74 protein-coding genes (1 of these 74 running past the window's edge) are annotated in these 115,343 nt (G+C 52.2%); 36 read left to right on the top strand and 38 right to left on the bottom strand.

Annotated features, from left to right (window positions below; genetic code table 11):
- The 7 genes from ACAW87_RS11950 to ACAW87_RS11920 form a co-directional block, all read left to right on the top strand.
- On the top strand, positions 1-8,954 hold the 3' portion of the coding sequence (locus ACAW87_RS11950) for a hypothetical protein (RefSeq protein ID WP_370723627.1). The gene continues 892 nt to the left of window position 1, outside the view; 8,954 of the gene's 9,846 nt are visible here — the last part of the coding sequence; its start codon lies beyond the left edge, outside the window; the stop codon is at positions 8,952-8,954.
- 33 nt (positions 8,955-8,987) lie between these two features.
- Complete coding sequence (locus tag ACAW87_RS11945) at positions 8,988-10,721, top strand: hypothetical protein (protein WP_370723626.1); 1,734 nt, start codon at positions 8,988-8,990, stop codon at positions 10,719-10,721.
- A gap of 11 nt (positions 10,722-10,732) precedes the next feature.
- Positions 10,733-17,638: a fibronectin type III domain-containing protein gene (locus ACAW87_RS11940; protein ID WP_370723625.1), complete on the top strand. Its 6,906-nt coding sequence runs from the start codon at positions 10,733-10,735 to the stop codon at positions 17,636-17,638.
- Positions 17,639-17,646: 8 nt separating this feature from the next.
- Positions 17,647-19,791: a fibronectin type III domain-containing protein gene (locus ACAW87_RS11935; RefSeq protein ID WP_370723624.1), complete on the top strand. Its 2,145-nt coding sequence runs from the start codon at positions 17,647-17,649 to the stop codon at positions 19,789-19,791.
- A 168-nt stretch (positions 19,792-19,959) separates the two neighbouring features.
- A complete protein-coding gene (locus tag ACAW87_RS11930; RefSeq protein ID WP_370723623.1) occupies positions 19,960-20,283 on the top strand; it encodes a hypothetical protein in 324 nt (107 codons plus the stop codon).
- 17 nt (positions 20,284-20,300) lie between these two features.
- Entirely contained in the window at positions 20,301-20,765 is a 465-nt protein-coding gene (locus ACAW87_RS11925; RefSeq protein ID WP_370723622.1) for a hypothetical protein, read from the top strand.
- Between the two features lie 11 nt (positions 20,766-20,776).
- Entirely contained in the window at positions 20,777-21,772 is a 996-nt protein-coding gene (locus ACAW87_RS11920; RefSeq protein ID WP_370723621.1) for a sensor histidine kinase, read from the top strand.
- Positions 21,773-21,812: 40 nt separating this feature from the next.
- Here the strand turns inward: ACAW87_RS11920 and ACAW87_RS11915 are convergent, their stop codons facing one another.
- Positions 21,813-22,613: a response regulator gene (locus ACAW87_RS11915; protein ID WP_370723620.1), complete on the bottom strand. Its 801-nt coding sequence runs from the start codon at positions 22,611-22,613 to the stop codon at positions 21,813-21,815.
- Between the two features lie 269 nt (positions 22,614-22,882).
- On the opposite strand from ACAW87_RS11915, the gene ACAW87_RS11910 reads away from it, so the two are divergent.
- Both ACAW87_RS11910 and ACAW87_RS11905 read left to right on the top strand, forming a co-directional pair.
- On the top strand, positions 22,883-23,500 hold the full coding sequence (locus tag ACAW87_RS11910; protein WP_370723619.1) for a response regulator: 618 nt from the start codon (positions 22,883-22,885) through the stop codon (positions 23,498-23,500).
- Positions 23,501-23,567: 67 nt separating this feature from the next.
- The gene (locus ACAW87_RS11905; protein ID WP_370723618.1) at positions 23,568-24,143 is read left to right on the top strand and encodes a hypothetical protein; all 576 of its coding nucleotides are present in this window, start codon (positions 23,568-23,570) and stop codon (positions 24,141-24,143) included.
- Between the two features lie 28 nt (positions 24,144-24,171).
- Here ACAW87_RS11905 and ACAW87_RS11900 read toward each other — a convergent pair whose 3' ends face one another.
- The 3 genes from ACAW87_RS11900 to ACAW87_RS11890 all read right to left on the bottom strand — a co-directional run bounded on the left by ACAW87_RS11900 (position 24,172) and on the right by ACAW87_RS11890 (position 28,266).
- Positions 24,172-26,100, bottom strand: coding sequence for an ATP-binding protein (locus tag ACAW87_RS11900; RefSeq protein ID WP_370723617.1), 1,929 nt, complete (start codon positions 26,098-26,100; stop codon positions 24,172-24,174).
- Between the two features lie 122 nt (positions 26,101-26,222).
- The gene (locus tag ACAW87_RS11895) at positions 26,223-27,227 is read right to left on the bottom strand and encodes a 4-hydroxyproline epimerase (protein WP_370723616.1); all 1,005 of its coding nucleotides are present in this window, start codon (positions 27,225-27,227) and stop codon (positions 26,223-26,225) included.
- Positions 27,228-27,363: 136 nt separating this feature from the next.
- Positions 27,364-28,266 carry a dihydrodipicolinate synthase family protein gene (locus tag ACAW87_RS11890; protein WP_370723615.1) on the bottom strand — a complete coding sequence of 301 codons (903 nt, stop codon included), beginning with the start codon at positions 28,264-28,266 and terminating at the stop codon, positions 27,364-27,366.
- A gap of 146 nt (positions 28,267-28,412) precedes the next feature.
- Between ACAW87_RS11890 and ACAW87_RS11885 the strand changes: the two genes are divergently transcribed.
- Entirely contained in the window at positions 28,413-29,291 is an 879-nt protein-coding gene (locus ACAW87_RS11885; RefSeq protein WP_370723614.1) for an AraC family transcriptional regulator, read from the top strand.
- A 13-nt stretch (positions 29,292-29,304) separates the two neighbouring features.
- Here ACAW87_RS11885 and ACAW87_RS11880 read toward each other — a convergent pair whose 3' ends face one another.
- Positions 29,305-30,327, bottom strand: a complete 1,023-nt coding sequence (locus ACAW87_RS11880) for a LacI family DNA-binding transcriptional regulator (RefSeq protein ID WP_370723613.1) — start codon at positions 30,325-30,327, stop codon at positions 29,305-29,307.
- A 308-nt stretch (positions 30,328-30,635) separates the two neighbouring features.
- Here ACAW87_RS11880 and ACAW87_RS11875 point away from each other — a divergent pair, with 308 nt between their 5' ends.
- The 3 genes from ACAW87_RS11875 (at position 30,636) to ACAW87_RS11865 (ending at position 32,030) form a co-directional block, all read left to right on the top strand.
- Positions 30,636-30,986, top strand: coding sequence for a hypothetical protein (locus tag ACAW87_RS11875; RefSeq protein WP_370723612.1), 351 nt, complete (start codon positions 30,636-30,638; stop codon positions 30,984-30,986).
- 54 nt (positions 30,987-31,040) lie between these two features.
- Positions 31,041-31,352, top strand: a complete 312-nt coding sequence (locus ACAW87_RS11870; RefSeq protein WP_370723611.1) for a hypothetical protein — start codon at positions 31,041-31,043, stop codon at positions 31,350-31,352.
- Positions 31,353-31,463: 111 nt separating this feature from the next.
- Entirely contained in the window at positions 31,464-32,030 is a 567-nt protein-coding gene (locus ACAW87_RS11865) for a TetR/AcrR family transcriptional regulator (protein ID WP_370723610.1), read from the top strand.
- A 169-nt stretch (positions 32,031-32,199) separates the two neighbouring features.
- Here the strand turns inward: ACAW87_RS11865 and ACAW87_RS11860 are convergent, their stop codons facing one another.
- The 5 genes from ACAW87_RS11860 to ACAW87_RS11840 all read right to left on the bottom strand — a co-directional run bounded on the left by ACAW87_RS11860 (position 32,200) and on the right by ACAW87_RS11840 (position 40,803).
- Entirely contained in the window at positions 32,200-35,331 is a 3,132-nt protein-coding gene (locus ACAW87_RS11860) for an efflux RND transporter permease subunit (protein ID WP_370723609.1), read from the bottom strand.
- A 110-nt stretch (positions 35,332-35,441) separates the two neighbouring features.
- Entirely contained in the window at positions 35,442-36,497 is a 1,056-nt protein-coding gene (locus ACAW87_RS11855) for an efflux RND transporter periplasmic adaptor subunit (RefSeq protein ID WP_370723608.1), read from the bottom strand.
- Positions 36,498-36,633: 136 nt separating this feature from the next.
- Positions 36,634-37,995, bottom strand: coding sequence for a TolC family protein (locus ACAW87_RS11850; protein WP_370723607.1), 1,362 nt, complete (start codon positions 37,993-37,995; stop codon positions 36,634-36,636).
- A gap of 57 nt (positions 37,996-38,052) precedes the next feature.
- Complete coding sequence (locus ACAW87_RS11845; RefSeq protein ID WP_370723606.1) at positions 38,053-38,523, bottom strand: MarR family winged helix-turn-helix transcriptional regulator; 471 nt, start codon at positions 38,521-38,523, stop codon at positions 38,053-38,055.
- 273 nt (positions 38,524-38,796) lie between these two features.
- Entirely contained in the window at positions 38,797-40,803 is a 2,007-nt protein-coding gene (locus ACAW87_RS11840) for a glycoside hydrolase family 3 protein (RefSeq protein WP_370723912.1), read from the bottom strand.
- A 293-nt stretch (positions 40,804-41,096) separates the two neighbouring features.
- On the opposite strand from ACAW87_RS11840, the gene ACAW87_RS11835 reads away from it, so the two are divergent.
- Together ACAW87_RS11835 and ACAW87_RS11830 are read left to right on the top strand one after the other, a co-directional pair.
- A complete protein-coding gene (locus tag ACAW87_RS11835) occupies positions 41,097-42,002 on the top strand; it encodes a helix-turn-helix domain-containing protein (protein WP_370723911.1) in 906 nt (301 codons plus the stop codon).
- A gap of 103 nt (positions 42,003-42,105) precedes the next feature.
- On the top strand, positions 42,106-42,870 hold the full coding sequence (locus ACAW87_RS11830) for an SDR family NAD(P)-dependent oxidoreductase (protein ID WP_370723605.1): 765 nt from the start codon (positions 42,106-42,108) through the stop codon (positions 42,868-42,870).
- Between the two features lie 100 nt (positions 42,871-42,970).
- Here the strand turns inward: ACAW87_RS11830 and ACAW87_RS11825 are convergent, their stop codons facing one another.
- Both ACAW87_RS11825 and ACAW87_RS11820 read right to left on the bottom strand, forming a co-directional pair.
- Entirely contained in the window at positions 42,971-43,522 is a 552-nt protein-coding gene (locus ACAW87_RS11825) for a dihydrofolate reductase family protein (protein WP_370723604.1), read from the bottom strand.
- Positions 43,523-43,584: 62 nt separating this feature from the next.
- A complete protein-coding gene (locus tag ACAW87_RS11820) occupies positions 43,585-43,719 on the bottom strand; it encodes a hypothetical protein (protein WP_370723603.1) in 135 nt (44 codons plus the stop codon).
- 454 nt (positions 43,720-44,173) lie between these two features.
- Here ACAW87_RS11820 and ACAW87_RS11815 point away from each other — a divergent pair, with 454 nt between their 5' ends.
- The 4 genes from ACAW87_RS11815 (at position 44,174) to ACAW87_RS11800 (ending at position 53,649) form a co-directional block, all read left to right on the top strand.
- Entirely contained in the window at positions 44,174-47,278 is a 3,105-nt protein-coding gene (locus tag ACAW87_RS11815; RefSeq protein WP_370723602.1) for a SusC/RagA family TonB-linked outer membrane protein, read from the top strand.
- Between the two features lie 8 nt (positions 47,279-47,286).
- Positions 47,287-48,882, top strand: coding sequence for a SusD/RagB family nutrient-binding outer membrane lipoprotein (locus tag ACAW87_RS11810; RefSeq protein ID WP_370723601.1), 1,596 nt, complete (start codon positions 47,287-47,289; stop codon positions 48,880-48,882).
- Between the two features lie 103 nt (positions 48,883-48,985).
- A complete protein-coding gene (locus ACAW87_RS11805) occupies positions 48,986-52,336 on the top strand; it encodes a VCBS repeat-containing protein (RefSeq protein WP_370723600.1) in 3,351 nt (1,116 codons plus the stop codon).
- Positions 52,333-53,649, top strand: coding sequence for a vanadium-dependent haloperoxidase (locus ACAW87_RS11800; RefSeq protein ID WP_370723599.1), 1,317 nt, complete (start codon positions 52,333-52,335; stop codon positions 53,647-53,649). Before ACAW87_RS11805 ends, ACAW87_RS11800 begins: the two co-directional genes overlap by 4 nt.
- Before the next feature lie 75 nt (positions 53,650-53,724).
- Here ACAW87_RS11800 and ACAW87_RS11795 read toward each other — a convergent pair whose 3' ends face one another.
- The gene (locus tag ACAW87_RS11795; protein ID WP_370723598.1) at positions 53,725-54,144 is read right to left on the bottom strand and encodes a hypothetical protein; all 420 of its coding nucleotides are present in this window, start codon (positions 54,142-54,144) and stop codon (positions 53,725-53,727) included.
- A gap of 75 nt (positions 54,145-54,219) precedes the next feature.
- Positions 54,220-57,672: a ThuA domain-containing protein gene (locus ACAW87_RS11790; RefSeq protein WP_370723597.1), complete on the bottom strand. Its 3,453-nt coding sequence runs from the start codon at positions 57,670-57,672 to the stop codon at positions 54,220-54,222.
- 205 nt (positions 57,673-57,877) lie between these two features.
- Between ACAW87_RS11790 and ACAW87_RS11785 the strand changes: the two genes are divergently transcribed.
- The 5 genes from ACAW87_RS11785 to ACAW87_RS11765 all read left to right on the top strand — a co-directional run bounded on the left by ACAW87_RS11785 (position 57,878) and on the right by ACAW87_RS11765 (position 63,089).
- Positions 57,878-58,606, top strand: coding sequence for an NUDIX hydrolase (locus ACAW87_RS11785; RefSeq protein WP_370723596.1), 729 nt, complete (start codon positions 57,878-57,880; stop codon positions 58,604-58,606).
- A gap of 96 nt (positions 58,607-58,702) precedes the next feature.
- On the top strand, positions 58,703-59,488 hold the full coding sequence (locus ACAW87_RS11780) for a 2Fe-2S iron-sulfur cluster-binding protein (RefSeq protein WP_370723595.1): 786 nt from the start codon (positions 58,703-58,705) through the stop codon (positions 59,486-59,488).
- A 17-nt stretch (positions 59,489-59,505) separates the two neighbouring features.
- Positions 59,506-60,513, top strand: coding sequence for an FAD binding domain-containing protein (locus ACAW87_RS11775; RefSeq protein WP_370723594.1), 1,008 nt, complete (start codon positions 59,506-59,508; stop codon positions 60,511-60,513).
- Between the two features lie 18 nt (positions 60,514-60,531).
- The gene (locus ACAW87_RS11770) at positions 60,532-62,658 is read left to right on the top strand and encodes a xanthine dehydrogenase family protein molybdopterin-binding subunit (protein ID WP_370723593.1); all 2,127 of its coding nucleotides are present in this window, start codon (positions 60,532-60,534) and stop codon (positions 62,656-62,658) included.
- 251 nt (positions 62,659-62,909) lie between these two features.
- The gene (locus ACAW87_RS11765) at positions 62,910-63,089 is read left to right on the top strand and encodes an excisionase family DNA-binding protein (protein WP_370723592.1); all 180 of its coding nucleotides are present in this window, start codon (positions 62,910-62,912) and stop codon (positions 63,087-63,089) included.
- An 87-nt stretch (positions 63,090-63,176) separates the two neighbouring features.
- Here ACAW87_RS11765 and ACAW87_RS11760 read toward each other — a convergent pair whose 3' ends face one another.
- A complete protein-coding gene (locus ACAW87_RS11760) occupies positions 63,177-63,725 on the bottom strand; it encodes a GrpB family protein (protein WP_370723591.1) in 549 nt (182 codons plus the stop codon).
- Between the two features lie 117 nt (positions 63,726-63,842).
- Here ACAW87_RS11760 and ACAW87_RS11755 point away from each other — a divergent pair, with 117 nt between their 5' ends.
- From ACAW87_RS11755 to ACAW87_RS11740, 4 genes are all read left to right on the top strand, one after another.
- A complete protein-coding gene (locus ACAW87_RS11755; RefSeq protein WP_370723590.1) occupies positions 63,843-65,054 on the top strand; it encodes a hypothetical protein in 1,212 nt (403 codons plus the stop codon).
- A gap of 19 nt (positions 65,055-65,073) precedes the next feature.
- A complete protein-coding gene (locus tag ACAW87_RS11750; protein ID WP_370723589.1) occupies positions 65,074-66,534 on the top strand; it encodes a C1 family peptidase in 1,461 nt (486 codons plus the stop codon).
- 118 nt (positions 66,535-66,652) lie between these two features.
- A complete protein-coding gene (locus tag ACAW87_RS11745; RefSeq protein ID WP_370723588.1) occupies positions 66,653-67,609 on the top strand; it encodes a UTP--glucose-1-phosphate uridylyltransferase in 957 nt (318 codons plus the stop codon).
- Between the two features lie 142 nt (positions 67,610-67,751).
- Positions 67,752-71,093 (top strand): UTP--glucose-1-phosphate uridylyltransferase, encoded by a 3,342-nt coding sequence (locus ACAW87_RS11740; RefSeq protein ID WP_370723587.1) that lies wholly within the window; start codon positions 67,752-67,754, stop codon positions 71,091-71,093.
- Positions 71,094-71,165: 72 nt separating this feature from the next.
- Here ACAW87_RS11740 and ACAW87_RS11735 read toward each other — a convergent pair whose 3' ends face one another.
- The 5 genes from ACAW87_RS11735 to ACAW87_RS11715 form a co-directional block, all read right to left on the bottom strand.
- The gene (locus ACAW87_RS11735) at positions 71,166-73,613 is read right to left on the bottom strand and encodes a TonB-dependent receptor (RefSeq protein WP_370723586.1); all 2,448 of its coding nucleotides are present in this window, start codon (positions 73,611-73,613) and stop codon (positions 71,166-71,168) included.
- Positions 73,614-73,913: 300 nt separating this feature from the next.
- Positions 73,914-74,618: a DUF4097 family beta strand repeat-containing protein gene (locus tag ACAW87_RS11730; protein WP_370723585.1), complete on the bottom strand. Its 705-nt coding sequence runs from the start codon at positions 74,616-74,618 to the stop codon at positions 73,914-73,916.
- Between the two features lie 201 nt (positions 74,619-74,819).
- Positions 74,820-75,668 (bottom strand): DUF4097 family beta strand repeat-containing protein, encoded by an 849-nt coding sequence (locus tag ACAW87_RS11725; protein WP_370723584.1) that lies wholly within the window; start codon positions 75,666-75,668, stop codon positions 74,820-74,822.
- Positions 75,669-75,700: 32 nt separating this feature from the next.
- Complete coding sequence (locus tag ACAW87_RS11720; protein ID WP_370723583.1) at positions 75,701-76,471, bottom strand: HEAT repeat domain-containing protein; 771 nt, start codon at positions 76,469-76,471, stop codon at positions 75,701-75,703.
- Positions 76,455-76,973 carry a GFO_1088 family ECF-type sigma factor gene (locus ACAW87_RS11715; RefSeq protein WP_370723582.1) on the bottom strand — a complete coding sequence of 173 codons (519 nt, stop codon included), beginning with the start codon at positions 76,971-76,973 and terminating at the stop codon, positions 76,455-76,457. Before ACAW87_RS11715 ends, ACAW87_RS11720 begins: the two co-directional genes overlap by 17 nt.
- Positions 76,974-77,171: 198 nt before the next feature.
- On the opposite strand from ACAW87_RS11715, the gene ACAW87_RS11710 reads away from it, so the two are divergent.
- Entirely contained in the window at positions 77,172-78,248 is a 1,077-nt protein-coding gene (locus ACAW87_RS11710) for an SMP-30/gluconolactonase/LRE family protein (protein WP_370723581.1), read from the top strand.
- 87 nt (positions 78,249-78,335) lie between these two features.
- Here the strand turns inward: ACAW87_RS11710 and ACAW87_RS11705 are convergent, their stop codons facing one another.
- The 10 genes from ACAW87_RS11705 to ytxJ form a co-directional block, all read right to left on the bottom strand.
- Entirely contained in the window at positions 78,336-80,561 is a 2,226-nt protein-coding gene (locus tag ACAW87_RS11705) for a xanthine dehydrogenase family protein molybdopterin-binding subunit (protein ID WP_370723580.1), read from the bottom strand.
- Positions 80,562-80,657: 96 nt separating this feature from the next.
- A complete protein-coding gene (locus ACAW87_RS11700) occupies positions 80,658-81,632 on the bottom strand; it encodes an FAD binding domain-containing protein (protein WP_370723579.1) in 975 nt (324 codons plus the stop codon).
- On the bottom strand, positions 81,629-82,255 hold the full coding sequence (locus ACAW87_RS11695) for a (2Fe-2S)-binding protein (RefSeq protein ID WP_370723578.1): 627 nt from the start codon (positions 82,253-82,255) through the stop codon (positions 81,629-81,631). The genes ACAW87_RS11700 and ACAW87_RS11695 overlap by 4 nt, the downstream gene beginning before the upstream one ends.
- A gap of 211 nt (positions 82,256-82,466) precedes the next feature.
- Complete coding sequence (locus ACAW87_RS11690; RefSeq protein ID WP_370723577.1) at positions 82,467-83,999, bottom strand: SusD/RagB family nutrient-binding outer membrane lipoprotein; 1,533 nt, start codon at positions 83,997-83,999, stop codon at positions 82,467-82,469.
- Between the two features lie 14 nt (positions 84,000-84,013).
- Positions 84,014-87,202, bottom strand: a complete 3,189-nt coding sequence (locus ACAW87_RS11685; protein ID WP_370723910.1) for a SusC/RagA family TonB-linked outer membrane protein — start codon at positions 87,200-87,202, stop codon at positions 84,014-84,016.
- Between the two features lie 360 nt (positions 87,203-87,562).
- A complete protein-coding gene (locus ACAW87_RS11680; protein WP_370723576.1) occupies positions 87,563-88,882 on the bottom strand; it encodes a sensor histidine kinase in 1,320 nt (439 codons plus the stop codon).
- Entirely contained in the window at positions 88,879-89,220 is a 342-nt protein-coding gene (locus tag ACAW87_RS11675; RefSeq protein ID WP_370723575.1) for a circadian clock KaiB family protein, read from the bottom strand. The genes ACAW87_RS11680 and ACAW87_RS11675 overlap by 4 nt, the downstream gene beginning before the upstream one ends.
- Before the next feature lies 1 nt (position 89,221).
- Positions 89,222-89,524 (bottom strand): circadian clock KaiB family protein, encoded by a 303-nt coding sequence (locus ACAW87_RS11670; RefSeq protein WP_370723574.1) that lies wholly within the window; start codon positions 89,522-89,524, stop codon positions 89,222-89,224.
- Between the two features lie 26 nt (positions 89,525-89,550).
- Positions 89,551-91,263 carry a circadian clock protein KaiC gene (gene kaiC, locus ACAW87_RS11665; protein WP_370723573.1) on the bottom strand — a complete coding sequence of 571 codons (1,713 nt, stop codon included), beginning with the start codon at positions 91,261-91,263 and terminating at the stop codon, positions 89,551-89,553.
- A 166-nt stretch (positions 91,264-91,429) separates the two neighbouring features.
- Positions 91,430-91,759, bottom strand: a complete 330-nt coding sequence (gene ytxJ, locus ACAW87_RS11660) for a bacillithiol system redox-active protein YtxJ (RefSeq protein ID WP_370723572.1) — start codon at positions 91,757-91,759, stop codon at positions 91,430-91,432.
- 121 nt (positions 91,760-91,880) lie between these two features.
- Here ytxJ and ACAW87_RS11655 point away from each other — a divergent pair, with 121 nt between their 5' ends.
- From ACAW87_RS11655 to ACAW87_RS11645, 3 genes are all read left to right on the top strand, one after another.
- Positions 91,881-92,429 (top strand): YfiT family bacillithiol transferase, encoded by a 549-nt coding sequence (locus tag ACAW87_RS11655; RefSeq protein WP_370723571.1) that lies wholly within the window; start codon positions 91,881-91,883, stop codon positions 92,427-92,429.
- A 108-nt stretch (positions 92,430-92,537) separates the two neighbouring features.
- A complete protein-coding gene (locus ACAW87_RS11650) occupies positions 92,538-92,690 on the top strand; it encodes a FeoB-associated Cys-rich membrane protein (RefSeq protein ID WP_370723570.1) in 153 nt (50 codons plus the stop codon).
- Between the two features lie 59 nt (positions 92,691-92,749).
- A complete protein-coding gene (locus tag ACAW87_RS11645) occupies positions 92,750-94,141 on the top strand; it encodes a DUF4403 family protein (protein ID WP_370723569.1) in 1,392 nt (463 codons plus the stop codon).
- 10 nt (positions 94,142-94,151) lie between these two features.
- Here the strand turns inward: ACAW87_RS11645 and ACAW87_RS11640 are convergent, their stop codons facing one another.
- Positions 94,152-94,793, bottom strand: a complete 642-nt coding sequence (locus ACAW87_RS11640; protein WP_370723568.1) for a DNA-3-methyladenine glycosylase family protein — start codon at positions 94,791-94,793, stop codon at positions 94,152-94,154.
- 116 nt (positions 94,794-94,909) lie between these two features.
- Here ACAW87_RS11640 and ACAW87_RS11635 point away from each other — a divergent pair, with 116 nt between their 5' ends.
- Positions 94,910-95,926 carry a zinc-binding alcohol dehydrogenase family protein gene (locus ACAW87_RS11635; RefSeq protein ID WP_370723567.1) on the top strand — a complete coding sequence of 339 codons (1,017 nt, stop codon included), beginning with the start codon at positions 94,910-94,912 and terminating at the stop codon, positions 95,924-95,926.
- 34 nt (positions 95,927-95,960) lie between these two features.
- On the opposite strand, the gene ACAW87_RS11630 is transcribed toward ACAW87_RS11635, so the two are convergent.
- The 4 genes from ACAW87_RS11630 to fbp all read right to left on the bottom strand — a co-directional run bounded on the left by ACAW87_RS11630 (position 95,961) and on the right by fbp (position 105,560).
- A complete protein-coding gene (locus ACAW87_RS11630) occupies positions 95,961-99,314 on the bottom strand; it encodes a CRTAC1 family protein (RefSeq protein WP_370723566.1) in 3,354 nt (1,117 codons plus the stop codon).
- Positions 99,315-99,465: 151 nt separating this feature from the next.
- Complete coding sequence (locus ACAW87_RS11625; protein WP_370723565.1) at positions 99,466-101,004, bottom strand: RagB/SusD family nutrient uptake outer membrane protein; 1,539 nt, start codon at positions 101,002-101,004, stop codon at positions 99,466-99,468.
- A gap of 33 nt (positions 101,005-101,037) precedes the next feature.
- The gene (locus ACAW87_RS11620) at positions 101,038-104,079 is read right to left on the bottom strand and encodes a SusC/RagA family TonB-linked outer membrane protein (protein WP_370723564.1); all 3,042 of its coding nucleotides are present in this window, start codon (positions 104,077-104,079) and stop codon (positions 101,038-101,040) included.
- A gap of 479 nt (positions 104,080-104,558) precedes the next feature.
- Positions 104,559-105,560, bottom strand: a complete 1,002-nt coding sequence (gene fbp, locus ACAW87_RS11615) for a class 1 fructose-bisphosphatase (protein ID WP_370723909.1) — start codon at positions 105,558-105,560, stop codon at positions 104,559-104,561.
- Between the two features lie 283 nt (positions 105,561-105,843).
- Between fbp and corA the strand changes: the two genes are divergently transcribed.
- Together corA and ACAW87_RS11605 are read left to right on the top strand one after the other, a co-directional pair.
- Positions 105,844-106,938, top strand: coding sequence for a magnesium/cobalt transporter CorA (gene corA / locus ACAW87_RS11610; RefSeq protein ID WP_370723563.1), 1,095 nt, complete (start codon positions 105,844-105,846; stop codon positions 106,936-106,938).
- A 41-nt stretch (positions 106,939-106,979) separates the two neighbouring features.
- Positions 106,980-109,472 (top strand): bifunctional UDP-N-acetylmuramoyl-tripeptide:D-alanyl-D-alanine ligase/alanine racemase, encoded by a 2,493-nt coding sequence (locus ACAW87_RS11605; protein ID WP_370723562.1) that lies wholly within the window; start codon positions 106,980-106,982, stop codon positions 109,470-109,472.
- 4 nt (positions 109,473-109,476) lie between these two features.
- Here the strand turns inward: ACAW87_RS11605 and ACAW87_RS11600 are convergent, their stop codons facing one another.
- Positions 109,477-110,907, bottom strand: a complete 1,431-nt coding sequence (locus ACAW87_RS11600; RefSeq protein WP_370723561.1) for an aldehyde dehydrogenase family protein — start codon at positions 110,905-110,907, stop codon at positions 109,477-109,479.
- 237 nt (positions 110,908-111,144) lie between these two features.
- Between ACAW87_RS11600 and ACAW87_RS11595 the strand changes: the two genes are divergently transcribed.
- Positions 111,145-114,579 carry a pyruvate carboxylase gene (locus ACAW87_RS11595; protein ID WP_370723560.1) on the top strand — a complete coding sequence of 1,145 codons (3,435 nt, stop codon included), beginning with the start codon at positions 111,145-111,147 and terminating at the stop codon, positions 114,577-114,579.
- A 78-nt stretch (positions 114,580-114,657) separates the two neighbouring features.
- Here the strand turns inward: ACAW87_RS11595 and ACAW87_RS11590 are convergent, their stop codons facing one another.
- Together ACAW87_RS11590 and ACAW87_RS11585 are read right to left on the bottom strand one after the other, a co-directional pair.
- Positions 114,658-115,056 (bottom strand): type II toxin-antitoxin system VapC family toxin, encoded by a 399-nt coding sequence (locus tag ACAW87_RS11590; protein ID WP_370723559.1) that lies wholly within the window; start codon positions 115,054-115,056, stop codon positions 114,658-114,660.
- Positions 115,053-115,289: a type II toxin-antitoxin system Phd/YefM family antitoxin gene (locus ACAW87_RS11585; protein ID WP_370723558.1), complete on the bottom strand. Its 237-nt coding sequence runs from the start codon at positions 115,287-115,289 to the stop codon at positions 115,053-115,055. Before ACAW87_RS11585 ends, ACAW87_RS11590 begins: the two co-directional genes overlap by 4 nt.
- Between the last annotated feature and the right edge of the window lie 54 nt (positions 115,290-115,343).

The following is a 115,343-nucleotide window of genomic DNA, read 5'->3' as shown; positions in this document are numbered from 1 at the left end:
CACCTCAGCAAGTCTGCGAGGGGAGTACCGCAACATTCGTGGTGGAGGTAGATGGTGAAGCTACTGGTTATCAGTGGTACCGCAACGGAACGGCTATCGCAGGAGCAACGTCTGCCATTTATGAGTTTACCACGAGCAATTCTAATGACAACGACAAATTTAAGGTTGACGTTCTAAGCAGTTGCGGCCCTGTCACCAGTGATGAAGTAATGCTGAAAGTAACGGCCAAACCAACCGTAACGCTTCAGCCGGTAGGGGCGACCAAGTGTGTAGGTGACAATTATACATTTACCGTCACGGCTACAAATGCCGGAGGCTACCAGTGGTTGAAAGATGGGGTTGACTTGATCGACGAGGCAGGTAATATTAGCGGGTCGACAACGAACCAGTTGACCCTCACGAACTTGTGCGCTACCTGCGATCCGGGCAGTTACGTGCTTGAAGTTGACGGTGTAGATGCTTGTGATGCAACAGTAATTTCGACAAGTGTAGCGGTATTAGTGGTTAACACGCCGGTAACGATCACTTCTCAGCCAGCCCCTCAGCAAGTCTGCGAAGGCAGCACGGCAACCTTCGCCGTACAGGCAAACGGGATGGTTACAGGCTATAAGTGGTACCGTAATGGCACGGCCGTTAGCGGTGCCACAAGCGCCAGCTATGAGTTAACGGCCAATACCGCCAACAACGGCGACAAATTTAAAGTCGATGTGATTGGTAGTTGTGGCACGGTCACCAGCGCTGAAGTGGCTTTGACAGTTAACGCCAAGCCTGTTGTCACGCTTCAGCCGGTGGGGGCCACCAGATGCGTGAGCGAGAACTACAGTTTCACGGCCATTGTCACCGGCGACGCTACCTACCAATGGCAGAAAGATGGAACTGTTCTGGCCGATGAAGCAGGTAACATCAGCGGGTCAACCACAGCCCGGCTAACGCTGACCGATCTGTGCGCCACCTGCGATCCGGGCAGTTACGTGCTGGTTGTGACCGGAGCGGGAAGTTGCAATGCCACGGAGTTACGTACCAATGCGGCGGTGCTGGTGGTTAACACGCCCGTCATGATTAATACGCAGCCGATTGCTACCACTGTTTGTGAAGGGAGTAACGCTTTGTTTGCAGTTCAAGCGGCTGGGACTATCACTGGTTACCAGTGGTACCGTAATGGTGTGGCTATTTCGGGGGCAACCAACAGCAGTTACCAGTTAACGACCAGCATTGGCAACAACGGCGACAAATTTAAAGTCGATGTGATTGGTAGTTGTGGCACGGTCACCAGCGCCGAAGTAGCTTTGACAGTCAACGCCAAGCCGGTAATCACCCTCCAGCCTGTTGGAGCAACCAAATGCGTGGGTGATGATTACACCTTCACCGTTACAGCCATCAATGCCGGCAGTTACCAATGGCAGAAGGATGGCGCTGATATTACTGGTGCCACCTCGGCTAACCTATTATTGAGTGCGCTCCAGACTGGCAACGCAGGTACGTATCGGGTACGGGTTAGCGGAGCCGCGACCTGTAATGCCGAATCACTGGTCAGCAACGAGGTTGTGTTAGTTATTAACACGCCCGTTACCATCAGTGCCCATCCGCAGGCGACTACGGTCTGTGAAGGAAGCAACGCTACGTTTAGTGTACAAGCCAACGGCAGCATCACCGGTTACCAGTGGTACCGGAATGGCACAGCTATTTCGGGCGCAACTTCAGCCAGCCACCAACTGACAAGCAGCATCGCCAATAACAATGACAAATTCAGAGTCGACGTGATCGGTAGCTGTGGCACGGTGGCCAGCAGCGAAGTAACCCTGAGCGTCAATGCTAAGCCTGTCATCACGGCACAGCCCATGGGGGTAACCAAGTGCGTGGGTGAGGCCTATACTTTCAGTGTTGCAGGTACGGCCATCGGTGCATATCAATGGCAGAAAGACGGTGCTGATATTGCAGGGGCTACTTCGGCCAACCTGGTGCTTGCCAATTTGCAGACCGGCAACGCAGGTACGTATCGGGTACGTATCACCGGGGCCGCGACCTGTAACAACGAATCGCTAGTCAGTAATGAAGTTACCCTGGTCATCAACACGCCGGTAACAATCACCACACAGCCTACTGTCCAGCAGGTTTGCGAAGGTAGTAACGCTACGTTCTCAGTACAGGCCACGGGCAGTATTACAGGCTACCAATGGTTTCGCAACGGAACGGCCATTAACGGAGCCACTAGTGCCAGCTACCAACTGACAACCAGTGTCGCCAACAACGGCGAGCAATACAAAGTAGACGTAGTTGGTCCCTGCGGCACGCTCACCAGTAATCAGGTGACACTGACTGTCAGCACCAAGCCTGTCATTACGCTCCAGCCGGTGGGGGCAACCAAATGCGTGGGTGACAATTACAGTTTCACGGCAACCGTTACTGGCGACGCTACCTACCAATGGCAGAAAGATGGAACTGTTCTGGCCGATGAAGCGGGTAATATCAGCGGGGCGACAACCGCCCGGCTAACGCTGACCGATCTGTGTGCCACCTGCGATCCTGGTAGTTACGTACTGGTCGTGACCGGAGCGGGCAGTTGTAATGCCACCCAGCTACGCACCAATGCAGCTGTACTGGTGGTCAATACGCCGGTTGCCATCAGTACTCAACCTCAGGCTATTACAGTCTGTGAAGGAGGTAACGCTACGTTTACGGTGCAGGCCAGCGGGACTGTCAATGGCTATCAGTGGTATCGCAACGGCAGTGCCATCGCGGGAGCTACCAGCGCCAGCTATCAACTGACAAGCAGCCTCATCAACCATAATGACAAGTACAAGGTGGAGGTGCAAGGCTCTTGCGGCAACCTGACCAGCACTGAAGTAACGCTGAGCGTGAATGCCAAGCCAGTTATCACGGCTCAGCCTGTTGGGGCTACCAAATGCGTGGGTGAGGGGTACACCCTCTCCGTTTCAGGGACTAACGTGGGTTCGTACCAGTGGCAAAAAGATGGGAATGACATTGCGGGAGCTACCTCGGCCGAGCTGCTACTTAACCCCCTTTCGCTTGCCAGCGCGGGTAGCTACCGGGTACGTTTGAGTGGAGCCGCCACCTGTGCTGTGGAGTCTCTTTTGAGCAACCAGGTAGTGTTGCAGGTAAACACACCTGTTACTATCAGTAGCCAGCCTGTTACCACAACTGTTTGCGAAGGCAGCCTGGCAACGTTCACAATCCAAGCTAGTGGTACGATCACGGGCTACCAGTGGTATCGTAATGGTGTGGCCATCAACGGGGCTACGTCCGCCAGCTATCAGTTGACTACCGGCAATGCCAATGACAACGACAAATTTAAGGTTGACGTGATCGGAAGCTGTGGTACGGTGACTAGTAACGAAATCACTTTAGGCGTCAATGCTAAGCCTGTCATCACGGCCCAACCAGTGGGGACTATCAAGTGCGTGGGCGAGGCCTATACCTTCACCATTTCAGGTACGTCTATCGGGTCATATCAATGGCAGAAAGATGGCGTTGATATTGCTGGGGCCACATCAGCCAATCTGGTGCTAGGTGCGATACAGATCGCTAATGCCGGTACGTATCGAGTACGGATTAGTGGCGCTGGGACTTGTAACAGCGAATCACTGGTCAGCAGCGAGGCTGTGTTGGTCATCAACACGCCTGTAACTATCAGTGCCCAGCCTCAGGCGACTACCATCTGTGAAGGGAGCAACGCTACGTTCAGTGTACAAGCTAACGGCACCATCACGGATTATCAGTGGTATCGTAACGGTGTGGCTATCTCAGGAGCGACCAGCAGTAGCTACCAATTCACAGCCAGCACGGCTAATAACGACGAGAAGTATAAAGTAGATGTGATCGGTAGCTGTGGTACAGCAACCAGCAGTGAAGTAGCCTTGGGTATTAATGCCAAACCCCTGATCACGGCTCAGCCGGTGGGGGCTACCAAGTGCGTGGGTGAAGCCTACACCTTCACTGTCACAGGTACATCCATCGGCTCGTATCAATGGCAGAAAGATGGTGCTGATATTGCCGGGGCTACCTCCGCAAACTTGGTGCTGACCAATTTACAGACGGGTAACGCAGGTACATATCGGGTACGCATCACCGGGGCCGCGACCTGTAACAACGAATTGCTAGTCAGTAATGAAGTTACCCTGGTCATCAACACGCCGGTAATCATCAGTGCCCAACCTCAAGCAACTACTGTTTGTGAAGGCAGTAACGCCACGTTTGCGCTACAGGCCAACGGTACCATCACGGGTTATCAATGGTATCGCAACGGTACAGCTCTGCCAGGGGCAAACTCGGCTAGCTATCAGCTAACTACCAGTAATACCGCCAACAGCGATGACAAGTACAAGGTGGAGGTACAGGGCCCTTGTGGTAATGTGACTAGTAACGAAGTGGTTTTAACGGTCAACGCCAAACCTGTGCTCACGGCCCAACCAGTGGGGACGATCAAGTGCGTGGGTGAGGCGTACACGTTTGCCGTTACAGCAGGCAATGTTGGTTCATACCAATGGCAGAAAGACGGAAATGATATAGCCGGAGCGACTGCGGCTACTCTGGTGCTGACCAATTTACAGACCGGTAACGCAGGTACGTATCGGGTACGTATTACCGGCGCCGGGACTTGCAATGCTGAATCACTGGTCAGTAACCAGGCTGTGCTGGTGGTCAATACGCCGGTAACTATCAACTCTCAACCTCAGGGAACTACCGTTTGCGAAGGGAGTACGGCAACGTTTACAGTTGAGGCGTCTGGGACCATCACTGGTTATCAATGGTATCGGAATGGCACGGCTATTTCGGGCGCAACTTCGTCTAGCTACCAGCTGTTGACTAGTACGGCTAACAACGACGATAAATTTAAGGTCGACATAATTGGAAGCTGTGGTACCGTCACTAGTAATGACATCGCTTTGGGCATTAATGCCAAGCCAGTTATCACGGCTCAGCCCGTTGGGTCAACCAAGTGCGTAGGTGAAGCTTACACCTTCACTGTCACAGGTACATCCATCGGCTCATATCAATGGCAGAAAGATGGTGCTGATATTGCCGGGGCTACCTCCGCAAACTTGATACTGAGTGCGCTTCAGACAGCCAACGCAGGTACGTATCGAGTACGCATCACCGGAGCTGCGACTTGTGCCAACGAATCACTGGTCAGCAGTGAGGTTGTTCTGATAGTCAACACGCCAGTAACCATCAGTACCCAGCCTCAGGCCACTACCGTCTGTGAGGGAAGCAACGCGACGTTCGCTGTACAGGCAAACGGCACCATCACTGGTTACCAGTGGTATCGTAATGGTGTGGCCATCAACGGGGCTACGTCCGCCAGCTATCAGTTGACTACCGGCAATGCCAATGACAACGACAAATTTAAGGTTGACGTGATCGGAAGCTGTGGTACGGTGACTAGTAACGAAATCACTTTAGGCGTCAATGCTAAGCCTGTCATCACGGCCCAACCAGTGGGGTCTGTCAAGTGCGTGGGCGAGGCTTATACCTTCACCATTTCAGGTACGTCTATCGGGCCATATCAATGGCAGAAAGATGGCGTTGATATTGCTGGGGCCACATCAGCCAATCTGGTGTTAGGTGCGATACAGATCGCTAATGCCGGTACGTATCGGGTACGCATCGGTGGAGCCGCGACTTGTAATGCTGAATTACTGGTCAGCAGCGAGGCTGTGTTGGTCATCAATACGCCTGTAACTATCAGTGCCCAGCCTCAGGCGACTACCATCTGTGAAGGAAGCAACGCTACGTTCAGTGTACAAGCTAACGGCACCATCACGGGTTATCAGTGGTATCGCAACGGAACCGCTATTCCAGGGGCAACTTCAGCTAGTTATCAGTTGACTGCCAGTAATGCCAATAATAATGAGCAATACAGAGTAGACATGCAGGGGCCCTGTGGTACGGTGACCAGCATCGAAGTAAGCCTGACGGTCGATGCCAAACCGGTGTTTACCACCCAGCCCGTTGGAGCCGCCAAGTGCGTAGGGGAAGGGTATACGTTCTCGGTAACCGCCAGCGGTACCATAACCGGCTACCAATGGCAACGCAACGGCGTCGATATTGCCGGGGCTACGGCCGCTACCTATACCATCGCGGCTATTCAGTCGGGTAATGCAGGAACTTACCGGGTGGCATTGACGGGAGCCGCTACCTGTGGAAACGAACGTCTTACTAGTGCCGGAGCAACGCTGGTGGTTAACGTACCTATTCTGATCACCGCGCCACTTGTTTCGCAAACGATCTGTGAGGGTAGCCCCGTCACATTTGCCCCCTCGGCAACCGGTACCATCACGGGCTACCGCTGGTACCGGAACGGGCAGTTGCTGAACACTACCGATCCGACCTACACGCTGACAGCCACGCTGGCCAACCAGAATGATACCTATCGGGTCGAGCTGATCGGCCCCTGCGGCACGGTCAGTTCGACCGAAGCGACACTGGCCGTTATTCGGATCGAGACACCGACGATTACGACAAACAAGCCCGATGGAATGTGCGTTGGCGAACAGTCCACCCTTACAGCAAGTGGTTGCACCGGCACTGTCACCTGGTTCCGGGACGGCAATGCTGTTGGGTCAGGAAACACATTTACTACCGGAGAGACAGGTACGTATACCGCTTCCTGCGCCAATCAGGGGTGTGCTCTGCAACCACGGAGCAATGCCGTTCAGGTCATTCAATTGTCGCCCCTCACCGTCGCGGCGACCGTGCAGAATGTGACGTGTTTTGCGGGTAGCAACGGGTCTGTCACGATCACCGCCGCCGGCGCAGCGGGAGGCCCTTACACGGTGCGCTGGACTAATCCGGCCGGTTTGACCAGTTCAACGGCTGAAAATCTGGCAACAGGCACGTATGCCTTTACCATTACCGATCGGGTCGGATGTACGGCGTCTGGTAGCCAAGTGGTTACGCAGCCTACTCAGCCTTCCGGCAGCATTGTTGCCACCGACGTGACGTGTAACGGGCAAAAAGATGGCCGACTGGTCCTCAACGCCCGCAGCGATTATGGGGGCTATACCTACAGCGTAAACGGTGGTACTCCCATTGCTTTCTCTGGCGGGGCTACCCAGACACTCACTAATCTGGAGCCAGGTACGTATACCATTCGGATTACCGATGCCCGCAGTTGCGACGTGCTGGCCGCAACCCCGGTAACGATCAACCAACCTTCGGCCCTGACAGTGCTGGCTGGTCTGGTGAAGCAACCCCTCTCGGCCGATTCGAAAGACGGCAGCGTTGAGATAAGTACATTAGGCGGAACGGGACCCTATACCGTGCGCTGGTATGATGCCAGTGGAGCCGAGTTGACCACGCCGGTACAGACAACGATCACCGCCACAGGTGTAATCAGTCGCCTGTCGCCGGTTGATGGTGGCGTGTACCGGGTCGTAGTCAGTGATAAAAACGGATGCGAACAAACGCGGACTCAGACCCTGGTGGCTCCCCCTCGACTGGTGGCAACGATCACGACAACACCGATCTCCTGCTTTGGCCGGAACGACGGAACCGCGACGGTATCGGTAACAGGCGGGGTAGCGTTCACGGCGACGCCAGCTTACCGAATTGGCTGGCGTAGACAGGGAACGACCACGACCATCGGCGAAGGACTCACCATCACGGGTCTGGCCCCAGGTACGTATGAGGCCACTATAACCGATGCGAACGGTATTTCGACTTCCGCTACCGCATCATTGACCGAGCCCGCCCTGCTGAAAACGACCGCCAGCCAGATACTGCCCAATTACTGCACCAACCTGCCGCTGGGCGAGGTGACGTTGCAAACCGAAGGCGGGCGGGCACCTTACCGCATCACCTGGAACGGCAATGCGGTCACTGGTAACACGGTGACCAGATTACCCGGCGGGCGACAGACATTTACCGTGACGGATGCGTCGGGATGCGTAGCTACTACCGAAGCCATTGTGCCCGACAACGCGACGGCGTTCAGCACCAGCATTGCCTACACCGCACCGACCTGCTTTGGCCGCTGCGACGGAACGCTGATCTCGACGGTGCAGGGCGGCAATGCTCCGTATCAATATAGCTGGCGGAACCTGTCGGTAACTACGCCGACGGCCCTCAGTGTGTGTGGAACTGGCGAAACAGCTCTGACCATTCAGGATGCCAAAGGGTGCGTTATCACCTCGGCCGTTGTGTCACTGACAGCCCCCGCACCCCGCGTACTGGGTCTTCCGGCTACTCAGGAAGTATGTCCGTCAAAACCGTTCGAGTTGAGTGCGGCTTCGCTGACCTGGGGCAAAACCTTCGTCTGGACACTGCCTAACAGTACCACCCAAACCGGAGCAACCATTCAGGCCAGTGGCGTAGGTACGTATCAGATTACGGTGCTCGACGAAAACAGTTGCGGCGGGCAGGGGTCTATCCTCGTCAGGCAGTTCTCCACGGTTAATCAGCTCTTCACGATGCCCAGTGAGGCGGTGGCCGGAAAATCAGTCGTAGCCATTGACCTGACCAGCCCGGCCCCAATCAGTATTCGCTGGGAATTGCCGGGTGGCACCATCGTCAGTCAGGACACCTACCAGGCCAAGTTTAGTTTCGCTCAGGAAGGTACATTCAGCGTTACCGAAATAGCCACGGTTGCCAATTGCGACTACCGCCTGACCAAGGCCATCGACATCAAGGCCAGCCTCGATGATAATGGCTTCCCCCGGCCGATGAACGCAGCGCCGATCGAGGTGACGGTGATGAGCAACCCAACTGTGGGAACCACCCTGAAACTGGCCATTGCCAACCCGGCCGACGAGGATTTTTCGGTGACCGTGCAACCCATTACTGGCCATCAGCGCGTCTTCGGTCAGGAATACAGTAAGCATGGTTCTAATCCACTGACGATCAACCTGCCCGCTACGGTCACCGACGGTCTCTACATCCTGACGGTACAGACTGCCACTGTCCGCATCACCAAACACATTCTGGTTACCCGGTAATCTCCCATCACGCTCGTTTAATCGGTTCGTTTAATGCAACAACTACGTCATTTTCGCAATGGGCTGGGCCTGCTGCTTGGCCTGGTACTGAGTAACTGCCCAATGGGTCAGTCGGTACTGGCGCAATCGGTGGACCTCGGTTCCATCGGCAAAGCCAAACCCCTGGTGGTATCAGGGGGGTTGGGGGCCAACACCATTTTCAACGCGGGCCTGCCCAACGCCGAGGGGCCTCTCAACTACTTTCTGTCGGGAAACCTGAACCTGAATTTCTTCGGGACCATCAACGTGCCGCTCACGTTCAACTATTCGAACCGGCGGCTGGCGCTCTCGCAGGGCTATTCGTTCAATCAGCTCAGTCTTCACCCGACCTACAAATGGGTGACGGCGCACATCGGCACCAATTACATGACGTTTTCGCCGTATACGCTCAACGGACATCAGTTTGTGGGTGCAGGTATAGAGGCAACGCCCGGTAAGTGGAACGTGCAGGCTATGGCAGGGCGGCTGCTACAGGCCCAGTTTACCGATACCACCACGACCGGCCCTACCTTCCGACGGATGGGCTACGGCCTGAAGGTTGGTTACAACCCCGGTAACTACCTGGTGGGCCTGACGCTTTTCAACGCCAAGGACGACCCCGCCACGATTCCAGATACCCAACGCCGGTTCATGAACCAGGTGGTAACGCCCAAAGACAACATGGTGGTGAGTTTGAACTTTGGCACCACGCTTTTTCACGCCCTGCAAATCAACGCCGAATACGCTAACAGTGTGGTGACCAAAGACCAGTCGCCCAACTACGAGCGAGTACCGATGAGGTCGCTGGCGGGCGTGTTTGTGCGGGGCAACGCCACATCTGAATCGTACAACGCGCTGAAGGTGGGAGCCAATTACAACATTGCCAAAACGAAGACTATCGTGGGCATGGGTTATGAACGCATCGACCCCAACTACACCACGCTGGGCGGCTACTACTTCGTGAATGACCTGGCCAACTACACCCTCAACGCCAGCCAGACATTGCGAAACGGGAAACTACAGCTGAGCGGCAACGTGGGCTTGCAGGAAGATGATATCAAAAAGCAAAAAGCAAACAAGCAGCAGCGGTTCGTGGGGTCGCTGGTGGCCAGTGTTCAGTTGCAGGAAGGCTTTACGATGGGAGCCAATTACTCCAATTTTCAATCGTACCGCTTCCTGAACGACACCTATTCGCGGCTGGTGCGGGTGCCGGGACAGATCATCGATACGCTGGCCTACTCGCTGGTATCGCAGACCATTGGCTACAACGCAAATAAGGTGCTGTCTAAAACCGACACCCGGTCGTCGCAGCTCAGCTTCGTGGCTACCTACGTAGGGTCGCAAAGCGCCCGGGCCAACATCACCGAAGAAGATAGCAAAACCCGGATTCTGAATACCAGCCTGACATATTCGATGGGGTTTGTGCCGCAAAAAGCCTCGTTGAACGCCTCACTGTCGTATTTCCGCAATGCGTTGCCTACCGGTACGATTCAGGGCATTGGTCCCACATTTGGCTTGCAGAAAACGTTTCTGGAAAAGCTGAACACAACCCTGAACCTGTCGGCGCTGAACGTGAATACCAGTCTGGTAACTCCCGAAGGGTCGGGTAATTCGCTGGCCATTAACGCTCAGTTGCTGGCCAATATGCGGCTGGGACAGCATCATGCCTTCAATTTCATTACAGCAGTGGTCAGCACCCAGCCTGCTACCTACGTCAGCGGCAACGTTGGCTATAACTTCTCGTTTTAATGACCCGCCCTATGCCAACTTTACATGCTTCATTTTATCAGTTACGTCAGTGGGTACTGACCGGGCTGGGTACGTTGCTGTTGCTGCTTGGGTACGTTCCCGCGCAGGCGCAGGAATTTTACCCGGTGGTTGCCCGATTTACCCAACTGCCGCCCTATCCGGTTTATCTGGCCGATTTCAGCAACCCGTCGCAGACCAACCTGTCTATTCAGGTGCAGCAAAACGACCGGTCTATCGCCACGCGGCCCTTCCGGATTCGCATTTACATCGAAGGGCAGGGATTCCAGATTCAGAGTACCGATCTGGTGCAGGGCGAACCGCCGCTGACGCTCAGTTTCGGGCAGGTGTACAACCTCCCCGCCGAGCAGGTAGCCAACTATTTCAAGCAGTATAACCTGAAAGTCAGCGCCGCGCAGTATGCCCGACCGTTTAGCGAGGGAGCGTTCCGGTTTGGCGTCGAGATCATTGATTTTGCCACGAACCGGCCTATTTCTGGGATTCAGTGGGCTAACCCGGTCTGGATTAGTATTAACGAGCCGCCCGTGTGGGTGATGCCGCAGAACGCGCTCACCATGAAGCCGACCTTACCGCAAAATATCGTTTTCCAGTGGTCGCCACGCCATACGAACGTGAGCGATGTGGAGTACGAATTCACCATCACGGATCTGCTGGTCAACGGTGGGTTTACCGGCAACGTGCAGAACCTGTTTCTGGCTCAGCCCGCTTACTACAAAACCCGTACCCGCGCCACCACGCTGGTCTATGATCCCACCATGCCACCGCTTGTGCCCGGACGTACCTACGCCTACCGGGTAGAAGCCATCGCCAAACGCGGCCGCGAAGATGTGGGCGTATTCCGCAATAACGGATTTTCCGAAATCCAATACTTCAATTACGGAACACCCCTTTTGCCTCCCTCGAACCTGCGGCTGGCGTGGAATGATGGTAACCCCAATGAAGCCAATCTGAACTGGAAAGGGGAAGCAAACCACCAGTCGTTTGTGGTCGAGGTGCGGGAGAAAGGCCAAAATGGGCCGTGGCGCAGTACTACCATTAATCCGCAGGCAACGGGGCTCTACAACAGCTTTGCCTTTAACGGCCTCGACCCTGGCAAAGCCTACGAAGCAAGGGTATCCGCAACGGGGGGCGATGGCCAACGGGCTACGTCAGTGGTGGTACCGCTCGCCGTATCGACAGTACCGACCAAACAGGTTGATTTTTCGGTAAAAGGTAAGCTGGCATGGGCTTTTAGTGCGTCGGAGGAGGATTTCACGCAGCCCGGTAGCCTCCTGACAGCTGCCAGCCAGCCCCGAACCCGGCAGCTTTCGCGGCAACCCGTGGCTGAGGCCCAGCCTGGCAGCAGGCGGTTTCCTCTCGAGGGAGCTATCGTGAGTTTCTACAGCACCGGTGAGACCGAGGTCGATGCCGCCACCTTTGCCCGACAGCGGGCGCAATACCCGCTCGTGGCTACGGTAAGCACCAATGCCCGGGGCGAGTATGAATGCAAAGGATCAACGATCAAGCTGCTGGGCAACGCCCGGAACCTGCACGTAGTGGCGCGGTTTAAGAACAATGCCTTCGGCGAAGCAACTACTAAACTGAGCCTGCCCGAAACGCCGACTGGTGACATCGTGGCTAACCCGATGACGCTCATTGCCAACACGTTCCGGTATGCGCCCACACTGGTTGTGCAGCCAAACATACCTCTCCCCTTTGTGGAGGAAGTGGCCCTGTACCGGCTCAAGTCGGTCGTGGAAGCCAATCCCTATCTACGCGAAGAGGGTAATGCTGTCGACCGCCGCGAGGTCCGTTACAATAACGACACGTACCTGAAAGTGACCACTTTTAGCCCCAGCGCTGTGCAGCCGCGCCTCTTTACTAACAACCTCTACAACGACCAGTTGGTGATGGGGGTGAAGGAACGCGGGGGCGACACGCAGTTTTTCCCCATCACGGGTGTGGAGGCCGTGGAAGCGGGACAGGTCCTAACGGTGGCCGACCAGTTCAGGTATGCGGCCGCCCAGCGCCGCATCCGGGGCGTGGTGGCTCGGGGCACGGCGCAGAACCCCGTCGCTGATGTGACGGTATATGTGCTTAACCAACCCTACAAAACCGACAAAAACGGGGTTTACGAGGCGGTTATCCCGGCATCGGTTCCTGTGCGTGAGCCGTTCTATGTGGCCGCTATCGACCCACTCGACCATACGGTTAGCGCGGGGGCAAACCCCATCTACGAAGGGTACAGTCTGTCGCAAAACCTCCTGCTGACCCTGCGTGAGGTGAAGGTGACCGGCAGTGTGGTAAACGACAACAGGAAGCCAATTGAGGCAGCCGTCGTGACGCTGGGTAGCGTCAGTACCAAAACCAGCGCCGATGGTTCGTTTACACTAAACCTAAGTGAAAGCGCCCTGAAAAACCTGAAGGAGAAGAAAGGCACGGTATCGATACGCGCTGACGACTATGTGACGGTGAAGATGCCACTTGACTCATTCGCGTTGAAAACCGGTGATCCAGAGCGCTATGAGCGGCTGAATATCAAGCTCGACGGGGCGATAAAACAGTTTCGGGTAATCGTTTACAAAGGCGAAGACAAGCGCAACAGACTGGGTATGCGCAATCTGAGCGACTCGCTATCGGGAATTACGTACTTCGACGTACCCATCACCGTCAACGGCCAGGAGGTGCAATCGAATAAAGAACCTGGTCACCGGGGTAAAACAAGCAAAACCGAACTGACCATCGCCTTTGCCAATGCTCCCGGCGCGAAGGAATTGTATACTGAAAAAACCGTGACGGTGAAACTGCCGGAGAAACCCCATAACCGCGACACCGTATACACCTTCCGGGTTCGGCTCAAACCTGCGCAGTACATTGCCGGGGTCGTGCTCGACAGTACGCTGCACGTGGAGGGGCTGCATACGGATGCCGATAGCCTGATCAAACCGGCCGAGGCTACCCTCAGCAGGCTGCGGCCCATCGGCGGCGTAAAGGTCGAGAATGAAGGTGTGGGCGAAGCCGAAACTAACGCCAACGGCTTCTTCCGTGTCCTGGTTGAATCGGAAACGGAAAATACCCTCAAGTTCTCGCGGCCAGTGCAGACAAGCTACCGAACTATCGAGAAAAACGGTAAACCAGCGAAAGACACGCTTGTGCTGGCCTACAACGACGCGCAGGTAAGCGTAAGTACAAAAGACATTGAGGCATTCAGTTCCCCAGATTCCACGGCTTTCCGAAACGCCACCGCAGGCACTCCCGACCGGTTGACGTTCAAGCGGGGCTTTATGCTACGGCGAGAAAAGCAAGTTCCCACTTTCACTAAATTGCTTGGCTTCGATGCTAAGATCGAGAAAGCTGTCCGAAACAGCGGAGCCGGGGGCAACACCTTTAAAATTTCCGGCCAACTGCTGATGCACGACTGGCTCAAAAGTAATAAGGAGGGTAGCAAACTGTTTGAGGTTGTCAAGGATAAAGAGTTGATCCTGAACTTCAAAGACATTGTGGTTAAGCCTGATCTGAAAGATAAAACCAACGCCGTACCGGTGCTGAGTCAGGTGAATCTGGTCGATACGGAGTTCGATGCCTTGCTTTTCGGCTTTGCGCCGGTGAAGGTGGAAGGAAACCCGGCCGGTGAACCGTTTATTCGGCTGCAACACATTGCGGGCAAACCCGGACAGGGTAAAATCGGTGGATCTACCTTCCAGCTTACCCAAAACCAGTTGTTCGGCTTCGACTTCGGTAAGATGGAACTGACCAAAAAAGCAGCCGATAAAAAAGCAGCCTTTGGTAAGTTCAACACCACCGACGCAGTAGATGTTGAGGATGCGAAGAATAAGAGTAAAGACAAGAAAGCTCCCAAAGAAAAGAAAAAGGACGAGGACAAACCCAAGGCCCCCGACAAAGAGCTCTATCTGCTGGCCTTCGCCACCCAGAACCTCGAAGAGATGAAGGTGGACGATGAGTATGAGATCGAGTTTATCGCCGGTGACTCAAAACGCCAAAGCAGAAACGCCACTACTAAGGCAGACGCCACCAGCACAAAGGCCACCACGGCCGAAGCTGCCGCCTCAACCGCTAAAACGGCGTCTAATGCCGCAGTTGCCGACATGGGTAACACGAAATCGTCGCTTACACGGACGGTTAAGCAAGCGGGTCTGATGAGTGCGCTCAACACCGCTGCCAAAGCCGAAGCCACCGCCTCCACGGCCCGCAGCCAGGCCGACGCGGCGGCCAGAGATGCCTCGAAAGTAGAAAACGATTCCAACTACGTGAAATTTCCGCTGGGTAATACGCCGGTAGTGGGCAAATCGTCTGTAGGTACGTTGTCGGGTCTATACGTAAACATTGAGCGCACGAGCGCAGTCCTCAAAAAATCGGGAATGAGCATGAAGGGCGCACTCACGCTGCCGCAGATTCCGTTTATGGACGCCGACATTTATAAGCTGGAAATTGATAAGATCGACGTGGGTAAAGATTTTCTGCTTAAGCAGGCCACTTTCGTCCGCAATGAAAAGAAAAACATCCACGAGCTGTCCGTTGGTGGCAACGCCTCGTACGCGTTCCTGATGGAATGGAAATCAGTACAGATTCTCAACAATTTCAAGGGTTACGGAATTGGCGGGCGCATCTCTACCGACAAAGACAACTACGTTGACATAAACTCGCTGGCGCTGACGGTAGTTGATGGGCGGTTCTACCCGTCGATGGAGCTGGCGCTGCCCGAAAAAGGATTTCGGGTCAAAAACATCAAGTTTGTGGCCTCCGGCAAGAAGTCCCTCGCGCTGAAACCTAACCTTAAAGACAAAAGCTACGAACTGGAAGCGTCGCTCAAAGTCGAGTATGATGACTCCCCCTTCAAAACAGCCCGCACAGACAGCACCAATCAGTACGGCCGCCTGCTAAGCGAAGCCGAAAGGAAAGTTGCCCGGGAAGAAAAAGCCGCTGCTGATAAAAAAGCGGAAGAGGCAGCAAAGGCTGCTGCTGATAAAGTTGCCCAGACGTCACAGCCAACAAGCACCACTACCGCAGCATCAACTACCGCCGATGCCCAATCGGGTGGGCTGATGAAAAAGGTCTTTCCCTTTGATCTGCAAAAGTTTGTCTGGTCTACCACCGGCAAGTGGCTGGTCTCAGCCAAGCCACGACCTATCGAACTTGGTGAGGGCTTCGTTAAGATCAACGTTCGTCGGCTGGTGTTTACCCGCGCCGGTAAAAACGCAAACGGGAGTCCCGATGCTGTCAAAAAGTCGGAACTCAACGACCTGCTCGCTATGAGCGAAGGCGAGGTGAGCAAAGCCAATGAAACCGGTAAGTTCAATAACGCCAACACCCAGATCAAGAAAGATTCGCTAGGCAATGATGCACTCGATAAAGACGGCAAGCGCGTTCGGACCGGGGTATTTGACAAGAATGAGCAGGAAGCCCGCGGCAATACCTCGGCCGATAAGCTGACGGTGAAAGAACTGGCCGACAAAATTCTTAAGGAGGACGCCAATGCGTCTGTAGCCTTCGGCTTCGCCGGCGGTATTGAACTGGCCAGTAGTGATGCCAAAGGATTGACATTCGACTCTGACGTATCGTTGCTAATCGGTGATTTCGGTAAAGGCTGGGAGCTCAGCATGAACGAAATCATGCTCAAGCTTGAAGCCCCGGCGTTTAAGCTGTATGGTAAGGTAAAGGTGGCGACCGATCCCAAAAAGTACGGCTTTGAGGGAGCCGTAGACCTGGAAACCGTCTCCAAACGCTTTGCCGCCAACTTCAAATATTACAGCCTGCCCAATAATCAGCTGGAACTTGGGGCGGGGATTCAGGTGTCGACTACCGTGCCGATGGGGCCTATTACCTGGATTTCGATGGGAGGGGGCTTCGACCTCAACACCCAGGACAATAAATACAAGGTGTTCTTCGTCGGTTCGGCCACGCCCACGTTGACCGTAGCCGAGCCTAAACTCTGTACCTATAAAGATATCAGAGTGCTGGTTGAGTTCAACGGTAATACTTGTGGTGCGTTGCCGGTAATCAAGGGTTCTGCCGAGCAATGGATCAACGGCGATAAGCAATGCGTGGTGCAGGTGGAACTGGACTTCTGCCGGACCCGGCTGATGGCCAAACTGAACTGCGAGATCGAGGTGTCGAAAGATGCGAAGGCGGAGGTTAACGCCTTAGTCATCGCCGATAAGTCGCTCGGCATCTTCGTGGGGGCCAACGTGCGGGTCGATGCGCTGGGTGGCATTGCCAATGGGTTGTTTGGACTGCCGATTCTGTTTAAGACCACTGCCAGCGTAGCCGACGGTATGCCTATCGAACTCGCCGGGTACATGAGCAAGATACCAGCCTACCTGATCGGGTACGACAACACAACGGCTACCGGACTCTTTCTGAAGATGGACCTGGCGCGTGAATTCAGATGGTCGGACCGGGTATCGGTTCTGGGGCTGAACCTGGTGGAGGCCAACGTGGAAGCGGTGCTGCGGAGCGGAGTCGATATGGGCGTCAACTTCCGGTCGGGTAACTTCCAAATCCTGGGCCGGGCTATGTTCGAGGCAGAAGGTAAAGTATCGGTCATGTCGTTTGCTCTCAACGGCAAGCTGGGGCTGGGGCTGCTGCTCGACGGGGGTTACCGAAACGACATTGGCTGGAACTTTATGGCTCAGGCGCGGGGCGAATTACAGATTTGGCGCGACAATAGCGCGCACATACAATGTAACGACTACAAGGTAGAACGCGAATGGTATGAAGACGAAGAATGTGCCGACCGAAATTGGTATGGCACCTGCAACCGCTATCACAAGGTTTGGAAGCAATACGGCTGGTTGCGGCTCGATAAATTAACCACGCGGGTAAAAGTGTGCGTAAACGGTTCGTTTGGGGGTGCCTATCAGGCCAGGGGCGAAAACAATGGCTGGAGACTGCTCAAATAAGTAAAATCATGACTAACAGGATAATCAAATGCTTTGTATTGCTGCTGCTGACAACGGGTTTGCGGGCGCAATCACAACCGGAGCCAGTCTATCATCTGATGACCTACCCCGGACCCGGTGGAGTTCATGTGCAGGTCATGTCGGCCGATACAAACGACCTGTATGCGCAGGCTAATGCATTTCAGATTCGGCGGACCGAAAAAGGAGCTGATAATGACAAGGGACGGCTCATTGGCACGTTGCGCCCCGTACGGTCGGCGGTGCAGTTTGAAGCCGCGCTTGGCCCGGACAAGTACCGTCAGTTTTTGCGCACGTTTGGGTTTGTGGCCCGCGCTCAGGTCGATACGTTTCTGATCGACCGCGCCCGGGCGTCTGTGCGGCAGTTGCTGTCGGCCACCGATATCGATTTTTCCCGTGCACTGGGTGAAACCCTGCTCGACGTAGATGTGAAGCCGGGTGGTTTCTATGGTTACCAGGTCATCCGGGTCGATAAAGTAGGTGCCGAATCTGAGGTAGACCGTCGGGGCGTACTGTACCGGCCCAACCCCGAAATTGGCAAGGTAAAACCCGTGCTGACCCGCATTTCTGCCACCGACAGTGCCGTGCGGTTTACATGGAATGTCACGTTTCCGCCGCAATTCATACCCGTCGATCAATCATTGATCAATGTTAATTCGTTTGCCGAGGCAAGGGCTGTAGCGCCTCAGCGCCCCGATGTGTTCACGGCCTTTAGCGCAGGGGCACTCAACACCCGTTTTGCCGTGTATTACCGCCTCAACGACGATGCCCGGTGGCGCTTTCTGGAACGCTACACGGCTTCGGCCGACAGCAGTGGACAGTTTTACTCTACCGCCAGGGTGGCCTGCAGGCCGGAAGATGTAGTTGAAACCCGACTCATTGCCGAAGATTATGCCGGTAACCTGGGTGACACTATTATGGCCCGGGGCGTAGCCGTGACCAACAGTCAGGTCGAATACATCTACGGACTTAACAGCCGCGATACCACCAATGCAATTTATCTGTGGTGGAAAAAACTGGCCAGGAAACCGTATTACTCGGGTATCGAACTGTCGCGTACCTCGGCCAACACCGCCCCGAAAGTGCTGGGTATTCTGCCCGTTGATGCCACCGATTTTACGGACCCGGATGTGTACCCGGCAGGAGAAATTTTCACCTACGCCATCCGGCCGCTCTTCGTCCCGTTTCAGGACCTGCGGCAGGAGATGCCCGCCACCACGGCCCAATCTTGTACCCAGTTCCGGCGACCAACGCCCCCGTTCAACCTGCGCGTGGATACCACCGGGCGGTTACCCGTACTAAGCTGGGACGCTGCCGATGATAAATCGCGCTTTGCATTTATTGTGTATCGTGGGCAGTCGCCTTCGGATATGAACCCTATCGGGTTGCCTGTAAAAAGCAATCAGTATATCGATTCCGCCAACTACCTGTCTCCCCGCGTTATGTACTCCTACGCCGTACAGTCCATCAACCTCAAGCAGGATACCAGTGTGCTGTCTGAGTACGTGAATTACCGGCCAACGGCGCGTTACGCAAAAGTCGATTTTTCGTCACCTCAGCTTATCAGCAGCGAGATCATCAACAGCGATGCATTTCTAAGCTGGACCGATCTGCGGTTGAACGACGACTATATCCGGGGTTACGAACTACAGCGCAAACGCGAAAATGACCCTGATACGAATTTTAAGTCACTGCATGCCGGTATGCTCGAGCAACCCATTTTTACCGATACAACGTTTTCGCTTGGCGTTACCTACGTGTACAGAGTAACCTCGGTGGGACTGTCGGGGGAACGGGGTACGTTCTCGATGCCGGTGAGCGTCTATGGCCGACCAGTATCCGGTGCATTGGCTTCGATCAATGAGCTAACGGTGAAGAATATGTCTAGCAGCGTTCGGGTGTCGTGGCCTGCCGTTGAACCGACAGGTATTGCCAGTTATCGGATAATGCGTCGGGAACCAACTATGACTGCGTTCACCGCCGTCGGCACGGTCAGTAATGGCACCTTTGAGTTTGATGACCGAAGCGCCAAGCCAGGAAAAACGTACGTGTATGCCGTTCAGGCCCTGAGCACGAATCGGCAGGAATCGGCGATACGAACCACTCGATCTATCTACCGTGAGGTTGTCCGGTAGGCGGTTATATAACCCATAAACAGCACCTTGTCAAGTGGGTTTTGGAAACGGGAGGGTATCTCACCGTCATCTGCGACAACCACGATCCAGCTCTGACGAGCGACAAGGTTTTTATACGGGGCATTTTTTAGTGCCTCTTTTTAAGGAACCGTTTAACATTTACCCGTTATGAAGAATCGTTTATGGGGTCAGAATGTACGCTTCGGCCCACGTCTTACCAGAGAACTCCCTTACAGTCGTACGCTACCCTGCGAGCCGCTAACAACTGACGAATCTGCTGCCCATCATAAAAGGGTGTTGACTTACCTGATCGGTTTGCGGACGCGCTGGGAGCGAGGTGAGCCACTCAGCCTGGCTATGCTCACGGGCGTTTACACCGATCAGGTATTCAGATCGATGATATTGACCTGCGAAGATGCGGACGCACACCTGTTCAGCGCACCGCTCCACTCGCTCATTGCCTACTGTGAACAGCAGTTAGCGGAGAACTAAGCCCAATTTTTTTTACCATGCCGAGATTCAGTCAGTTACTTGTTCTGCTCATTTTATTAGTCGGTGCTTGTTCTACCAACAAAGATACATCGGGGAGTATGGCCAACGAGGCCAGCCTGGGGGCGACGGTTAGTTCAGACACAGAACAACGCGGCTGTAAAGGCGGAGCGGGTTATCGGTGGTCGGCCTTGCAAAAAAAGTGCGTTCGCCTGGCCGATGCTGGTATCCGGTTGGAGTCGCAGGGCGGAGACAGAAGTACGGTTGCGTACGTGCTTTTTGCGACTTCTGGAAAGGATGGCAGGGCAGAAGTTTTTTTACCTGGCGACAAGGTTGGTCGGTTGCTGCCTGAGATGCATGGAGAAAACGATGGTAGCTGGACACTCGACACGCTCACTCTTCATCAATGGAAAAGCATATACACGTTAGCCGGTGCGAAGGGTAGGGTGCTGTACGAAGGCCAGCTTATAAGAGAGCCCCGTTAGCCAATTCCCTGATGCATAGCTACCGATTTATGGCTGGTTTGTTGTTGTTGGGCAGCGTACTGAGTGGCCAGTCTCAACCAAAGTCTGGTCAAACTAGAAAGGCCCTCTATCGGGCTGATAGTCTGCTCCAGGTTCGGATTATCAGGGCTGGCGACTCGGTGTACGCCCAAAAGCAGGGCTACGCCCGTAACGAGGGTGTTGGTCAGATGCAAAAAGCGCTGGTAAACAGTGAATTAGTGATTGAGAGGAATAAGCTGGCTTATGAAGCTGTAATTAAAAAAAATCAGGAACAACTGCTGTGGGTACTGGTCGGGCTACTGACGGTCATTACGGGGTTGAGTGGCTACCTCTTCTTACGTATTCAGGCCTACCGGGTGCAGTCGGGCGCGTTGAGAGCCGTAAATCAACAACTCGATAACCAGATTGCCCAGGTGCATTTGCTGAATAAAGAGATTCAGCACCGGGTTAAAAATAACCTGCACATGATTTTTAGTTTGTTGCAAATGCAGGAGCGGAAAAGCGGGCAGCCTGAGGTCGTGGCCCAACTTCGGCAGGCAAGGCTTCGCGTAGAAGCTATTTCAGCCCTGAACAGCCAACTCTCGCAGGAAAACACCCCGCTAGACCTCAATCGATACATCGCCTCGATGGTTGAAACCGTGGTCCACTGTTACGAAAAGCCCGTGGTGACGCAACTCGACGTTGATCTGATTGCTCTGGACAGGGTTCAATACCTGCCGTTGGCTCTAATTCTGACCGAGTGGATCACCAACTCCATGAAGCATGCGGTACCGGCAAACAGTGTGTTGCACATTCGCATATCGCTATATCGACAGGGGGATGGGACTTGTATCGAGTACACCGACACCGGCTGCAGAACACCGAACCCGCCGCACCCAAGTCTGGGTATGGACATTGTCAGGCTGTTGTGTCGTCAGCTAAACGGAACCTTGACGTACCCACCCCAAAACCCCTACCATTATCGATTGCTGCTGCCGGCAGTATCGTAACCTCAACCGGTACGGTCTACTCCAGGCGCTATCTGATCACCTAACAAGCGTAGCTGATTGTACTGCGAGAGGGGTGGCTTTGGGGAACGACTCCTGTCATCAATAGCTGAAGGTCTCTGGCCGACAGCCGCGTGTTGCTAATGCGAACATGTTGGTAATAGATAGCTTCGTTGTCGTAGCGGGTAATGTGTCTCACGTTCACCGCCGTGCTGCGATTAAACTGCTGAAACACTGGCTGAAGCCATAGAGGTACTAGGTGTTGCATAACCGATTGCAACGTACCCCGTACCGTGTAGGTAACGGGTGTGTCGATAACCCGGACCTGCACGTAATTCTTGGTGGCTTCCAGGCAATACACGTCCTGCCAAAATAACTTCAGGTTACGCTTTCCTACCTTGACAAAAAAGTAATCGGGTTGTTCATCACCCGGTGTTGTATTCACCACAGGCTTGCTGGTCAGGCCCTGGTTTTGCACAGCCGTCTGAATGGCTGCAAACAGGGTTGCCGAATTGACGGGTTTTATCAGGTAACCACTGGGGCGTAACCGGGTGGCCTGCATAATGGTATCCCGGTCAGAATAGGCCGTCAGGAAAATAAACGGTATCTGGTCTTGATTTAATCGCTGCGCCAGTGCCAGTCCGTTATTGTTGGGTGATTGGGTACCCAAATTGATGTCGAGCAACACCAGGTCGGGCTGTTGGTTCGAAAGGGCATCGGCTACCTGTTCAGCGTTACAGGCAATAGCACAAATGGCAAAGCCCATATCTTCCAGCGTAAACTTTAGATTCTCGGCAATCAGCACTTCGTCTTCTACAATAAGCAGGGTTAATTGATTGACCATGAGCCGGCAAAGGGGCGAAAATAGATAGTATAGTAACAATTTGAGACAGCGTGACAGATAAAGCTACTTTGTAGTCACCTTTCATCGTACAAAACACATCTTCCGTACATTTGAATAAAATACCTTGCATGAGGTATTTTTAACTTAGTAGTTGTACTTTTCAATGTCAGCTAATAGTATTTTACATGTAGCTGTGAGGTAAATATGACAAAATTCACATAAGTGTATTTTGTCTATCCAGTGAGTATTAGTAGTATAGAGACTCAACGATGCCAACCCGAACTATTCTTATTGACGACCACCGGCTTTTCAACGACGGGCTGAGTTTGGTTCTGCGCGACTCGTTGGATTTTGTGGTGGTTGAGCAGGTCTACGACAGCCGCCTGGCCCTAAATACCTGCCTACGCCTGGCCCCTGACTTAGTGCTGGTTGATGTGAACATGCCTCATTTCGACGGACTAATGGTGGTTGAGCAGTTGAAGCAGCTTCCCAATCCCTGCAAAATCGTGATTATCAGTATGTATGCTGAAAAGCAGGAAATTGCCCGGTTTAGTGCCATTAAGATCAACGGATACATTGCCAAGACCGTTGCCGCCGATCACTTGCTTATGCTGTTGCGACGAGTGATGGAGGGACAAATGGTGATTGAAACAGATTCGTTAGCCAGTCTGACCTCGCCTGCTAAAGACACGACCCGGTTTACCTACGGCCTGACAAAACGGGAGGTGGAAATTCTGAAACTGGTAAAACTCGGTCTAACATCCGAACAGATTGCTATCGACCTGAGTCTGAGCTACTACACCGTTCAGACACACCGGAAGAATATTACGCATAAACTACCGTTCACCACCAAAAAGCAGTACTACGATTTCCTGGAAACACTTTGAATTTCAATTAGCTATATTCGATTTCGTTTACGATTTGCCTTGCATTGGCCACCCAAAATGAACGCCTATGGTAGTTGGTCCTTTCGTGCGCTGGATCGCCAAAGCGGTATCCGTCATTGGTCATCCTCTTGTCGTTCTTCCCCTGATCTTTACCAGTCTGGCTTTTCGGTATCTGCCGCTTGAAAAAGCAGCGATCATGTCGGCAGCACTTGTTGGTGGGGTCATTTTGCCCATTGCGTGGCGAAGCTATCGAAACGTTCAACGAGGGCACTACACCAATTTTGACGTATCCAACCAAACACAGCGTACCGGATTTTATCCTGTTCTGCTTCTGCTAACGGGCTTTTTTACCCTGTTCCTTTTTGCCACAAATCAGTACGAGCCGTTTAACCGTGGCGCCATTTGTTTTTTCCTGATGCTGGCTGGCTCCTATGCCGCTAACTTTTTCCTGAAAATATCATTACACACGTCGATCAATTTTTTTCTGGCTGTTGCTTTATACACCCTGGATGTGCCTTTGGGCTTTCTGATGGGTGTTTTTTCGGTGTTGGTAGCCTTATCCCGGCTGGTGTTGGAACGGCATAGCGCAGCAGAAATTAGCGTTGGGGTGATATTCGGTTTACTGGCGGGGGCCGGCTTGTGATTTTGTTGGTCTATGCTGCTGGTGCCCGTCAGGTATTGGCGAGTTGCGGGTCGCGGGGGATGCTCAGGAAAACGCTTGTGCCTGAAGGCACCGGATCGAAACGGAGCCTGATTTGGGCTAGGGCAGCTCGTTTAAACATGTTTTGCATGCCAATACCGGTGTTTTGGGCGGTGGTCAGGTCAAAGCCAACGCCATCATCTTCCACAGCCACCTCAATGGTTTGCTCGTCGCAAAAAAACTGCACATACGCCACGCTGGCACCCGAATGTCGGACCGTATTGGTAAGCAGTTCCTGTAAAATGCTGTATATACTTTGCTGCTGAAGCGGAGGAAGCGCGTTGGCCATTTTTTCGGTATAATCCTGAAAAATGAATTGCACGGGCGAGAAGTCGTTGAATCGGTTCACCAGCGTTTCCATCTTTTCGGTCAGGGGGCGGTTATCGTCTTTTACGAGGTTGTGGCTCAGAAAACGCAGTTCTGTAATGGCATCGCGGATGAGTTCCTGCGGCTTTTCAGCATCGGCCCGATCATTCGTAATATAACCCAACGCCGAGGCCAGCGTGTTGCCGACCTGATCGTGCAGGTCGCGGCCAATGCGATCAATTTCTTCCCGCCGCAGGGTATCCATGTTCTGTTGGGTGGTAGAAACCTGTTTTTGCAGGCGTTGTTTGGTCACCAGTTCGCGCCGAAACTGCGAGGCGATCAGGTACGTGAGCATGGCAATCAGTAGCAGCGGGTGTTGAGCCGGATACTTCAGCAGTGCTATTTCGTTTCCCTGAATCAGCTCACTCAATTGCTTCACCACCACATCGCCAATGAGCATTAAGAAAAACAGACCGATATACACAATGCCCGCCCGCCGGTAGGCTACCAGGCTGAAATAGCCAATCCAGATCAGATTGACAAGGCTCACACTGTTCATGATGCGGTTGACGGGCAGATTGAAGTAGGCGTGGAAATGGGGCGGCAGGAGGTGCAGTAAGATACAGACACTGCAAACTCCGATCAGGGTCCACATAACTGGTTTGTACCAGCGAAGCTCCCGAATGGCGGGCTTGATGGCCTGATAGATAAACAGTTGAGCAGCGATGACTAACAATAGCCTGGTGTTTGTTGCGATCGTGTTGCTGGTGAATGAGGTCGATTTGGGATAAGGCAACGGACCAAGGTAACCGTAGAAAAAGGCGATCTGTAGCATGACCGTGAGCATCATGAGGCCAAACGTGCTCATGAGTGGGCTGGGCGTAGTGAAGCCGATGACCAGCGAGATAATCCCGATAATGAGGCAGGTAAAGATGACCATCCACTCCCGAATGATGTCTCCGATCGCCTCCTCCAGAAAAACCCGCCGATCGCTTAGTTTCAGATCGAACTCATGATAGTCTATGTAAGCATTTGTTCGGAGCAATACGCCCGTTAGCTGACCCGGCGGAAGCGTGATGGGGAAGGCATACCGATAACTGAGAAAAAACCGATCGGCCAGGGGAGTACTCCTCATCAGTGTGGCGATTGAGTCGAGCTGGTTGGCCATGATTGGCCCGACCAATCGTGGCCCGGCCCGTTCCAGAAACAGCGTTGCCCGCGCGCATCGGTGTTGTGGCATCGACAGCACGACCTCCTTCGTCGTTTTGGTTGCGTTGGTGAGCCTAAAGTAGACCCAGCCTTCGGGGGCGACAGACGCGTGCCCATAAGCAACGGCATGTACGTTCCTGTTGAGGGTGAACGTTTTCCGGATACGACCGGTCAAACTGGTCACCGATTCGCCCGGCACCAGCCGAAATGTCGGCGTAAACAGTACGCGGTTGTTAAGCGATGTCTGTGTAAATGAATCCGTCAGGCGGTATCCAAAACCATCTGGGTTTACTGACGGTGAAGCAGAGAATACGTCCAGCAGCGTTAACACAATCAGCCCAAATCCATATAGGCTAAGGCCTAACGTCAAACTAAACTTGGGCATAAATACGGCAGGGTATCCACAAAAGTAAATGATTCATCGGTACCCTACCAATACTTAAGTCGTCGAAGAACATGGACTTTACAAGCCTTTGAGACACAAGAAAGGCTATAGGGCTGCACTGCCTACAAAACCTGAAATCCGTGCACGTACGGATCGTCGTCGTTCAGAATGAGGTGATTATAGCCATGAATCCGGGCCCATCCTTCTATGCTGGGGATAATGGCGGGTTTGCCAGCCAAATCCGTTTCTGTCTCGACACGCCCGTTGAAAATAGAGCCGATAATGCTTTCATGCACAAACGTTTCGCCTTGCTTAAGCCAGCCTTTGGCATGCCATTGCGCCAGCCGCGCCGACGTACCCGTGCCGCAGGGTGACCGGTCAATGGCTTTGTCGCCATAGAAAACCGCATTTCGGGCCGTTGACGTTTCTTTTAGTGGTTTACCTGTCCACAAAATGTGGCTCAGTCCGTTGATGGTTGGGTTTTCGGGATGTACAAACGTGTACTGTTCGTTCATTCGCTGCCGCATCACCCGCGCCCAGGCAATCAGTTGCTCGGCTTTGTAGTGTTCCAGACCCGGAAAATTGGGTTGTACATCAACAATGGCGTAAAAGTTACCGCCATACGCTACATCCACGGTCAACGTACCCAGGTCGGGACAGTCGACGGTGAGTTTCTCGGCGGCGAGGTATGATTTGATGTTGGTAATTTTCACTGATGTTACCTTGCTACCTTCCTGCACGTATTCGGCCCGAACCAGCCCGGCGGGTACTTCCAGATTCAGAACGCCCGGTGTTTTGGGCCGTATCAGGTTCTGCTCAATGGCTACTGTAACCGTGCCAATGGTACCGTGTCCGCACATAGGCAGGCAACCCGATGTTTCGATAAACAGCACACCCGCGTCGTTGGCCGGGTCGGTAGGCGGGTACAGAATACTGCCCGACATCATGTCGTGACCGCGCGGCTCAAACATCAATCCTGTGCGAATCCAGTCGTATTCGCGCAGGAAGTGCTGCCTTTTCTCGCTCATGTTTTCGCCCTGCAAGAACGGAATGCTGCCGCCCGTCACCACACGAACAGGGTTCCCGCAGGTGTGAGCATCGATACAGAAGAAGTGGTATTCAGCCATAGGAGTAGTTTAGAGTTTGATGTTTAGTGTTTGCCGTTGCACTGCCTGCCGAGTAAGCCCTTTTAGGGCGGTCCGACGGGTCGGTTTGGGGTAGCAACGCAACGTCAAACCCTAAACATCAAACGTCAAACTGTCTTTATAAAGTTGGTCGTTTAGCCAGGGCTGTTTCGATGACGGCAAGCACTTGTTCCCGTTCGGCGCCAACCAGGGTTAGCCGGGGTGCCCGTACGTATTCAGAACCGATACCCGTTGCCTGGGCGGCTAGTTTGATGTATTGCACCAGTTTGGGGTGAATGTCCAGTTCAAGCAGGGGCATGAACCAACGATATATTTCCAGCGCTTCAGCAACTTGGCCAGCTTTGGCCAGATTATAAATGGCGATCGTTTCTGCCGGAAACGCATCGACCAGGCCACCAACCCAACCGTCGCAGCCGAGAAGAATGGCTTCCAGCGCCAGCGTGTCAACGCCGCCCATTAGTTTAAAGCGGTCGCCAAACGCGTTGCGCATCCGGGTAATGTTGGTCAAATCGCGGGTCGATTCTTTCACCGCCTGAATATTGGGCAGGGTGGCCAGTTCCTCGAACATAGCTACCGTGGTCATGATCTTGTAATCGTACGGATTGTTGTAGATCATGATCGGCAACGACGTTTCCTCGGCTACGGCCTTGAAAAACGTAACCGTTTCGCGGGCGTCGGCGGGGTAGCGCATGGGGGGTAATACCATCAGACCGTCGGCTCCGTTGGCTTCGGCTTCATGGGCGCGGGCAATGGCCTGTTTAGTACCCTGCTCGGCTATGTTGACCAATACAGGTACGTTGCCCTGACAAACGGCCAGTGCCGACTGGAGCAACTCGATTTTCTCGTTGTTGAGCAACGTGCTGGCTTCACCCAATGAGCCGCCAATGATAAATCCGTGCACACCGGCGCTAAGTTGAGCGTGCAGATTTTTCTCGAAAAGCGGAAGATCAAGCTGATCGTCGGCCGTGAATGGGGTTAGCAGGGCGGGATAGACGCCTTCCCATTGAACAGAAACAGGCATGGTAGAACCAGATAGGTATAAAGATGAAACGATAGATCAAAAGTAAGCAGTAGCTAATCCGAGGCGTTCGTTCTAATTAGTCGATAATGATACTATTTTCACTATATTGGAACCCGAATCTGGCGATACGTGCAAATAATATACTGATGAAGCCTCTGTTGTTCAAGATACCGTCTGTCGACGATCGCTCATTTCGTATTGAACAGGACGATCTGCCGCATTTTTATGGTCATCTGCACTTTCACCCCGAAATTCAGTTAACGCTCATTCAGCGCGGTGAAGGGACGCTCATTGTGGGCGACCGCATCGATCGGTTCACCGAATACGATATTCTGTTGCTGGGAACAAATCTGCCGCACGTTCTTCGTAGCGATCCTGCGTATTTTGAGGCGGGTTCAATGCTCCGTTCCACAGCGGTCTCGGTGCTGTTCCGGGCCGAACAACTCGAGTCGACTATTTTCAGTTTGGCAGAAACGCGCCACGTAGAGCAGTTGCTTCGCGAAGCGCAGCACGGGGTTCGGTTCCGAAGCAACCAAGGGCATCCGCTCGTACAGTTACTGGCTGGCCTACCCGCACTACGCCCGTTCGACCAGCTATTGAGTCTGCTGAAAATCCTGGATTACCTGGTGGGAAACCCCAGTCGGGAGGTGCTCTCGATTACGGCTTACGAGCAACCCCAACGCCCCGAAGATCATTACCGGCTGGAGAAGGTGTTCACGTATATTTTCGATCACTACAGTTCGTCGATTACGCTAGACGATGTGGCCAATATTGCCAACCTGACGCCCGGGGCTTTCTGCCGTTTTTTTCGTCAGCACACCCGCAAAACATTCTCGATGCTCCTCAACGAAGTGCGGATCGAACACGCGTGTAGGCATTTAAGGGAGTCAAAACAGACGATCAGCCAGATTGCTTCGAACTGCGGCTATACAAACCTGTCGAACTTTAACCGGCAATTCAAGGAGGTGATGGGCATGTCGCCCAGTGCATACATCCGAAGCTACCATAAGCACCCGGTTGAGTAGGGGAGTAGCTGTGTTAGCCGATAACAGGTTGCTGTGTGGAGGCACGCATGATCAGTTCGCCTTCCAGATTGATTTGTGTTACCTTGTTATTTTTCTGGATACTCTCTATCAGCAACTTGGTGGCCAGTTGCCCCATTTCTTCCAGCGGCTGTCGGATACAGGTCAGGGGTGTGTAGAAGAGATCGTACGCTTCCGTTTCGTCGAAGCTCAAAACGGCCACATCATCCGGCACCTTCATCCCCATCGCGTTGAGTTGTTTCAGGCCGTGCAACGCCAGTGCATTGGTGGCAAACAATAGCGCGTCAGCGGGCTCGGGGCCAGTAAGCAGATCGTTGATCGAGGTGGCTATATCGGTTTTGTAGGTAGCTTGTCCAATCGCCTTGAGCCACTGTTTCTCGAATGAAATGGCATTGTTACTCAACGCGGCAAGGTAACCGCGGGTACGTTCCTGCATATGAAACAGGTCGGTTTGGATGGTGACGAGGCCGATTCGTCGGTATCCTGAATCGATCAGGTGCTGCACGCCCGAATAGATCGATTTGTAGTTGTCCAGCGCTACATAGCTTGTTGTCAGAGCCGGAAAATAACGGTCAATCAGCACAAATGGAATGCGCTGTTGCAAGGCTGCCAGTTGCGCTTCGGCGCCCTCGGGAGCGGCAATGAGTAGCCCGTCGACCTGCCGGTTAATGAGCGTGTCGATGAGTTTTTGCAGCTTCTCTGGATTTTCGTCTGAACTCCCGAACAGCACGGTGTAATTGTACTTCCCGGCTTCATCCTCAATAATCCGCGCCAGCGACGACGAAAATGGATTCGATATATCGGCGACGATTAACCCAATGGTGAAGGTCTTATTGGTTTTCAGGCTTTTAGCAATCTGATTGGGTTGGTAGTTCAATCGTATTGCCGCCTCCCGTATTTTTTGCGCTACCTCTTTCCCGATCCGGTTCTCTTTTTTACCGTTCAATACATACGAAACCAACGCGATCGATACCCCTACATCCTGGGCAATATCTTTCATCGATGTCTTTTTGATCATGGTGGTACAGCGTAGAAAAATCCAATAATATAGTTAATCGTTTAAACAGTTTTAACGTTCGCATAGGGCTAAAGGTGAGTTAATTGTCTTTGTTATTTCATAAATATGTCATTTTAATTGTACTATTCCATTGAGTATATATTGTGATAGATTGAAAAACGCGCATAAGTGACGTATGGGGTTTAAACGTTTAAACCAATTCAAGAGGCCATCCGTTTTTCAGTTGAGTTCTTCGCCACAGGCAGGAGTTCTTGTAGAGCCGCTTCAGGGTCAACCTGATAGCCAATAACCTCTAACGAAAAATGAACATGGAATTAACACATAGTTATAAGCGTCAGGCTCCCTTCGCGGGTCTTCGCTCTTTATTCAATCAACGAATCGAACAGTTTGTCAACCAGAATCCGGTTGTGTTTGAAGCCCTGAGCCGTACCGGCGCTCCGTTTGGTGGTAGCCTTCGGCCGCTTCAGCACTCAGCGGGTGGTAACAATTCAACGGTAAGTCGGCATCAACTGCAACGCATTCAACGGCAGCTTGATATGCTGACTAAGCAGGTTGCTCACCTCAGTCAACAGGCTGAGGGAATTGGTAGTAAAACACGGGAAGCTGTTCCAGAGAAGCAGATTGGCATAAACCGGTTTCGCGCCTTGCAAGAAAAATAATACCGAATGACGTCTCCTGTTTCAGGTACGTCCTTTCACTTAACAACAACGACAATGAAACGATATTCAGTAGTTTATCTCCTTAAAGACCAGTATCAACACATTGGTTTTGCTAACCATGCCGATGCTGAATTGCTCCTGAAGCAATTGGTCACCGATAACAGGCGTACACCCGTTGGCATTTATGATGCTAAAACGGAATTGTTCAACTGGGCTCCTTCGCACCAGGCTCAGTATAATTCGGCGAGCACCGAAGAGCAGGCCCGGCGTGGCAATGATATTATTGCCATCACCCAGGCCCTGCGCCGTCGTGATGCCAGCTGGCACCCTGCCGACGGATTTCGTCGGCCTAGTTTCTTCGCGTAGCTGGTCTCCGCTGGCTTCAGCCAACGGAACGTCCCAAACAAAAACGACTGGTTATAGTACATGAAGTAGGGCGTGGTGTTCAATAAGCGCTATGCCCTGCTTCATGCGTCGATGAAAGAACGGATCCTTACAGAAGCCAGCAGGCTGTTTAACCACCTGGGGGTAAAAACCGTTAGGCTGGATGATATTGCCCGGCAACTGGGTATGTCGAAAAAGACGCTCTATCAGTATTTTGAGAGCAAAGAAGACCTGGTGAAGCAGATGCTGGAAAATCAGCTGAACGACAGCCTGGATGAGGCCAGTGCCATTCAAGAGCAAACGGCTAACCCGATTGCCGGTGCCCTGCTGATTTGGGATCGGCTGATTCACTACAAGCAGACTGTTAACCCCAATCTACTGCGCGATATTGAGCGCCATTATCCCGCTGCATGGCACTATTTCCAGACATTCAGAACGCATTATATCAACACCATTCTGGTCGGTAACCTGCGGGCTGGTGTGGAGCGAGCCCTATACCGGCCTGATCTAGCCGATAATGAGTCGGTTATGGCTTGGTTATGGCTCGAGCAAAGCCAGTGTGATATACCTTTCGAGGGGGCTGGGCCAATCATCAAACATCAGTTCGTTCGCGGATTGCTTACGAAACAGGGATTAGCCCTGTACGAGACGATCGGTTAGTCTTTCAACGAATCTCCTGGTCTGGTCGTTCGTCCTTTTATCCTTGTAAATCGAACATGCCGTGTTCGATTTACAAGGATAATGATAAAGAAACCCGGTTTATGATTGACCACAAAAAAGCCGATCTAGTTTTAGATCGGCTTTTTTGTATGTATAAATAACCAGATGCTTAACTAATCGCCTTGGCTACTTCCAGGTCTTGCGGCTTTTGCGGGATCACTTTCTTCTTCGTGAATCGGGCCATTAACCGGTCGACGACCAGGTACGTTGAGGGCACCACCAGTAGGGTCAGGACCAGCGACGAGCTTAGGCCGCCGATGATTACCCAGGCCATACCGTTCTTCGTTTCGGCGCTCGCCCCACTCGCCAACGCGATGGGCAGCATACCGAAAATCATGGCCAGCGTGGTCATCAGAATGGGACGAAGCCGTTCTTTACCCGCTTCGATCAACGCGTCGACTACCTCATGACCTTCAGCTTTTAGCTGGTTGGTAAAGTCAACGATCAGAATCGCGTTTTTTGCCACCAGACCCAGCAGCATAATCATGCCCACAATAGCGAACACGGTCAGACTTTCCATGGTCAGGGCCAGCGCCAGCAGGGCACCGATCAAGGCGACGGGAATTGAGAACAGCACCACAAACGGATAGATCACGCTTTCGTACAAGGCTACCATGATGAAATAAACCAGTAGAATGGCAATGCCTAAAGCTAATCCAAGACTGCCAAAGGCGTCGGACTGTTGTTGTAATTGGCCGAGATACTGGATCGATACGCCCTCAGGGAGTTTCTCCTGCGCCATCTTGGCCTGAATATCGGCACCTACCGTACCCACGGGGCGACCAATAACCTGCGCGTTGATGGTGATAGACGAGAGCCGGTCAATACGTTCCAGCACGCTTTCGCCCACCTGTTCCTGCACCGTGGCAAACTGTGACAGCTCGAACGTGTTACCCTGGTTATTCACGAACGTCAGACGCGACACGTCGGATGCCTGGGTACGGTCGAACTGGTCGAGGCTCACTAGAATGTCGTACTCATTACCGTTTTGCTTGAACTTCGACAGGTCATTTCCCCGGAACGCATTTTGCAGCGCAATACCCACATCCGACGCGCTGATGCCCAGTTGCGCCATCCGTTCGCGGTTCAGATTGACTGTTACTTCCGGTTTGGGATCTTTCACCGAATACTTCACGTCCTGCGTGCCGGGTACCGATTCGGTTACCTGTTTCACCAGTGCGGCGGCTTTGCGAATGTCAGCCAGATCGGTGCCTTTCACGGCGATCATGATGGGCGCTTGTGAGGCACCGACAATACCGACGGGCGATACCGTGACGCGCACCCCCGGAATCTGACCCACTTCGTTCTTCAGCATCTGTCCAAACGCTTCCGTCGAGAGTTTTCGCTGCTCTTTGTCAACCAGCTTCACGTTCAGATCGGCGAGGTTGCTGTTCGACGACGTACCCAGACCGGTGCTGCTGTAACCGATGTTGCTGAACACATTGGTGACTTCGGGGTGCTTCATGATGATCTGTTCGGCCCGTTGCGCCACCGCGTTGGTCTGGTAAATCGACGCTGTTGGCGACAGTTCGATCTGCACACTCATTTCGCCCATATCGCTTTGTGGCATAAACGCCGCACCGATGAAACCCGCCGGCACGAGGTAGATAGAACCAACCAGCATGGCTATCACGCTCAGGAAAATGTAGCGCTTGTGGCCCAGTACCCACACCAGAATACGGCCGTAGGCGTTGGTCAGCCCATCCAGGAACCGCTCGAAACCGAGGTTCAGTTTACCCCAGAGCGTGTTCGGATTCAGCACTTCTACTTTACCGAAGCGTGAGGCCAGCAAAGGCGTCAGGGTGAACGACACGAGCAAGCTCATCAGGGTCGAGAACACCACCACGAGCGCAAACTCCCGCAAGATGTTCCCGATCAGGCCGCCTGTCATGGCCAGCGGCACGAACACCACCACGTCGACCAGCGTAATGGCGAGGGCGGTGAAGCCGATTTCGCTTCGACCGTCGAGGGCGGCGGTGCGTTTGTCTTTGCCCATTTCCAGGTGTCGGTTAATGTTTTCCAACACCACAATCGAGTCATCGACCAGAATACCAACCACCAGCGACAGGGCCATCAGAGTCATCAGGTTCAGCGAGAAACCCATCAGGTACATCAGCGCAAACGTCGGAATCATAGACGATGGCAGAGCAACCAGCACGAACATGGCCGAGCGGAAGCTGTGCAAAAACAACAGCATCACCACCGATACGATCAGAATGGCCAGACCCATATCGAACACCACTGCATCGGCCGACGCCAGGGTGTAGATCGACTGATCGGAGGCAATGTTGAATTTCAGGCCAACGTTGGCATACTGCTTCTCCAACTGCTTGATCTTCACCTGCGACTGCTGACTCACCGATACGGCGTTAGCATCTGACTGCTTCTGAATCTGTAAACCAATCGACGGTTGCGCGTTAATGTGGTTAATGGCCGTTGGCTTCGTGCTGGCGTCGACCACTTCGGCCACGTCTTTCAGTAACACCCGCGACCCATCGGCCCGGCTGGCGATAATAAGGTCGCGAAGGCGATTCACCGTTTGCACCGATGCATCGAACCGGATCGAATACTGCGATTCGCGCGTTTCGAGCTGCCCGGCGGGATAACTGGCATTGGCTGCGTTAATGGCCTGCGACACCTGACCGATCGACACCCCGTAGCCACGTAGCTTTTCGGTGTTCACATTGACCTGAATCTCGCGTTCGTTACCGCCAATGATGTTCACCTGCCCAACCCCCGTTACGTTCGAGAGCTGCGGCTTGATGTTGTTGTTGATCAGGTCATACAGCGCCGTGGGCGACATGTTGGCTGTAACCCCCATCCGCAAGACCGGTATTTCGTCAGTCGAGAATTTGTTCAGAATCGGGCGGTCGGCGGCGTCGGGCAGCAGGTTCAGAATCTGCTCGATCTTGCGTTGGGCATCCTGTTGCGCCAGCGTCGTGTTCACGCCGTTTTTTAACTGAATGATCACGCTTGAAACGCCTTCCTGCGAGGTCGACGTCATGCGGTCGAGCCCTTCCAAGGCCGAAAGCGCGTCTTCAATGCGTTTGGTAACGTTGGTTTCTACCTCGTCGGCCGAGGCACCCCGGTACACGGTGGCCACGCTGATGACGTTGGCCTCAAATTTAGGCAGCAGGTTGTACGACAATTGCTGATAACTCAGAAAACCGAACAGAATCAGAACGGTAAAAATCGTCATCACCAACAGCGGCCGCTTTACAGCAATTTCGGATATAGACATTTTTGGGAAGTTTGTGGTTTGTTGTTTGAGGTTTGTGGTTTCGTTGCTCATTTACCAGTTTGTAGGCAAGCAAAGCAACTACAAACCACACACGACAAACCACAAACCGTTTATTTAGTAATTTGAATTTGTTTGCCGTCGCTGAGGTTTAGCTGGCCGGTGGTCACTACCTGATCGCCAGCGTTGAGGCCGCTTAGGACTTCGATGGTGTCGCCGAAGTCGCGGCCAACGGTGATGGTGCGGCGGGATACTGCGTTGCCGTTGATGACGTAGACGTAAGGGTTCTTGATGCTTTCGACCAGGGCCGCGCGTGGGATCTGTAACGCTTTCTGATTCGATTTCTGCGAGAAGTCGACGTTCACGAATGTACCTGCTTTCAGGCCGCCCGCGTTATCGATCGTAATTTCGACCGGGTAATTGTGTTCTACCGTACCCTGAGGCGCGATGTACGAAATACGTCCGTTGAAGGTTCGTCCGGCAAACACGTCCGACGTAACCCGAACAGGTTGGCCTTCGCGAAGGCGGTACACGTCGCTTTCGTTTACCTGCACCTCTACTTTCAGACGGGCTACGTCGAGCACCCGACCCAGCACTTTACCGACCGTGATGTATTCGCCGGGTTCGATGGCTTTTTGCACAATACGACCGCCAATGGGCGCTTTCACGTTGGCATCGGCAATCTGCTTTTTAATCTGCTCAGCCTGATTTACCGCGTTTTCATAGTTGTACTTGGTGTCGTTCACCTGCAACTCAGTGGTAGCGTTTCCAGCCAGTAACGTGTTGTAACGCGTTACATCTTTCTTCAACCGATCGATGGATAGCTGCGTGGCTTCCAGCGATAACTCTTTCAGTCGATTATCCATTTGTACCAGCACGGCCCCGGTACGAACCGTTGAGCCCAGCGCGAAGTTGACTTTCGTTACTTTTCCGGCTGTGGTGGCAATCAGGTCGGCTTCTTTAAACGGAATCAAATTACCCGTTTTCACAAGTTGCTGGCTAACTGTACCTTCTACTACGGGGGCCACGGTGACCGGAATGGCCACGTTTGCCTTTACAACCGGCTGCTTCTGCGCGTCGATTGTCTTTTTATTGGAAGCCAGTCGAAACCCGATCAGGGAAACAACCGCCAGAATGGCGACCACAACGATGATTGTTGTCTTTTTCATAATTTATTTTTTGTCAGTACGCTTCGCTGTCATTAGATGGTCATTCATTGTCATTGATGGTCATTAATTGTTCGTACGACAAATGACGGCGAAGCCTAATGACAATAAATGACAGCGAAGCGTAATGACGTTTCAGTTAAAGTTGGTTGTAAAAGGTCAGGAGTTTGCCCTGCGATTGTTCGAGATCGAGCCGTGCCTGATAGAGGTTGATGAGCGAATTGATGTAGTTGGTGCGGGCCTCGCGATACGAGTTATCAGCGTTGATAAGATCGCTCAACAGCTTGGTGCCCTGCTTGTATTGAAGCGTAGTAATGTTGTAGACCTCCTGCGCCAGTTTCACGTTTCGGTCGTCGTTCTGCACGCTCGTTTGCGCCCGCCGAATCTGCGATTGGGCACTGTTGAACTGAAGCTGGTAGGCCGACGTATTCAGCTTTTGCTGCTCCTGCTGAGTCAGCACGGTTAGCCGCTGTTGCTTCATCTGCGAATCCCGCTGCAAACCGTCGAAAATGGGGATGTTCAGGCGTAGGCCAACGCTGCCGAAGCCCACAAAGTTGGTGAACAGTTTGTCGATGGTCTGTGCGCCGAGGTTCACCGTGCCGTAGTTGCCCGTCAAACTGAGCGTGGGCAGGTAACCCGATTTGATCCGTTGCAATTGCAGTTGTTGCAACACAATGTTCGTTTCGGCCTGTTGAAACGACACCAGCCGTTTCGGATCGAATGGCTCTTGATCGATGGTCGGTAACTGAGTCAGTAGGGTAGAATCCGATAAGACCAGATTCTGGTCCTGCGGCATACCCATCTGGTATTTCAGACGATTCAGGGCCAGGTTCAAATCATTTTCGGCCAGCGCCAACTGCGATTGTGTGCTGTTGTAGCTCACCTCAGTACGCGTGTAGTCTACGGGCTGAATCACGCCGTTGTCGCGCTGAAGCTTCAGAATGTTCAGCACCTGCTGGGTACGTTCCAGGTTATCGCGCAGGAGTCCGATCTGCTGCTGAGACACAAAAACCTGGTAGTAGTTGCTGGCAATGTTGTAGATCACGTCTTCCTGCGTCTGCCGCGTGTTCAGCGAAGCCAACTCCTGATTTGGCTTATTCGCCTTGATGCCAATGAGCAGCGACCGGTCGAAAATGGTCTGCGAGAGTTGCGCGGTCAGGTTGGTTTGGAATTTCTGTCCAATGATGAATACCTGTGGCTCCGGGCCGAACACACCAGCCGGAATAACGCTCTGCTGGAGTTTCAGGTTGTTTACCGTAGTTCCGGTAGCGCTCACCTGCGGCAGGTACTGCCCTAAGGCCTGTCGTGATTGTTCGTTCGCCGTCTGAACCTGATACTGCGCGATGCGTACGCTGCCGAAATTCTTCAGGCCGTAATCGATACAATCTTTTAACCGGAAACCGCCGGTACTTGGCGGTTGCGGTTGCGTAGCCGTCTGCGCCCAGCTGTATAGCGGGGGCAGTAGGGCCAAACCTAAACTAAGTGCAATTAATCGTTTCATAAATCCAAACGTTGATGCGTCTACAGTAGATATATCAACTAATTAGCTAAAAAAAAGTTACTTGTCTAATAGGGTAATGATTTTACGGGTAGTGCTCAGGAATGCTTCTTTCTCTTCGGTTGAAAGCTGGCTCATCACCTGCTGATCGAGCATCTCGGTGGTTTGAATGGCCTGTTCAATAATCATCTTACCAGCGGGGGTCAAACGAATCAGATTTTTGCGCCGGTCAATATCGTCAGGGACCACGCGCAGGTAACCATCCCGCTCTAACGTGCGAATAGAGCGTTGAATGCCTGATTTGTCTTTCTGAAGCATATTGGCAATATCCTGTTGCGAGAGCAGTTCTTCACCAGCAAAGTAGGTAATGAACAACACGGGAAACTGCTCGATCTGAAGCGTAAAGCCCAGGCGGGTCAACTCTCGATTTGCCTTTTTGGCCATCAGGTGCCCTACGTGGCTAATCATGAAGATGGATTGTGAGCCCATCCGTTCGGCAAACTTCGCCCGAAGCGTATTTTCGTCAATCATGCAACAAAGGTAAAACTAGTTGCTATGTCAACCAATATGTATTGGGAAAAGTTTTTTTTAGATAGTGGGGAATTTTGTGATGTGCAGGAGAAGGGAAAGGGTGTTGGTGCGTTGGTGATATGTTGCTTCGCGCTTGTAGCCCTTCGACAGGCTCAGGGTGACATCAATCATCCCCATGTTTAGGCAAATATCCAGATGTTTCTTGTCACCCTGAGCCTGTCGAAGGGCACGACTAACGAAGCTACGCGCAAGCCACACACGCTACTCAACAACTCAATACCCTATCCCTTCGTCGTATTTAAACAATCCGTAGGTGGGGCCTTCTTTGTAGCCAGGTACGTCTTCCAACTGGTTGCGTACGGCGGCTTCAGAAATGGGGGTTGTAAACGGCATTTTGCCCGACGGCTTGAACTTACCCGAAACAATATCCAGCAGGGCATCGGGAGTGGTGCCGAAGGTGGCCAATATACCTTTAAAGCGCGAGGCCGTCGTCGGGTTATACACCTCATCGATTACCCACGGGTTGGTGTAGTTGATGGCCATGATTGTTGGTTTTTTGGCGGTCAGGGCGTTGATATAGGCTACATCGACATTATTCTTCGATAGCGACAATTCGATCGGTGAGCCATCGGAGGCGAAGAGTGATTTGGCCGAAGGCAAGAGCCAGAGCAGAATAACGTCGGCCTCTTCCGGTGTTTTTACAAATTGGAGCGCATACTTTCCAGGTTCAGGTACGTAGGCTTCGCCCTGCCCGGCAGTGGCTGGGTTGCCGCGTTTTGCATACGTTTCAACATACACTTTCGTCGCCGGTTTTAGCGGGAGTGTTTTTGCTTCGTTGCGAAGTAATACGATCGACTTGCGGAGAGCTACATCGGCCCGGGCCTGAAACGCGGCACTGCCTACCAACTTCTCGGCAGCATTCTCGTCTACGTATGGGTTTTCAAATAGGCCCAGTTCAAACTTCTCGTTCAGAAGGCGAATCACCGAATCGTCGATCAGCGCCATGCTCACCATCTCCGTTTTCACCGTTTCGAGCAGTTGTGTGGGGTCGGCTGTGCCGGAGTAAAGGTTTACGCCCGCTTCGAGTGTGCGTTTGTAGCGTTGCGTAATGGTTAGGTTTTCGGCGCCCCAGGGCATCATTTCAATAGGACCGGTGTCTGAGTTGATGATGCCTTTGAATCCGAGTTTTACACGCAACAGGTCGTGAATGACGGGGCGGTTATACGCGTAGGCGATAGGCTCGTAGTCGGTCCCGGTGGGCATCGAGTAGTAGGGCATAATGGCTGACGTACCTGCGGCAATGGCGGCTTTGAACGGAATGAGGTTGGTCTGAAACTGCCCACCTGGAAAGACCTCTTCTTTTCCCCAATCGAAATGTGGGTCCTGACCGGCCTTGCCTGCTCCGCCACCGGGAAAATGTTTAGTGGTCATGGCTACGGAGGTATTACCCAGCTTTTTGCCCTGAAAACCCAGAACCACTTCAGTAATCATCTTGGCTGCCCAGTCCGCATTTTCGCCGAATGTGCCGTCTGTACGTTGCCAGCGGGGTTCTGTGGCCAGATCGGCCATGTACATGTAGCCTTTGCGAAGGCCAACGGCGGCCCATTCCTGCCGGGCAATATCGGCAAATTCTCGGGTTAGTTTCAGGTCGCGCATGGCGGCGAGGCCCAGTTCGCCGGGCCAGGAAGAAAAGGCCGTTTTACCGACGCTGGTACCAATGGCGGCGGTGGCCGTGACGTGGTTACGCGGGTTCGACGCCACAATGGCCGGAATGCCCAGCCCGTCGCTTTCGCACAGCGCCTGCAGTTTGTTGGCCCACTCGGCGGTGATGCGGGCGCTGACGTTGGCGCGCAGAATGAAGTGGCGAAGGTGAAACTGCGTCACCGCTTTGGTCGTACCCGCTGCGTTCATGATCGGCGTCGGTAGCGGTTTCCGCGTGAACATGTTCATAGTGGCCGAGAGGTCGGTCTCGTTGAAATCACTGGTGATGGGCTCCTTGTTCTTGGGTGCTTCAAACGACCAGTCATTTTTCAGGCGAGTGGTGCTGATGAGCATAAAGCCAACCTTCTGTTCCACCGACATTTTCGAGACCAGATCCCGGCTTCGTTCTTCGGGCGACAGGCGCCAGTCTTCATATTTATCGAGTTGCCCGTTCCGGTTCAAATCCTTGAACGACAGGTTATCGACCTTGATAATCGTGGCTGACCGAACACCGAGCACTGGTTGTTGCGCGCTCGCTTTCGACTGAGCGAATACCCCGGTATGCAGTAAAAGGAACATGGCGAGACAGCCAGCCTCTACAAAGCCTGTTTTAAGAAGGAATGATGGTAAACGGGTGAGCTTGATCATCGGGGTATAGGTATGTGTCGGGTGAGAAGGCTTGTATTTGTACTATAATAGATTGGTATAAGTATAAACTGGAATTCGATTACTCAAAAACTTTAGGTGTGTGGGGAAACCTGATGAACAGAATCAATACCATGCCCTTGAGCAGCATACGCCATTCGCTGTCTGCTAGTGTATTGTGTGAGATTGATAAAGGCTATACATTTGATTTTTGCAAACAAACGGATATGGCCAGCAAATCATTAACCGATTTTTATCAGGACATAGCGGCAGTTATGCCGGCCGGGATCAATAAGGAGATCGGGCACTTCAACGTCTTCCGAATTGCGGATATGATGGCCTTGCGGTTGAAAAAAGGGGTGATGCCCTACGACCGGCGAGCCTATTACAAGATCAGCCTGATTAGTGGCCGCAATACCGCTGAGTATGCCGATAAAGTAATCGAGATCGAGACGAATGCGTTGTTGTTTGCCACGCCTAAAATTCCGTATCACTACGTCCCGCTCGATGAGCAGCAGTCCGGTTCGTTCTGTGTTTTTACCGATGATTTTTTGGTAGCTACCAAAAGTGGCGTGGTACTCGACGATCTTCCGCTTTTTCAGCCGGGTGGTGTGCCCGTCTTTCAGTTAACAGACGCCGAAGCAGACGAAATCCGCTACATCTTCGCTAAAATGCACAAAGAGCTGAATTCTGACTATGCATATAAATATGATTTGCTGCGAAACTACGTAATCGAACTGATTCACTTTGGGCAGAAACTGCAACCGGCGACCTCGCTCCATCCAACCCACACAGCTTCGGCCCGTATATCGTCGTTGTTCGTCGAACTGCTCGAGAGACAGTTTCCCATCGAGTCGCCGGGTCAGAAAATTAACCTGCGCACGGCTACCGATTATGCCCAACAATTGTCGGTCCATGTGAACCACCTCAATAAGGTGTTGAAGGAAAGCATGGGTAAAACAACCACCGATCTCATCAGCAGCCGGATTGTGCAGGAAGCAAAAATATTGCTCAAACAAACTGACTGGACGATCTCTGATATCAGTTACAGCCTTGGTTTTGAAGAAGTGGCTCACTTCTCTAATTTTTTCCGTAAGCAGACGGCTTTTTCACCTGCTGCCTTTCGTGCTTAATTGGCGTGATTTGATTTTTGCAAGTATCGGATTGCTATTTGCAACCAGGTACGTTGGTGGCTCACCGACCTTTGCTCTCGTTAATTAAACGCAGGTAAAGACAATGAGCACGAACACAAAAATCGCCCTGGTAACCGGTGGTAGCCGGGGATTGGGCAAAAACATGGCGTTGTCCCTCGCCAAAAAAGGCATCGACGTAGTACTGACCTACAACAGCCAGAAAGATGACGCCGATGCGGTTGTTGCCGAGATTGAACAGATGGGTCAGAAAGCAGCAGCCCTTCAGCTTAACGCCGGTGATGTGGCTAGCTTTAGTGCCTTCTCGACGGCATTGACAACCGCACTGACCTCCGTTTTTGGAGCCGATCACATCAACTTCCTCATCAATAATGCCGGTGTTGCCGGTAATTCACCCATTGGAGAAACCCGCGAAGACGAGTTCGATCTGCTGGTGAACATTCATTTCAAGGGCGTATTGTTTCTGACCGAACAGTTGTTGCCGTTGATAAGTGAGGGTGGACGAATCATCAACATTTCATCGGGACTGGCCCGGTTTACTTCGCCAGGACGAGCAGTCTATGGGTCGCTGAAAGGGGCCGTTGAAACCCTCAGCCTGTACATGGCCAAAGAACTTGGCCCTCGCGGCATCGCCGTTAACGTGGTAGCACCGGGAGCTATTGAGACCGATTTTGGTGGAGGCGTAGTGCGCGATAACGCTAACGTGAACAAGCACATCGCATCAATTACCGCATTGGGCCGGGTTGGGCTACCCGACGATATCGGAGGCGTAGTGGCTTTCCTCTGCACCGACGAAGCCCGCTGGATTAACGCTCAACGGATCGAAGTGTCGGGCGGCATGAACCTGTAATTGCAAACTGCTGATTGTCAATGAGTGGGACCTTTTTACTAGTTGCAAACAGGCCCACTTATTGATGATTAGTTAATTGGGCCAGGTACGTCGCCCAGGTTTAGTTGTCTCGTTTGTAGCGCAGCAACACAATGCCGCAGTCAAAAGCAATTGACTGCACCAGCGTTAAGTTCTGTCTACCAGAAAGCCTGTTAAAAATCGCCATGCCGGTACCTATAGCTACTGGGTTAATGAATAGATGAAACTCATCAATCAAGCCCGCTTCAATCAGTGACGAAACGAACGTACCTCCGCCGTACACGATCATATCGCCGCCCGGTTCATTTTTTAGCGTATTGATTTCGGTCGTTAGATCGCCGGTCTCGAGGCGGGTGTTGGCCCAGGGCGACTTGTCGAGGGTTTTGGTAAAGACGACTTTAGGCGTACTATTTATTTTATCGGCACCAGGCTCATCAGGGTTGGCAGCCCAGTGTGGAATAAACCCCTCAGCCAGTTTTCTGCCCAGCAGAATGGTGTCTACCGGCTCAGTCAAGGCGGTAACGTACCCATTGATGTCGTCGGTCCAGGAGAAATTCAACCAGTCCATTTCTCCATTTGGCCCGGCCATGAAACCGTCGATCGTTGCTTGTACTTGTAGTTTGAGTGTCCGCATTATTGTAGTATTTGTGTTTCGGCAAATATACAATGTGGACCAGGACCAGGGGCGAGATGGGTTTAGCGGCTACGCCAGTACCCAGTTTCTTTTGGTCCCCACTGCTCGGCGGGAGTCTTCACAAAGCTTGTAGTTGCCGCTTTTGATGCCTTGAGTAGCGCCATCACCTCTTCAGCATCAGACTCTTCGGCAGGCATGTAATTGATGGAGACATTCTCTCCTTCACGGGTATAAGTAATAGCCCCCGCCTCATACCAGAGTTGCCCCCCGTAAGCAAGACTTTTTAACCTGCTAAACGTCTTGAGCCTTTATATGGGCAATATATATACTTAAGTCTAAACAGCAGAATGGCTCTCATAAATTACTCTGTCTAACTAAGCCTGGCTGAGTATGTATTAAGGCTCTCATACGACCAAAATTAACGGTTTTAAGTGCGCACTGATGCCAGGCCTTTTAGGCTTCCAGTGCATCGATTGTGGGTTTTTACGTCCACAGCCAACAAAATCGCTTCGAGTGCGCCAGTTTTTTTTGTTTATACGACTTATTAAAAAATTTTATTATTTTTAGATGATTAGTTCTTGTAGCGAAATAATATGTTGCTATTCGGGCTAATTGCCAACTTTAATTTTACACATAACCGTTTATTTACTTATGAAGCCAAAACTACCTAGAGCATTACTGCCTAAGTTTTTGCTCTGTATAGGCATGTGGTGTATACTCAGCCTATCCAATTCATTCGCCCTCGATAGGGAAATTACGGGCAAAGTCACCGATGATAAAGGCGGTGAAGTTGCTGGGGCCACTATCACCGTGAAGGGCACCAACAAAGGCACCAACACAGATGGAAGTGGCCGGTATCGGATTACGGTGGCCGACGAAAACGCCGTTCTTGTGTTTTCGTATATCGGTTATACAAAGCAGGAAATTCAGGTTGGTGGGCGTAGCGTCATTGATGTTAAGCTGTTACCCGGTGAGTCTGTGCTACAGGAAGTGGTGGTCACTGCGCTCGGTGTATCAAAAGATGCCCGGAAAATAGGCTATGCTGTCACAACAATCGATGCCGCTGCATTTACACAGGCACGCGAAACCAACATTGGTAACTCACTGGCCGGCCGGGTGGCTGGTCTGACCGTTAAGGGAACTAACAGTGGCCCCGGTGGTACGTCGAAACTGTTGCTGCGCGGTATGCCGAGTATGAACTCAGCAGGCTCGCCCCTGATCGTTATCAACGGTGTACCTATGGATAACACCCAGCGTGGTAGCGCTGGTGAGTGGGGTGGTGCCGATGGTGGCGACGGTTTGGGTAACCTCAACCCCGACGATATCGATAAGATCACGGTTCTCAAAGGTCAGTCGGCGTCTGCTCTATATGGAGCAAGAGCGTCGAACGGGGTTATTCTTGTAACCACTAAGCAGGGCCGTAAGGGTGATTTCTCGGTTGACTACAACATGAACCTTACCACCGATCAGCCGATCAACTTCACCGATTTTCAGTACGAATACGGTCAGGGTATCGGCGGTGTGAAGCCTGCCACGCAGGCATTGGCTCAGCAAACGGGCCGGATGAGCTGGGGTGGTCGGCTCGACGGTTCATCGGCTATCCAGTTCGACGGCAAGCAGTATCCGTACTCGGCACAGCGCGATAACATCCGCAACTTCTACCGCAACGGCACCAACTTCACCAATACCGTATCGGTAGGTAAAGGTGGTGATAATGGCTCGTTCCGGTTGTCATTGTCGAACCTCGACGCCAAGTCGGTATTGCCAAACAGCGGTTTAGGTCGAAAAACGATTAACCTGACTATCCAGCAGAACATTACGTCGAAACTAAGCTTCGATGTGCTGGCCAACTACATCGACGAGCGCGTGAAGAACAAACCGATCCTGAGCGATGGCCCACTGAACGCCAATAACGGTTACCTACTGGCTACGAACATCGATCAGCGGATTCTGGCGCCTGGCTTTGATCCGGTGACAGGCCGGGAAGTGATCTTCAGCGAAGATGAGTACGTAACAAACCCGTACTTCGTGGTTAACCAGTTTGTGAACAACGTAGACCGGAAGCGTCTGATCTCGATGGCCTCGACCAAGTATCAGTTTGCCGACTGGATTTACGCCATGGGCCGGATCGGGTATGACAACTCAAACGACCGTAACTTCCGGGTAACACCCTGGGGAACGGCCTACTCAAACGGAGCACGTGGTGGTCTGGACGAACTGTCGAACGCACAGCGTACCGAACTGAACATCGACGGACTGATCGGTATCAACAAGTCGATCAATGAAGACTTTACAGTCGACGCTCTCCTGGGTGCCAACCTGCGTAAGAACAACTATGAGAAGCTGAACATCAACGGAGGGCCGTTTGTCTTGCCTTACCTCTATAGCTGGAACAACGTTGTAAACTTTAACCGTGGATACGAAGTTGCCAACACCGAGGTCCAGTCGGCTTATTACAACGTTGACCTGGGTTATAAGGGTATACTGAACTTAAGCACAACCGGGCGTTACGATACCTACTCAACTCTGCCCAGTGCAGCCCGCTCTATTTTTACGCCATCAGTAACAGCGGCTTTCATTTTTCAGGATCTTATACGCATTCCAAACCTGAGCTTTGGTAAACTGCGGGCCGCCTACGCTGTGACCAGTGGTGAACCTACTACGGCCTACGGTACGAGCGTGTATTACGGCGTGGGCAATGCTATCAACGGTATCGCTACGGGTAACTTCAGCTCGCAGCTGCCCAACCTGTTCTTGAAGCCCTTTACCAAGAGCGAGGTTGAAATCGGTTTGGAACTGCGCTTCTTCGGCAACCGCCTTGGTTTCGACGTAGCGTACTACGATCAGAAAACACAGAACGAGATCATGCCCGCCAACTATAGCTGGGCAACGGGTTATTCGGCTGGTATCGTAGGGACAGGCTCAACTCAAAATAGAGGACTGGAGCTTCAGATCAACGGCAACCCGCTGAAAACGTCTAAGCTAAACTGGAACGTATCGCTGAACCTGACGTCGGTGCAGAACAAGATCCTGCAAACAGATGTAAATAACAACCCCATTGGTTTGGGCTCAAACCGCGCCACGCTGGGTAACGCCGTTACGGCATTCGTAGTTGGTGAGTCGGGTCCGCAAATCCGGGCTTATGATTACAAGTACGCCGCAAACGGGCAAATTGTGGTTGACGCTTCCGGCCTGCCGGTTCGGGGTGAACTAATTAATATGGGTTCAGTATTGCCAACCCTGTTTGGTGGACTGAACAATGATTTCTCGTTTAACAACTTTAATCTGTCGTTCCTGGTCGATTATAACTACGGCAACAAAATTCTGTCGGCTACCGAGAACTTTGCATACCGTCGTGGCCTCCATAAGGAAACGCTCGTAGGTCGCGAAGGTGGTGTAAAGACGGGAGTTGCTGAAGGTGGTGCTGCCAATACGGTTACAGCTACCCCACAGGCTTTCTACACAGCGCTGGCCAACAACGTGACTAAGATTAGTGTCGAAGATGGTGATTTTATTAAGCTTCGTCAACTTACGTTTGGTTACAACCTGCCGGCTCAACTGCTGAAGAATCTGCCACTGATTCGGGGCGTGAATGTCTCTTTTGTTGCTCGGAACCTCTTCTACATCATGAAGAAAACCGACAACATTGACCCAGAAGCTGCATTTGGAGCGAACCTGCGCTATTCAGGTATCGAAGGTGCTAACCTGCCCTCTGCCCGGAATTATGGCGTTAACCTGAACATTAAGTTTAAATGAACCGAATTATGAATAAGAAACTAATTGCGTTAAGCTTTTTGGTTGGAGCCATCCAGTTCTCCTGTACCGAAGATCTCGACCTGCTCAATACCGACCCAACCCAGGCTTCGGCCAGTACGTTTGACCCAAACCTGTTGTTACCTTCGGCTCAGTGGAACTACGTAAGCTCAATGGCAGGCTACAACGGCCCTATTCTGTTCCAGAGTATGTGGGTTCAGGTGTTGTCTTCGACGACGTCAGGTGCGGCCAACTACTACTCAAATGCCGATAAGTATGTACAATCCAGTAATACGGCCAATTACCAGCAGGGTACCTGGAACGTAGGGTTTCAGGGGGCAAGCTATGCCTACGAAATGGAGCAGTTGGCCAAAGCAAAACCAGCATTGGCAAATTTGGCCAATATTGCCGTTATCATGCAGGTGCAGACGCTTTCGTCAATTGCCGATACCTACGGCGATATTCCGTACACGCAGGCCCTACAAGCGAAGGGTGGTACTACCCTCCCCACGTATGATACGCAGGAGAGCGTTTATAAGTCGCTGCTGACCCGGCTCGAAACGGCTACTGCCGCGCTCAACGCATCGAACCCAGTCCCAACCAACGACGCTTTTGCCTACAAAGGCAACATTGCCCAGTGGAAAAAGTACGGGTACTCGCTCATGCTGAAACTGGCCATGCGTCTGGTAAAGTCGGATGCTGCTACGGCTAAAACCTTTGCTGAAAAAGCGGCTGCGGGTGGTGTATTCAGCAGTGTTGCCGACGATGCTTTTGTAATGGCCGACGACTCCAAGGGCTTTGGCAATGGAAACGGGGCAGCGCTGAGCACACTCGCCGACGTGTATCAGGTACGTTGGAGCAAAACGATGATCGATTACCTCAAGTCGACCAATGATCCCCGTCTTAGCCGGGTGGCCGAAGTACCGGCCAATGGCTTGGCGGCCAACCAGGACATGGCGAGCGCCGGTAACACAACGCCGAGTGCGCAACTTGGCCTGCCCAACGGATTTGATCTGAACGGTGGTGCAACCGACATCAGCAAGTCAGCGGGGTATCCGGGTGGTACAGGAACAGGAGCAGATGCTACACCGATCGGCAAATATTCGCGTCCAACCATGATGTACCGGAACCGGAGCGCTCCTCTGTTTGTGCTGACCTACGCTGAAACCGAACTACTATTGGCCGAAGCGGTGGTGCGTGGTTTCAATGTTGGCGGCACCGCTGCCCAGCATTACAAAAACGGAGTTATCGCGGGTATGCAGTCGCTGGCCAAATATGGCGCAACCATCGACGCGGCTACGGCTACGGCTTATGCCGACGCTAATCCGCTGGTAACTGCCAACGCGCTGAAGCAAATCAACGAGCAGTACTGGGCAACCACCGGGTTGCTGATGAACTTCTCGGAGGCCTGGAATAACTGGAAACGGTCGGGCTTCCCCGTGCTAACGCCGGTGAACTACGTGGGTAATTTCTCAAACGGCGCTATCCCACGGCGTCAGCCTTACCCAACGGGCGAAGCAACACTGAATACGGCTAGCTACCAGGCTGCCGTTGGTAAATTGAGTGGCGGTGATAACTGGATTGCCCGCATGTGGTGGGATAAATAATGCATTGACAGTTATGGATAGTAGGGGGCTACCAGGCTCCCTACTATTTTTTTTGCTATTTTTATAAGTACTATCCATCGGTACTTTCTGCTCAATGCGAGCTATGTCTACTCTCTTTTCATTTGTTTCTGTCCTCTTCCCACGCCTTCGAAAAGGTATTTACATCGGGATATGGGCGATTTTGGCCGGTAGCTTACCCCTAACGGCCGGTGCGCAGTCTCCCCTGTTTCAACTGCTGCCCGCTTCCCGCACAAACATTACGTTCAACAACGAAATCGATGAAACGGAGAGCCTTAACGTATTAGCCTACGAGTATTTTTTCAATGGCGGCGGTGTGGCGGTCGGCGATCTGAACAACGACGGCCTGCAGGATATTTTCTTTACCGCCAACCTGAAATCGAATAAACTCTATCTCAATCAGGGGAGCCTAACCTTTACCGACGTTACGGCCGAAGCTGGCGAGGGGCTGGCCGGTCGCGAAGGGGGCTGGAAAACAGGCGTGAGTCTGGCCGATGTAAATGGCGACGGCTGGCTCGATATTTACGTCTGTTATTCAGGAAAAGCCAACGACGGCACCCGACGAAACCAGTTGTTCATTAACCAGACAGAGGCGAAGGGAAACCCGGTGCGATTTGTTGAAAAAGCCAGGGAATACGGCCTCGACGATCCAGGCTACAACACGCAGGCAACCTTCTTCGACTACGATAAAGACGGTGACCTCGACGTTTTTCTACTTCATCACAACATCAAGAAATACGATAATATGGAGCTGGCCCGGCTCCACGAAGAAACCGATGAACTGGCAGGGAATCGCCTGCTCGAAAATGTAAAAGGCCGGTTTATAAACGCCACGCAGCGCGCCGGCATTCATCAGTATCCGCTCACGTTTGGGCTCGGTGTGGCAGTAGCCGATGTGAACCTGGATGGCTGGCCGGATATTTACGTGACTAACGACTACAACGAACCCGATTACCTGTACATCAACCAGAAAGACGGCACCTTCCGCGACGAGACGCAGCAAAGTTTCCGTCACCTATCGCAATTCTCGATGGGCGTCGATATTGCGGATTTTAACAACGATGGCCTGCCCGACGTGATGACGCTGGATATGCTGCCGGAGGATAACCGTCGACAGAAGCTGTTGCAGCTACAGGAAAACTACGAGTCGTTTGAACTCATGCAACAACAAGGGTTGCAACGGCAGTACATGCGCAACATGTTACAGCTCAATAATGGTGACGGGACGTTTAGTGAAATAGCACAGGCCGCTGGCGTGTCGAATACTGACTGGAGTTGGGCACCGTTGCTGGCCGATTTCGATAACGACGGTTACAAAGACCTGTTTATCACCAACGGCTACCTGCGCGACTACACCAACAAAGATTTCTTGCGCTATTGGGGCGATTACAAGATCAAAAAGGCAATCGACCGCGAACCGGTGCAGCTCATGGATCTGGTACGGGCTATGCCGTCGACCAAAGTGCCGAACTATATATTCAGCAACAACCACGATCTGACCTTTGCCAACAAGCAGCGTGAGTGGGGCATCACGGCGGCCACTATATCAAACGGAGCCGCCTATGCCGATCTGGACAACGATGGCGACCTGGAGTTGATCATCAACAACATTAACGAGCCGGCGTTTGTGTACCAGAATATGGCCCGTGAACAGGCCCGAAACAGCTTTCTTCAGCTAAAACTGGTACCCACTGCCGGTAACAAACAGGCTATTGGTGCTCAGGTAACGGTTTACACGAAGGGAATGCCGCAGTACCAGGAGCTTAGCCCCGTGCGGGGTTACCTCTCCAGCCAGCCTCTTTTGTTACACTTTGGCCTTGGAGCAACTACCATGGCCGATTCCATCCGTATTGTCTGGCCCGATCAATCGGTGCAGATGCTGAAGCAGGTGGCGGCAAATCAGTTGTTGGTAGTTGAGCAAAAGGCGACCAACGTACCCAGCCCGGTTGTTCGCCCTTCAACTCCTTTGTTAGCAAAAATTCAGTCTGTACTCTCGTATACGCATACGGGTTACGCCGAAAACGACTTCAAGCGTCAGCCGCTTATGCTCTGGATGTATTCGCATACGGGGCCGATTCTGGCCAAAGGCGATGTGAATAAAGATGGCCGGGAAGACATTTTTATCAGTGGCGATCAACAGAAGAAAGGCGGTATCTGGCTTCAGCAACCTGATGGAACATTTTCACAGGACGAGGGTATTCAGATTGGCGATGAAACACTGTCGTCGGTAAGTGCGGCCGTTTTTTTTGATGCCACCGGCGATGGGTACGACGATCTGTATGTGGCCAAAGGCGGCTACTCACTCTTTGAACCCAACACGGCATCCTCGCAGGATGAACTGTACATCAATGATGGTAAAGGCCGCTTGCGGTTAGCTGATGTTCCATTGCCAATCCTAAGCAGCAGCAGCAAATCATGCGTACGCCCCGGCGATTATGACGGCGATGGTGATCTCGACCTGTTTGTTGGCGGTCGCGTAGTACCGGGCCGATACCCCGAGGTGCCTCAGTCGTTTCTGATCCAAAATCAGGGCAAAGGCAAGTTCGTGATCGTTCCCGCCCCTTTTTCAACGGTGGGTATGGTGACCGACGCGCAATGGGTAGACCTCAACAATGATAATCGGCTCGATCTGATCATTTGTGGAGAATTCATGCCCATCAAGGTATACAGGAACACGCCTGCCGGTTTTATCGATCAAACAAGCATTTATTTCAATCAGAACGAAGCCGGGTTTTGGCAATCGCTTACGGTGGCAGATGTAAACAATGACGGTCGTAATGACATTGTTGCCGGTAATTTGGGCGTAAATTCTCAGATTCGTACTTCACCTCGGGAGCCTGCCGAACTATACTACGCCGACTTTGACCAGAATGGGTCCGTCGATCCGTTCTTTTGCTTTTACGTACAGGGGACGTCGTATCCATTTGTCAGCCGCGACGAGTTGAACGACCAGATCTACGCCATGCGAAAACGATTTGGCTTTTATAAAGACTACGCAGACGCCACGCTAAACAAGGTGCTCACACCTGAAGAATTGGGCAAGGCCCGTAAGCTGACCGTGACTGAGTCACGTACCTGTGTCTTTTTGAATAAGGCGGGGCGGTTCGAGAAACAGGCGTTGCCCATGCAGGCCCAACTGGCCCCGGTGACCCAAACGATTGCCGACGATTTTAACGGCGATGGTCGGATGGATTTGCTGTTGCTGGGCAACAAATCGGATAACCGGCTGAAACTGGGAAGCATGGATGCCAACTACGGCTGCCTGTTAACGGGCGACGGAACGGGCAATTTTACGTACCTGAGCCAGTCAAACGCAGGGCTGTCGGTTCGGGGCGACGTAAAATCGGCAGTCAACGTGAAGGTTGGCAACATAGCGTACCTGATGATTGGAGCCTACGGTCAACCTGTACAGGTTTATAAAAAAGAAAAGCCATGAAGCGTTTGCTGCTTGTCTGTCTGTTTCTAAGTCAGACCGTACGGATAGAAGCCGCCCGCCCTGAACTTGGTCCTCGTCTTCAACCAGCCGTTTTTGCCGTAACAATGGTTATGATTCACGACGTGGTGAACCCACCGGCGGCTAGTCGTTTCTATGCCTATTGCCTGCTGGGTGCCCACGAAATTGTGGCTCAACATCAGCCAACGGTGAAGTCACCCGCTAAATTGGTTGCCCATTTTAAACCGCTGTCCCTGGCCAGTAATAAACCCTACGACTATCAGGTAGCGGCTTTGTATTGTATTCTGGAAACAGGTCGGCTTATTCTGCCTTCGGGGGCATTGCTGGAAGCCGAACAGGTGAAACTGCTGGCCGAGCTGAAGCAGGCCCACTACAGCGACGCCATGTTGGCGCAGTCGGTGAGCGTGGCTCAGTCGGCAGCCAAACAGGTATTGGCCTACGCCGCCGCCGATAAGTATACCAACCTGAGTGCCCGGCTCCGCTACCGGCCCAGCCGGTCGGAAGGGAACTGGTATCCAACTCCTCCGGGCTATATGGAAGCCGTTGAACCACACTGGAAAACCATTCGCCCCATGCTGATTGATTCCTGCGGGCAGTTCAAGCCACTACCACCCATCCCGTTTAGTAAGGATACTGCCAGTGCATTCTTTAAACTCGCCCACGAAGTGTATGCGATCAGCAACAAGTTGACAGAGAAACAACGGTTTATTGCTTCGTACTGGGACTGTAATCCGTTTGCGATCAATTCATCGGGCCATATGTCAATTGGCTTCAAGAAAATAAGTCCCGGCGGCCACTGGATGAATATTACCAGCCTTGTGGTCAGTAAAGCCAATTTATCATTCGACAAAGCCGTGCTGACCCATTCGGTGGTGGCCATGACCCTGATGGATGCGTTTATCAGTTGTTGGGACGAAAAGTACCGCAGCAATCGAGTGCGCCCCGAAACAGTCATTAATCGCTATATCAGCCCGCGCTGGCAACCGCTTCTGCAAACCCCACCCTTTCCTGAATATACCAGTGGTCACAGTGTCATTTCCAGCGCTGTTGCCGAGGTGTTAACGTACCTGATTGGCGATGATTTTGCCTTTACCGATACTACCGAAACAATCTTTGAACTGCCCGAACGCACGTTTACCTCGTTCAGACAGGCGGCTCGCGAAGCAGCTATTTCGCGCCTGTATGGCGGGATTCATTACCGCGACGCCATCGAAAACGGCGAGGCGCAGGGAAAAGCGGTTGGACTCTTTGTAGCCGATAAGCTGAAAAAAGCTGGTATTACGCCTGTTTTATAAAAAATAGCAAAAGCCTCGTATTCTGTGCTTAACGAACACAAAACACGAGGCTCTCTTAACGCTGTAACGGCCTTATTACTTGACGCGTTTGGCCGTCGAATCAAAATTCATCAGCGCCCCTTTCAGGGTATCATCGTCCACCTTTTTGAGGTCGATCGATAGTTCGCCGGCCTGAGACGAATCGAAAAAGATAACCAGTTTGTCGGCGCTCTCTTCCAGTTTCGTAATCGGCAGTTTCGGACTGCTGGGATCGGCGGTGTTGGTTAATTCACCGGTTAGCTTACCGTCTTTCCGAACCAGGTCGGCCAGAAGTTTCACATCGCCCATGGGTGTGCCTACGATGGCGATTTCCCACTTACCCGCATAAAAATCGGCCGACGTGGCAGAAGCAGTAGTAGCGGTGGCGGCAGGTGCCTTTGTTTGTGCTAACCCGTTGTAGGCTACGCCGACAAGCAAAGAGAAAACAAGCAGACTGGTGTTTTTCAAATTAGTCATGATTGGAGAAAAGGATATTGGAAACTGGATTTTAGACGTTGGACATTAGACTTTGGACATTGAACTTTAAACTGCTTACTGCCCCGTTGGTGTCAACACAACCTCAACGCCCATCACCACCATAAGGCTACCTAATGGATCTTTGGGGTTCACGAAGACAAGGTACACATCGTGCGGCTTATAATCGTACGGGGTAGGGAGTTTAACCGGAATAGTCAGTGCCGAGGGGGTGAAATCCATTTTCTCCGACGCTTCCATAAACGGTGATTCTCCGATGAGCTTACCAGTAGGGCTATCCAACCGGATTTCGATAGTACCGCCTTTGGCATTTAGTTGCGGTTTGGGGGCCGCCGCCATTACCCGAACTGCCGTCAAGCCGTTCAGATCGGTCTGTTTCAGGGTCATGTAAGCACCTGATTTAGCCGGAATAGCCAGATTATTACCGCCAAACGACATTTTGTTCACGTTGTCGTACGCATCGAATCCGTGTACATCTACCGTTGTGTTGCGTAATACGTAGGTTTCTTCCGACCGCAGCGAGGGCAGACCCCTGTTGCCGTTGTCTTCGTAGAACGCCCGGACAATGTAGACGCCCTTGCCTTTGTCGCCCGCAGGTACGTTCGCCGTGTAGCTGCCCGCTGCCGGTAAAGCACCTGCCGCCGCCGCTTCGCTCGATACGTTCAGGATGTACTTGACCATCGCGGCTGCATCGGCGGTCGACAGTTGGGGGTGAGCGGCCATCGCTGTTTCGCCCCATACGCCACCGCCACCGGTAATCACTTTCTTAGTCAGGCGCTCCACGGCCGATTTGTCGTTTTTATACTTGTTGGCCACGTCGATATAAGCCGGTCCGATCGATTTTTTGGCTACGCTGTGGCATCCTTTACAATCACTGGCTTCAATCAGTTTTTTACCTCCTGCAAAGAGGGCATTGGCATCGGCCGACCGGTGGCCCTGCGCAATCGCTATTTTATCGTACCCTTCGGCCAGGTAATCAATGGTAACGGCTACACGCTCAGGGTCGATTCCTTTGCCCAGCGTACCGTCTTCCTTGTCGGTCACCTTCACGGCATAGTTGAACGGTTTGTTGGCCGAGAAAAACGACTTGTTACCTCCGGGTAAGTCTACGCTCAGTACGGGGGCTTCGTTACCCGCCGTAATGTCCATCGACTGCGATGTAACGCCTCCTTTTTTGTCCGAAACCGTCAGCACAGCTTTGTAAACGCCTGGTTTGGCCAGCGTCAGGTTAGCGTCGGGGGTGTTGATGACCTTCGTAAACCCGTTTTTCGAGCTGATCTTCCACGAATAAGTCAGCGCGTCGCCATCGGGGTCAACGGTGCCTTTCGAGTTGAGTTTCAGATTCAGGGGTACTGACCCACCCATTTTGTTGGCGGCTACCTGAAGCTGTGGTTTGCGATTTTTGCCGTTGTATTCAATGCGGATGAGCCGGGCATCGTCGTTGGCCGTAAACCAGCCCGAGCCATATTCGAGCATGTACAGATCACCGTTGTCGGCAAACTCCATATCCATCGGATTCGAGAATTTGTAGCTGGGCATAAACCGGTCCATCGACTGGAAGTTGCCGTCTTTATCCATGCTGACCGCCATAACCCAACCGCGCATCCAGTCGTAGGCCAGCAGTTTACCATCGTAATAGCTTGGAAAGGCGTTGGGCGCACTGGCAAACGCGTCGGCGTAGTAAACAGGGCCGGCCATGGCGTTTCTGCCGCCCGAGCCTACCATCGGAAACTCAGGTGAGCCGTCGTAGGGATACCAGATAAACGCTTTCTGTGCGGCCGGAAGCACCGTCAGGCCGGTGTTGTTGGGAGAGGTGTTAGTCGGGGCAGTGGCATCCCATTTGTCGCCCGATTTCTGGGCTACGAAATCGTATTTGTTATAGGCCTTGTTGTCGCCCACAAAATGAGGCCAGCCAAAATTGCCCGCTTTTCGGGCCTGACCTACTTCATCGTGACCGGCAGCACCACGGTCTGCATTTGGTTTAGCTGCATCTGGCCCAACCTCACCCCAGTATACGTACCCGGTTTTCTGATCGACCGAAATACGGAAGGGATTGCGGTGGCCCATGGTGTAAATTTCAGGGCGTGTTTTAGCCGTACCCTTTGGGAATAAGTTGCCCTCGGGAATGGTGTATGTGCCGTCGGGCTGAGGGGTAATGCGGATAATTTTACCACGCAGATCATTCGTATTGGCCGATGACTTCTGGGCATCCCACGCGCTGCGACCGTCACGTTCGTCGCTGGGGCTATAGCCGTTGGAGCCGTGTGGGTTGGTGTTGTCGCCCGTTGAGAGGTATAAGTTCCCGGCGCGGTCCCAGGCAATGGAGCCGCCCGTATGGCAGCACTCTTCACGTTGCGTAGGTACGTCGAGCAGCACTTTCTGCGAGGCCATTACCAGCTCGTCGCCTTTTAGCTCAAAGCGGGCGAGTACGTTCTTCGATTCGTTAGGGTCAGAATAGAACAGGTAGATCCAGTGGTTTTTGGCGAAGTTGGGGTCTTTATTCAGTCCCATCAGCCCATCTTCACCCATCGATTCCTTGCCTTCCTTATTCACGTACTTGGTGCTGACCGGAATGGTCGCGATGGTCTTTAGCTCCTTCGTTTTGGTGTTGTAAAGCCGAACTTCACCCTTGCGCTGAATAAACAGAATACGGCCATCGCCCAGTACGCTCAGTTCCATCGGCTCGTCCAGTTTCTCGGCCAGAATAGCTTTGGTGAACCGGTTTTCTTCGGGACGGGCTTTGCTGTAGTCTAGTGGTTTAGGCGTTTCGCCGCCCGCTGTGTAGTTGATACCCGCCCACAGATGATTCAGGAAAAGGGGTTCGGCAAAGGTTTCGTCGGTATGACCCATCGCGGTGTAAAACGACCGTCCACCGTCGAACTCCTGATACCAGCTAATGGGGTGGTAATCCGGGTTTTTGCCGCCTACATAACTCTTCTCGTCGATGGTCAGCACGACGTTGATTTTCGGCGAAATGTCTTTGAAGCTGTAGAACTCATCGGTCCGTTCAAATTCGTCGGGCATTCCTTTGGTGGCCCAGTGGTTTTTGAGGGCCACGATGAACTTGCCTTTCTGCACATTGCTCGGCGTAGAGGGATGATCCAGAAAGTACGCGCCCGCCAATCGGCCATACCACGGCCATTCGTATTCGGTATCCGTAGCGGCATGGATGCCAACGTACCCGCCACCAGCCTGTATGTAACGCTCAAAGGCCGTTTGTTGCTCGCCGTTCAACACATCGCCCGTTGTGCTCAGAAAGATCACCGTGTTGAACTGCTTCAGATTCGACTCGCTGAACTGAGTGGCATCTTCGGTGAAACGTACCTGGAAACCTTTCTCGGTAGCCATACTGGCCAGCGCTTTTTTGCCCGCATTGATCGATTCGTGCCGGAATGAAGCGGTTTTGCTGAATACCAACACGTTACGCTTAGGCACCTGGGCAACTATTGATTGGACTAACAGCCACAAACCCACCGTTAGCAGGCTGATTGTAAAGGACTTTTCTCGCATAGCAAAGGGATCATTTTCTAATTGAGACAAAGATAAACCCAAAACAAAATTTATTGTCTACATTTTAGACAATAAATTTTGTGCAATTTTGTGTGGATGTAGTGCTAAAGAATGGTGGTTGAGTAACGTCATGCCATTGGCTTTAGCCAACGGAATGGCTGTCTATCTTTACACGTCAGCAACGGCATGAAAAAACGAACCACTTATGCACCCCTCACCGAGCGAACAGAACTACATCCAGCAACTTTCGATCGACTGTGTCATCTTCGGGTACCGGGAAAAGCAACTCAATGTGCTTATTCCTAAACTTGATTTCAGGGGCGATTTCTGGGCATTACCCGCCGGTTATATTACGCAGCACGAAGGCATTAGCGAGGCCGCCCGACGCATTTTGAGAGAACGAACCGGCATTGAAGATGTATACCTCGACCAGTTCAGAGTGTTTGGGGAGGCCGAGCGAAACAATGCCCGGATCATGCAGCAGATTGGCGAACTCAACGAGGATAAATTGCTGGAAAAGCGATTAAATCGGAAAGAACTGGAATGGATTACCCGCCGGTTTGTATCCATCGGCTACTACGCGCTGGTCGATATCAACAAGGTAATACCGCAAAAAAACGCGATCGATGAATCTATTGGATGGTACCCAATTAGGGAGATTCCTAGGCTCATCATGGATCACAATGAGATGGTGGATCAGGCCCTGGAAACCCTGCGATTGAATCTCGACCAGAAGTTGATTGCTTTTAATCTCCTGCCGGAAACGTTCACGATGAAAGCGTTGCAGGAACTCTATGAAGCCATTTTCGACCGGCCGTTTGCCCGTAACAATTTCCAGAAAAAGATGCTCGACATGAACGTCTTAGAGCGACTGGAAAAACAATATACCGGCGCCGCCAACAAAGCCCCGTATCTGTATCGCTTCCGGCGATAACCCCCGGTCAGAGATTAGATGTTGGACGTTAGACTTTGGACTAAAACATAACGTATCAACACCCTGTTATTTCGAAATACCTCTACAAGCTGCCCAATGGACGAGAACGAAGCCCCTGACCTGTCGGAAGACGAAAAAAAGTTATTCGAAGACCTGATGCCCGAAGACCTGTCCGAAATTCTCGACACAGGCGTAAACCGACGGCACTTTCTGAAGCTGATGACCCTGGCGGGGGGCGGTATTTTGGCCGCACAATCGGCCGTAGCCGAACAGTTGTTCACCAAACCAGTGAGTGCGTTACCAACCGCTGACTTGTCGGCAGCTTCACTAGAAAATGGGGTTAGTGTAGCCTTGAAAGTAAATGGTACGGCTCAGAAATTAACCGTCGATTCCCGGATGACCCTTTTGGATACGCTCCGCGAACGACTCGACTTGACAGGCTCTAAGAAAGGCTGTGATCATGGTCAGTGCGGAGCCTGCACGGTGATTGTTGACGGACAACGAATTTTGTCGTGCCTGACGCTCGCCGCGAGTTGCGAGGGGAAAACGGTGCAAACGATCGAAGGCTTGGCGAAGGGAACAACGCTGCATCCGATGCAGGAAGCGTTTCTGAAGCACGATGGCTTTCAGTGCGGCTTCTGTACGCCGGGCCAAATCTGCTCGGCAGTGGCGTTGATGGACGAAGCGAAGCGGGGCGACGCCAGTTACGTAACCGGCGACGTGCGTAGCAAAAAAGGAGCCGTTCAACTGTCAACCGAAGAAATCCGCGAGCGAATGTCGGGCAATCTGTGCCGCTGCGGGGCCTATCCAAACATTGTGGCGGCCATTCAAGAAGTACATACCGGCAAGCCCGTTGAGCAAACGTTCCGGTTCTCGGCCTAACCCACACCTCACATTCCATGAGACCTTTCACCTACAGCCGCGCCACCGATCCGGCATCAGCCACAAAACAGTTAGTCGACAACCCGACGGCCAAATTTCTCGCGGGCGGTACCAACCTTATCGACCTGATGAAGGAAGATGTGGAACGCCCCACGGCCGTCGTCGATATTTCGTCGCTGAAACTAACGGAGATCAAACCCATAACCGCCGGAACTGGCAAAGGTGGCGTCTCGATCGGTGGGTTGGGCAAGAATACTGAAGCCGCCAATCACCCGCTGATTCGCCAAAACTTCCCGTTGCTGACGCAGGCCATCTTGGCGGGGGCGTCGGGCCAGATTCGGAACATGGCTACCAACGGGGGCAACCTGCTGCAACGTACCCGCTGTCCCTATTTCTATGAGGTGTCGATGCCCTGCAACAAGCGCGAACCCGGCACCGGTTGCGGTGCGCTCGAAGGCATAAACCGGTTGCACGCCATTTTTGGCTGGTCGGAGAGTTGCGTGGCCGTGTATCCGTCGGATATGGCTATTGCCCTGGCGGCACTCGACGCCGTTGTCAAAGTCAGAAACGCGGCGGGTCAGGAACGGAGTATTGCCTTTACGGATTTTCACCGCCTTCCCGGCGACAAACCTGAACAGGATACAAACCTGGCCCACGGCGATCTGATCACGGCTATCGACCTGCCTCAGAACAAGTTTGCCGATCATTCCTATTATCTCAAAGTGCGTGACCGGGCCTCCTACGCGTTTGCCCTTTTGTCGGTAGCGGCTGGTTTAGAGATGTCAGGTAAGAAGATCGTGCAGGCGCGCATTGCGATGGGCGGAGTAGCGCACAAGCCGTGGCGAGCCTTGAAAGCTGAGCAGTTTCTGGCTGGAAAAGAAGCAACAGAAGCGAACTTTAAACTGGCTGCTGATGCCGAGATGGCCGATGCCAAACCGTTGGAACATAACAAGTTCAAGATTGAACTGGGTAAGCGCAGTATAGCGCTGGCGCTACAAATGGCCCTGAACGGCGGTAAAGCGTAACCTAACGTCACCACAATCATGCAAGACAATAAAAAAGTAACGGGTACGCCCGTCAGCCGTATCGACGGGATTGCCAAGGTGACGGGAAAGGCCGCCTATTCAACGGATTACCCGGTCAAGAATCTCGCCTACGCTGTTATATTCAAAAGCACCATTGCCGCCGGTACCATTCAGGAAATTGACACGGCGGCGGCCGAGAAAGCACCCGGTGTACTAGCCGTCATCACGCATAAAAATGCGCCCAAGCTAAACGTGAACGGGGGCATTCGTGGTGGTGCCTTGTTGCAAAGCGCCGAGGTTGAGTTCTTCGGGCAGCATATCGGTATGGTCGTAGCCGAAACCTTTGAGCAGGCCCGGCACGCGTCGCACCTGATCAACGTCACCTACGACAAGCGGGAGCCAAAAGTCGATTTTGAGAAACTGCTTGGAGGGGCCACTTTGCCGAAAGATAAAGACAAGGCCGATGCCATACGAGGCGATGCCAAAGCGGCATTACGCGATGCGGAGTACAAAGTCGAAGAGGTGTACGAAACACCTATCGAGCACCATCACCCGCTGGAACCGCACGCCACCATTGCCGAATGGAACGGCGACCGCGTAACGCTGTACAACAGCTCGCAGATTGTGAATGGCGCGCAGAGTGCCGCCGCCAATACGCTGAATATTAAGACCAGTCAGGTACATATCGTGACGCCTTATATTGGGGGCGGTTTTGGCTCGAAAGGTGGGCAGTGGGCTAATCTGGTGTTGACAGCCGTGGCCGCCAAGCAGGTAAACCGTCCGGTGAAGCTGGCCTTAACCCGTCAGCAGATGGTCAACTCGGTCGGAATGCGACAACGAAATCATCAGAAAGTGAGCCTGGCCGCCACCAAAGAGGGTAAACTTACCGCGCTGGCGCATGAGACAACCACCCACGGAGCCATAAGAAACGAGTTTGTGGAGCCATGCGGGGACTGCTCGAAAGTCATGTACGACGTACCCAACTCGCTGATCAGCTACCGGACCGTGTCGATGAACGTGATTTTGCCGACCTACACACGTGGCCCCGGTAAATCGACCGGGAGTTTCGCGCTGGAATCGGCGATGGATGAGTTGGCCCATAAACTGAAGATGGACCCCATCGAACTACGCATCAAAAACGAACCCGAACGCGACCCATCGAACGGTAAACCGTGGTCGTCGCGGAAAGCCGTGGAATGTTTGCGGGCGGGCGCCAAAGCCTTTGGCTGGGAAAAACGCAACGCCGAGCCCGGTCAAAATCAGCAGGGAAATTACCTGATCGGTTACGGGGTAGCGTCGGGAACGTACCCGGCCCACCAACGCCCAACGTCGGCAATTGTGAAGCTGAAACGCACGGGTAACGACATTATGGCTACCGTTGAACTGGCTGCTGCCGATCTCGGTACAGGAACGTATACCATTCTGGCCCAAACTGCCGCCGATGCGTTGGACGTGCCGATCAAAAATGTAAAAGTGTTGCTGGGCGATTCTGACCTGCCACCGGCGGCCGGTGCGGTGGGTTCGGTGGGTGCATCCAGCTACGCCAATGCGGTGAATGATGCCTGCCAGAAAATTACCGACGAGTTACTGGCTAAATCGGGCAAGCAGTTTTTTGCCCGCCCCACGGCTTCGCAACTGATGATTTCAGAAAAACTCACCGATTTCCAAACCCGAGTCGACGCCAAACCGCTTGAAAGTGCCGAGGACTATTCTGCGCACAGTTTCAACGCCAACTTTGCTGAGGTGGCCGTGAACCGGTTTACAGGAATGGTACGGGTCACCCGTTTTCTGGCCGTAACGGGTGCGGGTACGATTTTAAATCCGAAAACCGCGCGTTCGCAGATCATCGGTGGCAATATCTGGGGCATCGGTATGGCCCTGACCGAAGAGTCGGTGCTCGATCCCCGATTAGGCAATTTCGTCACCCGCTCCTTCGCCGATTACCACGTACCCGCCAACCTTGACATTGGCGAGCTAGACGCTATTTTCATCGAGGAAGACGATCAGAAAGCCAACAAAATGGGTGTGAAAGGCATCGGTGAAGTCGGCATCGTCGGTGTAGCCGCCGCCGTAGCCAATGCCATTTTCAACGCCACCGGCAAACGCGTCCGCGAATTGCCGATCACACCGGATAAGTTGTTGTAGCGGGTGATTCGAGAGAGAAACTTTGTTTCGTCTGTCATACTAGTGAAACATATAACAGCGATATGGAAGCCATCGTCGAGAGACCAACCTTACACGATCAGCAGGTAGCCCGAGAATCGCTTCCTTTTTTTTGCAGGAGCCATAGCAGTGCAAGGTTCAGAGGGAATTCGAATTCAAATAGAGGATGGACACTCGTTCTCTGTGATGATTCCTGCAAAAGCACTTAACTTATTAGCATTCATACTGCAGGAATGGCTGAGGGGAAAGCCATTTCGCTCATTCTGTCTGAATCAGAAGGGAGTACCCAACAGGTAACTGATATGTTAAATGCATCAAGGCCTCACATTGTCAAATTATTGGAAAAGGAATCAATTCCATTCAAGAAATTAGGCAGTCACCGACGTATTCTGTTGGCAGATATACTCGACTAGGCTAGCTAGTAACAGGAGGTGCGTAGTCGGCAGCTCTCGTTCCTAACCCAACAGGCGCAGGCATTTAACCTGGGTTATGATTGATGATCACTGCTCGGAATCGTATTCGCTTTGCCCGGCTCTCTCAATAATTCTGCTAATAAACGCCGTTGCTTTCAGCTCTTTCAATAGTGCGTAGTGCTTGCGGTCCTGATTGGCTTCGTGTGCAAGCGCATATTTCAGCGTTTGGTACTGAATCCGTACCTCGTCATCAGCGATGAGATAGTCTCTGAATAGTCTATGTCTTCGCAACTCATCACTAGCTGCCCGGCAAGCATAGAGGTGATGAGCAACGAGATCCAAAACGGGATGCGTATCGGCAGCTTGCCCTCGTTTAAACACCTCCCGGCCCGGAATGCCCTGATTTCCGTTGTGATAGTACCCGACCTTGGTAAGCCTGTTTTTAATGTCATCAATTGCTACGTGTTGATCCACGACGAGGTCGACGTCGATGATTGGCTTGGCTGCAAGACCCGGCACTGACGTGCTTCCCACGTGTTCAACGGAGATCGGTAGGCCCGCCAGCGCCTCCTCAAGCACCCGTTTGAGTGAATCGAAGTCAACAACCCACGATTCTTTGTACGGTTGGATTAACATAAAGTAAGCAAATCATAAGGTAGCGTATCGACTTCGTACCCGAGGCGATTTATACTCAGTAAATCTAAAGAAGTTTTTACTACATTGGGGGTAACCAGTAACATCGTTGACCATAAGATGAAACACTGCTTTCTCCTGTACTTTTTGGTGCTCACTGGCTCCGTTACGTCGGCTTTCAAGGTGCCCACACAGTCGGTTACGCCTACGCTCCACGTGATCTACGTGCTTGAAGTGGGCGATCGTGAGTACGGCCTCCTAAACAGCAGCAACGATACGCTGATGACCCAGCTAATGAAGACAGTGGCATTTGGGCTGAACTATCGGCGACGAACAACGTACCTGCCAAAGACGTCTTTCTCGTCGGTAGCCCTCAAAAAAATAATTACAACCCTGAAGACTCGTCCCAGAGACATTATTGTTGTCTACTACTCGGGCTACGGCATCGTGTCGACCCAAAGTACCGCTAGTTTCGCCAACTGGAAATTAAAAGACACGGCTATGAAGGGATTAGCGGTTAGCGAGGTAGAGAAATGGCTGCTTGCCAGGAAGGTCCATTTGGGATGGATAATCGCCGACTGTAGCAGCCAGTTTCTTACTAGTGCGCCGTACCCACGTGGGGTAGGACCCGGTCCTGATCTAAGGAAACAAGTTATTCAACGACTATTTCTTTCGAACTGCGGTATCGTTAAAATGGGCAGTTCATTGCCTCTTTTGCCATCCTGGATCAATAAAGCGCATCAAGGGTCTGTCTTCACCAATGCATTGATGGAAGGGATGGGCAATCTGTTGAGCGCGCCCACTCGAGCCGATATTCAGAAAGCTTCGTTTCAGAAACTGAGCGACATTACCGCAGGGTTCATGAGTTCTAACTTAGGTAAATTACCTTTTGTGCAGGTGCCTGTGCTGGAGATAAACAAGTGTCAACGGCCTTCAAGGCTCATTGTCCAACGCCCCACTATCGACCCGTTGGGTAACGAAACGCTGAGCAACCTGTTTTCGGCCGTAATGCTGAACCAGAATATGGCACAAACCCGCCTGTTCAGTGAGCGACTTACCGCACTGGCTCAGGACTCGGCTGTGGTTGAGGTTATCCAACAGATATACGATCAGAGCGATACCCCGAAAACGCTTCCGGATTCGGCAACCTACTCCCTAACTACTTACTTAACCCGGCAGCCTCAGCTTGGGGTTGAGGATAGCGATGCTATTTCGCTGAAAAAAGCGACGTTGAGAAGCATATCTGTTCAGAACACGGAGTTGGACAGAGCCGCATCGAAACCCATTCGTCGGGTGAAAATTCAGGAGCAGTGGGTACTCGATAATCCGTAATTGTTAGCCGTTTGTCCTTATGAAATTGACATTGATTGGCTTGTTATTGCTGCCATCATGGCTGCTAGCCCAGGGGCTCAAACTAGATGAGCCGGGCTACGAATCACTACCGGAAAAGCGCTCGGTAATGCCTGTCAAAAAATTGCCCGGTCAGGTCGACTTGTCCGGGTACGTTCCATCGGTTATCGATCAGGGGAAAACCGGTACTTGCGTGGCCATATCGGTAGGCTATTACATGCGCACGATACTGGAAGCCCAGAGACGGGGAATCAATACTGCGCAGGGAATGGATAAAGTCAATGCGCTCCGGTCGTCGCCCTGGTATCTATACAACAGCATTAAAGACGCCGATGATAACGCCTGTACCGAGGGTATCGGCATAGGTGCCGCGCTGGAGTTCATGAAACAGAATGGCCTGCCTTCGTTTGCCGAAGTACCCTCATCAACCTGTCAGCGACCCAATTCGGTGAAGATCAATTCCACGTCCAGGTTGCTGGATTATGTGAAACTGTTCGGAACACTCGATGCGTCGAATCATAAAGAATTGGCTACTAAAAAGGCCTTGTCAGAGCTGTCGCCGGTGGTGGTCGGTCTGCAAACCACGGCTTCGCTCAGCAATATGTCGCTCAACAAAACGGTTTCTTCCCGGATTATGGCGGTTGTACCCTGGCGGAGTGCCTCAGATCAGGCGGCCTCGCGAACCCGGTTTAGTCGCTGGAGCCCCGAATTATCTCCTTCGCTGGGCAGTGGCCACGCCGTTTGTGTGGTTGGTTATGACGACCGTATGTTTGGTAAAGGAGCCTTCAAGCTGGTGAATAGCTGGGGAAGCAACTGGGGCGATCAAGGCTATTTCTGGATCGCTTATGACGATTTCAATAAATACGCCAAATATGGGTATCAGGCCTACGTACAACCCGCCGGCAAACCGGATGAAAATATTCTCTCGGCCGATCTGAGCATTTCGGTAGCCACGTTGTTTTTCGGGCCTGAAATGGCCGTGGCGCGTACACAAGCGGGGGCGAATCTGACGGCCTATAGGGTTCTGAAGCCTCAGCGAACAGGTACACCTTTCAAATTCAACGCGATGCTGTCGAAGCAAACGTACCTGTATCTGGTCACGGCCAGCGCAACCGACAGTGTGGCCGTGAAGCTGTTCCCCGACCCCGGTTTTAGTCCGCTGATTGGGAAAGACACCCGAATGGACTTGCCCGCCGAGACGATCCTGAAGCTAGAGGGAAATACCGGGCTGGAATATTGGCTGTTTCTGTTCTCGGAAACGCCCATTGATATTGATGGGTACGTCAAGAAATTGAATCAGGAAAAAGGGCAGTTTACCGATCGGGTACAGGTTGCTTTTGGGAATGCTTTAGTGCCCTATCAGCAGGTGGAATACAAGGAAAAGAAAATGGGTTTTTTCCTGAAAAGTAAAAACCGGGGGCGTATTGTGCCCCTCCTGGTGAGCATGAATCACGTAAAATGACGGCGGATATACTACTTTAGTTATGAACTGGTACCGATTCGGTCCGTACATGATTTATCATTGTACTTGAAATCCAGAACAGGTAGTCTGCTAACTGATTTTTGACTACATTTTATCAATGAAAATAAGAAAAGCTGTTATTACCGCTGCTGCCCGTGGCGAGCGCCTGTATCCCGTTGCTGATACCATTCAGAAGGCCATGCTGCCGGTTATTGATACCGATGGATTGCACAAGCCCGTAATTCAGGCTATTGCCGAAGAGGCGTTTTTGAGTGGCATCGAGGAAATCTGTGTGGTGTGCGCGCCCGGTGATGGCGAACGCTATATCAGCGCTTTCACCTCCCTGCGCGATAATTTGGTTAAATCGTTTAAAAGTGTGGACTGGGCCCGTCAGGAAGCCGAGAAGATCGATCATCTTATCAGTCGCACACAGTTTGTTGAGCAGCCTGAACCACTGGGTTACGGGCACGCTGTTTATTGCGCGAAGGAGTTTGTCAATAACGAGCCTTTCCTGCTGCTACTGGGCGATTACCTCTACGTATCAAACCTGATTGGCAAGCGATGTGCAACCCAACTAATTGAACTGGCGGTAGAACAAAACTGCTCGGTGTCAGCCGTCAATCCCACAATAGAGCATCAGATTGGTCGCTACGGTACTGTAACGGGCAAGCACGTACCCAATAAAACCGGAGTGTACCAGATTGAGCGGCTCATCGAAAAACCATCGCTGAGTGTAGCCGAACTGGAGTTGCAAACGCCGGGTCTGCGGGTGGGCTACTACCTCTGCTTTTTCGGTATGCACGTCTTCACACCAACGGTCTTTTCGATCCTCGAAAAACACATTGCGCAGGGAACGGGCAATACACCATTGACTCCGTCTGTTCAGGAACTGGCCGAAACGGAAACGTACCTGGCCCTTGAAATGAAAGGAAATCGCTATGACCTGAGTGGCCGCACCGGCCTGCTACGGGCGCAGATCGCACTCGGACTGGCGGGCGAAGCGCATGACGAGACGCTGAGTTCGATGGTTGAATTACTGGCCGAAGCAAACGCCCGCAAAGCGCAACTGGTGTAAATGAGCAGCAAAAGCACTCCACCCCAACTTCTCCCCGTTTGGGAGGGGCCAACCCTTCGCCAATCAGCCGAGCAAAAGCCTCTCCCTGATGGGGAGGGGTTGGGATGGGGTACTTTTGCCCCGCACCACAAGCTAATCAAACATGAACGTTTTTATAGAAACCATTACGTCGGCTGATCCCGCTGTTCGTAATCGATCCTTTTTTGACCTCAGCCGGACGTTATCTTCTCGTGACCTGTTGAAGGCGTTGCGTGAACTGGATGATTTTCGGAAGTCGACGCCGAATCTCTATGATAAGGTACGGGCCATTCTGTTCCTGTCGGCCGGTTTTCGGTTTTCGCTGACCGACGCGCCCGACGTACCTGCCATCGGTAAGATACCCTATGCCGGTTTTGAAGACCTACTGGCCCGACGGTTCGAGCAGGCTGTTGCCCGGTTCCTTCAGGACCTCGACAAGCAGGGGCCAAGTGCCACGTTATTCAGCGCCCTGGCTGATAGTTACCATCAGCTATCGTTTCAGATTCTGGCCGATCAGGTGCGGAAAAGTGTTCGTTCCAGCAAAGGTAATCAGTGGATGTTCCGCGTGGGACATCAGACCGAGCACCCGATCCGGATTCAGCCCAAGCTGCTGCAACGGCCCGACAACTCGCTCTTTTACCCGATTCTGCACGAGCAAACATCGGTCAGGATGGACCTCACGCACAGCGGCTGGTCGGATATTTTCTTCCTGGGGATGGATTACCCCGAAGGGGCGCGTGTCATCAACATCTCGATCGATCTGGGCGTTTTCGGCCGTGACAAAGACATCAGGCCACCGCTGGAATGTTTCGTTCGAGTTATTGCGGAACCCGTTTTGCGGCTGACGAGCGTCGACCTGAATACGACCAAAGACATTCACGATCTGGCCGATCTGTTCAATTTCGGGAACGATTACCTCAGCTTAGTCAAAGCAGGTGTGATTGCCTCCGGCCTGATTCCACCGTCGTTTGAAGGGACCAATCAGTCACTGGCCGAAATCCTGACGCGCATTGTGGCGCCGGGCATGGGTATTGAACTGGTCACGAAGGTGAACGACATTCCGAAAGGCTCGCGCTTTGCGGTGTCGACCAACCTGCTGGGTTCGATTATCAGTCTTCTGATGCGGGCAACGGGACAAACCCGAAACCTGGAAGGTGGCCTCGAAGAGAGCGAACGCCGGTTGGTGGCTTCCCGCGCCATTCTGGGCGAGTGGATTGGCGGATCGGGTGGTGGCTGGCAGGACTCCGGTGGTGTTTGGCCGGGCATCAAAGCCATTCAGGGTACGTTTGCGCAGGAAGGCGATCCCGAATACGGCATCAGCCGGGGTACGTTGCTTCCTCGTCACCGCGTGTTGCAGGGGAACGAGGTGCATCCCGACATTCAGGAAAAGATCATGAACTCGCTGGTGCTGATGCATGGCGGTATGGCCTCCAACGTGGGTCCTATTCTGGAGATGGTAACCGAAAAGTACCTGCTTAGGGGCGAAAAAGAATGGGCGGCCCGTCAGCAGACCAACCAGATTTTCGACAATATTCTGGGAGCCATTAAGGAAGGCGACATTAAAAAGCTGGGTGCCAACACAGCCAAAAACTGGGAGGGACCCATCAAAACGATCATTCCCTGGGCCTCAACTTATTTCACCGAACAGATCATTGCCAAGGCTAAAAAACAGTTCGGTGATGATTACTACGGCTTCCTGATGCTTGGCGGCATGTCGGGCGGAGGCATGGGTATGTTCGTGAATCCGGCGCAGTACGAGGACTATAAAATGCAGGTGCTGGACATTCTCCGTAAAACGAAAAACGAACTGTCTGATTCGTTGCCGTTTGCGATGGAGCCGGTGGTTTACAACTGGAGCATCAATCCACGAGGTACGTGGTCTACGCTCCACGAAGGTGGTGAAGCGCTGATGCCGGAGGCCTATTACGGCATTCACGTATCGGAACTTGTTCGGAAAGACCCCGCGTCGATTCCGTACGTGCGTCGGGCCGAAATCGACCTATTTACCACGCACTGCGAACGGAATAATCAGGCGTATCCGTTGCTGCGAACTATCATCAGTAACCTTTTTAAAGTATCTGACCCCACCTCGCAGGGCAACCGGAGCGTGGAGAACGAGAAGGCCGACCGGATCAAGAAAGAAAACGGATTCGATTTCATTCAGCACGAAGAAATCCGGGAAGAAATTCAGAAAGGACGTATTGGGCTGTCTCGTAACCGTCTTCCCGTCGACACCTCGATCGAGGACGTACAGATGGGTGATATTACCCAACTCGAAGCCGTCGCGGCATCGGCTCAAATTGGTGAAGCAGCCATTCGGGCGGGTAAAGTGGCCGTGTTGAGCCTCGGCGCCGGTGTTGGTAGCCGCTGGACAAAAGGGGCGGGGGTTATCAAGACGATCAATCCGTTTGTGGAGCTCGACGGTGCACACCGTAGCTTCCTGGAAATCCACCTGGCCAAAACGCGGAAACTCGCCGAAAAATACGGCACCGCTATTCCACACGTAGTAGCTACCAGCTACATGACCCACGAGCCGATCCGGAAAAAGCTGGAGCAGACGGGTAACTTCGGCTACGCTGGCTCAACGTACCTGTCGCCGGGTCGCTCAATCGGGCAGCGTTTTGTGCCGATGGAGCGCGATTTGCGTTTCCTGTGGGAAGAAACACCGCAGGAAATGCTGGACGAGAATAAGCAGAAAGTCCGCGACGCCGGGCGGCAGGCCATGATCAGTTGGGCCAAGTCGAAAGGCGAGGGCACCGATTACGTCGATAATATTGCTGCCCAACGGTTCTCGCCGCTGGGGCACTGGTACGAAGTATCGAACCTTCTCCGAAACGGAACGCTGGCGAAGCTACTTGCCGACCATCCGGAGGTAGAAACCCTGATGCTACACAACATCGACACGCTGGGTGCCGACGTAGACCCGGCTGCGCTGGGCCACCATCTTGAATCGAGCAATGCGCTGACGTTCGAGGTCGTTCCCCGCCGAATCGAAGACCGTGGGGGCGGACTGGCACGGGTGAACGGCCACATCCGGTTACTGGAGGGGCTGGCCCAACCCCGCGAAGAAGACGAGCTGAACCTGAGCTACTATAACTCCAACACGACCTGGATTCAGATCGATGCCCTGCTTCAACTGTTTGGGCTGACCCGCGCTGATTTGCAAGTTGGCGACGACGCTCAACTGGCCAAAGCCGTTCGTAGCGTGGCACACCGGATTCCCACCTACGTAACCCTGAAAGACGTGAAATACCGTTGGGGGCATGGTCAGGAAGATATTTACCCCGTTGCCCAGATCGAGAAGCTCTGGAGCGATATGTCGGCCCTGACTGATCTGGCTTGTGGGTACGTTGTCGTACCGCGTTTCCGTGGTCAACAGCTAAAAGACCCGGCCCAACTTGATTCATGGGTGACCGACGGTAGCAAAGACTACGTGGCTACGCTGTGTACGTTTGAGGCTGTTTAGACTGTAACACGGACTTTAGTCCGTACTTTTTTGATGTGCCAAAAGAGTACGGACTGAAGTCCGTGTTACAGTCTAACGACCACCGTCGTCGTTCTGTACTTTTTTGCTTTGTTTGCCACCCGAAGTCATCTGACCAAAACGCCATTCAAAGGCAATCCGGGCGGAGCGGCTTACGAAAAACGACCGCGTTTCAGCCTCAAACGTCGAGCCCGATTGCTGGTTTGTCTGCGAAATGCCGCGATTGAAGGGGTTGTTTACCCCCAGTGTCAAACTTGCTTTTTTCGCCATCATCTCGCGTTTCAGCGCAAAGCCGTACCAGTAAAAGCTTGACCCGGTGGCCTGTAACCCAATCCAGCCGGAGTTAAGATTACCATTTGCCTGGAACGTGTAATCGTGGGGTAATTTGTACGTGCTGCTGAGATTGACGTTACTCACTAACCCGCTATTCCGTTGATTCAGCGCAATACTCGTCAGGTCGACAAACCGCGTGTCGATGCCGCCGTTCAGCGTCCAGTTTTTGTTGGCCTGACCGGACAGGTTGATGTTCAGGCCGTAGGCTTTTCGTTGGGCAATATTTTCCGGTTTACTGGTTGAAATGCCCGCTTCGTCTACTGTTCGGATGGATTCGATGGCGTTGTTGGTCAGGCGAACATAAAAAGCGGTATTGACGGATAAGCCCGACTTGGTAGCTACGCTATGACCCAGTTCCACGGCGTGATTCAGCTCGGGGTTCAGGTACGGATTACCCGTTTGCAGATTGCGCGGGTCGCTGGCGTTTATCCAGGGGTTCAGATACCAAAGCTGCGGACGCTGAATGCGTTGCGTGTAACTCGTTTTTAACGTGTGCGTTTTGATGCCTTTCGAGATCGTGATACTCGGAATCAGGTTCGTGTACTGAGTCGACAAGGCGGTTTGCGTCGTCAAAAAGTTGCCGTCGATCATCGTCCGTTCCAGCCGGGCACCGAGGTTGAGGTTCCACTTCTGTTTGGTTTCGATGCGCAACGCCGTGTAGCCCGAAACGATCTGCTGGCTGTAGTCAAAATCGTTCGACTGGGTAGGGTCGGTAATAAAGGGCCCCTCTCCGGTTGTTGCTTGTTCTACTCTAAATTCACTGCCAATGTCGCGCCGGATGGCTTTCAGGCCCATTTCCAGTTTTAGATTGGTTGTATCGTGACTGGTTTTGATCTGGAACGGATGGGTGTAATCGGCCTGGAGGGTGTATTCTTTGTTGCGACTGTAATTGGTGCTACGTTGCCGGAAGCTGAGCCGTTCGGTCTCGTCGAGGGTGTAGCGGTCGGTGTCGTAAAAATAGTTGTCGGGCATTCGGCTAAACTGGGTCAGCAGCGTAAACTCCGCCGGGGTTGCATTCGACCCTCGCTTGGGAAACGTTTTAGTATAGCCCAGATCGAATTGGCTATTTCCGTACGGATTGCGGAACCGGATATCGTTACGGAAACTCTGTAATGGGTTGCCATTTGGGTCGGTCAACTGGTTAATCACCGAACTGTTGTTGGGGTAGGAGCCTCCCCAGGCGTTTGCCGAAAAGTTGATTCGGCTTGTAGAGTCAGGGTCGTAATCCAGGCTGAATTCGCCAAATCCGCCCGTACCGGTATTGTCAGCGTTGCTGCGCTGAAACAGATAATTCAACGGCTGACCGGTGGCCGACAAGGTAGTACGCATGGTCTCAAACTCCCGGATGTTCCGAAACTGATAGCCGTTGGCAGCCAGCGAAAACCCCAGCTTTTTTGTCTTGATCGCTAATTTGGTGTTGGTGCTTCGGTTTATGTTGCCCAACGAGGCCATAACTGATCCATTGAAGCCCTGAAGCGCTTTTTTTGTGATGATATTAATGACGCCCGCTGCCCCTTCTGCATCATATTTTGCCCCCGGACTGGTAATGACCTCAATTGATTTGATGTTATCGGCGGGCATCTGTCGAAGGGCATCTGCCAGATTACGGGCCATCATCGCCGATGGTTTCCCGTTTATCAATACCCGAATGTTGCTGTTGCCCCGCATCTGAATATTACCGTCCAGATCCAGACTAAGCGACGGTACTTTGCGCAACACATCAGCGGCCGAACCACCCACGTTAGAGATGTCTTTCTCGGCGTTATACACCAACCGGTCGCCTTTCTCCTCGATCAGCGATTTCTGAGCCGTGACGGTCAACTCACCCAATGTTCGACTGTCGGGCCGGAGCCGTATAGCGCCCAGATTAAGCATTGGCTGGTCTGCGGTTACGGTGATTGGCTGGTTTTTGGGTTGGTACCCGATCGAAGAATAAGTTAGCGTGTAACTGCCCGGCGCCATAGTCGCTAGTCGGAACGTACCTGAACTGTCGGTGGTGCTGCCGGTAACGAGCGCGGTCCCGTTTCGTAAGGCAACGGTGGCGAAGGGAACCGACTTCGTGGTTGCCGAGTCGATGAGTGAGCCCGAAACGGTAACTTTGGGCGGTGTTTGGGCAAAAGCGGTCCCAACCCATAGCGCCAGGGCGGCTACGGCTAAAAAAAGCTTCATAAGAGGTTGATTTGAAAGAGTCGGTAGACGTGGTAAGCGCTGGGTGCTCAGGCGTTCGGTTGCGGCACCGTCGAATGTATGAGCAACGTGTTGTGCATCGTTTAGTAGAGATTAATGACCAAAACTAAGCGCGACACGCAGGCTCGTGTTGACAAAGGGGTAAACCCGTCAAAAAATGGGATGAACCCGAACGTACCTGAGTATCCTTCGCCCTATCGGTGCACCGAAGCGGAATGGCCATTCACTGTCAATGATGCAATCCGCTTTGAAACGTTGCACTCCGTATCAAAAAGGCCTCATTTATTTTCCGTTCCGCAGGAAAATATTGTTGCTAATCGACTCCAGCCGCACCTCCGGACCGCCACTGAGCACCGTACCTTCCAGTTGATAACCAACAATGGGATTCCTGGGCCGCTTGTTCTTGAAATCGATGTCGAGATCAGAATAAACCTCACCCGTAATGGTTTTCATCGCCACGGTAGCCCCTTTCTGCCCATCCCAACTCATATCTACAAACCCGCTGATCGACTTAGCCCATACAGGAGCAGCACCGCCCTTAATGTCAATGTTACCGTTGATCGTTTCCAGCCGTAGCGCGGCTTTTCGGGGTAGGAAAATCACGTAATTGATGGTGCTGCAAACGGAGTAAGAGTCGCCATTTTTATCAGTCCTCCAGGTCGATCGGTTTTTTGTGCCGGGGCAATCTTCAGCTTTGCCCTGTTTGATCAGTGCATTGTCGAAGTCCGTTTTTACGGTGATGGCTTGGGCGGTCGATGTCGTTTCAACTTGCAGGGCATCATCGAGTTTGCCGTTGTTGATAGTCGCCGCGATCCGCACCGACACATCGGATTTGTCCCAGTAACGTACCTGGATGCTATCACCAAATTTCAGGTTCATGTGTACGGCCTGATTAGCGCCAAGCGGCAGGGTCTTAGTGATGATTTTTTGGGCGAAAATGGGGTTAGTCAGACAGAGGACCAGGAGTAGAAGCAGCGTATTTTTCATGGCAGAAAAGAAAAAAGAGTTTTGACGTTTGATTATAAGTTCTCGTTAGTAAGGCACATGCTTTCAGCGCTAATCAGTGTTTAGCCCCGTCAGGGGCTGAACACTGATTAGCGTCGGTAGAACCGTTGGCGTCTCACCAATCACAGCGTGCCGTAGGTACGCAACTTGCGCCGCTGATTAGCGCTGAAAGCACACCCCCCCTTACTTCTGCTTGCGGATATAGATATCGCTGTTGATCGTTTTCAATTGCAGATCAACACCGCCACCGTTGGTTGTGCCGTTCGTGCTGTATCCGTGGCTTACTCGCTTCATACCCTCTTTGCTGCTCAAACCTAAATCAAAGTCGGTGTACGTACCTCCATTGATATTGCTGAGCTTGAAATTGGCTTTTGTGTTTGATGGCAGAGTGACATCGATCGACCCGTTTATGGTTGAAATGGCGGTTGGTTTACCTTGATTAAGAGCAGAGAACGTCACTTTGACTTCGCCATTCGTAGTATTCGCAACTACGGGACCCGTTACGTCATTCAAGTAGATGCTACCATTGTTAGTTTTGAGTTCAAGATCACCGTCTACATGTTGAATGGTGATGTGACCAACATTCCAATTGATCTGCTCGTAGAGAATACCCGCTTTCTGTGGTATGCGAATTGTGTAAGGAATATTTTTTGGCGTAGCACTCTCGATGTGCAATCCACCATTTTCCGTCGTTACGGCCAAACCAATCCCCGTGTTATCGACCGCTGAGTTATACAAGGGTCTAAGCCCTTTTGCCTGTTCGGGTATAACAGGTAGCTTGGCCGAAGTCTGGATGATCAGCTCGTTACCATTGTACCCCTCGATTTTCAGATGAGCAGCATTCAGGGTAATTGTCACTTTCTGATCGCCATTGTTGGCGAGCTTTGTCTTGTACTCTTTGATTGGGCCTTGCACTATGTCACCCTCCTGCAACCGGTATGGGGCGGAACCTGATATCGTCTTGTTTTCTTGTGCAAAAAGCACAGTGAATGAACCCAGGCATAAGATGCCCGATACTACTATTTTCTTCATGTTAGTAGGGAAGTTGATTGGTAAATGATGTACTACGAAGGAGACTGTAAAGCACCGACTCCCTGCTCGGCTTTTAGGCGCACTATGTCCAGCACTTGCTGGTTGCGGGCCAGCCATTGCATATCGGCCGTTGCTCGTTTTTCTTTAATCGCTACCAGCGCGTCAATCAGCGTCAGTTGCACATTGGGGTCTTTCTGAATGCGAAGTGACTGGATCAGCGCCTCACGAACGCCTTCTTCCCGTTCAAAATGCAACAGGGCCTGACAAGCCGCCAGTCTGACGTTCACGTTGGCGTCGAAGTTGAGCGTGTTGATCAACAACTGCGTAATCTCCCGGTCGGCTCCGTCGAGTTCGTAACTCTGGTTCACCGCCTGAATTCGATCACTGGCCGAGGTCTGCTTCTTTGCGTCGAAAGCCAGTACTTTCTTCATCGACGCGGCTTCCGGGGCTTCGTTCATGGCTACTTCAGCCGTTTCTGTACGTGATCGGGTGAATAAATGTCCGCCCGCGAAGCCAATAAGCAGGAGCGCAACGCCAGCGGCCAAACGCAGGCCCCAACTGGTTAGCTGCCGAACGTTACCTACCGACGGCGGAATCAGTTTCTGGTCCAGACGGTCAACGAAACCGATCGGGAGCCGCTCTGTCTGCGCATTAATCACGTAGCTGAAAAGCGGCGCGTGTGATTGTAATGACTCAGGTACGTTAGGCGTATCGCGGAAAAAGTCGCGGAGTTGTTTTTCCTCGTCAAGTGTTGTTTCTCCCGCATAATAACGGGTCAATAATTTCTCAATGGTCTGATTCATAGTTGTTTACTTTTAAATAGCCTTCGCGCACCCGCTGTCTTGCCCGCGACAGTGTAACCCGGATGGTGTTGATCGATAGCCCGGTTACCTGTTCGATTTCCTCGAAGGAATATTCCTCCACATCGCGCAGGTGCAGCACCAGTTTTTGCGCTTCGGGGAGTTCGTCGATCAGCCGTCGCATCTGACTCGCACTGTCGGTTAGTTCTGTTTGCCGATAGGGCGAAAGATGGTCGGCAGGCACGTTGCCCAGATCGGCATCATCGACCGGCTTCTGCCGGGCGTGTGATTTAAGTCGATCAAGACATAAATTCTTTGTAATCTGAACGGCTAAGGCTTCCACGCTCTGATACGTATCCAGTTGTTGACGGTTCGACCACAAGCGTAGCATCACATCCTGCAACGCATCTTCAGCATCTTCGCGGTTGCGCAAAAACATTGTAGCCAGCCGGAAGAGTCGGTTCTGAACGGGCAGAATCCGTTGCTTAAACGCGTGTAAGTCCATCTCAATGGCAAAGACGATCGAAGGGGAGAAACATTACAGGATTCGTGGAAATTTTTTAGAAGAGGGTAAGAGCGAAGGTTGGAACGCGGCGGTATGACAAAAACGTCGCGAAAGCAAAGAGTCAGGAAAGTCTGAGCAGTTTTAGTGCACTAGGAGTATTCAACCAAACATGCGGACTGAAGTCCGCGTTACGTTAGGATGAGAAACCTGCTGTTTTTACTCGGGATAATGGTATGCGGCCAAACTGTTAGGGCACAAACGGATCCGAAACTGATCGAGGTAGCCGATTTCGGACGGTATCAACCTATTGGTCTGGCTGTGTCGCAGGATGCACCGGGTGGGCGCATATTCGTGACATTCCCAAAACGGGAACCGTATCAATACGGCTTGGCCGAAATTGTGAATGGACAACGCAAACCATATCCCGACGTTGAATGGAATCAATGGGATTCGTTGCACGTGCGCGATCGTTTTGTGAACGTGCAGGCGTTGTTTGTCGACCAGACTAATTCACTCTGGGTGCTCGATCCTGCTAACCCGGCTGGTTACCCGCCATTTGTCGACGGTATAAAACTGGTGAAGATCAATCTGAAACGGAATGAAGTTGAACGGGTGTACCGTTTCGATGATCTACCCCGCGACCAGATTGGACTTAACGACGTTCAGGTCGATTCACGTCGGCAGGTTGCCTATTTATCCGATCCCCGGCGGTCGGCTATTGTGGTGTTGGATCTGGCAACGGGTAAAAGTCGAACGGTGTTGCAGAAGCATGTGTCTACGTCCGCAGACCCAAATTTCCGGCTGGTCATCGATAATAAGGAAGTGATAGATAAGTCGGGTAGGCCGTTCAGCAGCAACGTCAACGGCATTGCGCTTACGCACGATTTCCGGTATCTCTATTACCGGGCCATCAACCAGACTAAGCTGTATCGAATTGATACTGAGTTGTTACAAAACCCAAATCTGGCACCCGATCAGGTAGCGGCTGGCGTGGAGATGATGGGTGAAACCGGCGTGTCACACGGCATGATCGCTGATCGGTCCGGCAACGTTTACCTCACCGATTCGCCCAATAAAGCCATTCGCCGATTCACACCCGCCCGGAAACTGGAAACCGTAGTGCAGGATGATCGATTACTCTGGCCCGACAGTTTCGGTATTGGACCCGACGGTTATCTATACGTCACCGCCGCCCAGATTCAGCGCACCCCCACCTACAACAACGGTCAAGACAAGGTCCAGTATCCGTTCAGGTTGTTCAAAGTGAAACTTTGAGACAGTTAACAGTTATCAGTTATCAGCGCTGCAACAGTAGGTACTATAAAGCGGAGCTGATAACTGATAACTGATAACTGATAACTGTTAACTGATAATTGATTCCACCGTGATCGGCACTTCGTAATGGCGTTTTCCGGTGGCGTGGTAGATGGCGTTGGCAATGGCAGAAACAGTGCCGACGACACCAATTTCGCCGATACCTTTCACCCCCGCAGGATTCACGATCTCGTCGTTTTCCTCAATGAAAAATGCGTCCATGTTTTTTATGTCAGCGTTGACAGGCACGTGGTATTCGGCCAGATTAGGGTTCATGATTCGGCTGGTTCGCTGGTCGCGGGAGGCGTATTCGTGTAGGGCCATGCTGACGCCCCAAACCAGGCCGCCCAGAATCTGGCTTTTGGCTGTTTTTTCATTGAGGATCTTGCCGGCGGCAATAGCGGCCACCATTCGCGTAACCCGAACCTCACCCAGCGCCTCGTCGACACGAACCTCGACAAACACGGCTCCAAACGAATTCATGGAATAGGTATCTTTTTCGGCCCCGGATGTCGATTTTACGGTTGCCTCCACCGGTTTATTGCCATTTCGTTTCAGCAGGCTCACAAACGTCTCGCTCTTTTTTGGATTCGAGATAGACTCCAGTCGTCCGTCTTTGGCGACTAAATCAGCGGCAGCAGCGGCGTATAGCGGCGACTTCTTATCGCTGTAGGCCATCTTTTTCAGCTGCTTCAGTACATCCTCAGCCGCCTCTGCCACCGCCGAACCGGTAGTGACCGTAGTGCGCGAGCCGCCCGATCCAACAGCTTCGGGGTATTTTGAATCACCGGCTCCAAGCGTCACTTTATCGGGCGAGAGACCAAGAATTTCGGCGGCAAGTTGGGTCATGATGGTGAACGTACCTGTACCCAGATCCTGTGTAGCTGTTTCAAGCCGAACCGTACCGTCGGCATTCAGGCGTAGCATGGCGGATGACTCGCCCCTGTTGACGGGATAGACCGTGGTGGCCATGCCGGTGCCAATAAGGTAGTTGCCATCGCGGGTGGCGCGGGGTTGCGCAGGCCGTTTCGACCAGCCAAACTTGTCGGCTCCCTGCTGGTAACATTCCCGCAGCGATTTGCTGGTGTAGGGCAAATTCTTGTGCGGATCATTCTCAGCGTAATTGACCAGTCTGAACTGAAGCGGGTCCATCTTGAGTTGATCGGCCAGTTCATCGACAGCGCATTCCAATGCAACAACACCCGGTGCTTCGCCCGGTGCGCGCATCGGCGACGTGTACCCGACGTTGGCCTTGATAAATTTATGTGACGTAGCCAGATTTGGGCAGGCATAGAGCATCCGGGTGATGGTGCCGCCCGGCTCCATGAAGTCATCCATTGTGCCGGTTTGGGCCACCGTATCGTGCGACATAGCCGTTAGCTGACCGGTAGCATTGGCACCGGCTGACATCTGCTGCACCGTTGCCGATCGTGAGCCCACCATGCCGTACATCTGTTCTCGCTTAAGCACCAGTTTAACCGGTTTATTTACCAGCTTGGCAGCCATCGGCCCCAGCATCGCCTGCGAGAAAGTCGTGCCTTTACTGCCAAAACCGCCACCCAGATACTGCGTAATCACGCGCACGTTCTCTTTAGGAATTCCGAATATCTCGGCCACCCGTTTCTGACTGGCTGAAATACCCTGCGTGGCGTTGTACATCGTCAGTTTGTCGCCTTCCCAATAGGAGAGGAGGGCATGTGGCTCCAGCGCGTTGTGATACTGCGTCGGCGTTCGGAAGGTGGCGTTCATGCGGACAGTCGCCTCGGACATTCCCTTTTTTATATCACCCCTAATGGTGTCTACCTGATCATCGGGGCGGGGCAATTGCTTTGGTGTCACGGCCTTGTCCATGTTGGCGGGCAGTTCCGGTTTAAGTGGTTGCACATCGTAGGTTACCCGCACCCGCGAAGCCCCCTCCACAGCCCGCTCGAAGGTGTCGGCAATGACCATGGCGATTGGCTGGTTGTTATAATGCACCACGTTGTCCTGAAACACGTGTAGCACCCGGTCGGTCGCCATTTGCGTGGTCTTGTTCTTGTCCAGCCCACCAAGTTTAGGTACGTTCTCGTGCGACATCACCGCCACAACGCCGGGGAGCTTAAGTGTTTCGGTAGTGTCGATTTTCTGAATGCGGCCATTGGCAACGGTGCTCATCACCAGCACACCATGCATCATATCGGGCCGTTTTACGTCGGCCGAATACCGCGCCGATCCGGTTACTTTCTGTGCCCCGTCAATTCGGTCGATCGGATCACCTATGAGTTTCTTTGCCATGATTGAAATGTCATTTACTTCGTGTCATTGTGCTTCGCTGTCATTAATGGTCATTGATTGCTAGCGACGAATGACAACAAATGACAGCGCAGCGTTTTATGCAACAGTCTGTAACGCTCTGACGATGGCGGACTGGACCAGTTTGACTTTGAATGCGTTGTGCTCGTGGGGTTGTGCGCCCGCTACTAGTTGCGTTGCCGCCGCCTGAAACGTGGCGTCATTCGCTGACTTGCCGATTAGTTGCTTTTCTACCTCTACTAATCGCCAGGGTTTGTGGGCCACACCGCCGAGGGCTAATCTTGCTTCGCGGATCACGCCATTCTCAACAGCGAGGCGCGCAGCCACCGACACGATGGCGAACGCATAGGAAGCTCGGTCGCGGACTTTCAGGTAGTGCGATTTTCCCGCATTTTGGGGAGTAGGCAAGTCAATGGCGGTAATCAGTTCGTTAGGTTCAAGCACCGTATCTTTTTGTGGCGCATCGCCCGGTAATCGGTGAAAATCAATCACCGGTACCGACCGATTTCCGTTTGGGCCACTGATTTGCACAACGGCATCAAGCGCACTTAGCGCCACGTTCATATCGCTCGGATTAGTGGCAATGCACTGTGGACTCGACCCCAGAATGGCGTGAATGCGATTGTAGCCGCCAATAGCGCCGCAGCCGCTGCCGGGTGCCCGCTTGTTGCAGGGCTGAGTTGGGTCGTAGAAATAATTACAACGGGTACGTTGTAACAGGTTACCGCCCATCGTAGCCATGTTGCGCAACTGCGGCGATGCTCCGGCGAGTAACGCTTCGGATAGCAACGGAAACTGGCTTACAATCAATGGATTTGCCGCAACGTCGCTGTTGCGGGCAAGAGCACCGATACGAACACCAGTAGCCGTTTTCTCCACTTTCGTCAACGACAATCGGCTGATATCGACCAACGTACCTGGCTTTTCGACTTCATATTTCATGAGATCGACCAGGTTAGTGCCTCCCGCAATGAATCGTGATGAAGGAGCTGCGCCAATCAGGCGGAGTGCGTCGGCAGGCTGATTGGCCTGCACATAATCGAATGCGTTCATACGGTTTTTCCTTCTTTTTGTACCGACTCAATAGCCTCGACAATACCGCTGTAGGCTCCACATCGGCAAATATTGCCACTCATCCACTCCCTGATTTCGTCGGCCGATTTGGCGTGCCCTTGCCGCAGAATAGCCACGCCCGACATGATCTGTCCGGGGGTACAGAATCCACATTGATAACCGTCGTGCTTTACGAAAGCAGCCTGTAGCGGATGCAGTTGATTTTTAGACGGAGCCAGTCCCTCGATCGTGGTGATCTCCTGGTTCTGGTGCATGACCGCCAGTAACAAACACGCGTTGGCTTGCCGACCCTCAACGTGGACCGTACAGGCCCCGCACTGACCGTGGTCGCACCCTTTCTTGGAACCGGTAAGATCCAGCCGTTCGCGTAGTACATCGAGCAGGGTTTCGCGCGGTTCTACATCCAGTTTGTATGTTTTACGGTTGATTTTCAGGGTGATCGACCGTTTGGTGTCTGTTGAAGCCATTGGTGATTCCGTAGATAAGGGAGTTGATTTCGCCGCAAGTGGCGGCATCAGAAAAAGGCCCGTCAACGCTGTGGATTGTTTTAAAAACCAGCGCCGGTTCGAGCCATCAATCAGGTACGTATCTTGATTTGCCATGACGGTTGAGTTACTGTCTGTTTGGAAATGGCCGTTACACCCTGCCTCAATACGATAGTCATAGTGGTCATTCCCGAACAGTTAAATTGAATTCAACCTGCTTTGTTCGCTTATTCTTGGCAACGGGCCATTAACCGGTTGGTAAGTTGATTGTGCACAAAAAAAGGCTCCGTCGTCGAGACAGAGCCTTTTGCTTATGGGTAGGGAATACTTATTGCTTATCCCACCAGACACGCGTGTCGAGGTTATCAGCTCCCTGGCGGCCAACGGCTTCGTCGAGTTTGGCACGGTTTACAGAAACCTCTGAGTCTGGGTACGTCAGGCGATTAATGAAGGTTCCTTTTATTTCCTTGCCGGGGTATGGATTTGGCGTCAGTTTCGGGAATCCACTCCGACGAAAATTGGCGAACACTTCAGGGCCGTTCAGCAACGAGGCTACCCAGTATTGCGTGTTGATTAGCTCCAGACCACGAGTTGCCACGTAAGGGTTAGCTGCCAGGTAAGCCGTAATGCTGGCCTGTGGCACGAGCGACGTGGGGTCGTAGTCGCCGAGTTGATGCATGTGAGCCGTTACACCGGCATTGTAGAAATCGGCAGCATTGCCAGACGTCCAGCCCCGTTGGGCCGCCTCAGCCAACAGGAGCTGAGTTTGTGCGTACGTGACCAGGTACGTTGGCGCAGCCAGTTTACCCATGCGGGTTCTATCCAGTTGGCTGTAATCGTAAAAGCTAGCCAGCTTATCGGCCAGGGCGCGCGCCGGAATCGTGCCGTTGTCGAAGCCGAGCGGCATACCGATCTGAACTGATGGATCGCGGTTAATCCGGGCAGCGGTTTGTTCGGGGCCGCTTTTTGCACCTACATAGCGGGCGGCAATTGAGCCGAGTCGTGGATCAGCGGTGCTTTTGAGGTAGTCAACAAAATAGCCGGTCAGGTAGAGGTTGGCGGCTTCCGTTGAGTTCAGCGTTGTGCCAACCGGGTTCTGGTAGTTAGCGTCGTTCCGAATCACGGCATTGTCGGCATTGGACTGGAAAACTCCGCCCGCAACCGCTTTCTGCACGGTAGACTGAGCCACTGTGGGGGCTACTTTCGAGAGGCGCATGCCCGCCCGAAGCATGAGCGAATAGCCGAACCGCTTCCAACGGGGAATGTTGCCACCGTAGGCAATCTCACCTGCTTCAGTTGGTTTTGTAGCATCGAGTGCTGCCGAGGCTTCTGTCAACTCCTTGATGATGTCGGTGTAAATGCTTTCCTGCGTATCATACTTCGGGTTCACATTACCACCGATATAGCCCAAACCCGCTTCCGTGTAAGGTATGTCGCCGTAGGTATCAGTCAGTACCATGAAGGCATAGGCCTTCCAGATACGGGTCATGTTATACAGGTTCGACCGGCTGGCGTCTGATTTGGTCTGATTCAGTACATCGACCAAATAGCGGATGTTATCGCGGTAATAGCGCTGCCAGATTGCCGCATTTGGGCCGGCCGGGCCCCGGTTGTCAACGTTGAAGTTACCACCCGCCAGTACACCCGAGTTTGGTGAGAAAATCTGCTGCACGATGGGGTGCTCGAACACCAGTGTCGACGCCGGAAACGAGGTGTTTACTACCGCGTTATTGAATGTAAATACCGGATTTAGTGACGTTGCCGCCGTAGGGTTTACGTTCAGTTCGTCGAACCCTTTGTCGCAACTGCTTGTGCCCACCATCAGGGCTAGTATTGGAAGAATTATGTGTATCTTTTTCATGGAAGGGTCGATCGTTAAAACTTGACATTCAGGTTAAACCCAATGCTGCGGCTGGTTGGAATACCCGTGGCTTCGAGGCCCACGAGGTTGTCAGAACTAAAGCCGAATTGTTCCGGATCTATGTTTGGTACCCACTTCTTCAGTATAGCGACATTGTTTGCCACGGCGTTCAGCCGAACTCCTTTGATGAACAGGTTTTGAGGGAGGTGTTTCGTGAAGTCGTAGCCAATTGTGATCTGACGTAGTTTCCAGAAACCGGCGTCGTAAATAACCTGCTCGCCCAGGCTTCTTGAGCGGCCTACTGAGTAGTAGTCCTGCACAAAAGCGCGCACGGTATTGGGCTCGCCCCTCTCGTTCACACCGGCACCCACCATCTTGTTGTCGGCATCGCCTCGGCCAACCAGTGTTTCTTTCTGTAAGCCATGACGGAACAAGTTCAGGTTGGTGCCCGACATCATTTTGCCACCAAGTTTGAAGTCGATCAGCACCGATACCGTAACTCCCTTGTAGCTGAAGGCGTTGTTTATACCACCTACGTATTTCGGCAAGGCTGAGCCAAATGAAATGGGTGACGCCGTACGGAGTGGTAAACCATCGCCACCGTGCACGATCTGTCCTGCAGCGTTGCGCTGATAACCGAATGTGTAGAGCTGCCCGAGTGGCTGACCTACAACCTGACGCAGGTCACCAACGAACACACCATTACCAACCACAATTTGTTCAGGCAGTTTGTCTTTGTTGTAATCACGCTCAGGGCTGCCATCATCATCGGTTAACAGACGGAGCAGTTTGGTGTCGTTGTACGACCCATTTAGGGTGATGTCCCAAGTGAAGTTGCGGGTACGTACAGGTGCCAGATTCAGCAACATTTCAATCCCCCGGTTGCGGCTTTCCCCGCTGTTGATCAGCGTATTGGTGTAACCTGATGCATCTGACGACTGTGCCGACACGATTTGGTCGCTGGTGACCTTATTATAGTACGTTAGATCGAGGCCTACGCGATTGTTAAACATCTTCAGTTCAAGACCCACTTCTGCCTCAGCTGTACGGCTAGGTTTCAGGGTAGCACTTGGCACTGTGTTCGACGTAATGAAACCGACGGGCTGTCCGGCTCCCGATGGATTGGGGAACAGGTTGGCGCTCACCGCGTAGAACAAGTTGTTTGAATACGGTGCCACGTCACCATCGCTACCCACTTCGGCGTAGGCCGCCCTGATTTTACCGAAGTTCAACCAACTGGGCATTTTGTCGAAGGCTTGCGAGAACACGAAACTACCCGTTACCGATGGGTACAGGATGCTACGGTTGGCTGGGGCTAGTGTCGAGAACCAGTCGTTACGAGCGGTAATGTTCAGGTAGAGGAAGTCGTTGTATGATACTTCAGCGGCGCCATACAGTGAGTTTACCTTCCGTTCGCTGAGGCCATAGATCGGATCTTTTACGCGGCCATTCTGCGGAATGTACAGGCCACGTACCACGAAGTCGGTAGCCTGAACGCTGTTCAGGTCACTGCGGCGATATAATTGGTTGCCACCCGCGTTGATGTTCACGCCGATTTTGCCAAACTTCCGGTTGGCTCCAATCAGGAAATCACTGTTGATCTCACGGAATCGGCGGGCTTCCTGCACAAAGGCCCCATTGACGAAACCAGCTGGAGCAGCGGCCAAAGAAGCCTGACCCGTCGGGAAGTTATACTCCTGATCGCGTGCCCAGAAATCCTGGCCAATCCGGCCTTGCACGTATAGCCAGTCGGTGAGGTTGTATTTCGCCGTAATGTTGCCCAGCAGCCGGTCGCGTACAATGTTCTCAAACTTGTAGTTCATCACATAGTACGGATTGGTCCGATTCATGAACCGCGAGTACACGAACTCATTACCTGTTGTCGGATTGATCTGGTTGGCTTCAAGCACATCCAATGGCAGTGAGTTGGCCAGTGTGTAAACGGTTGTGGGTGTGCTGTTATCCTGCTGAGCGATCTGAGGCGGGTTTTTGTTGTTTTCGTTCGAGTAGTTTAACGTACCTGTAATGCTGAGCTTTGGCGACAGGTTGTAGCTGAAGCCCAGGTTGACGGTACGGCGGTTGAAGCTGTTGTTTGGCGTAATTCCTTTGTTGTCGAGGTTGGACAGCGAGAGGTTGAAACCACCTTTTTCGTTACCCGACGATAGCGATACCGAGTTTGTCCAGGTGCTACCGGTCCGATAAAACGTACTGATTCGGTTGCGGACAGGCTGGTAGGGGAGAGTCAGACCTCCGAACAGTACCTGCGTAGCACCGGGGGTGAATTTTTCACCAAAGCTCCAAACGCCTGACGTTGGGTTGGCTGTGGTAGGACGTACCCCGTACTCGCCCTGACCATATTCGTATTGATAGTCTGTGAAGTCAAGCGGCTGGTCGGTGGTGAAGTTTGTGTTATACACCACACCAATGCCGCTTCCAGAACCCCTCGTTTTGGTTGTAATCAGTATGGCTCCGTCTTTGGCTCGTGAGCCGTAGAGTGCCGCTGCGGTACCGCCTTTCAGGACGGTCATTCCTTCAATGTCGTCAGGATTGATACTCGATAGGCCATCGCCACCATCCGAATAATTTCGGTCGCGGTTACCGATCGAGTTATCGCCGCCAGTATTGCCGTTGTTCTGACCAAAGTTGGTGTTATCAACAGGCACTCCATTAATAACGATCAAGGGATTGTTCTGGCCAGAAAACGACGACTGACCTCGAATTCGAATTTTGGCGGTTCCCGCCGCACCTGTACCCAGACTAGTGATGTTCACCCCCGCGATTTTGCCCTGAAGCGCATTGACGAAGTTCACAGTACGGTTGGTCGTGATTTGCTCAGGATTGACAATGGCCGTGGCGTAACCCAGTGATTTGGCTTCCCGTTTAATGCCAAGTGCTGTAACGACAATCTCATTCAGGTTCTGGTCGGCCTCCTGAAGCGTCACAGTCAACTGGGTTTGGTTACCTACTGCTACACTGCTACCCGTGAACCCAATGGCACTAAACACCAGGGTTGCATTTGGACCTACAGATAAGGCGAAGTTGCCCTCGGCGTCGGTCGTAGTACCGAGTTGCGTGTTTCTAACGAGAACACTGATGCCTGGTATGCCCTGCTGATCTTTGCTGGAAATGACTTTGCCGCTGACGCGTCGGTCCTGGGCTTGAACCGTATTTGGCCAAATAGCCAGCGCGTATACAAACAGCATGGCTGTCAATACGCCTATTCTACGGAGTACATGTTGCTTCATGAGTAAAAGGATAATTGGTTAAGGGGCATATTATAATTTAAAAAAAAACTGTTTAAATCATAATATGTGGCCCCATAACCAATTATACCCTACTTTTTACTCAAAAACTCATAATTAATGTAAGTATTAACCCTAAAGCAGTATTGAGGTTATTTAGGGTGAGTCTATAAGTAAATTCAGTTACATGTAATTTTTGCCATGTTTCGACAAATACCCTTTTACGAAGCATACTGGATTAACTAACGTACCTGACTCCACACGTATATAGCCTATAGAGCCAGGTATGTTGCTAACCTTTGTCAAACAGACTGTGAACGATCATGCAGGCAGATAGATAATGAAGGTGGCCCCTTCACCGGGTTTACTTTGGGCAGTTAAACCACCCCTATGATTCAAGACAACCTTCCGGCAGATGGCCAGTCCCACGCCACTACCGGGGTACTGTGCTTTGCCGTGTAAGCGTTGAAATACCTGGAAAATACGGTCTGTATATTTTTCGTCGAAACCGATACCGTTATCAGTGATGCTAATCTGATGAAAAGGGCGATTCGGGCTGCTATCGGCTGGGGTGGCTAATGCTGAAGGGGGTATCTCGGCAGCGAGTAGCCGACGTGCCGACACCCGAATATGTGGTGTTATATCAGGGTGACGGAATTTCAGTGCGTTCGATAACAGGTTCATGAACAGCTGCTGAAGCTGTGCAGAATCGCCGTTAATGACAGGTAGGTTTTCTCGCTCGATAACTACGCCCGATTCACTGACCGCCACCGACAGATCGTCGAGGATGTCGGTAAGCAATAGATTTAGATCTACTTTTTTGAACGGGGTCTGCTGGGTAGTTAATCGGGAGTAGTTCAGTAAGTCTTTGATTAGAAGTGACATGCGGGTTGCTGCCGCACTCATTCGATGAATTATGTTGAGGCCCTCATCATCCAGATTATGGCCGTAGTGAACCGTTAGTAGTTCGCCAAACGATTGAATTTTTCGTAACGGTTCTTGCAAATCATGGCTTGCCACGTAGGCAAACTGCTCCAGATTGTCGTTCGACAGGTTCAGGGCATGATTGCTTATTTCGAGCGCGACATTCGACTTTTCGAGCCGGTCATTGTTTTGGCGCAATTGCTGCTGCGCTTCTTTCTGACTGGTGAGATCGGTGACAATCACCGAGAGCGACGTGCCTTCATCGAGTTCTAGCGTGGTTACTGACAACAAACAAGGAATCCGGGTGCCGTTGCTGTCGATGAGCGAAATTTCTTCTTTCCGATTGGCAATCTGATCTTCAGCAAACAGGCTCTGGCACTGCTGTAAATTATCGGCGCTCACAAAGCTGTAGAACGATAAACCCGTTACCTGCGAAAGAGGCTTGCCGACCAGTAGGGCAAACGTTGAGTTGCTGTACACAATCAGGCCACTCGTGGCCAGGGTCACAGCGCCTTCGTTCATGGTTTCAATAATGACCCGGTAAGTGGTATCAGCGGTCTTCAGGGTATACAACTCGTGGCCCTCTTCGCCCTCGACAACCAACGCATCGATCTGACCGGTTCGTATGGCCTGAATCGTCTCCGTTGCCTCTTCGAGTTGAACGCGTAATCTTTCGTTTTCGGCCAGAAGTTGTTCGTAGGTCTGTACCTCACTCATGTAGATTGATCCAAAAGTCCTAACCCTTTCAACACCTTATTGGTATCCGACATGTCGCCAATCAGTCGGCGTTCGGGCAACGGTTCGTGTTTAATTAGCAAGGGTAATGCAATGATTTGTTGTGTTTCAGCAGCCTGTTTTTGCTGATGGACATCAATAACCTCCAAACTGTATTGACCGGGTAGATACGTTTCGCAAAGGTGTTTCAGATTCGTAATGGCCCGCGTTGAATTGACCGAAGCACCTGCCACAAAAAGGCTCAACTGATAAGGCATGCGCGTATCGTGCTGCCTGTCAGAGCCCGACTGGCTGTCTTCATTTTGGCTCGAATCGATCATCTTATTGCTTCGCCGGACGAATATTCAGGCCAACCAACACTTTTTCTTCGTTTGATAGGTCACCAATGATTTTGCGAATTGGCTCAGGTACTTTCTTAACCAGTGTAGGCACAGCCAGAATCTGGTCGCCCTCGGCCAGTTGAGGATGCACCAACAGGTCGATAACCTCAATGATGTAATTGCCCTTGAGGTTGGCTTCGCAGTATTTTTTCAGGTTAGCCAACGCGAGGTTCGACTTCGGTGTATTGCCGGCCACGTAGAGCCTAAGCTCCCAGACGGCAACTTTTTCTTCGGTTTCTGTCATGCTAAATGGTGGTTTATGATCAGGCGTTATTCGTCTTTGTGACGGTTCTTGATCAGTTGATTTCGGTTCTGTTCGAGTATCTCCTTGCGCAGTTCCTCCTCGATATAGCTTTTGTTCAGTTCCTCCTGCATTGAGTCGAACTCTTCTTTGAGACTAGCTATTTTGGCTTCCAGCACAAGCCGTTTTCGTTCAATTTCGCGGTCTTTTCGGCTCATCGCGTGGTCTCGTATAGCTACACCGGTTACCTGCTGGAGTTCCTGAGCCTGCCGGGCTGAACCGATCAGTACGCCTTCAGGCCCCAGATACACATCGACCAGATCAACGCCTTCGTCGGTGATCACAAATTCACGTACCTGGTTGGAGTGCTTCATTCCCCGTGATTTCATCAGGTAAAGACCCCGGTTCCGTTCTCCATTCGACTCAATATCCCGAACCATTAGCCAGGCATCGACTAGCGAGGCAACCCCTTCGTCGGCTTGTTCCTGGAGCACGGTATTAGTGGTAAGGGCGGTGAATAGAACGGTAATTTGGCGGCTCTGCAAAAAATCAATCAGCCGAATCAGCATCGATTTCACCTCGCTCATCGACCCCACCGTAACCAGATTGGTAATGGGGTCGAGCACCACTACTTCGGGCCTGATACGCTCTACCAGTTTATGGATGGCCAGCAAGTGCATCTCCAGTCCATTGAGGGTAGGTCGCGACGCGTGGAAGGTGAGAAGTCCTTTATCGATATGCGCCTGTAGATCAAGTCCGATCGAACGCATATTTCTGACAATCTGCTGTGGCGACTCTTCAAAGGCCAGATAAAGGCTACGCTCGTTCCGTAAGCAAGCCTGATTCACAAAACAGGTGGCTATGCTGGTTTTTCCGGTTCCCGCTGTTCCCGAAATAAGAATACTGCTTCCTCTAAAAAAGCCCTGATTATCCAGCATTTTATCGAGCGATGAAATGCCCGACGATATACGCTCAGTAGACACATTATGGTCTAGCGTCAGCGACGTGACGGGCAAAACCGAAATGCCTTCTGTATCGATCAGGAACGGGTATTCGTTGGTGCCATGCACTGAACCCCGGTATTTAACGATGCGCAAAAGCCGGGTCGATATTTGATTGTCGACCCGGTGATCGAGCAGGATCACACAGTCAGATACGTATTCCTCAAGTCCCTGTCGGGTAAGTACACCATCGCCCTTTTCACCGGTGATGATGGTAGTTACCTTTTTGTCTTTCAACCAGCCGAAAAGCCGCCGTAACTCGGCCCTGAGAATCCCCTGATTGTTGAGTCCCGAAAACAGGTTTTCAATCGTGTCCAGTACAACCCGCTTGGCTCCGATGCTGTCGATAGCATAGCCGAGCCGGATGAATAAACCATCGAGGTCATATTCACCCGTTTCTTCGATCTCGCTACGTTCAATACGAACATGATCGAGTTTGATCAGGCTATCGTTCTGGAGCTGATTCAGATCAAATCCAAGTGAAGCTACGTTGAGAGTAAGCTCTTCGGTTTTTTCTTCGAACGATACAAAGACGCCTGGCTCGCCGTACTGCAGAGCTCCCCGAACGATAAATTCCATCGAAAACAGCGTTTTGCCGGAGCCAGCACTGCCACATATGAGTGTTGGGCGGCCTTCCGGAAGGCCACCAGCCGTGATTTCGTCAAGGCCGGCAATACCGGTTGGCGTTTTTGGAAGTGAGCTTAACGGGGTTTTATCACCCCAGGTGGGCTTTGAATTCATTGAACGTTGAGAGCTATGGTAGTCTAACTAATTAGGCGTTAAGGTTGTTAAAAATTCAGTGTACTCCCATTTTTCCCTGTATTTGAGTACACTGTCGCTGACAAAACCCAATAAAAAAGCAGTCATTCCTGTCAAGAACAACTGCTTTTCATAAGGCAAATTAGCATTATACGGCCTGTGTCAGTGCCTGAAAGGAGATACTCATGTGAGAGGCATCATAAACGCACTGACCATCTTGAATCAGCAATACCTGTGGTGACTGGTGAACGACCTTAAACGTTTCGGCAACCTGACCTGAAAGCGGCCGATTGGCCAGTAAATCCAGGTAATATGGCTTAATTCCTGCGGTTTCAGACCAATTGCGTTCCATGCGGCTAAGGGCCATTGAGCTGATAGAGCAGGTGGTGCTGTGTTTGAAAATAAGCACCGGCTGCTCGCCCGATTCAGCTTTGATCTGGTCGAGTTGTGCCGCAGTAGTCAGTTTATTCCAGTTCATTATCGTTCGTTGTTGACGGGTAGCACACTGGCAATGCGCTTCCTTCAGGTTAGTTATCTATCGTCAGAAAAGGTTTTTAGAGCCGAAAAGTTCAGGCTAGATTTGCCAAAACCGTTCAGATATGCCCTCTCTCGATGACTTGCGTTACCCAATCGGTCCCGCCCCTGCGTCAACAGGTCAAACTGCAATCGATCTGCAAACGCGGCTAAAAGCCCTTGCCGAACTCCCCCGGAAACTAACCGATCTGGTGCAATGCTGGCCCGACCAGCGCCTCGATACGCCCTATCGCCCCGACGGCTGGACTGTCAGGCAGGTGGTGCACCACGTGGCCGATAGCCACATGAATGCGTATATACGTACCCGGCTGGCGCTGACGGAAGTAAACCCGCGCATCAGTCCGTATGACGAAGCGGAGTGGGCCAGACTGCCCGATTCGGTGTTCCCGGTAGCGCCTTCACTGGCTATTCTCACCAATCTGCACCTGCGTTGGGTACGTTGCCTGACCGACCTGACACCGGATCAACTTGCCCGCACCTACCAACATCCTGCCAACCAGCAAACGTACACCCTTGCCGATGTTATTGCGCTCTACGCCTGGCACGGCGAACACCACTACCAACACATCGCCCGCCTCGCCCAACGGAACGGATGGGAGGGGGAAATGAGTTAAGAATTGAGACGGTCCGCCGGTGCGGTTGCGTTGCTATTGATAGATCACACGCTATGGCAACGCAACCGCACCGGCGGACCGTCTTAACTCTTAATTCTTAACTCACTTATGCAGACAATCATCATTTTTTTGTTGTTCGCGGCGGCGCTGGGGTATCTGGGCTGGCGGGTTTTTGGGCGCTTTTCGGCGAAGGAAACTGGCTGCGGCAAGGGCTGTGGTTGTGCACCCGATGAGCGAAAAGTAGCTCGCCGGGTGGGGTAAAGCCGGTCGTACACTAAGATAAACAAACCTTCATTGGTGATGGGCCGTTTGATGCCCATATGATTCCACGACGTTCTACCTATCTGTTCTGTATACTGTTTGTGTTGGGCTGGGCAACGGCCTGCAAGAAGGTGAAGCCAACGGCCCCGCTGGCCGAAGGCTTCGATGAGCCTATTCCGCCTGCCCGTTCATTTGTGTCTGCCCCGATCACGTTTCAGATCAAAAGTCTCGAAGACAAAGTCAATGCCTCGATCAAGACGGAAATTGTTAGCCCGGAAATGCTGGAAGGGCAGAAGGGGGCTAGTTTCAACATGCGTGTGATTCGGAAGGGGCGCATAAAAATCAGGTACGTTAATCATAAAGTTACCTTCTCGGCTCCTCTGGAAATATGGCTGGATAACCCCATTCGGCTTAGAAAGAATAAACACGCCAAAACAGCCGTTTGTGCGCTTTCGGTCGACTTCCAAAGTCCATTACAGGTATCACCCGATTGGCGACTCAGCACCCGGGTCAACCTCGTTAAGCATACCTGGATTAAAGAGCCACAAGTGCGGATACTGGGCATAAACATTCCTTTCACGAAACTGGCCGAAAACGTCATTCAAAAGCGCCGCGCTGATATTGAGAAGGCGATCGATCAGGCCGTGTATGAGGGGTTGCGTCTCGATCAGCAGATTCGCCCGGTGTGGCTCGATCTGCAAAAACCTCTTATTCTGGCTAAACAGCCCGATTCACTGTGGCTGGTTCCCACGCCGTTCAGTGTGGCAGTGGGTGAAGTAACCGGCAATGCTGAAACGCTGACGGTGCCGATTCGAGTGGCTTTTTACACCAAAACCCTGATTGGCCCCCGGCCCGTTATTGCCCTCAACCATGAACTGCCCCGCATTAGACTGGCAAAAACGGTAGAACTCGTTTCAGATTTACGGGTAATGAGCTTCATTTCCTATGTCGACATCAACCGTATTCTAGCTAAACAGTTAAAGGGCCATAAGGTGAAACTTGCCGGTGGGTTAATCACCGTGAAAGGTACAAAGGTGTATGGTGGTCAGCGGTCAATCATTATTCGCGCCGATGTGGGCGGAGCCGTGAAAGGCACGCTATTTTTTCGTGGTCAGCCCGCCTACGACACGCTCACCCATACGTTGCAAGTCAGAAACATTGATTTTGACGTAGAAACGCAGGAACGTCTCTTCGCCACCGCCGATTGGCTGCTTCACGACAGGCTAAACGACACACTGACCAGTATCCTCAAATTCCCGATCCGCGAGCATATTGATAAGTTACCGACGCTGATCGATGGGGCATTTGAACAGGCAAAAGCAGGCAAGAAAAACGACCTCGACATTCAATCGTTCAAGTTTGTACCGCAACGCATCGCCATTCGCCCCGACGGTATTCAAGCCCTTCTGAAAGTTGAGTCGACGGTGGCGTTGAAAGTGAAGAAATTGTAGGTGTGACTATTTATATTTTTTCCGGCTTCCATCGCCACAAATACCGGCAGGCCAGGGTACGGTAGGGTCGCCACGGCTCGGCAATTTCATGCAACCGTTTGTAGAGAGGTCGGCCCGTTTCGCTAAGTCCATAAGCTCTTGTCATTTTCTGGCGAATGACCAGATCGTCGACTGGAAAAACGTCGGGCCGGTCGAGTACAAACATAAGCAGCATTTCCACCGTCCAGCGACCTACACCTTTGATGGGAAGCAGGTACTGAACCACTTCTTCGTCGTTCATATCGGCAACGTGGTCGATGGTCAGCGGATGAATCAGGGCGAACTCAGCTACGCTCTGCAGGTATTTTATTTTCTGGAACGACAAGCCGGCGGTACGTAGCTCGTCGGGCGTTTTTTGTAGCAATTGGGCGGGGGAGGGGTATCCCTCGGCGTCGGCTGTTTCGCTGAAGAGCAGGCGGAATCGACGAAAAATAGCATCGGCTGCTTTCACCGAAATCTGCTGAGACACAATGCTTTCCAATAACGCCAGATACAGCCGATCGGCTTCGTGTATATCCACAAAGCTGGTGGCGGGTTTTATGGTTGGAGTTTCAGCAATGATTTGGGCTAAAACGGGGTCTTTTTGCAGAAAGTCGAGGGCTTCATCATCCATGTGGCGAAACTACCGCTTTTTATCTGACCCTTATAGACGCTAATCCAGCGTCTGGCATCAAAACGCTACCTTTCAATGGCAAAGTAGTACGAGATTACAACTACCTTGCTCACCGTATGAAAACTTTAGTATGCACTACTCCCGGACAGTTCGCGTATGAACAGGGAGTTATGCCCGAGATGACAACGGGTCGGGCCATCATCCGAATCAAGCGCATTGGTATTTGCGGTACCGATTTACACGCCTTTGAAGGCACACAGCCTTTTTTTTCGTATCCCCGAATCTTAGGCCATGAACTGGCTGGTGAACTGATAGAAGCCGATGGAGCCCCCGATTTTCGGCCGGGTGAACTGGTTACCTTCATTCCGTATTTCAACTGCGGCCATTGCATTGCGTGTCGGAGGGGTAAACCCAATTGCTGTACCCAAATGCAGGTAAGCGGCGTTCATATCGATGGTGGCATGGCTGAATATCTTTCTGTTCCGTCATACGCGCTTGTGCACGGCAACGGGTTGAGCGTTGATGAACTGGCGTTGGTAGAACCATTGGCCATTGGTGCACACGGTGTTGGGCGAGCCGCCGTTGAGGCGGGGGAGTTTGTGCTCGTCATTGGTGCCGGCCCCATAGGCATGGGCGTGATGGAGTTTGCCCGGATTGCAGGAGGCACCGTTATTGCCCTTGATATCAACGAAGGACGGCTAGCTTTTTGCCGCGAAAAGCTGGGCGTAGCGCATACGATCAACGCCCTTTCGCCCGATGTGTCTGAGCAACTTCTGGCTATCACCAACGGCGATATGCCCACAGTGGTGATCGATGCCACGGGCAGTTTAAAAGCCATTAACAACAGTTTCCAGTACATGGCGCACGGAGCCAGGTACGTGCTGGTTGGGCTCCAGAAAGGCGAGATTAGTTTCAGCCACCCCGAATTTCACAAGCGCGAAGCTACGCTGATGAGCAGCCGGAACGCGACCCGAGCGGACTTTGAACACGTGATTGCCTGTCTGAAGCAAGGACTGGTAAACCCCACCACCTACATCACTCATCGGGTAACTTTTGATGCCGTTGCCGACACGTTCGCCACCTGGTTAGACCCTGCAAACGGTGTTATCAAGGCCATGGTCGAGGTCGATTAATACTAAACCGGGTCGATTTGCCTCAGCGGTAAGGTTACTGCCTGGTCAGCGAGTGTACGGTTAGCGGGCCGTTGCTCACAGCCGTAACAATGCGTGCCGGGTTTTTGAGCCGATACGAACGCCGGGCATCGCCAGCTACCGAAAATCCGGTTTGGGCAGATGTCAAGGTCGTAAATCCCCCACGGCCATCGCCTTTCAGCAAAATCCCGCGCGAAGCATCTTGCCGACCCATGTTGGCTTCGTTAGGGTAAAAATTGCCGGTAGCCAGCGCGTCCAGCTTGCCGTCGTGATCGAAGTCATCGACAACGTACCCAAAAATAGGCGACTGCTGAGCCAGTAACGGTAAAGGTCTGAGTCTGAACTGGCCGTGGCCTATGTTTTCGGCATAACAGCTCTGGAGTTCAGTGACCTGGCCTTTATATGCGTTTTGTAGTTCACTCTCTGAAAATAGGTCGTCGAACTCAGCCTTTGCGTAGTCGATGTAATGCAGGTATTTCCGGCGAAACTGAATGATTTGCTGGTTGATGGCATCACGGGGCAGTGCCGGGTAGCGAACACCATTGATGACGTAACCCAGGATAGGGTCGAACAGCCCATCGTTGTTGAAATCGTTCCCATAAATAGCCATTGGCTCGCTAACCGAAGCCCGGTAAAGGGTATTCAGTCCTTCATTACCGAGCAGTAGATCGGGGTCGCCATCGTGGTCGAAATCACCGGCGCTCAGGCAGTTCCACCAGCCCGTCTGGGCTGAAGCAGGTCCCGGTGTGGTTTGCTTCCGAAAGACGCCCTTCTGGTTTTCGAGGACAGTCAGGGGCATCCATTCACCCACCAGTACCAGATCATCATCCCGATCGCCGTCTATGTCGAGGGGGAGGGCGTCGCAAACCATGCCCAGGTTTGCCAGATCGGGAGCAATCTGAGCGGTCACGTTGGTGAACCGTAGGGGCTGACCCGGTTTCTGATCATTACGAAGCAGAAAACCCGGTGCGGGTAGCGGATAACTACCCGGTATCTGTCGGCCGGCAACCAACACGTCAGCATCGCCATCGTGGTCATAATCAATAGCCCGAACCGTTTGACTGCTCGCTGTGAAGAGCGGAATGGCCGTGGGTACGGGGGTAAAGTGACCCCGCCCATCGTTCTGATACAATATTGGCTGAAACGCTTCACGCACCGACAGTGGGCGCTCGTTGCCGCCACCCACTACAAGCAAATCCTGATCATGGTCATTATCAGCGTCGAACACTAAAATGCCCCCAACCTCCATGGGGCTGTTGGGCATCCAGTCGGTTCGTTTGAAGCCACCGTTGGGCTGCCCGAAAAACAAGGCACCGGCACTACCCCGATACGAGGCCCCCACCGCGATATCATCAAAACCATCGCCGTTCAGATCGCCAACGGCCAGAACAGCCCCTGCCCGCGACAGCATTTTGTGGAGTGCCGGGGTGGTCTTGAAATCAACGTAATCTGATTCCTGATGCACAAAGTCAGGCACGTCAGGTAGTTTTGAAAACAGAGTTTTAGGGGGTTGACTGGTTCGGACAGGTATCGGTTTCGCGTCGTTAATCGACACGATAATGCGTTGATTGGCCTGTACCCGGTAGCGTGTTTCAGTAAGGCCACCGGGCCATACAACACGGATCGAATCGGCCATGGGTGTTTGGGCCATTCCGATAAGTATACCGGTACCCATCGAAGACAAATAGCCCCGAACCGGATAGTGCTCGAAAACCTGTTGCTGATTACCCGTCCAGACCGTAACCGTAGCGCCGATACCTGTCTGATTGGCGGCAGAGCCCTTAAAGGAAAGATGTAAGTAGTTGGTTTTTAGCTGAGTGCGACAATTGTTCTGAAACAGCGATGCCTCTTGATCAATGTTATTGACCACCAAATCCAGATCGCCATCGCCGTCGAAGTCGGCATAGGCGGCTCCGTTGGCATACGACAGTTCATCGAGGCCCCAGGCTGTCGACACATCGTTGTAGGTGAGGTCGCTTGTGTTGCGAAATGCGTAGTTGGTCAGTTTGATCTCGGGTATCTGAAGCAAGAGTTTATCGCGTTGTTCCTGTCGGGCCTTATCGGTGCCAAACATGCTAAACTCTTCGGTGAAGCTGATGAAATCGCGGTCGGTTACGTTTTTTCGGTATCCGTTAGTGATAAAAATATCCTTATGGCCGTCCTGATCCAGATCAGCGAGTAGGGTAGACCAACTCCAGTCAGTTTGGGCCAGTCCTGCCAGCATACCTACTTCGCTGAAGGTCGGTGTTTGGCGGTCATTGCCACTGTTCAATTGCACCGTATTGCGCATGTATTGCAACTGGTACCCGTACTGTGGGCGCAGGCTTAGTTCTTTTTTGTCGAAATCCTGGGCACCAATCATCTGTTTGAGCCGGGTGTTTTCTTTGGGCAGCATATCAAGCTGCATCAGGTCAATTCGGCGGTCGTTATTCAGGTCGGCAGCATCAATGCCCATGCCGTATAAACTCGTATGCGCGAGCGAGGCGCGGATGCTATTTCGGAACGTACCCAGACTGTCAGGGTTGGCGCCGTTATTCAGATACAGCACATCGCTGCTGATGAAGTCATTTGAGCAATAGATATCCGGATAGCCATCCTGATTCAAATCGGAGATGACCAATCCCAAGCCCAATCCTTCGTATCGGATGCCGGCTTGCGCCGACACATCTCTGAATACCGCCCGTCCGTCGGGGCCAATACCTTCGTTGCGATAAAGCCGGTCGGTTGACGGGTAGCTGCCGTCGTTGATCGCCGGGCGCAGGTAGTTCGGGTTCTGCACATCGGGCGCCGTGTTTAGCAAAAAAGCGTCGAGGTCACCGTCGAGGTCATAATCGAAAAAAGCGGCCTGTGTGGTGTAACCTGCAAAATCGAGACCATACGCTTTAGCTTCTTCCCGAAACGTAGGCGACGCCGTTTTTTGATTGATAAACAACAGATTACGGTTCTGTCGCATGGTTTGGTGTGTTGCCACACTTACGTAAATGTCGTCCCACCCATCCTGATTGATGTCGACAACAGACACACCCGTGCACCAGCGGTCGGTCTGGATACCAGCCGACTCCGTTACATCGGCAAATGAAAGACCAGACTGGCTGTTACTCTGATTAATGTATAATCGGCAGCTAACCTGATTGCCGGTGAAGAACAGATCGGGTTTGCCGTCATGGTTAAAATCGCCTACACCCACACCCCCGCCGTTGTAGAAGTTAGTGAACGTGAACGCGTTCAGTGAGTCGTTGGGCGTGAGCGTATTGGCAAACGTCAGCCCTGATTGACTGGCATCAATCTTGTCGAACAGGCGGGTAGGTTGCTGACAGCTGAGCAGGGTGCCGGCAAGCAGCAGTACAGAGATAAAAAACGCGCAACGCATAAGTTGGGAAACTAAATGGGTAAGTGGTAAATGGATAAATGGGTAATTCGGTAATTGGGTAATTGCGTTGCCGAGAGAAAGTGACCAACCTCAGCAGCGCAATTACCCAGTTACCAAATTACCCATTTATCTATTACTCAACCCTGAATGCCTAGTAGCCAGGGTTCTGGTCTTTCGCGTCCAGTGCCGGGCTATTATCGATTTCTGATTGTGGAATCGGAAGTAGCTCGTGCTTGTTCGCAACGAAATACGCGATTGGCTCCGATTTCTGCTTCTTATTTTTCCGCCACCGCAAAATGTCAAAGTTGCGGACCTGTTCGGATGCCAGTTCTACCATCCGTTCGTGTACAATGGCATCAAATACCTCACTTTGGTTTGTGCACGGATAATTGGCGGTTGGGTAAGGAGGCATGGCAACCGATTTGCGCGCACGTACCTGGTTCATCAACGCAAGAGCGGCTGTACGGTTACCGGCCTCATTCTCGCACTCAGCCAGCATCAACAGTACGTCGGCATAGCGCATAACGCGCATGTTGATACCGCCCTGCTGATTGGCAGCGTTGGATTTGTACATCATGGAATACTTCCGCCAGCTTACTTTCAGTGTTTTCCCGTTCACCACCGAAGCATTCCCCTGTACACTAGTGCTGGTGAGGGTACTGGCACCATTGTTAAACACATCCCCTTCAGAATAATACGAAAAAGCATAGCGGGGGTCATCTTTGGCATCGCCTTTGGCTACGATTTCGTAGGAATTCAGGATTTTATTCGATGGAATCAAGTTGCGCCACGCAATGGCTGCGTACTCCTGCGACCGAACGGTCTCTTCCTGAACAGCGGTACCGTCACCGTCGCCGCCCCAGTTAAAAGCACCACCCGATGGGGCATACACAACCTCGAAAATCGATTCAGCGTTGAACTCGCCTTCTTCGTTGGTGAGGTCGGTATATTGGTCAACGATTCGGTATAGGCCCGAGTTAACTACTTTCTGTAGTTCGGTTTTAGCACTGGCATAGTCACCGAGTTGCAGGTACGTTCGTGCCAACAGCGTTTGTGCAGCTCCTTTAGTAGCCCGGCCCTGATTGGCAGCATTATAGGTTGTAGGCAAGCCTGCCTCAGCCACTTTCAGATCGGCAATGACCTGATCATACACTGCTTTTTGCGTGGCGCGGGGTAGTGCAGCATTTACACTCTTGGCAAACTCTGTGTATAAGGGTACACCGCCCCACAAAGTAGCTAGCTCATAATAGGCCCACGCCCGCATGAAACGGGCTTCACCCAATAGCCGATCGCGAACGGCAGGATCAACCCCCTGAACAGCGCCCCCCTTTTCAATGACTACATTGGCGCGGTGAATGGCGCGGTACCAGCCCCGCCAAACGCTGCCGGTAACGGAATTGCCCGTATCGTGAACGCCGTTTAAGAGTTGGGCTCGAGGTGCTTCGAGCTGCCCACCACCGGTGGCCATTTCGTCGCCGCGAAGATCATGCGTGAAAAACCACTCACGCGATGCCAGGCTATTCGATTGAACAAGGGCATAGATCGAATTGACACCCGCCGTTAGTTCGTTGGCATTATTGAAATAGGTTTCGAACGTTACACCGTTTGGATTTAGCTTGTTTAGCTCATCCTCGTTGCAACTGGCTGCTACACCAAGTAGCAGTAATCCGTAAAAAAAGGTCTTTTTCATGATGACTTGTCGTTATGAAAGATAAGAACTGTCTTAAAAACTCAGGTTGAGGCCAACCATGATCGTACGTGCCTGTGGGTACTGTCCGTAATCAACACCGTTGTTCAACAGGTTATAGTTTTGCGATGACACCTCAGGGTCATAGCCAGTGTACTTGGTTAGGGTCAGCAAATTCTGGCTCGACACGTAAACCCGGGTCTTGCTCAAGATATTGCCCGTTAGCTTGGCAATTTTGGCCGCCGGAATCGTGTAACCGATGCTCAGGTTTTTCAAACGCAGGTACGAACCATCTTCAATGAACCGGTCAGATGTCCGGGTATTTCCGTTGGGATCACCGCTGATCGAGCGGGGTACATCGGTGTTGGTGTTCTGCGGAGTCCAGGCGTTCAGCACATCGGTTGTAGCATTGAATAACCGAAGTTGTCCCTGACCAATTGCTTTTGTGCCGTTATACACTTTGTTGCCCTGAACACCCTGGAAAAACAACGTAAAGTCGATATTCTTGTAGTTTCCTGACCAGTTCAGACCATAGCTAAACTTAGGAATAAAGCTACCAAGGTACTGACGGTCATTGGCGTCGATCTTTCCATCACCATTGAGGTCGCGGAAACGAATGTCGCCCGGTGCTGTCTTGTCGTTCTGGTAGAACGTAGCGGCGTTGCCATCAGCCGCATTCAGGCGGTCAATTTCCTCCTTATTCTGGAAGATACCGTCAACAACCCACCCATAGAAGGATTGAATGGGCTGACCAACCTCAGTCCGGGTAATGTCGAAACCACCAAAGTCAGCATTCGAACCTGAGTTGATGGTCGCGTTCGGCGTAGCCAGACCCAACACTTTGTTGCGGGTAATATCAAACGAGCCAGTCAGATTCCAATTAAAATTCTTGCTTGAATGATTGTAACCTGCCGCTAGTTCAAAACCCGAGTTGCGCATGCTGCCAACGTTGGCCAGCGGACTAGACGAGAATCCCAATGATTCTGGCAGTGGAACCGCCAGCAGAAGGCCCTCGGTCTGACGCTGATATACTTCGGCGCTAAACGTGATTTTATTATTCAGCAGCGAGGCGTCGAGACCAATGTTGCTCATGGTTGTGACTTCCCAGCTTAGATCACTGTTGCCAAGCTGGTTGAAGTAAGAACCAAGATTTGTTGTTTGATTGTTAAATGGGTAGATCGTGTTGTTGGCCTGAACAAGTGGCTGCCAGTCGTAGTCACCAATCGAGTTGTAGCCTGTTTGACCATAGCTACCCCGAATTTTTAACTCCGAGAAGGTAGTCTGCCCTTTCATAAATGCTTCCTCGCTGATCCGCCAGCCTGCTGAAACGGCAGGGAACGTACCCCACTTACGGTTAGGTGCAAACTTCGAAGACCCATCCCGACGGACCGAAGCGCCGATCAGGTATTTGCCAGCATATTCGTAGTTTAGGCGACCTACGTACGAGATCAGCAGGTTTTCTGAGCGTGAGCTCGATCCATTGGGGTTTGATACGCCCTGAATAACCTGAATGTTGTTATCGGGCCGTTGACCGCTGGCGCTAATATTGCGAGACATGCTTTTCTGTTGCTCGGCAACACCAGTCAGGTTCACGTAATGCTTACCGAACGTTTTCTCGAACGTGAGCTGATTTGTCATCACTGATGAGAAAAACTCACTTCTGTTCTCGTTAACGGTCGCCAATGGGCGGCTACGGTTGCCATCGTTGTAGATGGGCAAGAAACCGTTGAAACGTGAGTTGGCATAATCAACGCCGTAGTTAAAGCGGTACCGTAGGAAATCCGTGAATTTGATCTCGGCAAATACAGAGCCCAGCATTTTAAAGCCCCGGTCAGTCTGGAATTGCTGCTCCTGTTCGGCGATCCGCAACGGGTTTTCGGGGTCTGTTGCATCGAGGCCTTGAGCCGTGGTGCTGAAGCCACCAATTTTCGTTGGGTCCCTAACGGGCCAGTAAGGTACCATCCGCATGATGTTCATCAGCAAGCTACGGCCACCACCGGCGCGCTCCGCCCGCCGGAAATCGGTTGAGGCCAGCAACGTCTGCCCAATCGTTAGGTATTTACTTACTTTATGATCAGAGTTTACCCGGAAACTCTGCCGATCATAGGTCGTGAACGGTAAAATGCCATCCTGCTTGAAATACCCCAGCGAGGTGTAGACGCGAGATGTCGCATTTCCACCTGATAGGGATATCTGATGGTCCATGATTGGTGCAGCCCGGAACATCACATCCTGCCAGTCTGTCTCTGTCTGAGCGAATGTCTGCGTAGCGCCTTCATAAATTGGCGTGTTCAGGTTGGTGAACCGACCAGGAATAGGCTGGCCAGCCGCTGAGAGTAGGGCAGTGCCATACCTGATGTATTCGGCGCTGTTCAGCAGGTCAAGCTTCCGCCACACCGACTGTGATCCATAATAAGAATCAACGTTGATGGTCATTTTGCCGTTTGCCGCACCCTTTTTAGTCGTAATCAAAACAACGCCGTTGGCAGCTCTTGATCCATAGATAGCAGCCGCGCTTGCATCCTTCAGAACTTCCAGTGACTCGATATCTTTTGGGTCAATGTTGTTCAGGCCGCCCGACGGGATACCATCAATTACGTACAGCGGGTTCGGATTCAGGCTAACCGAACCCACACCCCGAATCCGGACTACAGGGGCACTGCCCGGACTGCTGTTGTTGGTGACCGACACCCCCGGCACCCGTCCCTGCAACGCCTGTGTGGCGCTGATGACAGGAAGAGCTTTTAAGTCTTTGGGCGAAACAGACGAAACGGCTCCAGTCAGCGATGATTTTTTCTGGGTACCATAACCCACAACCACTACTTCGTTGAGGGCCATTGGATCGGTGACCAGAGACACATTAATTACCGTCTGAGTGCCTACGGACACTTCCTTTCGTGTATAACCGATAAAGCTAAACACGAGGGTAGCCTGTCGGCCGGCAGCAAGACTGTACTTTCCGTTCTTGTCGGTAATAGCTCCGCGAGATGTACCCTTCTCAACTACGTTCACACCGGGGAGAACTTCCCCCGCTTCATTCGTAACAGTACCCGTGAGTTGTTGCGCAAAAGCTGTCACTGATAACACAGTAAGCAGAAGCGCTAGTATGGCTGGTATCACGCGAAACAGGGTACCAGCTTTGTGTGGTAGGTGTTTATTGCATTGCATACAAATTACTTAGTTAAAATACGGTTTAAACTTAGGATTTTGGAAGAATTATCTGACATACGCTCAGCTATGTTTGGGTAGCTGAGTAGTATCTGCGGAAACATACAAGGAATACTTATACGGTTAAATAGCCATCGGTCGTGTATGACATTTCTATGTAATTATTGGTCAGGATACTACAGAAAATGACCTAATTTTAATCTAGTTAATTAGTGAAGAAGTACAAATATATAAGCCTACTGAATAGGTAGGGTTGTATAAAGAAAAAATTTTATTTATTAAAGGTTTAGGTATAAAATAAAAAAGTCGATAGCTGTGAGACTATCGACTGTGCATAAGTAATAACAGAAATTTCAGACTACTACGATCTTCTAAATGGTCTCCACCGTCTAAGTAAGCTTAGCAATTAGGTTCTCGACCATAATGGGCGAACCGATGTAGAGCGGCACCCGCTGATGCAGGCTTATGGGTTTCACGTCGAGCACTGACTGATGGCCCGTAGAAGCCAGACAACCTGCTTTTTCGGCCAGGAAAGCCAGCGGGAAAGCTTCGTATAGAAGCCGTAGTTTCCCTTCGCTGTTTTTCCGAGTGGGCGGATACAGATATATACCGCCTTTCAGCAAGTTCCGGTGAAAATCACCCACCAGCGAACCGATGTAACGGGCGGTAAACTGGTTGCTACGACAGTCAGTCAGGTAATCGCGCACGCCCTGCTCGTAGTTCTCGAGGTTGCCGTCGTTGCACGAATAAATCTGCCCGTCGGCGGGGCTGTGAATGTCGGGATGCGACAGGATAAATTCACCCAGTGAGGCATCGTAGGTGAAGCCGTTTGCGCTATGACCTGTGGTGTAGACCAGGATTGTTGAGGACCCGTAGAGGATATAACCCGCCGCCACCTGCCTGCGACCACCCTGCAAAAAATCGGCCATCGTAGGTTCGGTACCGATTGCGGTTACCCGTCGGTAGATCGAAAATATAGTACCGATCGACACGTTGACATCGATGTTCGACGAGCCGTCGAGCGGATCGATGGCGACTACGTATTTGCCCTGATTGTTGCCTGTGAAAATGATGTCTTCGTCTTCTTCCGAAATAATGGCACAGGCTTCGCCCCCGTTTTTCAGTGCCCGGCAAAAACGGATATTGGCAATCATATCCAGTTTCTGCTGACTCTCGCCCTGTACATTATGAATGCCCATGCCACCTGTTAAGTCGATCAGGCCCGCCCGATTCACTTCCCGGTGAATAATTTTGCCAGCCAGGGCAATGTCGCGGAGAAGTTGCGACAAATCGCCGGTGGCGTAGGGGAATGCCGTTTGCCGGTGCATGATATACCGATCAAGCGTGACCCCGACGGGCAAGGCCAATGGGTGCGAGTTTGAAATTTCCATTTGGTTAACGTTCATGAGTAATTAGGCAGGAAGAAAAAGCTCTGGCAATCAGTCGATTGATGATGTAAGAATAGTGTGCTGATTTTATATACAGCTGTTTTTATCTGAATTTATTCACGCAATCGTTATCGGGAACGTTGCCAGTTAGTTATCGGTCGTTTATCGATCTTGGCCTGGCTCTTACCACGAACTTCCGTCATGAACTCACCTGCCCGACGCCAGATTTTAGTGCGATATTTGCAACCGGGCGCTTCGGGCGTAGTAAAATTTAAGCACTAAATACTTGGCACGACGTCGCTACAAAGTATCGAAAAAGCCGGTGGGTACTTCACCGGGAACCCTGACTTACGTGGGTCAGGAAATAGCGCATGAAACCAAAATCAGGCGGGTAGACTATAACAAGGATGCGTTTTCGGTCGACGACTCAGGAAAGCTGAGCGCCTGTCAGTTGCCCGCGCAGCAGGATCCGCGCGTACTCTGGCTTGATGTTGATGGTATTCATGAGGCAGCGGTAGTAGGCGCATTGGGAAAGCAATTCAAACTGCACTCACTCTTGCTCGAAGATGTGATGAACACCGAGCAAAAGCCTAAAATTGAGCTTTATGAAGCGGATTCGGCCAACTCGGAAGTGGTGTTTGTAACCCTGAAAATGCTGCATCATAATAACCGCACTCAGGAAATCGACGCCGAACATATCAGTCTGGTGCTAGGAGCGAATTTTGTGATTTCGTTTCAGGAGGAGCGGACAAAAGATGTATTTGCGCCGGTGCTCGAACGCATCCGGCTATCGTCGGGGAAAACCCGTCGTAATGGAGCCGACTACCTGCTCTATGCCGCTATGGATGTGGTGGTTGACCATTATTTTGTGGTAATGGAGGGCATGGGCGAAAAACTTGATGACATTGAAGATCGGATTATCAAAGATGTGGCTGGTCGCGATACGCTGGCCCGACTGTATTCGTTGAAACGCGAGATGACCCTGATGCGCCGCTACGTTCAACCGCTTCGCGATATGCTGGGTGTGCTGATGCGCGAAGAGTCACCCCTGATTCAGCCGGCTACAGTGCCTTTCCTGCGCGACCTGGCCGACCATGTGAACCAGGTGATTGAAACCCTCGATGCCTACCGCGAACTGATTCCGGGCCTCCTCGATGTGTATCTGTCGGCCAACAGCAACCGCATGAATTCAGTCATGAAAACGCTGACCATTTTCTCGGCCATTTTTATGCCCTTGACCTTCATCGTGGGTATTTATGGCATGAACTTCGACAATATGCCCGAACTGCACACCCGTTACGGCTACTTCTGGACTCTTGGCGTAATGACAGCTATGGGTATGGGAATGGTCGTTTATTTTAAACGGCGCGGCTGGATGTAAGCAGTTACCTGTATACGCAACTATCCAACTCCTTATTTTCAATGGCAATTATTCTTTTGAAAGACTTCTGGCTTATAGACTCGCGGCAGGTGATGGTGCCGGAGCAAAGTGTTTTCTTCGCCATTCGCGGCGACCATCATAACGGACACAACTTTATCGGTGAGCTTTATCGGCAGGGTATCCGGCAGTTTGTGGTGGAACAACCAGTGCCTGATCGGGCACATTATGCCGACGCTGAGTTTATCGACGTACCCAGTACGGTAGCGTTTATGCAGGCGCAGGCCGCCGTACATCGGGCCTCATTTTCGATTCCGGTAGTCGGTATTACAGGAAGTAACGGCAAAACCATCGTGAAGGAGTGGCTGGCTCAGTTGCTCTCAGGTCCGGTCAACGGCCTGCAATCGTCAACGGCTGGGTACGTTGTGGTTCGGAGTCCCAAAAGCTATAACTCGCAGATCGGGGTGCCGCTATCGGTACGGCAATTGAATGACACCCACACGCTGGCGATTTTTGAAGCGGGTATTTCTAAACCCCACGAAATGACGGCGCTGGAAACGATCATCAAGCCAACAATGGGCATTTTTACCAACATTGGTACGGCTCACGATGAAGGCTTTAAAACCCGTAAGCAGAAAATCGCCGAAAAACTGCGCTTGTTCACGGGGGCTGAAACGCTGATTTACTCGCTCGATCAGGATGATGTTGCCGACGAAATAAACATGCTTATCAGGGCGGTCAATCCCGGATGTCGACTGATTGGCTGGTCAGCAAAATCGCACGCCGGGACAATCTTGCCGGATCAGGCTGCTTTTTATCAGGTCATCATTAAGGCAGGGGTTTTCTCGATCACCGACGTCGACAATAATCACTGGACGGTTGGTTCGCCCTTTGCTGATCCAGCTTCTGTCGAAAATCTGACGCATTGTATAATCACGATGCTGACGTTGGGTATTACTGACGAAACAGAATTGAACCGCCGCGTAGCCCGCCTTCGGCCCGTGTCGATGCGCCTTGAGTTGAAAGAGGGCATCAATAACTGTGTTTTGATCGACGATTCGTACAACAACGACGTGGCCGGGCTTCGGTTGGCCCTTGATTTTCAGAAACAGCAAAGTAACCGAACGCACAAAACCGTTATTCTGTCCGATGTACTGCAATCGGGGCAAGACGAAGCCGAACTGTACGCTTTTATTGGCAAACTACTGACCGAGCAGGGCGTATCTCAAGTGATTGGTATTGGCCCGGTGATGAGTCGAAACAAGGCTGCATTTGACCAAAACAGCATTTTTTACCCAGATACCACTACTTTTCTGGGTACGTTCCCGCCCCATCAGCTCCGCGATAGTGTGGTGCTCATCAAAGGTGCGCGGGCCTTTTCGTTTGAACGTATCGTTGACCGGCTTCAGCAGAAAGTCCACGGAACCGTGCTGCAAATCGACCTCGACGCCCTGACGCACAATCTGAATCAGTACCGCGAACGAGTAGGTAGTCAGACCAGGATTATGGTGATGGTGAAAGCGTTTGCCTACGGAAGTGGCAGCGCCGAAGTAGCCCGTCTGCTTCAGTTTCACCGCGTCGACTGGCTGGCGGTCGCCTACGCCGATGAGGGTGTTTTCCTTCGTCAGCAGGGCATCACGCTGCCTATCATGGTGATGAACCCCTCACCCGAAACGTTTCAGACCCTGCTGGACCATACGCTTGAACCTGAGATGTATAGCCTCAGGATGCTTCAGGAATGGGGCAGTTTCCTGGAGTCGATGGTCTTGCTACCCCACGCCCCACGCCTCCAGCCCCTATGCCACCTGAAAATCGATACAGGTATGCATCGGCTCGGTTTTCTGGAACCAGAAATGCCCGCTGTAGTAACGTACCTGAATGCACACCCGTTGGTTCAGGTTGCCACCGTGTTCAGTCATCTGGCGGGTGCCGATGAGGCGAAATTCAACGCGTTCTCGCAACAACAGTTCGATACGTTTAGCCGGGCAGTTGTGGTCCTGGAAAAAGGCATTGGCTATAGCCCGGTGCGTCACCTGCTCAATTCGGCGGGTATCGTTCGTTTTCCTGATTTTAAGCTCGACATGGTTCGGCTGGGCATTGGGCTCTATGGTGTAGAAAGCAGCCAAACCGAGCCATCTTTACTGCGGCCGGTAGGTACGTTGACCACAACGATCAGCCAAATAAAAACCGTACCGGCGGGCGAAACGGTTGGCTATAGTCGGCGCGGCGTGATTGACCGCGACGCCCGGATCGCCACCCTCGCCGTGGGCTATGCCGATGGCTACGATCGCCGTTTGGGTAATGGAGTAGGGGAGGTCTGGGTCAACGGTGTACTATGCCCAACCGTCGGCAGTGTCTGCATGGACATGACCATGATCGACGTTACAGATGCCCCGGCCAGCGAAGGCGATGCTGTCGAAATCTTTGGCCCCAACGTACCTGTCACCGACCTCTCAACGCGCATGGGTACGATTCCCTACGAAGTCCTCACCGGCATCAGCGAGCGAGTAAAGCGGGTCTTTTTTAGGGAGAGTTAACTGTTTATGAAAACCTCACGGCCCAACTGATAAACTTCTTTACCCGCTCGGTGTAGGGTGGGAACAGGAAGTTCATGGTGCCGAACTGGCGACGGAGAATGCTGCGGCGGTGCGACAGTTCCTGAAAGCCGAAGTAGCCGTGGTAGCTCCCGATGCCGCTGTTATTGACGCCACCGAATGGTAATTCCGGGTTTCCGAAATGAATCATGGCGTCATTGATTACCGTGTCGCCAGCCGAAGTGCGATTGATCAGATAATCGATGTGTTGCTGCTTGCGGCTATGGATGTAGAGAGCCAGCGGTTTCTCGCGACGGTTGATGTGCATCAATGCTTCGTCCAGGTCATTGACACTCACTACGGGCAGTAGGGGCCCGAAAATCTCTTCCTGCATAATGGCCATGTCGTCGGTTACGCCATCGAGTAGGGTCGGTTCAATGAAATGATCGGCTTCGTTGGTTCGTCCGCCCATCAGAATGGTGGCCCCTTTGCGGGCTGCATCATCAATTAGGCCTTTCACGCGCTGGAAGTGGCGTTGGTTCACAATGCGCGCATAGCTGTCGGAGGTCGATCGGGCTGTGTTGTCGGCACCGTACATGCGCTCCGTTACTGCCTTTACCTCGTTGAGCAGCGACGTTTTCACCGACTCATGCACCAGCACATAATCGGGCGCAATGCAGGTTTGTCCGTTGTTGAAATACTTGGCCCACGCCAGAATTTCGGCCGCTTTCTTAATATCGGCTGTTTCATCGACCACAAACGGCGACTTACCACCCAGTTCCAGCGTAACCGACGCCAAATGTTTAGCGGCGGCGGTCATGACCACTTTACCCAGCGCCGGACTACCTGTGAAGAAAATATGGTTGAACGGAAGGTCGAGCATCGCCTGAGCTGTATTGGCATCGCCTTCAAACAAAACAACTTCTTCGGGCGGAAATAGCTCGCCGATCATGCGTTTGAGCAGGGCTGCGGTGTGGGGCGTCAACTCCGACGGTTTCAGCATACAGACATTGCCAGCTGCCAGCGCCGCCACCAGCGGACCGACCATCAGATTGAACGGGTAATTCCAGGGGGCAATAATGAGCACTGTGCCTTTAGGTTCGTAATGCAAATAGCCGCTCGTGCCCATTAGCGCCAAGGGCGTAGGTACCCGCTGAGGCTTCATCCACTGCTTCAGGTGTCGGATGGTGTGGCGTAGGTCGCCCATTATCCCCACGAGTTCGCCCAGATCGACTTCAGCGGCAGGCTTTCGAAAATCGGCGTACATCGCTTCGTGAACTGCTTTTCTGTTTGTCTCTACCCAGTCTTTTATACGTTTTAAGCGCTCAATTCGCTGAGCAGCCGTAGTTTGCGCCATCGTAGATGCATGAGTCCGCAACCGCTCGAAAGCCAGTTGAATGGGTTCGCTCAATGCGGTTTTTGGGTTCTCGGCGATCATATGGGTAGGTCTGGTATTAGTAAAAAGTACAAATGAAGCGCAAAATAAGTCAATAATGTGATTTGGCCCGGTCTGGTTTGTTGATCTCTGAAGTCGGCAACCTGATTTATCTCAAACAGTTTATACTAACGAATACGCCAACGTTTCTGTTGTTTTCGGTTTGAATCTCCAAATTTTCAACAAATTTGCCTTCTCGTTTAAAGACAATACAACCAAAGGCCTCATTTGTTGCCAAATATGAAAGACTACATCCGTCCGATCAACCGCCTGTTAGTGGCAAACCGGGGTGAAATTGCCATCCGCATTATGCGGGCTGCCACCGAACTGGGTATCACCACCGTAGCCGTTTATACCTACGAAGACCGTTATTCGCTGCACCGTTACAAGGCAGATGAAGCCTATCAGATCGGGCGAGATGATGAGCCGTTGAAACCCTACCTTGATGTAGAGGGCATCATTTTACTGGCCAAAAGCAAGAAAATCGACGCCATTCACCCCGGTTACGGTTTCTTATCGGAGAACGTGAATCTGGCGCGGCGTTGCCGGGAAGAGGGTATCATCTTTATCGGGCCAACGCCGGAAGCGATGGAAGCGCTTGGTGATAAGGTGCGGGCAAAAAACCTGGCGACAACCGCCAACGTACCTCTGATTCCCGACTCGCGCGAAGAAAATATGTCGGCCGAACGGGCGGCAGAAGAAGCGACGCGGATTGGTTTTCCGGTGATGGTTAAAGCCGCCGCCGGTGGTGGCGGTCGGGGTATGCGGGTGGTGCGTGAAGCCGATCAGTTCGAGAAAGCGTTTACCGAAGCCAAGAACGAAGCCAAAAACGCATTTGGTGACGACACGATCTTCCTCGAAAAATTCATCGAGAATCCGAAGCACATCGAAGTGCAGTTGTTGGGCGACACGCACGGTAACCTGATTCACCTCTACGAGCGCGACTGTTCGGTGCAGCGCCGTTTTCAGAAGGTGGTGGAAGTGGCACCCTCGTTTGGTCTGAAACAGGAAACACGTGACCAACTCTATGCCTATGCCCTAAAAATTGGTAAGGCCGCCGGGTACAGCAATGCAGGTACCGTAGAATTCCTGGTTGATCAGGATGAAAATATCTACTTTATCGAAGTAAACCCACGGATTCAGGTCGAGCACACCATTACGGAAGAAGTAACCGGAGTGGATATTGTACGCTCGCAGATCCTGATTGCGATGGGTTATAAACTGTCGGATAATGGTATCTACATCAACCATCAGGATGAGGTGCCGTTGAACGGGTATGCCATTCAGTGCCGAATCACGACCGAAGACCCGGCCAACGGCTTCAAACCTGATTTTGGTACGATCATCGCCTACCGCAATGCAGCTGGTTTCGGCATTCGTCTCGACGAAGGCAGTAGCTACCCCGGTGTTAAAATTTCGCCTTACTTCGATTCCATGATCGTGAAGGTATCGGCGCGGGGACGTACACTGAAAGGAGCCACGCAACGGCTGCAACGCGCGTTGGTCGAGTTTCGGATTCGGGGGGTGAAAACCAACATCTCGTTCCTGATGAACGTAATCGATCACCCGGTTTTCCAGCGGGGTGAAGCACGGGTATCGTTCATCGAAAGTCACCCTGAGTTGTTCAAACTCCGTCAGCCGCAAGACCGCTCGACGAAGGTGTTACGCTATCTTGGCGAAGTGATCGTGAACGGCAATCCAGAAGTCAAAAAGCGCGACGACAGCAAGGTATTCCGTACGCCCGTTGTGCCGATTTATGATCAATACGGTGCATACCCCACTGGTAACCGCGACCGCCTGAACGAACTGGGCCGCGAAGGATTCGCTAATTGGGTACGGGATCAGAAACAGATTCTGTATACCGATACCACCTTCCGCGATGGACATCAGTCGCTGCTCGCCACGCGGGTACGTACCCAGGATTTGCAGAAAGTAGCCGAAGGGTTCGCCAAAAACCACCCCGAACTATTCTCGATGGAAGTGTGGGGCGGCGCTACGTTCGACGTCTCGATGCGCTTCCTGTACGAGAGTCCGTGGAAACGGCTGTCTGCCCTGCGCGAGGCCATGCCTAACATGCTGTTGCAGATGTTGTTCCGGGGGTCCAACGCCGTGGGTTACTCGGCTTATCCCGACAACCTGATCGAGAAATTCGTGGAGAAATCGGCCGAGACAGGCATCGATGTCTTCCGTATTTTCGACTCGCTCAACTGGGTCGAAGCCATGAAAGTGAGCATCCGCGCCGTTCGTGAACGCACCAACGCCATTGCCGAAGCTGCCATCTGCTACAGCGGCATCGACGAGAAATACACGCTTCAGTATTACCTCGATATGGCGAAGCAACTTGAAGATGAGGGCTCGCACCTGCTGTGTATCAAAGACATGGCTGGTCTGCTGAAACCCCTTGACGCGCAGTTGCTGGTTGGTGAATTGAAGAAATCGCTGAGCATTCCCGTTCACCTGCACACCCACGACACGGCGGGCATTCAGGCGGCAACGTACCTGAAAGCCATCGACGCAGGCGTTGATATCGTCGACTGTGCGTTGGGTGCCTTGTCGGGTTTGACCTCGCAGCCGAATTTTAACTCGGTGGTGGCCATGATGCAGGGTCATGAGCGCGAATGCCCCGTTGATCTACCGTCGCTGAACGCCTACTCCAATTATTGGGAAGACGTGCGGGAATACTACTATCCGTTCGAGAGCGGTATGAAGGCCGGTAGTGCCGAGGTGTACGAGAACGAAATTCCCGGAGGGCAATATTCAAACCTGAAACCACAAGCCATCGCCACCGGCCTGGGCGACAAGTTCGAGACGCTGAAAAAGAATTATTCGGTGGCCAATCAACTCTTTGGCAACATCATCAAGGTAACGCCTTCGTCGAAAGTGGTGGGTGATATGGCGATTTTCATGACCGCCAACAACCTAACTGCCGACGATGTACTGAAACGAGGCGAATCGCTGTCGTTCCCCGAATCGGTGAAGGATCTGATGAAGGGTATTTTGGGCCAGCCCTACGGCGGTTTCCCCGAAGACATTCAAAAGGCAGTCTTGAAAGGAGAGGAGCCTATTACCGGTCGCCCCAACGAACACCTCGCCCCGATCGATTTTGACGCTGACTTTACCAAATTCCAAGAGGCGTTCCCCCGCAACGACGGTTTCCTCGATTACCTCTCGTACCAGATGTACCCGAAGGTGTATGAGGAATATTACAAGGCTATTGATCAATACGGCGATGTGAGCATAATTCCAACGCCCGCGTTCTTCTACGGCCTGAAGCCCAACGAAGAAATTCTGGTACCCATTGCCGAAGGAAAGAATATCCTGGTTCGTCTTCTGTTTATGTCTGAGGCTGATACGTCGGGTATGCGCATGATCACGTTTGAACTAAACGGTCAAAGTCGTCAGGTTCAGGTACGTGACAAGGCGCAGAAAGTAGTGAAAGAGCAGAACCAAAAGGTTAGTAAACCGACGGATATCGGCTCGCCGCTGCAAGGACGGCTGACTCGTATCCTGGTCAAAGCGGGTGATGAAGTGAAGAAAAATCAGCCGCTGTTCGTGATCGAAGCCATGAAGATGGAGAGCATCGTAGCCGCCCAACAGCCCGGTACTGTCAAGCAGGTTCTCTTGAAAGAAAACACCACCATCGAGCAAGACGACTGGGTCATCGAAATGGCGTAACGCCATCGTAACACGGGTTTTAACCCGTCGGTGTACTGATCGCCGGCGGGTTAAAACCCATGTTATGTATTCAATAATCTACCAGATTACCTGTAAGCCTTCACTGACGTATTTTGATACGTTTTCGTCTTTACTGATCAAACGATAATTACTCTGAATGGCTTGCCAGATCAGCATCCGATCGAAGGGGTCTTTGTGATACGTCGCCGCAAGCCGATGATAGGTGGAAACCGTTGTCGTGTCCAGACTTAGGAGCCGGAAACCCGTTGCTTCAGCCGCCTTAGGAAAATCTTCAGGGACTATACCTTCCAAAGTCATTTTCTGGAGACTGTGCTTCAACGATATTTCCCAGAAACTGATTGCACTAACCAGTATATCGTCTGAACCGTCTGTTAAAATAGCTCTGGTAGTTGGCGACAATTTATCAGGATCGGTGAGGGCCCAAATCAGCGTATGTGTATCGAGCAGGTAACTCATAGCCCGAGAAATTCGTCATCCGTCAGTTTGAAATCGGCACCGAAAGTTACCTGACCTTTATTGGCCAAAATGCCTAACTGGCGTTTGACAGGAGTCCGGGCTTCTTTAGGAATCAGGTAAGCCACTATTTCTTTTTTCTTTCCGAAAGCCACCGCAATCTCTTCGCCCGATTTGACGTCCTGTATAACGTCCGAAAAATGGGCTTTCAGCTCTCCAATCGTCATGGTTCTCATGCTGTTGTGAATTCAGATGAAATCAAATGTAGCACAAACTTGACAAGTTGTCAA

The organism is Fibrella aquatica (genome assembly GCF_041321135.1).
Taxonomy (GTDB): Bacteria; Bacteroidota; Bacteroidia; order Cytophagales; family Spirosomataceae; genus Fibrella; species Fibrella aquatica.
The sequence above is the reverse complement of the archived record's forward strand: the minus strand, read 5'-3'. Positions and strand labels throughout refer to the sequence as shown.

Excerpts from the sequence above, each read along its gene's own strand:
- ACAW87_RS11945 (WP_370723626.1), top strand. The coding sequence starts at position 8,988 with ATGCAACAACTACGTCATTTTCGCAATGGGCTGGGCCTGCTGCTTGGC.
- ACAW87_RS11940 (WP_370723625.1), top strand. The coding sequence starts at position 10,733 with ATGCCAACTTTACATGCTTCATTTTATCAGTTACGTCAGTGGGTACTG.
- ACAW87_RS11935 (WP_370723624.1), top strand. The coding sequence starts at position 17,647 with ATGACTAACAGGATAATCAAATGCTTTGTATTGCTGCTGCTGACAACG.
- ACAW87_RS11930 (WP_370723623.1), top strand. The coding sequence starts at position 19,960 with ATGAAGAATCGTTTATGGGGTCAGAATGTACGCTTCGGCCCACGTCTT.
- ACAW87_RS11925 (WP_370723622.1), top strand. The coding sequence starts at position 20,301 with ATGCCGAGATTCAGTCAGTTACTTGTTCTGCTCATTTTATTAGTCGGT.
- ACAW87_RS11920 (WP_370723621.1), top strand. The coding sequence starts at position 20,777 with ATGCATAGCTACCGATTTATGGCTGGTTTGTTGTTGTTGGGCAGCGTA.
- ACAW87_RS11915 (WP_370723620.1), bottom strand. The coding sequence starts at position 22,613 with ATGGTCAATCAATTAACCCTGCTTATTGTAGAAGACGAAGTGCTGATT.
- ACAW87_RS11910 (WP_370723619.1), top strand. The coding sequence starts at position 22,883 with ATGCCAACCCGAACTATTCTTATTGACGACCACCGGCTTTTCAACGAC.
- ACAW87_RS11905 (WP_370723618.1), top strand. The coding sequence starts at position 23,568 with ATGGTAGTTGGTCCTTTCGTGCGCTGGATCGCCAAAGCGGTATCCGTC.
- ACAW87_RS11900 (WP_370723617.1), bottom strand. The coding sequence starts at position 26,100 with ATGCCCAAGTTTAGTTTGACGTTAGGCCTTAGCCTATATGGATTTGGG.
- ACAW87_RS11895 (WP_370723616.1), bottom strand. The coding sequence starts at position 27,227 with ATGGCTGAATACCACTTCTTCTGTATCGATGCTCACACCTGCGGGAAC.
- ACAW87_RS11890 (WP_370723615.1), bottom strand. The coding sequence starts at position 28,266 with ATGCCTGTTTCTGTTCAATGGGAAGGCGTCTATCCCGCCCTGCTAACC.
- ACAW87_RS11885 (WP_370723614.1), top strand. The coding sequence starts at position 28,413 with ATGAAGCCTCTGTTGTTCAAGATACCGTCTGTCGACGATCGCTCATTT.
- ACAW87_RS11880 (WP_370723613.1), bottom strand. The coding sequence starts at position 30,327 with ATGATCAAAAAGACATCGATGAAAGATATTGCCCAGGATGTAGGGGTA.
- ACAW87_RS11875 (WP_370723612.1), top strand. The coding sequence starts at position 30,636 with ATGGAATTAACACATAGTTATAAGCGTCAGGCTCCCTTCGCGGGTCTT.
- ACAW87_RS11870 (WP_370723611.1), top strand. The coding sequence starts at position 31,041 with ATGAAACGATATTCAGTAGTTTATCTCCTTAAAGACCAGTATCAACAC.
- ACAW87_RS11865 (WP_370723610.1), top strand. The coding sequence starts at position 31,464 with ATGAAAGAACGGATCCTTACAGAAGCCAGCAGGCTGTTTAACCACCTG.
- ACAW87_RS11860 (WP_370723609.1), bottom strand. The coding sequence starts at position 35,331 with ATGTCTATATCCGAAATTGCTGTAAAGCGGCCGCTGTTGGTGATGACG.
- ACAW87_RS11855 (WP_370723608.1), bottom strand. The coding sequence starts at position 36,497 with ATGAAAAAGACAACAATCATCGTTGTGGTCGCCATTCTGGCGGTTGTT.
- ACAW87_RS11850 (WP_370723607.1), bottom strand. The coding sequence starts at position 37,995 with ATGAAACGATTAATTGCACTTAGTTTAGGTTTGGCCCTACTGCCCCCG.
- ACAW87_RS11845 (WP_370723606.1), bottom strand. The coding sequence starts at position 38,523 with ATGATTGACGAAAATACGCTTCGGGCGAAGTTTGCCGAACGGATGGGC.
- ACAW87_RS11840 (WP_370723912.1), bottom strand. The coding sequence starts at position 40,803 with ATGTTCCTTTTACTGCATACCGGGGTATTCGCTCAGTCGAAAGCGAGC.
- ACAW87_RS11835 (WP_370723911.1), top strand. The coding sequence starts at position 41,097 with ATGGCCAGCAAATCATTAACCGATTTTTATCAGGACATAGCGGCAGTT.
- ACAW87_RS11830 (WP_370723605.1), top strand. The coding sequence starts at position 42,106 with ATGAGCACGAACACAAAAATCGCCCTGGTAACCGGTGGTAGCCGGGGA.
- ACAW87_RS11825 (WP_370723604.1), bottom strand. The coding sequence starts at position 43,522 with ATGCGGACACTCAAACTACAAGTACAAGCAACGATCGACGGTTTCATG.
- ACAW87_RS11820 (WP_370723603.1), bottom strand. The coding sequence starts at position 43,719 with ATGCCTGCCGAAGAGTCTGATGCTGAAGAGGTGATGGCGCTACTCAAG.
- ACAW87_RS11815 (WP_370723602.1), top strand. The coding sequence starts at position 44,174 with ATGAAGCCAAAACTACCTAGAGCATTACTGCCTAAGTTTTTGCTCTGT.
- ACAW87_RS11810 (WP_370723601.1), top strand. The coding sequence starts at position 47,287 with ATGAATAAGAAACTAATTGCGTTAAGCTTTTTGGTTGGAGCCATCCAG.
- ACAW87_RS11805 (WP_370723600.1), top strand. The coding sequence starts at position 48,986 with ATGTCTACTCTCTTTTCATTTGTTTCTGTCCTCTTCCCACGCCTTCGA.
- ACAW87_RS11800 (WP_370723599.1), top strand. The coding sequence starts at position 52,333 with ATGAAGCGTTTGCTGCTTGTCTGTCTGTTTCTAAGTCAGACCGTACGG.
- ACAW87_RS11795 (WP_370723598.1), bottom strand. The coding sequence starts at position 54,144 with ATGACTAATTTGAAAAACACCAGTCTGCTTGTTTTCTCTTTGCTTGTC.
- ACAW87_RS11790 (WP_370723597.1), bottom strand. The coding sequence starts at position 57,672 with ATGCGAGAAAAGTCCTTTACAATCAGCCTGCTAACGGTGGGTTTGTGG.
- ACAW87_RS11785 (WP_370723596.1), top strand. The coding sequence starts at position 57,878 with ATGCACCCCTCACCGAGCGAACAGAACTACATCCAGCAACTTTCGATC.
- ACAW87_RS11780 (WP_370723595.1), top strand. The coding sequence starts at position 58,703 with ATGGACGAGAACGAAGCCCCTGACCTGTCGGAAGACGAAAAAAAGTTA.
- ACAW87_RS11775 (WP_370723594.1), top strand. The coding sequence starts at position 59,506 with ATGAGACCTTTCACCTACAGCCGCGCCACCGATCCGGCATCAGCCACA.
- ACAW87_RS11770 (WP_370723593.1), top strand. The coding sequence starts at position 60,532 with ATGCAAGACAATAAAAAAGTAACGGGTACGCCCGTCAGCCGTATCGAC.
- ACAW87_RS11765 (WP_370723592.1), top strand. The coding sequence starts at position 62,910 with ATGGCTGAGGGGAAAGCCATTTCGCTCATTCTGTCTGAATCAGAAGGG.
- ACAW87_RS11760 (WP_370723591.1), bottom strand. The coding sequence starts at position 63,725 with ATGTTAATCCAACCGTACAAAGAATCGTGGGTTGTTGACTTCGATTCA.
- ACAW87_RS11755 (WP_370723590.1), top strand. The coding sequence starts at position 63,843 with ATGAAACACTGCTTTCTCCTGTACTTTTTGGTGCTCACTGGCTCCGTT.
- ACAW87_RS11750 (WP_370723589.1), top strand. The coding sequence starts at position 65,074 with ATGAAATTGACATTGATTGGCTTGTTATTGCTGCCATCATGGCTGCTA.
- ACAW87_RS11745 (WP_370723588.1), top strand. The coding sequence starts at position 66,653 with ATGAAAATAAGAAAAGCTGTTATTACCGCTGCTGCCCGTGGCGAGCGC.
- ACAW87_RS11740 (WP_370723587.1), top strand. The coding sequence starts at position 67,752 with ATGAACGTTTTTATAGAAACCATTACGTCGGCTGATCCCGCTGTTCGT.
- ACAW87_RS11735 (WP_370723586.1), bottom strand. The coding sequence starts at position 73,613 with ATGAAGCTTTTTTTAGCCGTAGCCGCCCTGGCGCTATGGGTTGGGACC.
- ACAW87_RS11730 (WP_370723585.1), bottom strand. The coding sequence starts at position 74,618 with ATGAAAAATACGCTGCTTCTACTCCTGGTCCTCTGTCTGACTAACCCC.
- ACAW87_RS11725 (WP_370723584.1), bottom strand. The coding sequence starts at position 75,668 with ATGAAGAAAATAGTAGTATCGGGCATCTTATGCCTGGGTTCATTCACT.
- ACAW87_RS11720 (WP_370723583.1), bottom strand. The coding sequence starts at position 76,471 with ATGAATCAGACCATTGAGAAATTATTGACCCGTTATTATGCGGGAGAA.
- ACAW87_RS11715 (WP_370723582.1), bottom strand. The coding sequence starts at position 76,973 with ATGGACTTACACGCGTTTAAGCAACGGATTCTGCCCGTTCAGAACCGA.
- ACAW87_RS11710 (WP_370723581.1), top strand. The coding sequence starts at position 77,172 with ATGAGAAACCTGCTGTTTTTACTCGGGATAATGGTATGCGGCCAAACT.
- ACAW87_RS11705 (WP_370723580.1), bottom strand. The coding sequence starts at position 80,561 with ATGGCAAAGAAACTCATAGGTGATCCGATCGACCGAATTGACGGGGCA.
- ACAW87_RS11700 (WP_370723579.1), bottom strand. The coding sequence starts at position 81,632 with ATGAACGCATTCGATTATGTGCAGGCCAATCAGCCTGCCGACGCACTC.
- ACAW87_RS11695 (WP_370723578.1), bottom strand. The coding sequence starts at position 82,255 with ATGGCAAATCAAGATACGTACCTGATTGATGGCTCGAACCGGCGCTGG.
- ACAW87_RS11690 (WP_370723577.1), bottom strand. The coding sequence starts at position 83,999 with ATGAAAAAGATACACATAATTCTTCCAATACTAGCCCTGATGGTGGGC.
- ACAW87_RS11685 (WP_370723910.1), bottom strand. The coding sequence starts at position 87,202 with ATGCTGTTTGTATACGCGCTGGCTATTTGGCCAAATACGGTTCAAGCC.
- ACAW87_RS11680 (WP_370723576.1), bottom strand. The coding sequence starts at position 88,882 with ATGAGTGAGGTACAGACCTACGAACAACTTCTGGCCGAAAACGAAAGA.
- ACAW87_RS11675 (WP_370723575.1), bottom strand. The coding sequence starts at position 89,220 with ATGATCGATTCGAGCCAAAATGAAGACAGCCAGTCGGGCTCTGACAGG.
- ACAW87_RS11670 (WP_370723574.1), bottom strand. The coding sequence starts at position 89,524 with ATGACAGAAACCGAAGAAAAAGTTGCCGTCTGGGAGCTTAGGCTCTAC.
- kaiC (WP_370723573.1), bottom strand. The coding sequence starts at position 91,263 with ATGAATTCAAAGCCCACCTGGGGTGATAAAACCCCGTTAAGCTCACTT.
- ytxJ (WP_370723572.1), bottom strand. The coding sequence starts at position 91,759 with ATGAACTGGAATAAACTGACTACTGCGGCACAACTCGACCAGATCAAA.
- ACAW87_RS11655 (WP_370723571.1), top strand. The coding sequence starts at position 91,881 with ATGCCCTCTCTCGATGACTTGCGTTACCCAATCGGTCCCGCCCCTGCG.
- ACAW87_RS11650 (WP_370723570.1), top strand. The coding sequence starts at position 92,538 with ATGCAGACAATCATCATTTTTTTGTTGTTCGCGGCGGCGCTGGGGTAT.
- ACAW87_RS11645 (WP_370723569.1), top strand. The coding sequence starts at position 92,750 with ATGATTCCACGACGTTCTACCTATCTGTTCTGTATACTGTTTGTGTTG.
- ACAW87_RS11640 (WP_370723568.1), bottom strand. The coding sequence starts at position 94,793 with ATGGATGATGAAGCCCTCGACTTTCTGCAAAAAGACCCCGTTTTAGCC.
- ACAW87_RS11635 (WP_370723567.1), top strand. The coding sequence starts at position 94,910 with ATGAAAACTTTAGTATGCACTACTCCCGGACAGTTCGCGTATGAACAG.
- ACAW87_RS11630 (WP_370723566.1), bottom strand. The coding sequence starts at position 99,314 with ATGCGTTGCGCGTTTTTTATCTCTGTACTGCTGCTTGCCGGCACCCTG.
- ACAW87_RS11625 (WP_370723565.1), bottom strand. The coding sequence starts at position 101,004 with ATGAAAAAGACCTTTTTTTACGGATTACTGCTACTTGGTGTAGCAGCC.
- fbp (WP_370723909.1), bottom strand. The coding sequence starts at position 105,560 with ATGGAAATTTCAAACTCGCACCCATTGGCCTTGCCCGTCGGGGTCACG.
- ACAW87_RS11605 (WP_370723562.1), top strand. The coding sequence starts at position 106,980 with ATGGCAATTATTCTTTTGAAAGACTTCTGGCTTATAGACTCGCGGCAG.
- ACAW87_RS11600 (WP_370723561.1), bottom strand. The coding sequence starts at position 110,907 with ATGATCGCCGAGAACCCAAAAACCGCATTGAGCGAACCCATTCAACTG.
- ACAW87_RS11595 (WP_370723560.1), top strand. The coding sequence starts at position 111,145 with ATGAAAGACTACATCCGTCCGATCAACCGCCTGTTAGTGGCAAACCGG.
- ACAW87_RS11590 (WP_370723559.1), bottom strand. The coding sequence starts at position 115,056 with ATGAGTTACCTGCTCGATACACATACGCTGATTTGGGCCCTCACCGAT.
- ACAW87_RS11585 (WP_370723558.1), bottom strand. The coding sequence starts at position 115,289 with ATGAGAACCATGACGATTGGAGAGCTGAAAGCCCATTTTTCGGACGTT.